The 112,123-nt window shown below is 70.4% G+C and carries 104 protein-coding genes and 1 pseudogene (2 of these 105 running past the window's edge); 52 read left to right on the forward strand and 53 right to left on the reverse strand.

Annotation, left to right across the window (positions count from 1 at the left end; all coding sequences use genetic code 11):
- On the forward strand, positions 1-956 hold the 3' portion of the coding sequence (locus tag QRN19_RS00865; protein WP_285024644.1) for an MGDG synthase family glycosyltransferase. 508 nt of this gene lie to the left of the window's left edge; 956 of the gene's 1,464 nt are visible here — the last part of the coding sequence; the start codon falls outside the window, past its left edge; its stop codon occupies positions 954-956.
- A 10-nt stretch (positions 957-966) separates the two neighbouring features.
- Here the strand turns inward: QRN19_RS00865 and QRN19_RS00870 are convergent, their stop codons facing one another.
- Positions 967-3,225, reverse strand: coding sequence for a beta-glucosidase family protein (locus tag QRN19_RS00870; protein WP_285024645.1), 2,259 nt, complete (start codon positions 3,223-3,225; stop codon positions 967-969).
- Positions 3,226-3,331: 106 nt separating this feature from the next.
- Between QRN19_RS00870 and QRN19_RS00875 the strand changes: the two genes are divergently transcribed.
- Both QRN19_RS00875 and QRN19_RS00880 read left to right on the forward strand, forming a co-directional pair.
- Positions 3,332-4,000, forward strand: coding sequence for an ABC transporter ATP-binding protein (locus QRN19_RS00875; RefSeq protein WP_285024646.1), 669 nt, complete (start codon positions 3,332-3,334; stop codon positions 3,998-4,000).
- A complete protein-coding gene (locus QRN19_RS00880) occupies positions 3,997-5,736 on the forward strand; it encodes a hypothetical protein (protein ID WP_285024647.1) in 1,740 nt (579 codons plus the stop codon). Before QRN19_RS00875 ends, QRN19_RS00880 begins: the two co-directional genes overlap by 4 nt.
- A gap of 111 nt (positions 5,737-5,847) precedes the next feature.
- On the opposite strand, the gene QRN19_RS00885 is transcribed toward QRN19_RS00880, so the two are convergent.
- Complete coding sequence (locus QRN19_RS00885; protein WP_197977379.1) at positions 5,848-6,849, reverse strand: ABC transporter substrate-binding protein; 1,002 nt, start codon at positions 6,847-6,849, stop codon at positions 5,848-5,850.
- Between the two features lie 290 nt (positions 6,850-7,139).
- Here QRN19_RS00885 and QRN19_RS00890 point away from each other — a divergent pair, with 290 nt between their 5' ends.
- Positions 7,140-7,703 (forward strand): hypothetical protein, encoded by a 564-nt coding sequence (locus QRN19_RS00890; RefSeq protein WP_285024648.1) that lies wholly within the window; start codon positions 7,140-7,142, stop codon positions 7,701-7,703.
- Between the two features lie 224 nt (positions 7,704-7,927).
- Positions 7,928-8,527 carry a hypothetical protein gene (locus QRN19_RS00895; RefSeq protein ID WP_285024649.1) on the forward strand — a complete coding sequence of 200 codons (600 nt, stop codon included), beginning with the start codon at positions 7,928-7,930 and terminating at the stop codon, positions 8,525-8,527.
- 209 nt (positions 8,528-8,736) lie between these two features.
- Here the strand turns inward: QRN19_RS00895 and QRN19_RS00900 are convergent, their stop codons facing one another.
- Genes QRN19_RS00900 through QRN19_RS00915 form a run of 4 tightly spaced genes read right to left on the reverse strand, consistent with a single transcriptional unit; the run spans position 8,737 to position 12,607 of the window.
- On the reverse strand, positions 8,737-9,540 hold the full coding sequence (locus tag QRN19_RS00900) for an ABC transporter ATP-binding protein (RefSeq protein ID WP_137242394.1): 804 nt from the start codon (positions 9,538-9,540) through the stop codon (positions 8,737-8,739).
- Between the two features lies 1 nt (position 9,541).
- Entirely contained in the window at positions 9,542-10,585 is a 1,044-nt protein-coding gene (locus QRN19_RS00905) for a FecCD family ABC transporter permease (protein ID WP_285024650.1), read from the reverse strand.
- Entirely contained in the window at positions 10,582-11,652 is a 1,071-nt protein-coding gene (locus tag QRN19_RS00910) for an iron chelate uptake ABC transporter family permease subunit (protein WP_285024651.1), read from the reverse strand. Before QRN19_RS00910 ends, QRN19_RS00905 begins: the two co-directional genes overlap by 4 nt.
- A gap of 4 nt (positions 11,653-11,656) precedes the next feature.
- On the reverse strand, positions 11,657-12,607 hold the full coding sequence (locus tag QRN19_RS00915) for a siderophore-interacting protein (protein WP_285024652.1): 951 nt from the start codon (positions 12,605-12,607) through the stop codon (positions 11,657-11,659).
- Positions 12,608-12,729: 122 nt separating this feature from the next.
- Between QRN19_RS00915 and QRN19_RS00920 the strand changes: the two genes are divergently transcribed.
- From QRN19_RS00920 to QRN19_RS00935, 4 genes are all read left to right on the forward strand, one after another.
- Positions 12,730-14,892 carry an ATP-dependent Clp protease ATP-binding subunit gene (locus QRN19_RS00920; RefSeq protein ID WP_285024653.1) on the forward strand — a complete coding sequence of 721 codons (2,163 nt, stop codon included), beginning with the start codon at positions 12,730-12,732 and terminating at the stop codon, positions 14,890-14,892.
- Between the two features lie 224 nt (positions 14,893-15,116).
- A complete protein-coding gene (locus QRN19_RS00925; protein ID WP_285024654.1) occupies positions 15,117-16,094 on the forward strand; it encodes a PrsW family glutamic-type intramembrane protease in 978 nt (325 codons plus the stop codon).
- 87 nt (positions 16,095-16,181) lie between these two features.
- Positions 16,182-16,601 (forward strand): hypothetical protein, encoded by a 420-nt coding sequence (locus tag QRN19_RS00930; RefSeq protein ID WP_285024655.1) that lies wholly within the window; start codon positions 16,182-16,184, stop codon positions 16,599-16,601.
- Positions 16,602-16,661: 60 nt separating this feature from the next.
- On the forward strand, positions 16,662-17,315 hold the full coding sequence (locus QRN19_RS00935; RefSeq protein ID WP_229940487.1) for a DUF1345 domain-containing protein: 654 nt from the start codon (positions 16,662-16,664) through the stop codon (positions 17,313-17,315).
- Positions 17,316-17,934: 619 nt separating this feature from the next.
- On the opposite strand, the gene QRN19_RS00940 is transcribed toward QRN19_RS00935, so the two are convergent.
- Together QRN19_RS00940 and acs are read right to left on the reverse strand one after the other, a co-directional pair.
- The gene (locus QRN19_RS00940) at positions 17,935-18,516 is read right to left on the reverse strand and encodes a nitroreductase family protein (RefSeq protein ID WP_191940425.1); all 582 of its coding nucleotides are present in this window, start codon (positions 18,514-18,516) and stop codon (positions 17,935-17,937) included.
- 80 nt (positions 18,517-18,596) lie between these two features.
- Positions 18,597-20,693 carry an acetate--CoA ligase gene (acs, locus tag QRN19_RS00945; protein ID WP_285024657.1) on the reverse strand — a complete coding sequence of 699 codons (2,097 nt, stop codon included), beginning with the start codon at positions 20,691-20,693 and terminating at the stop codon, positions 18,597-18,599.
- 174 nt (positions 20,694-20,867) lie between these two features.
- On the opposite strand from acs, the gene QRN19_RS00950 reads away from it, so the two are divergent.
- Positions 20,868-21,809 carry an NADP-dependent oxidoreductase gene (locus tag QRN19_RS00950; protein WP_285024658.1) on the forward strand — a complete coding sequence of 314 codons (942 nt, stop codon included), beginning with the start codon at positions 20,868-20,870 and terminating at the stop codon, positions 21,807-21,809.
- 151 nt (positions 21,810-21,960) lie between these two features.
- On the opposite strand, the gene QRN19_RS00955 is transcribed toward QRN19_RS00950, so the two are convergent.
- The 14 genes from QRN19_RS00955 to QRN19_RS01020 form a co-directional block, all read right to left on the reverse strand.
- Positions 21,961-22,302, reverse strand: coding sequence for a hypothetical protein (locus QRN19_RS00955; RefSeq protein ID WP_285024659.1), 342 nt, complete (start codon positions 22,300-22,302; stop codon positions 21,961-21,963).
- Between the two features lie 170 nt (positions 22,303-22,472).
- A complete protein-coding gene (gene thrC / locus QRN19_RS00960) occupies positions 22,473-23,918 on the reverse strand; it encodes a threonine synthase (RefSeq protein WP_285024660.1) in 1,446 nt (481 codons plus the stop codon).
- A gap of 92 nt (positions 23,919-24,010) precedes the next feature.
- A complete protein-coding gene (locus tag QRN19_RS00965) occupies positions 24,011-25,120 on the reverse strand; it encodes a threonine aldolase family protein (protein WP_285024661.1) in 1,110 nt (369 codons plus the stop codon).
- A 161-nt stretch (positions 25,121-25,281) separates the two neighbouring features.
- Complete coding sequence (locus tag QRN19_RS00970) at positions 25,282-25,719, reverse strand: hypothetical protein (RefSeq protein ID WP_285024662.1); 438 nt, start codon at positions 25,717-25,719, stop codon at positions 25,282-25,284.
- Complete coding sequence (locus QRN19_RS00975; RefSeq protein WP_234994084.1) at positions 25,716-26,867, reverse strand: ABC transporter permease; 1,152 nt, start codon at positions 26,865-26,867, stop codon at positions 25,716-25,718. Before QRN19_RS00975 ends, QRN19_RS00970 begins: the two co-directional genes overlap by 4 nt.
- Positions 26,864-27,748, reverse strand: coding sequence for an ABC transporter ATP-binding protein (locus QRN19_RS00980; RefSeq protein ID WP_285024663.1), 885 nt, complete (start codon positions 27,746-27,748; stop codon positions 26,864-26,866). The genes QRN19_RS00975 and QRN19_RS00980 overlap by 4 nt, the downstream gene beginning before the upstream one ends.
- 187 nt (positions 27,749-27,935) lie before the next feature.
- Positions 27,936-28,940 (reverse strand): aldo/keto reductase family protein, encoded by a 1,005-nt coding sequence (locus tag QRN19_RS00985; protein WP_064295523.1) that lies wholly within the window; start codon positions 28,938-28,940, stop codon positions 27,936-27,938.
- Positions 28,941-29,003: 63 nt separating this feature from the next.
- Positions 29,004-29,711 (reverse strand): response regulator, encoded by a 708-nt coding sequence (locus QRN19_RS00990; RefSeq protein WP_285024666.1) that lies wholly within the window; start codon positions 29,709-29,711, stop codon positions 29,004-29,006.
- Positions 29,708-31,111 (reverse strand): sensor histidine kinase, encoded by a 1,404-nt coding sequence (locus tag QRN19_RS00995; protein ID WP_285024668.1) that lies wholly within the window; start codon positions 31,109-31,111, stop codon positions 29,708-29,710. The genes QRN19_RS00990 and QRN19_RS00995 overlap by 4 nt, the downstream gene beginning before the upstream one ends.
- A gap of 158 nt (positions 31,112-31,269) precedes the next feature.
- On the reverse strand, positions 31,270-32,703 hold the full coding sequence (locus tag QRN19_RS01000) for a DUF6421 family protein (RefSeq protein ID WP_285024669.1): 1,434 nt from the start codon (positions 32,701-32,703) through the stop codon (positions 31,270-31,272).
- Positions 32,704-32,863: 160 nt separating this feature from the next.
- The gene (locus QRN19_RS01005) at positions 32,864-33,703 is read right to left on the reverse strand and encodes an ABC transporter permease (RefSeq protein WP_285024671.1); all 840 of its coding nucleotides are present in this window, start codon (positions 33,701-33,703) and stop codon (positions 32,864-32,866) included.
- Positions 33,704-33,734: 31 nt separating this feature from the next.
- Complete coding sequence (locus tag QRN19_RS01010; RefSeq protein WP_285024672.1) at positions 33,735-34,796, reverse strand: aliphatic sulfonate ABC transporter substrate-binding protein; 1,062 nt, start codon at positions 34,794-34,796, stop codon at positions 33,735-33,737.
- Between the two features lie 54 nt (positions 34,797-34,850).
- On the reverse strand, positions 34,851-35,759 hold the full coding sequence (locus QRN19_RS01015; RefSeq protein WP_285024673.1) for an ABC transporter ATP-binding protein: 909 nt from the start codon (positions 35,757-35,759) through the stop codon (positions 34,851-34,853).
- 132 nt (positions 35,760-35,891) lie between these two features.
- Complete coding sequence (locus tag QRN19_RS01020; RefSeq protein ID WP_285024674.1) at positions 35,892-36,473, reverse strand: TetR/AcrR family transcriptional regulator; 582 nt, start codon at positions 36,471-36,473, stop codon at positions 35,892-35,894.
- A gap of 139 nt (positions 36,474-36,612) precedes the next feature.
- Here QRN19_RS01020 and QRN19_RS01025 point away from each other — a divergent pair, with 139 nt between their 5' ends.
- Both QRN19_RS01025 and QRN19_RS01030 read left to right on the forward strand, forming a co-directional pair.
- Entirely contained in the window at positions 36,613-36,999 is a 387-nt protein-coding gene (locus tag QRN19_RS01025; protein ID WP_285024675.1) for a DUF1304 domain-containing protein, read from the forward strand.
- Positions 37,000-37,091: 92 nt separating this feature from the next.
- Positions 37,092-38,105, forward strand: a complete 1,014-nt coding sequence (locus QRN19_RS01030) for an NADP-dependent oxidoreductase (RefSeq protein ID WP_086473072.1) — start codon at positions 37,092-37,094, stop codon at positions 38,103-38,105.
- Positions 38,106-38,184: 79 nt separating this feature from the next.
- Here the strand turns inward: QRN19_RS01030 and QRN19_RS01035 are convergent, their stop codons facing one another.
- Positions 38,185-39,282 carry a Glu/Leu/Phe/Val dehydrogenase family protein gene (locus QRN19_RS01035; RefSeq protein WP_285024676.1) on the reverse strand — a complete coding sequence of 366 codons (1,098 nt, stop codon included), beginning with the start codon at positions 39,280-39,282 and terminating at the stop codon, positions 38,185-38,187.
- A 164-nt stretch (positions 39,283-39,446) separates the two neighbouring features.
- Between QRN19_RS01035 and QRN19_RS01040 the strand changes: the two genes are divergently transcribed.
- From QRN19_RS01040 to QRN19_RS01050, 3 genes are all read left to right on the forward strand, one after another.
- Entirely contained in the window at positions 39,447-40,367 is a 921-nt protein-coding gene (locus tag QRN19_RS01040) for an AEC family transporter (RefSeq protein ID WP_285024677.1), read from the forward strand.
- Positions 40,368-40,527: 160 nt separating this feature from the next.
- On the forward strand, positions 40,528-42,120 hold the full coding sequence (locus QRN19_RS01045) for an amino acid permease (protein WP_411557828.1): 1,593 nt from the start codon (positions 40,528-40,530) through the stop codon (positions 42,118-42,120).
- Positions 42,121-42,279: 159 nt separating this feature from the next.
- Positions 42,280-43,860 carry a DUF4832 domain-containing protein gene (locus QRN19_RS01050; RefSeq protein ID WP_285024678.1) on the forward strand — a complete coding sequence of 527 codons (1,581 nt, stop codon included), beginning with the start codon at positions 42,280-42,282 and terminating at the stop codon, positions 43,858-43,860.
- Positions 43,861-43,886: 26 nt separating this feature from the next.
- Here QRN19_RS01050 and QRN19_RS01055 read toward each other — a convergent pair whose 3' ends face one another.
- Entirely contained in the window at positions 43,887-44,762 is an 876-nt protein-coding gene (locus QRN19_RS01055) for an exodeoxyribonuclease III (protein ID WP_285024679.1), read from the reverse strand.
- A gap of 171 nt (positions 44,763-44,933) precedes the next feature.
- On the opposite strand from QRN19_RS01055, the gene QRN19_RS01060 reads away from it, so the two are divergent.
- Positions 44,934-45,635, forward strand: a complete 702-nt coding sequence (locus tag QRN19_RS01060; RefSeq protein WP_285024680.1) for a DedA family protein — start codon at positions 44,934-44,936, stop codon at positions 45,633-45,635.
- A 15-nt stretch (positions 45,636-45,650) separates the two neighbouring features.
- Here QRN19_RS01060 and QRN19_RS01065 read toward each other — a convergent pair whose 3' ends face one another.
- Positions 45,651-46,601, reverse strand: coding sequence for a LysR family transcriptional regulator (locus QRN19_RS01065; protein WP_285024681.1), 951 nt, complete (start codon positions 46,599-46,601; stop codon positions 45,651-45,653).
- A gap of 71 nt (positions 46,602-46,672) precedes the next feature.
- Between QRN19_RS01065 and QRN19_RS01070 the strand changes: the two genes are divergently transcribed.
- Complete coding sequence (locus tag QRN19_RS01070; protein WP_255376692.1) at positions 46,673-46,795, forward strand: hypothetical protein; 123 nt, start codon at positions 46,673-46,675, stop codon at positions 46,793-46,795.
- A gap of 107 nt (positions 46,796-46,902) precedes the next feature.
- Here QRN19_RS01070 and QRN19_RS01075 read toward each other — a convergent pair whose 3' ends face one another.
- The 5 genes from QRN19_RS01075 to QRN19_RS01095 form a co-directional block, all read right to left on the reverse strand.
- Positions 46,903-47,667, reverse strand: coding sequence for a FadR/GntR family transcriptional regulator (locus QRN19_RS01075; protein ID WP_124768611.1), 765 nt, complete (start codon positions 47,665-47,667; stop codon positions 46,903-46,905).
- A 53-nt stretch (positions 47,668-47,720) separates the two neighbouring features.
- A complete protein-coding gene (locus QRN19_RS01080) occupies positions 47,721-48,509 on the reverse strand; it encodes a 3-oxoacyl-ACP reductase (protein WP_285024682.1) in 789 nt (262 codons plus the stop codon).
- Between the two features lie 128 nt (positions 48,510-48,637).
- Positions 48,638-50,002 carry an aldehyde dehydrogenase family protein gene (locus QRN19_RS01085; protein ID WP_285024683.1) on the reverse strand — a complete coding sequence of 455 codons (1,365 nt, stop codon included), beginning with the start codon at positions 50,000-50,002 and terminating at the stop codon, positions 48,638-48,640.
- A complete protein-coding gene (locus tag QRN19_RS01090) occupies positions 49,999-50,835 on the reverse strand; it encodes a gamma-glutamyl-gamma-aminobutyrate hydrolase family protein (RefSeq protein ID WP_285024685.1) in 837 nt (278 codons plus the stop codon). The genes QRN19_RS01085 and QRN19_RS01090 overlap by 4 nt, the downstream gene beginning before the upstream one ends.
- Positions 50,822-52,189 (reverse strand): glutamine synthetase family protein, encoded by a 1,368-nt coding sequence (locus QRN19_RS01095; protein WP_071262237.1) that lies wholly within the window; start codon positions 52,187-52,189, stop codon positions 50,822-50,824. The genes QRN19_RS01090 and QRN19_RS01095 overlap by 14 nt, the downstream gene beginning before the upstream one ends.
- Before the next feature lie 239 nt (positions 52,190-52,428).
- Here QRN19_RS01095 and QRN19_RS01100 point away from each other — a divergent pair, with 239 nt between their 5' ends.
- The 3 genes from QRN19_RS01100 (at position 52,429) to QRN19_RS01110 (ending at position 58,360) form a co-directional block, all read left to right on the forward strand.
- Positions 52,429-53,985 carry an amino acid permease gene (locus QRN19_RS01100; RefSeq protein ID WP_285024687.1) on the forward strand — a complete coding sequence of 519 codons (1,557 nt, stop codon included), beginning with the start codon at positions 52,429-52,431 and terminating at the stop codon, positions 53,983-53,985.
- 161 nt (positions 53,986-54,146) lie between these two features.
- Positions 54,147-54,695, forward strand: a complete 549-nt coding sequence (gene pyrE / locus QRN19_RS01105; protein WP_285024688.1) for an orotate phosphoribosyltransferase — start codon at positions 54,147-54,149, stop codon at positions 54,693-54,695.
- Complete coding sequence (locus QRN19_RS01110; protein ID WP_285024690.1) at positions 54,695-58,360, forward strand: hypothetical protein; 3,666 nt, start codon at positions 54,695-54,697, stop codon at positions 58,358-58,360. Before pyrE ends, QRN19_RS01110 begins: the two co-directional genes overlap by 1 nt.
- 24 nt (positions 58,361-58,384) lie before the next feature.
- Here the strand turns inward: QRN19_RS01110 and QRN19_RS01115 are convergent, their stop codons facing one another.
- Both QRN19_RS01115 and QRN19_RS01120 read right to left on the reverse strand, forming a co-directional pair.
- Entirely contained in the window at positions 58,385-59,425 is a 1,041-nt protein-coding gene (locus tag QRN19_RS01115) for a zinc-dependent alcohol dehydrogenase family protein (RefSeq protein WP_285024692.1), read from the reverse strand.
- 61 nt (positions 59,426-59,486) lie between these two features.
- Entirely contained in the window at positions 59,487-60,284 is a 798-nt protein-coding gene (locus QRN19_RS01120; protein WP_285024694.1) for an HAD-IIA family hydrolase, read from the reverse strand.
- 170 nt (positions 60,285-60,454) lie between these two features.
- Between QRN19_RS01120 and QRN19_RS01125 the strand changes: the two genes are divergently transcribed.
- Both QRN19_RS01125 and QRN19_RS01130 read left to right on the forward strand, forming a co-directional pair.
- Positions 60,455-61,060, forward strand: a complete 606-nt coding sequence (locus QRN19_RS01125) for a TrmH family RNA methyltransferase (protein ID WP_285025251.1) — start codon at positions 60,455-60,457, stop codon at positions 61,058-61,060.
- Positions 61,061-61,308: 248 nt separating this feature from the next.
- Complete coding sequence (locus QRN19_RS01130) at positions 61,309-61,629, forward strand: hypothetical protein (RefSeq protein WP_192018811.1); 321 nt, start codon at positions 61,309-61,311, stop codon at positions 61,627-61,629.
- A gap of 429 nt (positions 61,630-62,058) precedes the next feature.
- Here QRN19_RS01130 and QRN19_RS01135 read toward each other — a convergent pair whose 3' ends face one another.
- The 3 genes from QRN19_RS01135 to QRN19_RS01145 all read right to left on the reverse strand — a co-directional run bounded on the left by QRN19_RS01135 (position 62,059) and on the right by QRN19_RS01145 (position 65,348).
- Complete coding sequence (locus QRN19_RS01135) at positions 62,059-63,936, reverse strand: YhgE/Pip family protein (protein WP_285024695.1); 1,878 nt, start codon at positions 63,934-63,936, stop codon at positions 62,059-62,061.
- 70 nt (positions 63,937-64,006) lie between these two features.
- Positions 64,007-64,663: an ATP-binding cassette domain-containing protein gene (locus QRN19_RS01140; RefSeq protein ID WP_064295550.1), complete on the reverse strand. Its 657-nt coding sequence runs from the start codon at positions 64,661-64,663 to the stop codon at positions 64,007-64,009.
- Entirely contained in the window at positions 64,653-65,348 is a 696-nt protein-coding gene (locus QRN19_RS01145; RefSeq protein ID WP_285024696.1) for a TetR/AcrR family transcriptional regulator, read from the reverse strand. Before QRN19_RS01145 ends, QRN19_RS01140 begins: the two co-directional genes overlap by 11 nt.
- Before the next feature lie 125 nt (positions 65,349-65,473).
- On the opposite strand from QRN19_RS01145, the gene QRN19_RS01150 reads away from it, so the two are divergent.
- Positions 65,474-65,950 (forward strand): DUF3151 domain-containing protein, encoded by a 477-nt coding sequence (locus tag QRN19_RS01150; protein WP_064295552.1) that lies wholly within the window; start codon positions 65,474-65,476, stop codon positions 65,948-65,950.
- A gap of 47 nt (positions 65,951-65,997) precedes the next feature.
- On the opposite strand, the gene QRN19_RS01155 is transcribed toward QRN19_RS01150, so the two are convergent.
- Complete coding sequence (locus QRN19_RS01155; RefSeq protein WP_285024698.1) at positions 65,998-66,750, reverse strand: HAD-IIB family hydrolase; 753 nt, start codon at positions 66,748-66,750, stop codon at positions 65,998-66,000.
- A gap of 252 nt (positions 66,751-67,002) precedes the next feature.
- Between QRN19_RS01155 and QRN19_RS01160 the strand changes: the two genes are divergently transcribed.
- The 8 genes from QRN19_RS01160 (at position 67,003) to QRN19_RS01195 (ending at position 74,726) form a co-directional block, all read left to right on the forward strand.
- Positions 67,003-68,289, forward strand: a complete 1,287-nt coding sequence (locus tag QRN19_RS01160; RefSeq protein ID WP_285024699.1) for an adenylosuccinate synthase — start codon at positions 67,003-67,005, stop codon at positions 68,287-68,289.
- Positions 68,290-68,322: 33 nt separating this feature from the next.
- Positions 68,323-68,616, forward strand: a complete 294-nt coding sequence (locus QRN19_RS01165; RefSeq protein WP_285024701.1) for a winged helix-turn-helix transcriptional regulator — start codon at positions 68,323-68,325, stop codon at positions 68,614-68,616.
- Positions 68,617-68,658: 42 nt separating this feature from the next.
- A complete protein-coding gene (locus QRN19_RS01170) occupies positions 68,659-69,774 on the forward strand; it encodes a lactonase family protein (protein ID WP_285024702.1) in 1,116 nt (371 codons plus the stop codon).
- 49 nt (positions 69,775-69,823) lie between these two features.
- On the forward strand, positions 69,824-70,456 hold the full coding sequence (locus QRN19_RS01175; RefSeq protein WP_285024703.1) for a GNAT family N-acetyltransferase: 633 nt from the start codon (positions 69,824-69,826) through the stop codon (positions 70,454-70,456).
- A 289-nt stretch (positions 70,457-70,745) separates the two neighbouring features.
- Positions 70,746-71,855 (forward strand): ABC transporter substrate-binding protein, encoded by a 1,110-nt coding sequence (locus QRN19_RS01180; protein WP_285025252.1) that lies wholly within the window; start codon positions 70,746-70,748, stop codon positions 71,853-71,855.
- Complete coding sequence (locus QRN19_RS01185; protein WP_285024704.1) at positions 71,855-72,823, forward strand: ABC transporter permease; 969 nt, start codon at positions 71,855-71,857, stop codon at positions 72,821-72,823. Before QRN19_RS01180 ends, QRN19_RS01185 begins: the two co-directional genes overlap by 1 nt.
- A complete protein-coding gene (locus QRN19_RS01190) occupies positions 72,820-73,632 on the forward strand; it encodes an ABC transporter permease (protein WP_285024706.1) in 813 nt (270 codons plus the stop codon). Before QRN19_RS01185 ends, QRN19_RS01190 begins: the two co-directional genes overlap by 4 nt.
- The gene (locus QRN19_RS01195; RefSeq protein WP_285024707.1) at positions 73,629-74,726 is read left to right on the forward strand and encodes an ABC transporter ATP-binding protein; all 1,098 of its coding nucleotides are present in this window, start codon (positions 73,629-73,631) and stop codon (positions 74,724-74,726) included. The genes QRN19_RS01190 and QRN19_RS01195 overlap by 4 nt, the downstream gene beginning before the upstream one ends.
- Before the next feature lie 4 nt (positions 74,727-74,730).
- Here the strand turns inward: QRN19_RS01195 and QRN19_RS01200 are convergent, their stop codons facing one another.
- Entirely contained in the window at positions 74,731-75,885 is a 1,155-nt protein-coding gene (locus QRN19_RS01200) for an AI-2E family transporter (RefSeq protein ID WP_285024708.1), read from the reverse strand.
- Positions 75,886-76,012: 127 nt separating this feature from the next.
- On the opposite strand from QRN19_RS01200, the gene QRN19_RS01205 reads away from it, so the two are divergent.
- From QRN19_RS01205 to QRN19_RS01215, 3 genes and pseudogenes are all read left to right on the forward strand, one after another.
- The gene (locus QRN19_RS01205; protein ID WP_285024709.1) at positions 76,013-76,327 is read left to right on the forward strand and encodes a hypothetical protein; all 315 of its coding nucleotides are present in this window, start codon (positions 76,013-76,015) and stop codon (positions 76,325-76,327) included.
- A 102-nt stretch (positions 76,328-76,429) separates the two neighbouring features.
- Positions 76,430-77,107: pseudogene (locus QRN19_RS01210) on the forward strand (ABC transporter ATP-binding protein); the annotation flags it as partial.
- A gap of 194 nt (positions 77,108-77,301) precedes the next feature.
- Positions 77,302-78,696, forward strand: coding sequence for an FtsX-like permease family protein (locus tag QRN19_RS01215; RefSeq protein ID WP_285024711.1), 1,395 nt, complete (start codon positions 77,302-77,304; stop codon positions 78,694-78,696).
- Between the two features lie 85 nt (positions 78,697-78,781).
- On the opposite strand, the gene aztD is transcribed toward QRN19_RS01215, so the two are convergent.
- The 4 genes from aztD to aztB are packed head-to-tail and all read right to left on the reverse strand — an operon-like array spanning position 78,782 to position 83,217.
- The gene (gene aztD, locus QRN19_RS01220; RefSeq protein WP_285024712.1) at positions 78,782-80,029 is read right to left on the reverse strand and encodes a zinc metallochaperone AztD; all 1,248 of its coding nucleotides are present in this window, start codon (positions 80,027-80,029) and stop codon (positions 78,782-78,784) included.
- 28 nt (positions 80,030-80,057) lie between these two features.
- Positions 80,058-80,990 (reverse strand): zinc ABC transporter substrate-binding protein AztC, encoded by a 933-nt coding sequence (gene aztC, locus QRN19_RS01225; protein ID WP_285024713.1) that lies wholly within the window; start codon positions 80,988-80,990, stop codon positions 80,058-80,060.
- A 2-nt stretch (positions 80,991-80,992) separates the two neighbouring features.
- Positions 80,993-82,318, reverse strand: a complete 1,326-nt coding sequence (locus tag QRN19_RS01230) for a hypothetical protein (RefSeq protein WP_285024714.1) — start codon at positions 82,316-82,318, stop codon at positions 80,993-80,995.
- The gene (aztB, locus tag QRN19_RS01235; protein WP_285024715.1) at positions 82,210-83,217 is read right to left on the reverse strand and encodes a zinc ABC transporter permease AztB; all 1,008 of its coding nucleotides are present in this window, start codon (positions 83,215-83,217) and stop codon (positions 82,210-82,212) included. Before aztB ends, QRN19_RS01230 begins: the two co-directional genes overlap by 109 nt.
- A gap of 50 nt (positions 83,218-83,267) precedes the next feature.
- On the opposite strand from aztB, the gene aztA reads away from it, so the two are divergent.
- The 3 genes from aztA to QRN19_RS01250 all read left to right on the forward strand — a co-directional run bounded on the left by aztA (position 83,268) and on the right by QRN19_RS01250 (position 85,566).
- Positions 83,268-83,960, forward strand: a complete 693-nt coding sequence (gene aztA, locus QRN19_RS01240; protein ID WP_285024716.1) for a zinc ABC transporter ATP-binding protein AztA — start codon at positions 83,268-83,270, stop codon at positions 83,958-83,960.
- Positions 83,961-84,021: 61 nt separating this feature from the next.
- Positions 84,022-84,366, forward strand: a complete 345-nt coding sequence (locus QRN19_RS01245) for a chorismate mutase (RefSeq protein WP_079001361.1) — start codon at positions 84,022-84,024, stop codon at positions 84,364-84,366.
- A gap of 258 nt (positions 84,367-84,624) precedes the next feature.
- On the forward strand, positions 84,625-85,566 hold the full coding sequence (locus tag QRN19_RS01250; RefSeq protein ID WP_285024718.1) for an SDR family NAD(P)-dependent oxidoreductase: 942 nt from the start codon (positions 84,625-84,627) through the stop codon (positions 85,564-85,566).
- 188 nt (positions 85,567-85,754) lie between these two features.
- Here the strand turns inward: QRN19_RS01250 and QRN19_RS01255 are convergent, their stop codons facing one another.
- The gene (locus QRN19_RS01255; RefSeq protein WP_194599373.1) at positions 85,755-86,447 is read right to left on the reverse strand and encodes a FadR/GntR family transcriptional regulator; all 693 of its coding nucleotides are present in this window, start codon (positions 86,445-86,447) and stop codon (positions 85,755-85,757) included.
- Between the two features lie 237 nt (positions 86,448-86,684).
- Here QRN19_RS01255 and QRN19_RS01260 point away from each other — a divergent pair, with 237 nt between their 5' ends.
- The 5 genes from QRN19_RS01260 to QRN19_RS01280 all read left to right on the forward strand — a co-directional run bounded on the left by QRN19_RS01260 (position 86,685) and on the right by QRN19_RS01280 (position 92,283).
- The gene (locus QRN19_RS01260; RefSeq protein WP_285024719.1) at positions 86,685-87,917 is read left to right on the forward strand and encodes an aminotransferase class V-fold PLP-dependent enzyme; all 1,233 of its coding nucleotides are present in this window, start codon (positions 86,685-86,687) and stop codon (positions 87,915-87,917) included.
- A gap of 107 nt (positions 87,918-88,024) precedes the next feature.
- Complete coding sequence (locus QRN19_RS01265) at positions 88,025-89,323, forward strand: ABC transporter substrate-binding protein (RefSeq protein ID WP_285024720.1); 1,299 nt, start codon at positions 88,025-88,027, stop codon at positions 89,321-89,323.
- Between the two features lie 6 nt (positions 89,324-89,329).
- Positions 89,330-90,310: a carbohydrate ABC transporter permease gene (locus QRN19_RS01270; protein ID WP_285024721.1), complete on the forward strand. Its 981-nt coding sequence runs from the start codon at positions 89,330-89,332 to the stop codon at positions 90,308-90,310.
- Positions 90,307-91,143 carry a carbohydrate ABC transporter permease gene (locus QRN19_RS01275; protein ID WP_085511878.1) on the forward strand — a complete coding sequence of 279 codons (837 nt, stop codon included), beginning with the start codon at positions 90,307-90,309 and terminating at the stop codon, positions 91,141-91,143. The genes QRN19_RS01270 and QRN19_RS01275 overlap by 4 nt, the downstream gene beginning before the upstream one ends.
- A 147-nt stretch (positions 91,144-91,290) precedes the next feature.
- Positions 91,291-92,283, forward strand: a complete 993-nt coding sequence (locus tag QRN19_RS01280) for an NADP-dependent oxidoreductase (protein ID WP_086474668.1) — start codon at positions 91,291-91,293, stop codon at positions 92,281-92,283.
- Positions 92,284-92,481: 198 nt separating this feature from the next.
- On the opposite strand, the gene QRN19_RS01285 is transcribed toward QRN19_RS01280, so the two are convergent.
- The 3 genes from QRN19_RS01285 to QRN19_RS01295 are packed head-to-tail and all read right to left on the reverse strand — an operon-like array spanning position 92,482 to position 97,554.
- The gene (locus tag QRN19_RS01285) at positions 92,482-92,622 is read right to left on the reverse strand and encodes a hypothetical protein (protein WP_162852291.1); all 141 of its coding nucleotides are present in this window, start codon (positions 92,620-92,622) and stop codon (positions 92,482-92,484) included.
- 34 nt (positions 92,623-92,656) lie between these two features.
- Positions 92,657-94,699 carry a YhgE/Pip domain-containing protein gene (locus tag QRN19_RS01290; RefSeq protein ID WP_285024724.1) on the reverse strand — a complete coding sequence of 681 codons (2,043 nt, stop codon included), beginning with the start codon at positions 94,697-94,699 and terminating at the stop codon, positions 92,657-92,659.
- Positions 94,696-97,554, reverse strand: a complete 2,859-nt coding sequence (locus QRN19_RS01295; RefSeq protein WP_285024725.1) for an MMPL family transporter — start codon at positions 97,552-97,554, stop codon at positions 94,696-94,698. Before QRN19_RS01295 ends, QRN19_RS01290 begins: the two co-directional genes overlap by 4 nt.
- A gap of 151 nt (positions 97,555-97,705) precedes the next feature.
- Here QRN19_RS01295 and QRN19_RS01300 point away from each other — a divergent pair, with 151 nt between their 5' ends.
- Positions 97,706-98,392, forward strand: coding sequence for a TetR/AcrR family transcriptional regulator (locus QRN19_RS01300; RefSeq protein WP_285024726.1), 687 nt, complete (start codon positions 97,706-97,708; stop codon positions 98,390-98,392).
- Between the two features lie 2 nt (positions 98,393-98,394).
- Here the strand turns inward: QRN19_RS01300 and QRN19_RS01305 are convergent, their stop codons facing one another.
- The 5 genes from QRN19_RS01305 to QRN19_RS01325 all read right to left on the reverse strand — a co-directional run bounded on the left by QRN19_RS01305 (position 98,395) and on the right by QRN19_RS01325 (position 102,464).
- Entirely contained in the window at positions 98,395-98,850 is a 456-nt protein-coding gene (locus QRN19_RS01305) for a VOC family protein (protein ID WP_285024728.1), read from the reverse strand.
- Positions 98,851-98,936: 86 nt separating this feature from the next.
- On the reverse strand, positions 98,937-100,148 hold the full coding sequence (locus tag QRN19_RS01310; protein ID WP_285024730.1) for an ABC transporter permease: 1,212 nt from the start codon (positions 100,146-100,148) through the stop codon (positions 98,937-98,939).
- Positions 100,145-100,864, reverse strand: coding sequence for an ABC transporter ATP-binding protein (locus QRN19_RS01315; RefSeq protein ID WP_285024731.1), 720 nt, complete (start codon positions 100,862-100,864; stop codon positions 100,145-100,147). The genes QRN19_RS01310 and QRN19_RS01315 overlap by 4 nt, the downstream gene beginning before the upstream one ends.
- A gap of 8 nt (positions 100,865-100,872) precedes the next feature.
- Entirely contained in the window at positions 100,873-101,937 is a 1,065-nt protein-coding gene (locus QRN19_RS01320; RefSeq protein WP_285024732.1) for a peptidoglycan-binding protein, read from the reverse strand.
- Positions 101,934-102,464 carry a hypothetical protein gene (locus QRN19_RS01325; RefSeq protein ID WP_285024733.1) on the reverse strand — a complete coding sequence of 177 codons (531 nt, stop codon included), beginning with the start codon at positions 102,462-102,464 and terminating at the stop codon, positions 101,934-101,936. Before QRN19_RS01325 ends, QRN19_RS01320 begins: the two co-directional genes overlap by 4 nt.
- Positions 102,465-102,659: 195 nt before the next feature.
- Between QRN19_RS01325 and QRN19_RS01330 the strand changes: the two genes are divergently transcribed.
- Together QRN19_RS01330 and QRN19_RS01335 are read left to right on the forward strand one after the other, a co-directional pair.
- Positions 102,660-103,322: a response regulator transcription factor gene (locus QRN19_RS01330; RefSeq protein ID WP_285024734.1), complete on the forward strand. Its 663-nt coding sequence runs from the start codon at positions 102,660-102,662 to the stop codon at positions 103,320-103,322.
- A 59-nt stretch (positions 103,323-103,381) separates the two neighbouring features.
- A complete protein-coding gene (locus QRN19_RS01335; protein ID WP_285024735.1) occupies positions 103,382-104,563 on the forward strand; it encodes a sensor histidine kinase in 1,182 nt (393 codons plus the stop codon).
- 18 nt (positions 104,564-104,581) lie between these two features.
- On the opposite strand, the gene pnuC is transcribed toward QRN19_RS01335, so the two are convergent.
- Complete coding sequence (gene pnuC / locus QRN19_RS01340; RefSeq protein WP_285024737.1) at positions 104,582-105,247, reverse strand: nicotinamide riboside transporter PnuC; 666 nt, start codon at positions 105,245-105,247, stop codon at positions 104,582-104,584.
- A gap of 134 nt (positions 105,248-105,381) precedes the next feature.
- Positions 105,382-106,068 carry a GntR family transcriptional regulator gene (locus QRN19_RS01345; RefSeq protein ID WP_285024739.1) on the reverse strand — a complete coding sequence of 229 codons (687 nt, stop codon included), beginning with the start codon at positions 106,066-106,068 and terminating at the stop codon, positions 105,382-105,384.
- Between the two features lie 182 nt (positions 106,069-106,250).
- On the opposite strand from QRN19_RS01345, the gene QRN19_RS01350 reads away from it, so the two are divergent.
- Positions 106,251-106,691 carry a GntR family transcriptional regulator gene (locus QRN19_RS01350; RefSeq protein ID WP_285024740.1) on the forward strand — a complete coding sequence of 147 codons (441 nt, stop codon included), beginning with the start codon at positions 106,251-106,253 and terminating at the stop codon, positions 106,689-106,691.
- A gap of 223 nt (positions 106,692-106,914) precedes the next feature.
- Here the strand turns inward: QRN19_RS01350 and purL are convergent, their stop codons facing one another.
- A complete protein-coding gene (gene purL, locus QRN19_RS01355) occupies positions 106,915-109,248 on the reverse strand; it encodes a phosphoribosylformylglycinamidine synthase subunit PurL (RefSeq protein ID WP_285024741.1) in 2,334 nt (777 codons plus the stop codon).
- A 241-nt stretch (positions 109,249-109,489) separates the two neighbouring features.
- On the opposite strand from purL, the gene QRN19_RS01360 reads away from it, so the two are divergent.
- From QRN19_RS01360 to QRN19_RS01385, 6 genes are all read left to right on the forward strand, one after another.
- Positions 109,490-109,948, forward strand: a complete 459-nt coding sequence (locus QRN19_RS01360; protein WP_285024742.1) for an Asp23/Gls24 family envelope stress response protein — start codon at positions 109,490-109,492, stop codon at positions 109,946-109,948.
- Positions 109,945-110,136: a DUF2273 domain-containing protein gene (locus tag QRN19_RS01365; RefSeq protein ID WP_056008790.1), complete on the forward strand. Its 192-nt coding sequence runs from the start codon at positions 109,945-109,947 to the stop codon at positions 110,134-110,136. Before QRN19_RS01360 ends, QRN19_RS01365 begins: the two co-directional genes overlap by 4 nt.
- Positions 110,133-110,546 carry a hypothetical protein gene (locus tag QRN19_RS01370; protein WP_285024743.1) on the forward strand — a complete coding sequence of 138 codons (414 nt, stop codon included), beginning with the start codon at positions 110,133-110,135 and terminating at the stop codon, positions 110,544-110,546. The genes QRN19_RS01365 and QRN19_RS01370 overlap by 4 nt, the downstream gene beginning before the upstream one ends.
- Positions 110,543-111,151 carry a DUF6286 domain-containing protein gene (locus QRN19_RS01375; protein WP_285024744.1) on the forward strand — a complete coding sequence of 203 codons (609 nt, stop codon included), beginning with the start codon at positions 110,543-110,545 and terminating at the stop codon, positions 111,149-111,151. The genes QRN19_RS01370 and QRN19_RS01375 overlap by 4 nt, the downstream gene beginning before the upstream one ends.
- The gene (locus tag QRN19_RS01380) at positions 111,148-111,771 is read left to right on the forward strand and encodes a hypothetical protein (protein ID WP_285024745.1); all 624 of its coding nucleotides are present in this window, start codon (positions 111,148-111,150) and stop codon (positions 111,769-111,771) included. Before QRN19_RS01375 ends, QRN19_RS01380 begins: the two co-directional genes overlap by 4 nt.
- Before the next feature lie 151 nt (positions 111,772-111,922).
- Positions 111,923-112,123, forward strand: the 5' portion of a protein-coding gene (locus QRN19_RS01385) for a hypothetical protein (protein WP_064294172.1). 18 nt of this gene lie beyond the right edge of the window; the window shows 201 of its 219 coding nt (coding positions 1-201); the start codon lies at positions 111,923-111,925; its stop codon lies off the right edge, out of view.

The following is a 112,123-nucleotide window of genomic DNA, read 5'->3' on the forward strand; positions in this document are numbered from 1 at the left end:
AGGAGGGTCGGGTCCAGCTGACGGCCCTCGGTCTTCCGCCCGACCGCGTCGTGGCTTCTGGGATCCCCATCGCGGCCCAGCCGGGCGCTCCGGCCGAGCGCGACCCGGCAGCACCACCCATGCTGCTCGTCTCGGCCGGTGCCTCCGGCGGTGACTACGCGCTCGCGGTCGTCCGGCAGACGCTGCACCTGCGGTCGCCGTTCACCGCCACGATCGTGTGCGGGCGGAACGAGGCGCTCCGGCGGAGCGTCGAGGACTTCATCGCGCCCGGTGACGACCGCTACACCGTGCTCGGCTTCACCGACGAGATGCCGCAGCTCCTGCAGCGAGCCGACCTGTTCATCGGCAAGCCCGGGGGACTGTCGGCGTCGGAGTGCATGGCCGCCGGTCTGCCGATGGTGCTCGTGAACCCCATCCCCGGGCAGGAGGTCCGCAACGGCGACTACCTCATGGAGCAGGGTGCCGCCGTCCGGTGCAACACCGCGACGACGATCGGGTGGAAGATCGACGGGATCCTCGGTGAGCCGGGGCGCCTGGCGCGGATGCAGGCCGCAGCCCGCCGTGTCGGTCGCCCGGACGCGGCCCGCGACGTCGTCGAGCGGTTGCTCGACGGCCCGGCACGACCGTTCGTCGTGACCCGGGCCGCGCAGAAGACGATCTTCGACGCGAGCGCCCGACGGGTGGTCGCGAGCGAGCTCGAGGGCGAGTCGGCCCTCGTGCGCCTCGTCGACCCGGCGGCGTCCAGCACCGTGGCGCTGCTCCGGGCCGGCGAGCTGGATGACCTGCAGCAGCGCTACACCGGGCCGGACGGCACCCTCGTGCTGCGACGCGACGACGCGGTGCTCTCCGTCCGGCGTGACACCCAGCGACTGCTCCGCGCCGTCCTCGGACGGGACGAGGAGCTCGCTGTGCGGGTCGAGGGCCTCGCCGACCTCGAGTCGGCCGGCCCGAGCTGATCGGATCGGGTCAGCCGGCGGTATCCGGCAGTCGGGCGGGGTCGTCGTCGAGGTCGCTGTCACCGGTCCGCAGCGGGGTCGCGTCCGCCCAGGTCGACGGGCTGTGCTGGGCGGCCTGCAGGACCCAGTCGCCGGCGCGGGCCGACCATCGGCGGGTGACCGGGTCGCGTTCGAGCGTCGGTGTCGGGTCGAGGACGACCCGGACGACGCGTTCCTCGCGCGCCTGCAGGGTCACCTTCCGGAACCCGAGGAGCTGGGCGACCGGTCGCTCGAGCATGGCGTCGGCGGCGTAGAGCTGGACGACGGTCGACCCCTCGCGGTGACCGGTGTTCGTCACGAGGACCTCGGCGGTCCCACCGGTGTCGTCGAACCGGTGCCCGAGCAGCCGGTGGTCGATCGTCGTGTACCCGAGGCCGAAGCCGAACGGGAAGGCCGGTGTGTGGCCTTCCTCGTCCAACCGCCGCTGACCCCAGCTGTCGTCGTACACGACGGCCTTCGCCTTGCGATCGAACGGCGGCAGGTGTGCGGGATCCGTCGGGATCACGAACGGCAGTCGTCCGCCGGGCTCGACCACGCCGGTCAGGACGTCGGCGAGCGCTCGACCGCCCTCCATCCCGCCGTACCAGGCGAGGACGAGGGCCGGGACGCGGTCGCGCCAGGCTTCGGTGAGGATCGCGCTCCCACCGATGAGCACGACGACCGTGCGCGGGTTGGCTGCGGCGACGGCGAGGATGAGCCGCTCGTCCGAGGGTCGGAGGCGGAGCGAGGTGCGGTCGCCGCCGCGCACGAACCGCGACGCCAGGTGCGCGACGCCCGTGATGGCGCTGCGGAGCCGACCGGAGTCCAGGGCGGCCCCGAGCACGCCGACGTCGACGCCGCCGGTGACGACCGACTCGCCCTCGTCGTGCTGGTCGAAGCCGACGACGACGATGGCCGTGTCGGCGGCCGTCGCCGCAGCGACCGCGGCCCGCACGTTCCCGGCAGGGGTGGTCGTGATCTGCGTGTCGGGGAGCGCCTCACGGAGCCCCTGCAGCGGCGAGACGGTGGTCGGCGGACGGACGCGCGACGAGCCGTGGTCGCCGAGGTTCGCCCGGTCCGCGAGACGACCGACCACCGCGATCCGACGAGTGGTCGCCGACAGGGGGAGGAGCGGTACGCCGTCGTCGACCGGCCGGTTGGCGAGGAGCACGATCGACTCCTCGGCGACGTGCCGCGCCAGCGCGCGGTGGGCCGAGCCGGCGACGACGTCCGCCGAGGGCTGCGGTTCGGTGCGGGTCGCGGCGTGCAGGAGGGTCGTCCGCAGGATGCGCCGAGCCGAGCGCAGGACGGTGGCGTGATGGAGGGTGCCGTCCCGCAGGGCGGCGGGTAACTCGTGCGCCCGTCGCAGGCGGAGCGGCATCTCCACGTCCATCCCGGCCTCCAGGCTGCCGACCGCGTCATGCGTCCCGAAGACCCAGTCGCTCGTCACGAAGCCCGTGAAGCCCCACTCCTCCCGCAGCACCTCGGTGAGCAGCGGACGGTTGACGTCCATGTACTCACCTCGTACCCGGTTGTAGGCGCTCATGACCGAGTCCGCGCCGGCGTCGATCACGGCCTTGAAGTGCGGCAGGTAGACCTCGTGCAGTGCATGGTCGTCCACCGAGACGTCGACCTCGAACCGCTCATCCTCCATCGAGTTGAGCGCGAAGTGCTTCACGCACGCCATCGTGTGGACGCGGACGCCGCGGGTCATTGCCGACCCCATCCGGCCTGTCAGCACCGGGTCCTCGCCGTAGCACTCCTGTGCGCGCCCCCACGCGGGATGGCGGAGCAGGTTGACGCAGACGGACGCCGAATAGTTCGCGCCGCGGATCCGCGTCTCTGCACCGATCGCCTCACCCACCTGCTCCTCGAGCACCGGATCCCAGGTCGCCGCCCGCGCCATCGTCACGGGGAACGCGGTGGACTCGCCGATGACGACGCCGCGGGCGCCGTCACTGAACCGGATCCCCGGGATCCCCAGCCGTGGGACGGCGCCGGCCACGAACGGACGTCGGTGGAGCAGCACGGGGATCAGCGGGAGGAGGCGGCGCGGGGAGTCGCCGTCGAGCAGACCGAGGAGCTCCGCGTCGGTCAGCCGGTCGATCAGTCGTTCAGCGCCCATGTCGGCGTCGAGTCGTCCGGCACGGATCTCCCGCACGACCTCGTCGTAGGCGTCGCCCTCGGGTGGTCCGCCAGCGCGGCGCTGCTTCGGCGGACGCGCGTTCCGGCGCCCGGTGACGATTCCCATGCTCTGCATTCTGCACCCTCGATCGACGTGCTGAGCCCCGACGCCCGACCGCGCGGTCCGCCCCGCGGTGGAGGACACCTCGGCGGACGCCTGCGAGGATGGGACGATGTCGGGACACGAGGGGGAGTCGGTTGCCGCGATGCAGCCGCTGATCGAGGCGGACGGCGTCGGAGCGGTGATCGACGGGGAGACCCTGCTGGCGCCGACGGACATCCGGGTCGAGCGGGGGATGGCGCTCGCCGTCCGGGGCCGGAACGGATCGGGCAAGACGACGCTGCTGCGGATCCTCAGCGGCCGGCTGCGCCCGTCGAACGGGACGGCGACGATCGGCGGCCGGACCATCGACGACCGCGACCGCACGGTGCGTCGCTCCGTCTCGGCCCTCATCGGCACCCCGGCCTACGCGCCGGACCTGACGCTGCGCGAACACCTGCGTTACATCTCGACGACCTGGGGTGTGACCGGACAGGCGGCGGACGACGCCACCGACGAGTTGCTCGCTGCCCTGCGCATCGACACGCTCGCGCGCCGCTTCGCGACCGAGCTGTCCTCTGGTCAGTCGCAGTTGTTCGCCCTGGCGACGGCGCTCGTCCGGCCCTTCGACGTCCTCGTCCTCGACGAACCGGAGCAACGTCTCGACGCCGAGCGACGTGGTCTCGTCGCGGACCGCATCCTGCTCGCGAAGGAGCGCGGCGCGGCGATCGTGTTCGCGAGCCACGACGCCGGGCTCGTCGAACGCGTCGCGGACGAGGCGATCACGGTCGAAGCCCTGTGAGCACCGGTTCCGGGCGCATCTCCCGCGACGACCGTCGGATCCTCCGCGCCGGCCGGGCGGTGCTCGCCGCGCGCGACGGGCGTCCGCGGGTCACCGACGTCGCGTTCGTCGTCTACGCCGCGTTGCTCGTCGCACTCATCGTGGGCGCTCCGCTCGTGCGGTTCGCGGTCCTCGGACTGATCGAGCCGGATGCCGCGGGCGTCGTGGCGGCCGTCCGGCCCGGGGTGGTCGCGCTGCTCTCGGCGATCGCGACCATCGTCGTCGTGCTCGGTGGTCGGACGAGGGGGCCGGTCGTACCGAGGCCTGCGGCGGTGCAGTTCCTCGCCGATTCGCCGCTGCCGCGTCGGCTCACGCTGCGTCGTCCCTTCGTCGCATCCACGCTCGCGCTCGTGGGGCTCTTGGTCCTCGTAGCCGGGGTGGTCGGCTTGTCGCGACTCCTGGTGCCGGGGGAGCGAGCCGCCGTCTCGGTCGGTGTGGCCGCCGACACGGCCTCGGTGATCGGCATGACCGGACCGACCGTGCCCGCCGCCGTGGTGGCGTTCGTGATCGGTGCCGTGGGCTTCTCGCTGCTCCTCGCGGTGGCGTGGCTCCTCGGTCAGCGCGGTTCGCGACGGACGGTCGCTGCCGTCGTCATCGTCGCCGGTGTGGGCGGGGTGCTCGGTCTCCTCGTCCCCGGCATGCTGCTCGTCTCGCCGTGGGGGTGGCTGGGGCTCCTCTGGTCGCCGGTGGCGGGCGGCATCGAGGCCATGGTGCTCGGTAGCGCACTCGCGACGGGGGACTGGGCGGGGCTCTTCACCCGGGGTGGCGGTGGCTGGTTCGCGTCGGTGGGGGTGCCGGTGTCCTGGTGGCCGGCGGTGGCGCTCGTCGTGCTCGGGGCGGTCTCCCTCCTGCTCGTCCCGAGGGCACTGGACGGGCTGCGGAGTGGGCCCCTCCTCGACCAGGCATTGCGCTGGCAGCGGGTCGGGATGATGCTGCAGAGCGGTGACGCCTCGGGTGCCGTCGGCGGGCTGCGAGCCTCGCCGACGAGCGGTCGCCGTGTCCCGCTGCGGATGACCGGTCCGTTCTGGCTCGTCGTCCTCCGACGGTCGATCGTCGGAGCACGGCGGACACCCGGGCGGGTCGCCCTCGGTTCCCTGACCCTGGCGGCCTCCGGTGCGGCGGTCGGTCTCTCCTTCGGCCTCCCGGACGGCGTGCGGTGGATGCTCGCCGTCCCCGCAGCGTTCCTCGCCTACCTCGCGGTGGGCGTCTGGTGCGACGCGGTGCGGCACGGGGTCGAGAGCGCCGGGACGCCGACGCTCTACGGTCGGAGCCCGCGCTCGCTCGTCCTGGCCGGAGCCGTCGCCCCGCTGCTGGCCGCGGTCGTGATCGGAGGGATCGGTGCCCTGCTCGGGGTGCTCGCGTCTGCGGCACCGGGCGGGATGGCGCTCCTCCAGCCGCTCGGGTGGTGGCTGCTGCTCGCGGTGTGGATTGTCGTGCTCCGCACATTCGACGCCACGAAGGGACCACTGCCGATCCTGCTGCTCATGCCCGTCCCGACGCCGTTCGGCGACGCATCCTCGCTGAACGTCCTGCTCTGGCAGTCGGACGCCATCCTGTTGGCGCTCCTCGTCGGCGGCGGGCTGACGGCGCTGGTACCGGTGGCGCCGGGTGCGGCCGTCGTCCTGCTCGCCGTGGTGCTCGTGATCGTCGCGGCGCTGGGGTTCGCGCGCCTGCGGAAGCTGTCCCGGCCGGCCTGAGCTGATGCGCTCAGCGTGAGAGCCGGAGAACAGCGCGAGAGCCGGACGGAAGACGCGATTCCGTCCGACTCTCGCGCGGATCTCCTGCTGTGGTGCTGGGTGGGCTGGACCCTACTTCGCGACCTTGGCGGCGGCCTCGGCGAGCTTCGGGACGAGCTGCTCGAGGACGACGGGGATGCTGAGCACGGACGCCGCGCTGTAGGCCTGCGTGAGCTCGTCGGCGGGGTCGAGGACGATCGCACGACCGTCCTGCACCACGGGCAGGCTCGCGAGGAGCGGGTCGGCGGTGGTGTCCGCCGCGCTGAATCCGATCGGGAGGAGGACGGCGACGTCGGCGTCGAACGCGGACACCTGCTCGGCGGAGACCGCCGCGTAGAAGCCGGAGGCCTCGAGGTCGAGGACGGCCGGGTTCTGCTGGAAGCCGAGGTCGGCGAGGATGTCGAAGCGACCGTCACCCTCAAGATAGGCGCCGTAGGCGTCGCCGAACTTCGTCGCGGCGACGGTGGTGAGCCCGGCGAACTCCTGGTGGAGGTCGGCGGCCTCGTTGATCGACTGCTTCGTGGCGGAGACGAGCGCGTCGCCCTCCTGGGTCTTCCCGAGCGCGGCGGCGACCTGCTCGAGCTGGACGTCCCACGGCGTCGCGAACGCGGCGGTCCCCTTGGGGGCGAAGACGGTCGGGGCGATCTCCGAGAGTCGCTCGTACTGCTTCTCGTCCCCGGCGGAGCGGGTGTTGAGGATGAGGTCGGGCTCGAGCGCCTGAATCTGCTCGTAGTTGACGGTGTCGCCGCTGTCCTCGATGATCTCGGGCGTGACGTCGCCGAACAGGTCGGTGGCCCAGGGACCGACGGCCTTGTTGTCGGCGCCGAAGGACTGCCAGTCGTACACGCCGACGGGCACCACGCCGAGGGACAGCGCCATCTCCGCGTCGGACCAGCCGAGTGCGACGACGGTGAGGTCGCCGGCGGGCTCCGGGACGGTCACTTCGCCGAACATCGTGTCGACGGTGCCGAGTGTGCCGGTGGAGGCGTCGTCGGTAGAGGACCCGGCGGTGCAGCCGGCGAGGGCGAGGCCGGCGACCGCGAGGGCGGCGACGGCGGTGAGGGTACGGGGCATGCGGCGCATGTTCTGCTTTCCGTTGAAGACGTGGGGTATGAGGTAAGCCTAAGCTTCCTAAGTCACGTCCCGGTAACGCTTGTGCTTCGGCCAGCGCGGTGCGCTGGCGTGAGCGCGGGTCGCTGACGTGAGCGCGACCCTCCGGAGGTCCGCGCTCACGTCCCCTGGGGTGCGCTCGCGTCGGCGCACCGCGCTGGTGCCGTGGCGACATGCCCGGCATATGTCGGTGTAGGCATATCTGCTCTGTGGATAACCCAAGGCGGGAGTCTGGGTGCGTTTAGCGTCGAGGGATGCCATGGACCTCGCGCTCTGCCTCCACGCTCCTTCTCACGGCGGGACTGCTTGCCCTCGCCGCCTGCACCGGACCCGGATCCGCACCACCTCCGAAGAGTTCGCCGCCGGTCTTCGAGAACGAGGAACAGGCGCTCGCCGCCGGCACTGAGGCTTACGAGAGCTACTTGGGCGTGTGGAACCGGGTCGTGGCAGACGGCGGACTCCACCCTGCTCGCATCGATGAGGTGACAACCGGAGAGCTCCGAACATTCGAGAACGAGAGCCTGTCCAAGCTCCAGGAACTCGGATGGACCTTCTCTGGCGTGGCTTCGCTGGAGGTGTTCACGATCAGCGACTGGTACTCGAAGCCTGACGCCGCGGGCGTCCTGATCGTCGGATCCGCCTGCGTGGACATGACTGGCTTGCAGGCAATGGATGGGGCAGGAGAGTCGGTCATCAAGCCTGAACGCCCAGCCAAGCGCACCTGGGCAGTTCACATTGCTCAGGGTACTGCTGATCAGCGGCCGTATGTGCTTGCGAAGCACGAAGTCATCAAGGAGGGATCCTCATGCGGAGAGTAGGTATTGCACTGGCAATCGTGGTCATGCTTGTGGGTGGCGTCGGGTTAGCGCCTGCCGCCGCCGCTAGCTGCGATGCTGGCGGGGCTATCTCGGGCGCTTGCATCGGTAACGGTTCCGTCGACATCGGGGGCAGTATCGAGCAGCCCGGCTCGGGTGGTGGCGGTGGTTCCGGTGGCGGGACGGGCGGAGGGGGCGGCGGTGGTTCGGCTGAGCTTCCGCCCGGTGTGACCGACGGGCCCAACGGTGAGCGGACGGTCTGCAGTCTCATGCGCCCGGACGAGTGCTACACCTTCACACCCGGTGATCTCGGCACCGACCTCGGAGTAGCACCGGCCGCCCCGGTCACGATCCGCGACGTCGCCAGCTTCGCACCCGCCGCACCGACCGTCACCACCGAACCCGCCGCCTGGGGTGTCCGTGGGCTCCACAGCAACGTCATCGCGGGTGCTTCCGGACACACCCGGACCGGCACGCTGTTGGGTCAGGTTGCGGAGGTGAATTTCATCCCCGTCGGCTTCACCTTCGACTACGGCGACGACGACACGACCACCACCCGGACCGGTGGATCCAGCTGGGCCACCCTCGGGCTGGCGGAGTTCTCCAAGACCGCGACGAGTCACCGCTACACGACGGTCGGAACCAAGACCATCACCGTCGAGGTCGAGTACGCCGCCGAGTACCGCATCGGCGACAGCGGGTGGCTCCCCGTCGTCGGAACCCTGTCGATCCCGACCGAAGAACCCCACACGGTCCAGATCGTCCGCAACTCCACCGTCGGCGTCGACAAACCCTGCCGCCCAGGCAAACCAGCCATCGGCTGCTGAACCCGGTCCGCGTCCACACTGTGAGCGCGCCCCACCGGCGTGAGCGCGTCCCTCCGGAGGCCAGCGCTCACGTCCCCGGGGCGCGCCCACGCCCAGAAACCCGCGCTCACGTCAGCGCACCGCGCTGACAGGCCCGGCAAACCCGCGCCCACGCCCAGAAACCCGCGCTCGCGCCAGCGCACCGCGCTGACGCCAGCCAGCACCACGGGTCAGTGCGCGCCCATCAGTGGGATGACGAGCGGCGTGTGCGACTCGGGGTCGTCGATGATCCGGCAGCGGAGTCCGAAGACCTCCTCGACGAGCTCGGCCGTCACGATGTCCGCGGGCGCACCCTGCGCGACCACGTGTCCGTCCCGCATCGCGATCAGGTGCGTCGCATACCGGGCCGCCTGGTTGAGGTCGTGCAGGACCGCGACGAGGGTGCGGCCACCCTCCTGGTTGAGCCGGGTGAAGAGGTCGAGCAGCTCCACCTGATGCGTGATGTCGAGGAAGGTCGTCGGCTCGTCGAGCAGCAGCAACGGCGTCTCCTGCGCGAGGGCCATCGCCACCCACACCCGCTGACGCTGGCCCCCGGACAGTTCGTCGACCAGGCGACCGGACAGCTCCGTGACGTTCGTCGCCTCCATCGCCGCGAGCACCGCCGCCTCGTCGGCCGCCGACCAGCGTCGGAGGATCGACTGGTGCGGGTACCGGCCCCGCGACACGAGGTCGATCACCGAGATGCCGTCCGGCGCGATCGAGGTCTGTGGCAGCAGCCCGATGCGCTTCGCGACCTCCTTCGACGGGTAGCGTGTGATCTCCTGACCGTCGAGCACGACGTGGCCCTGGGTCGGCTTCAGCAATCGTGCGAGGGCGCGCAGGAGCGTCGACTTGCCGCAGGCGTTCGGGCCGACGATGACGGTGAACGAGTCGTCGGGGATCGCGATGTCGAGCTCGTGGATGATGGTCCGCTGGTCGTAGCCGACGCGGAGGGCGGTTCCGGCGAGTCTCGTGGTGGGGCTGTCGGTCTTCATGTCAGGGCTTTCCCGCCTGCGTGATGAGCAGGGCGATGAGGTAGATGCCGCCGAGGGTCACGGTCACCGCACCGACCGGCAGGGCAGCCGGGGCGATGATCCGCTGAGCCACGACGTCGCTCACGAGGAGTAACGCCGCGCCCATGGCGGCCGAGGGGACGAGGGTGATGCCGGCGGACTTCGTCAGCCGCCGGGCGAGTTGGGGTGCGGCGAGGGCGACGAAGATGATCGGGCCGGCGACCGCGGTGACGGTCGCGGTGAGGGCGACACCGATCACCAGCAGCAGCAGTCGCGTGCGTTCGACCCGGATGCCGAGGGCGCTCGCGATGTCGTCGCCGAACTCCAGCATGCCGAGTCGGCGCGACAGGAGCGCGAGGAGCGGGACGAGGACCGCGACCGCGATCGTCACGGGCACGACGTCCTGCCATCCGAGGTCGGCGAGCGAACCCATGCCCCAGCTGGCGGCCGCGATGGCGGCGTTGAGGTCCGCCCGCAGCTGCAGGTAGTCGTTGAACGCGTTGAGGACGGCGCTGATCGCGATGCCGATCACGATGAGTCGGAAGCCCTGGACGCCCCGAGACCACGCGAGCAGGTAGACGACGAGGGCCGTCGCGAGCCCGCCGATCAACGCGCCGGACACCGTCGCCGCGTAGTTCCCGCCGACGACGAGGGTGACGATGAGCGCGCCGGTGAACGCGCCGGAGTTGAACCCGATGATGTCGGGACTGCCGAGCGGGTTCCGGGTGATCGACTGGAAGATCGCGCCGGAGAGCCCGAGGGCGATTCCGCCGACGACGGCGATCACGACCCGCGGCAGGCGCCACTCCAACACGATGCGGAGGACGCTCTCCGAGCCCGTGCCGGTGAACGCGGCGAGCAGTTTGTCGAGCGGGATACGGTACTCGCCCTGCGTGACCGCGAAGGCGCCGACTCCCACGACGACGGCGACCAGGGCACCGACGACGACCAGCTCGCGCCGGTGGACCACCCAGCTGACCCGACCGACCCGCACCGCGCGCCGGCCTGGTTCGGCGACCGCGGTCACAGCCCCTGCGCCTTCGAACGGCGGATGAGCACGATGAGGAGCGGGGCTCCGACGAACGCCGTGACGATCCCGACCGGCATCTCGCCCGGGACGGACACCCGCCCGACGAGGTCGGACAGCAGGAAGATGATCGGCGCGAACACCATCGTGAACGGCAGCACCCAGCGCTGGTCGGGCCCGACGATGGCGCGGGCGAGGTAGGGCGACATGAGTCCGAGGAAGGCGATCGGTCCGGCCGCCGCGGTGGCCGAACCGCACAACAGGGTGATCGCGACGACCGACAGCACCCGCGTCCGGAGCACCTTCGTGCCGAGTGAGGTCGCGAGGTCGTCTCCGAGGGCCACGGCGTTGAGCGACCGGGACACGACGAGGGCGAGGAGGACCCCGACGACGAGGAACGGCAGCACCCCGAGGAACACGTCCATCTGGCGGTTCTGCAGCGAGCCGGCCTGCCAGAAGCGGATCTTGTCGAAGATGTCGGGGTTGCGGATCGTGATGGCGAAGGTCACGCCCTGGAGCGCGGCGGAGAGCGCGACGCCGGCGAGGACGAGGCGCACCGGGGTCGCCCCGGCGCGGCCCCGGGAGCCGATCACGTACACGATGACGGAGGCGAGGCCCGCGCCGGCGAAGGACCACCATACGTAGGAGCTCAGGTCGGCGGTGCCGGCGATGGCGACGGCGAGCACGACCGCGATGTAGGCCCCGGCGTTGACGCCGAGGATGCCGGGGTCGGCGAGCGGGTTCCGTGTGACGGCCTGCGTCATCGCTCCCGCGAGGCCGAGCGCCGCACCGACGCCGATGGCCAGGAGCATGCGCGGCACCCGGAACCCGGTGACGAGGATCGCGTTGGTGTCGTCCCCGCCCTGTGACAGCGCCCGCCAGACCTCGGCGGCACTGATCGTCCCCGAGCCGATGAAGAGGCTGCCCGCGGCGATGGCGGCGAGCACGACGAGCGCGGCGACGAGCAGGAGCCAGCGCGAGGCGGTCGATCGGGCGATGCCGGTCGACGCCTCTCGTGCGCGGGCGGCCGCGGTCGGGAGCCGCAGGCTGTCGAGGTCGGCGCTCACCGGCTCATCGGTTGTCTTCGGCCTTGCCGTGTCGCCAGTAGCCCATGAATGCGACCGACTTGCGGTCGACGCCGCACCCGGAGACGAGGTGCCGACGGAGCGTCTTGATGGCCGACGCCTCTCCGGCGAGCCACGCGTAGAGCGGTGCGCTCTCGAGGACGGGGCCTCCGGTCGCGTTGACCGGCGCTTCCCAGAGCAGCTCGGTGTCGACGTCGACGTCCTCGAGCGCCGGCTGCGTGGCGATCGTGACGGTGTCGACGCTCGGCGCGAGGCGGCTCGCGATGCGCTCGACCTCGGGGATGAGCAGGGTGCCCACGGGCTGGTCGCCGCGGGGGAGGACGACGACCTCGACCCCGTCGGGCTTGGTGGACAGGGCGGCGATGTCGTCCGCGTGGGGCAGTTCGACGACGGCGATGCCGCGGGCGGTGCTCGGCAGGCGTTCCAGGATCCCGGCGATCCCGGGCAGGGCCGTCTCGTCGCCGGCGAGGAGTACCTGGTCGACGGTGGCGGGTGCGTGCCAGTCGATGCCGCCGGCCGGGACGGCCGACCGGGCGTTCGGGACGTTGACGACGAGCTCGTCGCCGACCTTCGCGTCCATCGCCCAGGTGGACGCGGGGCCGACACGGCCGTGCAGCGCGATGTCGACGTCGAACTCGGCGAGCTCGGGCCGGACCTCGCGGATCGTGTAGGTGCGCATCGGGTGACGCTTGTCGTTGGGGAGCAGTCGCCACGCCTGGTACCAGTCGTCGTGCATCGGCAGCTCGTCGAAACCGGTGTCGGGCAGCGGGAAGAGCAGCTTGATGCGCTGGTCGTGACGGTTGTCCGCGATGTGCTGGACCTCGGGACCGGTGAACGTGAACCGCCGATAGCTCGGGCTCACCTGCTCGATGCGCCGGACGACGGCTGCGAGGAGGATGAAGATCGAGTCGGGGGTCTGTTCACTGAGGCGAGGCATCGATAGGTAAGCCTACCCTTCGATGTGCTGGAGGTCACCTGCCGATCGCACCTTGTCGGCAGGGAGTGGCGGTGGTAAACTTGAGTCAGATTCACTCAAGTTTTGAACAGGAGACCGTACCCATGCCAGCAGGCCAGACGCCCCAGCAAGAGGATCAGCGCAGCGCGCTCGAGCAGTACGGCGTCAACCTGACCGAGATCGCCGCCTCCGGCAAGCTCGATCCGGTCATCGGCCGCGACGCCGAGATCCGCCGCGTGAGCCAGGTGCTCACGCGACGCACCAAGAACAACCCCGTCCTCATCGGCGAGCCCGGCGTCGGCAAGACCGCCGTCGTCGAAGGCCTCGCCCAGCGCATCGTCGCGGGCGACGTCGCCGAGAGCCTCAAGGGCAAGCAGCTCATCTCCCTCGACCTCTCCGCACTCGTGGCCGGCGCCATGTACCGCGGGCAGTTCGAGGAACGCCTCAAGGCGGTGCTCAAGGAGATCGACGAGTCCGACGGGCAGGTCATCACCTTCATCGACGAACTCCACGTCCTCATGGGCGCCGGCGGCGGCGAGGGGTCCGTCGCGGCGGCCAACATGCTGAAGCCCATGCTCGCCCGCGGTGAACTCCGGCTCATCGGCGCGACCACGCTCGACGAGTACCGCGAGTTCATCGAGAAGGACGCCGCCATGGAGCGCCGCTTCCAGCAGGTGTTCGTGGGTGAGCCGAGCGTCGAGGACACGGTCGCCATCCTCCGTGGCCTCAAGGAACGGTACGAGGCGCACCACAAGGTCGCCATCGCCGACAACGCGCTCGTCGCCGCAGCCGCCCTCTCCAACCGGTACATCACGTCCCGGCAGCTACCCGACAAGGCGATCGACCTCATCGACGAGGCGGCCAGCCGACTGCGCATGGAGATCGACTCGGCCCCCGTCGAGATCGACGAGCTCCGACGCAGTGTCGACCGCCTGAAGCTCGAGGAGCTCGCCCTCAAGAAGGAGAAGGACGACGCCTCCAAGGAGCGCCTCGTCCGCCTCCGTGAGGACCTCGCGACCCGCCAGGCCGCACTCGGTGAACTGCAGGCACGCTGGGAGCGCGAGCGTGCGAGCCTGAACCGGGTCGGTGACCTCAAGAAGCAGCTCGACGCCGCCCGGAGCAAGGCCGAACGCGCCCAGCGCGAGGGCAAGCTCGAACAGGCCTCCAAGCTGCTCTACGCCGACATCCCGCAGCTCGAACGCGAACTCGCCCTCGCGGAGTCGGCCGAGCAGGACACCGACGGCGAACCCCGGATGGTCAACGACCAGGTGACCGCCGAGGACATCGCCGCCGTCATCGCCGCGTGGACCGGCATCCCCGTCGGTCGCCTGTTGCAGGGCGAGACGGAGAAGCTGTTGCACCTCGAGCAGGAGCTGTCCCGCCGACTCATCGGGCAGCACCGTGCGGTCGCCGCCGTGTCCGACGCCGTCCGGCGCACCCGGGCCGGCATCTCCGACCCCGACCGCCCGACCGGCTCGTTCATGTTCCTCGGCCCCACCGGCGTCGGCAAGACCGAGCTGGCGAAGGCGCTCGCCGAGTTCCTCTTCGACGACGAGAAGGCCATGGTCCGCATCGACATGTCCGAGTACGGCGAGAAGCACTCGGTCTCCCGGCTCGTCGGTGCACCTCCGGGGTACGTCGGCTACGAGCAGGGCGGGCAGCTCACCGAGGCCGTGCGGCGACGCCCGTACTCCGTCGTGCTGCTCGACGAGGTCGAGAAGGCGCACCCCGAGGTGTTCGACATCCTCCTGCAGGTGCTCGACGACGGCCGGCTGACCGACGGACAGGGGCGCACGGTCGACTTCCGGAACGTCATCCTCGTGCTGACGTCCAACCTCGGTTCGCAGTACCTCATGGACGCCTCGCTCTCCCTCGAGCAGAAGGAGGAGGCGGTCCAGCAGCTCGTGCGCCAGGCGTTCAAGCCGGAGTTCGTCAACCGTCTCGACGACATCGTCGTGTTCCAGCCGCTCACCGAGGCGGAGCTCGGCCAGATCGTCGAGCTGTACATCGACCGCCTGCAGCGCCGTCTGGGCGAGCGTCGGCTGCACTTGGCCGTCACCCCAGACGCCCGTGCGTGGCTCGCGGAGCGCGGATACGACCCCATGTACGGCGCGCGTCCGCTGCGCCGACTCATGCAGCGGGAGATCGACGACCGCCTCGCGCGGGCGATCCTCGACGGCTCGATCCGCGACGGCGACACCGTCCACGTCGGGCTCGCGAGCGACGGCGACGGCCTCACAGTCGAGCGAGCGGCGGCCCCGGCCTAGCCCCGTTGCCTGCGGCCAGCGCGGTGCGCTGACCCGAGCGCGGCCCACTGACGTGAGCGCGCCCCTCCGGAGGGGCGCGCTCACGCGTGTGCCCCGCGCTCACGCGACAGGACCGCGCTGGCTGTGACCCCCGAGTGGGGGAGGAAGCCCCTGGCGCGCGACGGATGCCGCGCACTAGCGTGATCCTCGCGGTGGGCCGGGTCGGCGCGCCCTGAGAGGACCCGATGTCACACGCAGCCCCGATCTCGACGCCTGAGACCAGTGACACCGCCGTGCCCCTGTGGCGTCATGCACACGCCCCCGCCTGGTTCTTCTTCGGCGGCCTGGCGCTCTGGCTGTTCCTGCTGCTGGTGCCGCACGTCCTCCTCGGCAACCCGGCGGTGATCCCCGCGTGGATCCTGCTCGGCTCAGGGCTGGCCGCGTCCACCCTGCTGCTCATCATGGCCCGACGTCTCCAGCCGGGCGACGGCGTCACGACGGCGACGCTCCTCTGGGCGGTCCTGGTCGGAGGCTTCATCTCCATCACGCTCGGCAGCACCTTCGACTCCCTCATCGGCGTCGCCGCGACCGACGCCGGCGAGAACCCGCACGACATCGGGCTGTTCTTCGCCGGAGTCGCCGAGGAGCTGGCGAAGATCATCGCCGTCGTGATCGTGGCGTGGCGGTTGCCGGTGAAGACCGCCCGGGGTGGTCTCTTCGTCGGCGGCGCGGTCGGGATCGGCTTCGCCGTCCTCGAGAACCTCTGGTACATCGGCCAAGGGTGGGCGGACGGCGTCGAGGCCTCGCAGAAGCTCGCCGCCGGTTCGCCACCACTCGAGACGATCCTCTCGCACCCGGCGTTCCAGGCGGCCGGCGCCGCGTTCGCCCGGACGATCTTCGACCCGGTCGGACATCCGCTGTGGACGGCGCTGTTCGCCGCGGCCGTGTTCGCGGCTGCACGCAACGGCCGGTTCCGGATCACCGTGGGGGTGCTCCTGACCTACCTGCTCGTCGCGGTCATGCACGGCCTGTGGGACGGCAACACCGTGCTGTGGGGGCTGCTGTTCCCGGGGATGCCGGTGCTCAAGGTACTCGTGGTGCCGGCCATGGTCGTGCTCGTCGTCGCATTCGCACTCATCTGGCGGGCGCGGGTCCGTCGCATCAACCGCGACGCCGGCGTCGTGTCGCTCCACGTCCCGCGTCGCGAGCGGAAGCAGGCCTGACCACCGTTCGCGCGAGGCCTGCTGTGATCCAGGCATGCCGGGGAGTAGCGTGAAGCGCACCCGATCCGCGACGCCGAGGAGACACCCATGCTGGGACGCAAGACCTTCGAACAGCGAGAGGTCGACCAGGCGAAGACGATGATCGCCGCGCTCGTCGCCGGACGCGAGACGCTGGCCGAAGCCGGAGCGGACCCCGCAGCGCTGGCCGTGGTCGACCCCGAGTTCTTCACCGGCCTCACCCTGGTGCTCGATCGGCCGTTCGTCCACCGAGTGCGCTCGGTGCTCGGGAAGGGGCCAGGGGCCCTCAACGAGCTCGAACTCATCGTCACGTCGATCCTCGACCACGACCGGGTGTTCACGGTGGGGACCGTGTTGCAGTACTCCGAGGGGACGTCGTTCACCGGCCTCGTCCCGGGCGAGACGATCCGGCTGAGCGCCGAGCAGTTCGAGCGCCTCGCCGTCGGCGTCTTCGCCGAGTTGGAGGAGTTGTTCGTCGAAGCGGTGTGAGGTGCGGCGTCGGCCGCGAGCCTGCGTCACGCGCTTCGCGGACGGTGCCACGATCAGCTCGTGAGCTCATCGACGTCCGGAACGATCATGGTGCGGCACGGCGCGAAGCTCCGGTTGACCGTCTCCGCCCTCGTCGGTGTCGCCGTGGGCGTGATCGTCGGCCTGAACTGGTTCTGGGCGGGTGCGATCCTCGCCGGTTGGGGGACCACGTGCGTGGTCTTCGTCGGTTCCCTCTGGATCCGCATCTGGCGGATGGGCCCGGAGCGGACGCGCGAACACGCGACCTCGGAGGAGCCCGGGCGAACGACGAGTGAGGTGCTCATCGTGCTCGCGAGTGTCGGGAGCCTCGTGGCCCTGAGTGTCGTCATCCTGCAGGCGAGGGCGTCCTCCGGGGTCGAGCAGGGCGTGCTCGCCGGGTTCGCGGTCGTGAGCGTGGCGCTCTCCTGGGCGCTCATCCACACGATCTACACCCTGCGGTACGCGCGCATGTACTTCGCTGCGCCGGAGGGCGGTATCGACTTCAACCAGGAGGAGGCGCCGCAGTACAGCGACTTCGCCTACCTCTCATTCGACCTCGGCATGACCTACCAGGTCTCGGACACGACGCTGCGGTCCAGCGAGCTGCGTCGCACCGTGCTCAAGCACACGCTGCTGTCGTACCTCTTCGGCTCCGTGATCCTGGCGACCGTCATCAACCTCGTCGCGGGTCTGTAGCGGCGAGACGGACACGCCCTTCGACAGGCGGTTGGATGTCTCCGCCTGTATTGAGCGGACGGGGCGGACTCCTCGACCGTCTCTGGTCCTTGACCGATCGAGTTGTCGGACACGGGTCGAGGTATACTTACATATTTCATATGTGCAAGAGGATTGGGCATGTGAGGATACGCTCGCGGTTGATGCGAGTGTGCCTCGTCGTTGGTCTCCTGGCTGCGCCAGTTCAGTTTGGAACGGCGGACGGCGGCTCCATGGTCGCGGTGTTCCAAGGGATCGGCGTATGGGCGATAGCCCGCCTGTCACGCGGTGCAACGGAGCCGAACACGTCGCGCGATTGGTGGCGTCTGACGGAACGAGCTTCGATGAGCACTCTCGCTGCCCTGCTATCCGGTCTCGCGACGGTCAGCATCATCGTCTACGGGGCCCACTGGGGCGCGACTGGAGAACTCATCTCGCGATCGTGTGTTGGAGCGGCCTTGACTGCGTTGTTCATCGTGTCGGCTATTGGACTGCGTCGTCACCGGCCTAGCCCGAGCGATGACGGATGAGCCCCGCGAACGACGACTGCGCAGCCCGGCGGACCGGACTGCGCAGCGTGGTGGTGCAGGAACCGAGCGGACTACTCCTGGACGATCACGAGGTCGGCGAGGGGACGACGCTCACGCGGAGCGGTCTCGCGGTCGCGGAGCATGCCCTCGGGCAGGAGCTCGGGGTCGCCGAGCTCGCCGAGAGCGGTGACGGTGAACGGCACGAGGCCGTCCGGCAGCGAGAACGCCTCCCGGATGCCGTCGGCGGAGAAACCGGCCATCTGGTGCGCGAAGAGACCGTCGCTGTGGGCCTGGATGCTCAGGTGCGCCATCGCCTGGCCGAGGTCGTAGATCGCCCAGGGGCGCTCGTTGCCCTCGTCGTCGAGGGTCTCGGCGACGGCGACGATGAGCGCGCCGGCCTGCGCTGCCCAACCGCGGTTGAAGGCCACCAGCTGCTCAGCGATCGTGTCGAACGTGGCGGTGCCCTTGGTGCCGACGATGAACCGCCACGGCTGCACGTTGTTGGCGCTCGGCGACCAACGCGCGGCTTCGAGCGCCGAGGCCATCTTCGCGGCGGCGACAGGCTCACTCACGAAGGCGCGGGGGCTCCAGCGGTCGGCGAGGACGTCGAGGATGGGGGCGTCGGTCTGGGCGGTACGGGTGACGATGGACATGCGGTCTCCAAGCGAAACAAGGGAAGTGGACAGAGGTTGCGTCGCCATTGACGATGGATGCAACTGCATCGATCGGGGCGCTATTCCCGGGCTCGAGGGGTCCGTGCAGCAGTGACGATCTCGGCGATCCGGTGCGAGGCCGCTTCGTCCTGCAGCGACGTCGTGTCGCCGAGGGGCCGCTGGTCGACGATGTCGCCGAGCAGACGCCGCATGATCTTCCCCGAGCGGGTCTTCGGGAGGTCTGGGACCACGAACACGTCGCGAGGCTTCGCGATCGGGCCGATCTCGTTCGCCACGTGGGAGCGCAGTGCCTCGCGGAGTGCCGCAGAGCGCTCCAACCAGTACGCCTCGCCGTCGGCCTCGGACCCGTGGGACCGGGAGGACGGGATGACGAACGCGGCGATCGCGCTCCCCGTGATCGGGTCGTGCACGCCGACCACGCCGGCCTCGCCCACGTGGGGATGCGACACGAGGGCCGACTCGATCTCGATGGTCGACAGGCGGTGGCCCGAGACGTTGATGACGTCGTCGACGCGTCCGAGGACCCAGATGTCGCCGTCCTCGTCCCACTTCGCGCCGTCGCCGGAGAAGAAGTAGCCCTGTTTCCAGTACTTCGCCCAGTACGAGTCGCGGTAGCGCTCCGGGTTGCCCCAGACCGTGCGCGCGAGCGACGGCCCGAAGCGGCTGACGACGAGGTACCCGCCGGAGCCGAAGGGCACCGTCTCGCCGTCCTCATCGACGACCAGCGCCTCCAGGCCGGGGAGTGCACGGCTGCCGGAACCCGGCTTGATCGTGGTCGCGCCGGGGAGCGGTGCGATGACGGCCGACCCCGTCTCCGACTGCCACCAGGTGTCGACGACCGGGGTCTCGCCGCGCCCGATGCGCTCGCGGAACCACATCCAGGCCTCGGGGTTGATCGCCTCGCCGACGGTGCCGAGGAGCCGGAGGCTCGAGAGGTCGTACTCGGCGGGTGGCCCCTCGGGGAACCACGTCATGAGGGTCCGGATGAGTGTGGGCGCCGTGTAGTACGTCGTCACGCCGTAGCGCTCGATGATCTCGAAGTGCCGTGCCTGGTGCGGGGTGTTCGGCGTGCCCTCGTAGATCACCTGGGTGAGCCCGTTCGAGAGCGGACCGTAGATCTCATAGGTGTGCGCCGTGACCCAGGCGAGGTCAGCGGTGCACCAGTGGACGTCGTCATCTTTGGCGTCGAAGATCGCCCAGTGGGTCCAGGACGCCTGTGTGAGATAGCCACCCGAGGTGTGGACGAGTCCCTTGGGCTTCCCGGTGGTGCCGCTCGTGTAGATGATGAAGAGCGGGTTCTCCGCATCGAACGCCTCGGCTTCGTGGGTGTCGGCGGCGACACCCACGGTGTCGTGCCACCAGACGTCGCGACCGGGGGTCCAGGGCACGTTCGGCGTCTCGTCGCCCGTGCGCGCGACGACGAGCACGTGCTCGACGGACGGCACACCGTCGACGGCGGCGTCGGCGTTCTGCTTGACCGGCACGGCCGTACCACGGCGGTACTGGCCGTCGGTGGTGATGAGCAGCTTGGCCTCGGTGTCCTCCACCCGGAATCGCAGCGCCTCGGCCGAGAACCCACCGAACACGAGGGAGTGGATGGCGCCGATGCGGGCGACCGCGAGGGTGGCGATGACCGTCTCGGGGATGACCGGCAGGTAGATGACGACGCGGTCGCCCTGGCCGATGCCGAGTGCCATCAGGGCGTTGGCCGCCTTCGCGACCTCGCGCTGCAACTCGGCGTAGGTGATGGAGCGGCGGTCGCCTGGCTCTCCCTCGAAGTGGAGGGCCACTTTGTCGCCTCGTCCGGCGTCGACGTGCCGGTCGACGCAGTTGACCGCCACGTTGAGCGTCCCCCCGGCGAACCAGGTGGCGGCCGGGACGGTGAGTTCGGGCTCGGGGTCCGATGGGTCGGACCCTTCGACCGGCCGAGCCGGGTCCCAGGTGTGTGCCGTCTCCCACGGGGTGACCCAGTCGAGGCGTCGAGCCTGCTCCTCCCAGAACGCCACCGGGTCGGCGGCCGCGCGAGCCCATTCCTCCGGGCCGACGTTCGCCGTGCGGGCGAGGTCGGCCGGCGGAGCGTAGCTGCGGGTCTCGGCGAGGAGGTTCGCGATGGTGGCGGCGGGCGCCGCGGACGTCGATCCATCAGTGGGAGGCATGCTGCAACGCTACGCGGGAGGCCGGGGCCCATGCCATCCGCGGGTCATGCGGCGTCATGGTGCGGGGGTTCCGAGGGGCTGTGGAGGAGCGTCGGGAGTAGCCTCGAAGGGCTGCCGCGTTGCGCGGCGGACGTCGATCAGAGGTGCGCAGGCGCGTCTCGGGAAGGGAACGACATGGCGACCGTCATCCAGTACCAGGAGCTCGGCTCGGCCGACGTCCTCGAGCTCGTCGAGGTGCCGACGCCTCAGGCGGGCCCCGGCGAACTCGTCGTCGAGGTGCGCGCCGCGGGCGTGAACCCGATCGACTGGAAGCTCCGCAGTGGTGTCCGCGGCGGCGAGCTGCACGGCACCCGACGTGTCGGAAGCGACGGCGCCGGGGTCGTCGTCGAGGTCGGCGACGGCGTCGAGGGCTGGTCGATCGGCGACGAGGTCGTGGTCGTCAACGCGTCCGGGACGTACGCGACCCACGTCGTCGTCACGCCCGACCAGATCATCCGCAAACCGGAGGCCATCTCCTTCGAAGAGGCGGCGGCGATCGGCATCCCCGTGAGCACGGCCTACCAGGCGCTCCGGTCGCTCGGCGTGACCGAGGGGACGACCCTCCTGATCCACGGCGGATCGGGCTCGGTGGGGCACGCCGCCGTGCAGTTCGCCGTGGCCTGGGGAGCGACCGTCGTCGCCACCGCGAGCGAGGGCAACCACGCACGCCTGCGGGAGCTCGGGGCGATCCCCGTCACCTATGGTCCCGGGCTCGTTGAGCGCGTGCGCGAGGCGGCCCCGCAGGGCGTCGACCGCGTGCTCGACGCCGTCGGCACCGACGAGGCGCTCGAGGCCTCGTTCGAGCTGGTCGACGACCGGCAGCACATCGGCACGATCGTCGTCGGTGCGAAGGCGGCCGACCTCGGGATCCAGGCGTGGTCCGGAGGCAACCCGCTCCCGCTCACGGCGCAAGAGCAGGCCTGGCGGGCGGAGGCGATCCCGGCGGTCGCGTCCCTCGTCGAACAGGGGCGCTTCAGCTTCGAGCTCGGCACCGTCCGGCCCCTCGCCGAGGCCGCCGAGGCGCACCGCGAGAGCGAGTCGGGCCACCCGAGCGGGAAGCTCATCCTCGTCCCCTGAGTGCCCTTCGACAGGCTCAGGGACCGGGATGAGGCCGGGATCGGGGGAGTCGGCCGGGTGCCCTTCGACAGGCTCAGGGACCGGGATGAGGACAGGACCGGGGGAGTCGACCGAGTGCCCTTCGGCAGGCTCAGGGACCGGTGGGGGTTCCCTACTCCGGACCCTCGCCGAAGCTGTCGCCGACGGGAGCGCGGTCGGCGAGGTCGTCCTGGTCGTCCAGGTCCTCGACCGCGTCCTCGGTGTCCGCGTCGTCGAGCCCGGCATCGCCGACGACGTCGTCTCCGCCGACACCGTCACCGGCGTTGCTCAGGCCGCCGTCGCCGGGGGCCGCGTCGTCGGCCGATCGGTCGACCGCACCGCCGTCGGGCACGATACCGCCGACCGAGCTGTCGGTCTGGTCTTCACCTGGCACGTGTGCCTGGGCACCAGGGCCGCCGTGGGCCAGGGCGTCTCGTTGGGCGTCTGCTGCTGCTGGATCCATGGGGTTGCTCATGATGGCAGCGTAGAACGGACGCGGCGTCCCGGCGGGGGCTTGGCTCCGGCGGGCTCGACGCCTATCCTCCGCGCTTGACGACGGACCGGACGCGGTGTCGAGGGCCCTTCGACAGGCTCAGGGACCGGGGCAGGCTCAGGGACCGGGGCAGGCTCAGGGACCGGGGTGGGTCAGCGGCCGGTGTGCTGCGCGATGATCGCCTTGATGCGGTCGACGTCGGCCGGCACGATCTCGAAGCGCTGCTCGAGCCCCTCGATGCCCTCGAACGCCTCGGGTCGCTCCGGCTCCTCGCCGAGCGCCTCGCGGACGATCTCGGCGAACTTCGCCGGCAGCGCGGTCTCGAGGACGAGCATCGGGACGCCCTCGCGCAGGTGGCGGCGGGCGACCGTGACGCCGTCGGCGGTGTGCGGGTCGATCGTGACGCCGTAGCGCTTGTGGACGTCGCGGATGGTGGCGACGCGGTCGGCGTGCGTGCTGCGACCGGAGACGAAGCCGAACTCGCTGATCCGCTCGAACTCGGGCGTCCCGGAGAGGTCGAATCCGCCCTCCTCGTCGAGGGACCGGAACAGCTCACCGAGGCGGGTCGCGTCCTGACCGACGAGGTCGTAGAGGAAACGCTCGAAGTTCGACGCCTTCGAGATGTCCATGCTCGGGCTGGAGGTGTGGTGCGTCTCGGCCGCCGAGCGCGGGCGGTACACGCCCGTGCGGAAGAACTCGTCGAGGACGTCGTTCTCGTTCGTCGCGACGACGAGCTGGTCGATCGGGAGGCCCATGGAGCGGGCGATGTGCCCGGCGCAGACGTTGCCGAAGTTGCCGGACGGCACCGAGAACGACACCTTCTGGCCCGGGCCGTCGGTTGCGAGCAGCCAACCGTGCACGTAGTACACGACCTGCGCGACGACGCGGGCCCAGTTGATCGAGTTGACCGTACCGACGGCGTGCAGCGCCTTGAACGGAGCGTCCTTCGAGACGGCCTTCACGATGTCCTGGCAGTCGTCGAAGTTGCCCTCGACGGCGAGGTTCACGATGTTGTCGTCCTGGAGGCTGAACATCTGCGCGCGCTGGAAGCTGCTCATGCGGCCGTGCGGGCTCAGCATGATGACGCGGATACCGGCCTTGCCGCGCATGGCGTGCTCGGCCGCGCTCCCGGTGTCGCCGGAGGTCGCGCCGAGGATGTTGAGCTCGTCGCCGCTCTTCGCGAGCGTGTACTCGAAGAGGTTGCCGAGCAGCTGCATCGCCATGTCCTTGAAGGCGAGCGTCGGGCCGTTCGAGAGGCCGAGGAGCTGCAGCTCGGTGCCGCCCTCCTCGCCGAGGGTGCGCAGCGGGGTGATGAGTGAGGCGTCGTCGCCGGCGCGACCGTTCGAGTACACCTTGGCCGTGTAGGTGCGACGGGTGATGTCCTGGAGGTCGGCTGCGGGGATGTCGTCGGCGAACTTCGATAGCACGGCGAACGCGAGGTCGGCGTACGACAGCTCCCGCCACGACTCGAGCTCGTCAGCGGTGAGCTGCGGGTATTCGGCCGGGAGGTAGAGGCCGCCGTCCGGGGCGAGCCCGCCGAGGAGGATGTCCGAGAAGTGCTGGGGCAGGTCGTGGCCCCGCGTCGACTGATAGTGCATGACCGTCTCTCTCATCCGGTTGGAAGCCCGATCTCCAACCTTGCCATATCGGGGGTCGACGCGCAGAGGCCCGCCGTCATCGTGACCGGCCGCTATGCGCGGGCGAGCTCCTCGCGGATCGCGGCGACGAACGCGTCGATGTCGTCCTCCGTGGTGTCGAACGAGCACATCCAGCGGACCTCGCCCTTCGCCGCGTCCCAGTCGTAGAAGCGGAAGCGTTCGCGCAAGCGGTCGGGGACGCCCGCGGGCAGGGTCGCGAACACCGCGTTGGCCTGGGTCGGCTGGCTGAAGCCGAGCCCCGGTGCCTCCCCGGCGGCGATGAGGGCCTCGAGGGAGGTGCGGAGGCGCGCGGCCATCGCGTTCGCGTGGGTCGCGGAGCGGAGCCAGAGCCCGTCGCCACCGTCGGCCGCCGGCTCGAGCAGGGCGATGAGCTGCGCCGCACCGAAGCGCATCTTGGACGCCAGCTGCATGTTGAGCTTCCGCAGGTAGACGAGGCCCTCCGACGCCGACGGCTCGAGGACGACGATGGCCTCGCCGAACATGAGTCCGTTCTTCGTCCCACCGAAGGAGAGCACGTCGACGCCGGCATCGGCGGTGAACGCGCGCAGCGGGACGCCGAGGGCTGCGGCGGCGTTGGCGATGCGGGCACCGTCGAGGTGGAGCTTCATGCCGTGACCGTGCGCGTGGTCGGCGATCGCACGGATCTCCTCGGGCGTGTACAGCGTGCCGAGCTCGGTGGTCTGCGTGATCGAGACGACGAGCGGCTGTGCACGGTGCTCGTCGCCCCAGCCCCACGCCTCGCGGTCGATGAGGTCGGGCGTGAGCTTGCCGTCGGGGGCGTCGACCGTCAGGAGCTTGATGCCACCGACCCGCTCCGGCGCGCCGCCCTCGTCGGAGTTGATGTGCGCGGTCGACGCCGAGATGACGGCACCCCAGCGCGGGAGCATGGACTGCAGACCGACGACGTTCGCACCGGTGCCGTTGAAGACGGGGAACACGGCGACGTCGCGGCCGAAGTGGTCCGCGAAGACCTCGTGCAGCCGACGGGTGTAGTCGTCCTCGCCGTACGCGATCTGGTGGCCGCCGTTGGCCGCCGCGAGGGCGTCGAGGATCTCGGGGTGGACGCCGGAGTAGTTGTCGGAGGCGAAGCCGCGGATGCTGATGTCATGCAGAGAGTCGGTCACTGATCCATCCTCGCGCATGCCACACGCAGCTTCCGTGCATCGCGGGCCGACTTCCTGCGTGCTCGGGTCGCCGTCGGGCATGTTCACAATTCAGGAGCGCCCGGGCGTGGCGCCCCCGCGCCGTGCGTGTCGGCGGGGACGCGCCGAGGCGCTCCTGAATTGTGAACCGAGAGACGGGGTCAGTCGGCGGCGTGACGGGGGCCGTCGGAGGAGGGGACGACCTCCTCGGGCACGGCGTCGATCGCCGCGTCGACGTCGGCGTGCGCCCCGGGCTCCGGCTCCGCGTCAGGGGTCTCCTGCGCGAGCGCGTGCTCGTAGGCGAGCGCGTGCACGGCGATCGAGGAGGCGACTGCGGCCTGCTGCTCGTCCTCGGCGGAGGGCTCAGCCGGCTGTTCGGCCGCCAGCGCGGCGGCCTGCTCGGGCGTCAGCCGGGCGTCCTGGTCCTCCTCGTCCTCATCCACGAGGTCGAGCACGATGGGCTCGTCGCCGTAGATGTCGCCGGCCGGATCGCCCGCGAGCGGGGCCGGCGCGGGGAGGCGCTGCTCGGCGTCGAGGAACTGCTTGGCCTCGAAGGCACCCGGGTTGAAGACCTCGTCGATCCCGCCGAGCCCGCTCATGCCTTGAGCGCTTCCGAAAGCTTGACCCGGCCACCCATTTTCAGCAGCGAGTTCTCGTAGATCCGCGAGCCGACGAGGATGACGAGCGCCGCCGTGACCGCGAGGATCAGCAGGGACAGGATCGGCTCCCACCACTGCGCCGACCCGACGAAGAGACGGACGGGCATGCCCACGGCTGCCGAGAACGGCACGTAGGACATGATCGTCATCACCACCGGGTTGTCGTTGAAGAAGATGACGGCGAAGTACGGGATCATGATCAGCATCGTAATCGGGGTCGTCGTCGATCCGATGTCCTCTTGACGTGAGACCAGCGATCCGGCGGCGGCGAACAGCGCGGCCAGCAGGATGAAGCCGAGCACGAAGAACACCACGAACCAGACGACCGGGGTCCCGAGGCCGGCGAGCAGCTCCGTCTGGCCCGTCACCGTCAGTCCGATCACGGACAGGGCCGCGATCGCCAGGATCTGCCCGAACGCCAGGATGCTGTTGCCGAGCACCTTGCCGGCGAGGAGCGCCTTCACGGGGATGGCCGACATCAGGATCTCGACGACGCGGGTCTGCTTCTCCTCGACGACGCTCTGCGCGATCGACGCCCCGAAGGTGGTGGCGGAGACGAAGAACACGAGGCCGAACCCGAGCGACACGATGTAGAGCAGGAAGCCGGCGGAGCCGTCGGCGTCGGGATCGAGGATGGTGACCTGTGGCTGCGCGCTCAGTTGCATGATGAGCGTGTTGGAGGCCTCGGAGTCGAAGATGACCTGGACGCCGGTGGGGTTGTCGTCGGTGGCCGGTGCGATCGCCGCCTCGACGTCGCCCGACTTCACGAGGGCTTCAGCGGCGGCGACGTCTGCCGCCTCGGTCACGTCGAAGGTCTTGCCGTCGACGAGTCCCGCACCCGCGTTCCCGACGACCGCGACCTTCGTGGTCTCCGACGCGGTGTTCTTCGCGAGGAACCCACCGACGACGATGCCGGCGAGGATCACGAGGAGCAGGATGCCCGTCGAGATGAGGAAGGTCTTGCTGCGCAGACGCATCTTGACCTCGCGCTCGGCGACGAGACCGATGCTCTGCACGAGGCTGGGGGAGGCCGGGCCGGAGCGACGACGACCGGCGGGCTGGATCGGGGACGCGGTTGCCGTGGTCACTGGATGACCTCCTTGAAGATCTGGGCGAGGGTGGGTCGGAGGGGGGCGAAGCTCGTGACGTCGCCGTGGGTCAGTGCCTCACGGAGCACGGCCTGCGCCGCCTGGGCGTCATCGGCGTCGAAGAGGGCGTAGCCGCCGTCGAAGTCGACGACGGAGATCCCCGGACGCTCGCGCAGCCAGCCGGTGTCGGCCGCGGTGAGCAACTCGTAGCGGTTTCCGGAGTGGGCTTCGCGGAGGGACTCGCGCGAACCGGAGGCGCGGATCCTGCCGCCGGCGATGATCACGAGGTCGTCGCAGAGGCGCTCCACGATGTCGAGCTGGTGACTCGAGAACAGGACGGGGGAGCCGTTCGCAGCGAACTCGCCGAGGACGCCGACGACCACGTCGACCGCCATCGGGTCGAGGCCCGAGAACGGCTCGTCGAGGACGAGGACGTCGGGGTCGTGGACGAGCGCCGCGGCGATCTGCGCGCGCTGCTGGTTGCCGAGCGACAGGCTCTCGAGCGCGTCGTTCCGGCGCTCGCCGAGGCCGAGGCGCTCGAGCAGCTCGCCGGCGTTGCGCTTGGCGGCGTGGGTCGTGAACCCGTGGAGGCGGGCCAGGTAGACGAGCTGTTCCTCGACCCGCATCTTCGGGTAGAGGCCGCGCTCCTCCGGCATGTAGCCGAACCGGCGGCGATCCTCCGGGGTGAGCGGGGTGCCGTCGAGGGTGACGGTTCCGGCGTTCGCGGCGAGGACACCGAGCAGGATGCGCATCGTCGTCGTCTTGCCGGCGCCGTTCCCGCCGACGAACCCCGTCATACGGCCGGGGGCGACCTGGAAGCTGACGTCGTCGAGCACCTTCCGCTCGCCGTACGACTTGTCGATGTGGCTGAGTTCGAGCATCGGCCGCCTCCTGTGATCTGCGTGCTGGACCGAGTGTCCGGCGTCGGGTTCTCCCGGTATGGCGATCACGCTACGCGGCGCAGTGGGCCGCCGGCATCCGCCGCAGGACGGGTTGACGCGACGACGCCCGGTCCCCTTCTCCGTCGAGTGGGGGATACCGGGCGTCGTGGACCAGCCGAGCGCTGGATCAGGCGGGGCGGGACTCCGGGGAGACCGTCTTCGAGGGGTCGGTCTCGGCGACGGAGCCGATGGCCTCGTCGATGCGGGCGATGACCGCGTCGTCGAGCTTCACACCGGCCGCGGCGGCGTTCGCGGTGACCTGTTCAGGACGCGAGGCCCCGACGATCGCACCGGCGATGTTGTCGTTGTGCAGCACCCAGGCGAGCGCCAGCTGCGCCATGGTGAGGTCGAGCTCGTCGGCGATGGGCTTCAGCTGCTGGACGGCCGTGAGCACCTCGTCGTCGAGGAAGCGCTTGATGGTGTCGGCGCCGCCCTTCTCGTCGGTCGCCCGGCTGCCCTGCGGGAGCTCGGCGCCCGGCAGGTACTTGCCGCTGAGGACGCCCTGCGCCACCGGCGACCAGACGATCTGCGAGATGCCGAGTTCACGCGAGGTGGGGACGACCTCCTCCTCGATGACCCGCCACAGCATCGAGTACTGCGGCTGGTTCGAGATGAGCTGGAAGCCCAGCTCCTTCGACAGGGCGTGGCCGGCACGCAGCTGCTCGGCGTTCCACTCGCTCACGCCGATGTAGAGCGCCTTGCCCGCGCGGACGACGTCGGCGAAGGCCTGCATCGTCTCCTCGAGGGGCGTCTCGCTGTCGTAGCGGTGGGCCTGGTACAGGTCGACGTAGTCGGTGCCGAGACGCGTGAGCGAGCCGTCGATCGACTCCATGATGTGCTTGCGCGACAGCCCGACGTCGTTGTGCCCCTTCGGGCCGGTGGGCCAGTAGACCTTCGTGAAGATCTCCAGGCTCGCGCGTCGTTCGTCCTTGAGGGCGTCGCCGAGCACCTGCTCCGCCGCCGTGTTCGCGTAGGCGTCGGCGGTGTCGAAGGTGGTGATGCCGGCGTCGAGGGCGGCGCGAACGCTCGCCGTGGCGACGTCGTTCTCCACCTGCGAGGCGTGGGTCAGCCAGTTGCCGAAGATGATCTCTGAGATCTTGAGTCCGCTGTTGCCGAGGTATCGAAATTCCATGGTCGTCACGCTACTCCTCGCATCCGACCGACCGACGGGGTTGCGCGGAGACGGAGCGAACCCTCAGCTGCGCGGCGACGCCAGGCCGTGCTCGTAGGTGTAGATGACCGCCTGGATGCGATCACGGAGGGCGAGCTTCTGCAGCACCTTCGAGACGTGGGACTTCACGGTCGCCTCGCCGACGAAGAGCGTGGTCGCGATCTCCTGGTTGGACAGGCCCTGAGCCACCAGCTGCAGGACCTCGCGCTCGCGCTCGGTCAGCTGCTCATAGTCGGCACCGGTCGTCGGCGAGACCGGGACGGCGGGGTCCTGCGCGGCGTCCTCGACGGCGGGACTCTGCCGGGTGAACCCCTCGATGACCCGGCGGGTGACAGCCGGAGAGAGGAGCGCCTCGCCGCCCGCGATCACCGAGACCGCTGCGACGAGTTCCTCCGGCGAGGAGTTCTTCAACAAGAACCCGCTCGCGCCGGCACGGAGCGCCTCGGCCAGGTAGTCGTCGCGGTCGAAGGTGGTGAGGATGAGGACCGCGGCGTTGGTGTCCGGATCCGCGACGATCCGGCGGGTGGCCTCGAGGCCGTCCATGCCGGGCATCTGCACGTCCATGCAGATCACGTCCGGCGCGAGCGTCGTCGCCAGCGCGACGGCCTCGGCGCCGTCCGACGCCTCACCGACGATCTCGATCCCGGGCTGCGATCCCAGGATGATGCGGAAGCCGGCACGCAGCAGCTCCTGGTCGTCGACGAGGAGGATGCGGGTGGGCTGCTCGGTCATGCCTGGTCCTTCGTGGTGGTGGTCTGGGGTCGTCCCGCGGCGGAGGACGCGAAGCGGGCGTCGGCGATGGACGCGGCGACGGGCTCCATCGCCTGGTCGCCCGGCCGGCCGAGCGGGATGGCGGCCCGCACGAGGAAGCCGCCGCGGGCGCGTGCCCCGACCTCGAGGACGCCGCCGGACGACGCCACGCGCTCCCGCATCCCGATGAGTCCGAGCCCGCCGCGCCGCGCCACCGTCGGGACCGTCCCCGTGTTCGTGACCTCGAGCTCGACCGCGTCGTCCAGATAGCGGAGTCTGAGTTCGGCCGTCGCCGCGGTGCCGCCGTACTTGCGGGCGTTCGTGAGCGCCTCCTGCGCGATCCGGTACAGGTTGAACGACACGACAGCCGGGATCGCGACCGGTGCGCCCACGAGTTCGAACCTCGTCGGCAGCCCGTTCGCCGTCGATTCATCGGCGAGCCGCCCCAGCTGGCCGACACCGACGGTCGACGGGCTGCTCTCCTCGTCGGTCGGTTCGCCGTGCGCACGCAGCGTGCCGAGCATCTTGCGCAGCTCGTCGATCGCGCTCCGAGCGCCGAGTTCGACGTTCGTGAGCGCATCCCGCGCGGCGGCAGGGTTCACCTCGAGCACGGTGCGCGCGGCTCCGGCCTGGACCCCCATGACCGAGACGTGGTGGGCGACGACGTCGTGCAGCTCGCGCGCGATCCTCACCCGCTCGAGGGCGACCGCCTGCCGGGCGGACCGGGCGCGCTCCGCCTCGAGCTCGGCGGTGCGCTGCTCGAGCGCCGCCCGTTCCCGAGAGGACTGGTACACGCGCTCGCCGAAGAAGTAGGCCGCTCCGAAGTAGAGGATGTTCGTCAGGATCTGGATGAGGATGAACGCCACGAGGGGGGAGAACAGCCCCACCCGGGAGAGGCTGGGCAGTGCGTCGGGGTCGGTCGCCTGGATGAACATGGAGATGAGCAGCCAGACGAACATGGCCACGATGATGAGTACGCGGACGAGCGCAGCGCGACGTCGGTTCGGGACCCACGCCCCGACCGTGTAGATCGCGAGGAACAGGGCGATGTTCGTGAAGAGGACCTCGGGTACGAGCACCGTGCCGCCCACGATGAACATGACGGCGACGACGATCGAGACGGAGCACGGGAAGCGGCGACGGAACGCGAGCGGCGCGGTGATGCCGATCGCCCAGAGGACGGACGCCCACATCGGTGCGGGCTCGGGGTAGAACCCGGCGATCGTGTACAGCGTGAGGCTGAGGAGGGTGCCGACGCCGAGGGCGATGGCGAGGATGATGTCGGATCGCTGTTCCGACGGCGTCGCGGCCGGACGCCGCCACTCGGCGTCGTAGGGGTCGACCGGGCGTTCCTCCTGCTGGTCGACGGCGGGCTCGCTCATGCCGTCCACGCTAGCGCGACGCCCCGCCGGGGACATCCGTCGAGCGACGGAGCGGAGGCTCGGACCGGGGTGTGGCGCCGGCGGTCCGGCGTTCGAACAAGAGCCCGGAGCGGCACTCAGGAGAGTGCTGCTCCGGGCTCCTCCGCGGCACGGTCGGGTCAGGCCGCGGATCGCCCCGTGATCCCGGCGGTCGACGCGATGACGTCCGCCATCTTCTTGCCGAGCGCCTCATAGAACATCGACAGGGGGAACTCGTCGTCGAGGACCGCGTCGGTGAGTCCGCGCGGCGGTCCGCTCAGGATCTCGTCGGAGAGCCCACGCGCCCACTGCGACGCGGGGTGTGGTGTGAGCGTCGTCCGGACGAGCTCGTAGGCGGCGAGCCAGTGCGCGGTCTTCGGACGGTCGATCGAGCGCCAGTACAGCTCGTCGATGCTCTCGCCGAGCCGCACGACCACGTCGGGGACCGCGTCCCAGTCGATCGTGAGCCTGGTGTCGGTCCAGTGCAGCACGCCGTGCTGGTGCATCCACGCGAACAGCAGCTGGCCGCCGACGCCGTCGTAGTTCCGGACGCGAGAGCCGGTGATGGCGAACCGGAAGATGCGGTCGAAGATGATCGCGTACTGGACGAGCTTCGCGTGCTCGAGGATCGCCACGTCCGCCGCGTCGAGCGTCTCGGTCTCCGCACGGGTCGTCAGCGTGCGCTCCAGCCGGACCGACTCGCGGAACGCCGTGAGGTCGCAGCGCAGCTCCTCGAGGGAGTACAGGAAGAACGGCATCCGCTGCTTGATCATGAACGGGTCGAACGGGAGGTCACCGCGCATGTGCGTGCGGTCGTGGATGAGGTCCCACATGACGAAGGTCTCCTCGGCCAGCTGCTGGTCGTCCAGGAGGGACGCGGCGTCGGCCGGGAGGTCGAGCTTGGTGATCTCGGCCGCGGCTCGGACGACTCGACGGTACCGGGCCGCCTCGCGGTCCTGGAAGATCGCACCCCAGGTGAACGCCGGGATCGCGCGCATCGCGACCGTCTCGGGGAAGAGGACCGCCGAGTTCGTGTCGTACCCCTGCGTGAAGTCGAGGAAGCGGATCGGCACGAAGAGTGCGTTCGTGTAGTCGCCGGCCTCGAGCGCGGCGATGAACTCGGGCCAGATGACCTCGACGAGCACGGCCTCGATGTGGCGGTCGGTCGAACCGTTCTGCGTGACCATCGGGAACACGACGAGGTGTCCCAGACCGTCCACGCGATGCCGCTCGGGGTGGAAGGCGACGAGCGAGTCGAGGAAGTCCGGGACGCCGAAGCCGTCGCGTTCCCAGCGGTCGAAGTCGGCGACGAGGGCGTCGAGGTACTCGGCGTCGTGCGGGAAGTGCGGAGCGAGGGTGCGGACGCTCGCGACGATCGTGGCGACGTGCCCCGCAGCCGGCCCGTGGTCGGTCGCCTCGGGGATCGAGCCGTCCTTCACCTGGACGGCCTGCAGCGCGGTCGCGGCGGCCTTGAGGTCCGTCCAGGCCGGGTGCCCGACGAGCGCGGCGGCGTCTTCGACGACCTCCGGCTCTCCGACGATGCTCTTCGTGTGGGTGGTGGCGACGTTCGACATGGTGAACCTCCTTCCGCGTGCGCAGGCGTCACCCGGGGTGGGTGGCGATTCCTTCGAGCGTAGGGGCGGAGGGGGTGCGGATTTCTTGCGTCACGAGCGACTTCGCTGCAACATTCGGCCGTTCGCGCTGGGGAACTGCACGGCGGACCGCGGCGGGCCGCTACCCCCAGCGGCGCTTGATCCAGCGGTCGAGGACCCCGACGAGCGCATCGGTGATCGCGCCGAGCAGCGCGAGCACGATGATGACGAAGAAGATGCGGTCGACCCGACCGTTGTTCTGCGAGTCCACCAGACGGAATCCGAGTCCCATGGACGAGGCGATGAGTTCCGCCGCCACGAGGAACAGCCACGACTGCGCGAGCGCGAGCCGGAGGCCGGAGACGACCGAGGGCGTCACGGCGGGCAGCTGCACCGTCCGGAACAACGCGACACCGTTCAGCCCGAACGCGCGGCCGGCCTCGACCAGGTGCTTGTCCACGTGGCGGAGCGCGGCGGAGACCGTCGTGTACACCGGGAAGAACGCGCCGATCGCGATGAGCGTGATCTTCGACTCCTCACCGATCTTCAACCAGAGGATGAGCAGCGGGACCCACGCGAGCGACGGGACGGCCCGGATCGCCGCGAAGGTCGTCGACAGCAGGATGTCGCCAAGGCGCGAGAGCCCTACGACCGCGCCGAGGACGAGACCGAGCACGGCACCGATGAGGAACCCGATCAGGACGCGCTGCACCGAGATGGCGACGTCCTGCTGCAGCCAGCCGCGCTGCGCGAGATCCACGCCGGCCGCCCAGACCTCGGCGGGTGCCGGGAGTTGCGAGGCCGGGACGAGGCCGAACGCGGTGACGAGCTGCCAGGCTCCGAGGATGACGACGGGGACGACAAAGCCGCCGAGGACGACGACGATCCTGCGGGACCCGAGGACGGCGCGCGCGTCGCGGCCGGACTGGGTCGCCTGGGCACCCGCGGCAGCGGTGGTGCCGAGACCGGCGAACTCGGTCATGGGTTCCTCTCGGGAGGGTTCAGGGGCCGGACTACTTCGCGCCGATGGCGGTCGGGTCGGCGTCATCCACGAAGCTCGGGTTGAAGAGGTCGGCCAGGGCGTCGTCGACCTTGTCCTGTGACGACACGTCGCCGGACTCCACGAAGATCGGGCCGATGATCGACAGGACCTGCTCCTGCGCCTTGCCCGGCGCCGGGTCGACGTCGAGGTTCGAGCGCTCCGTGATGACCTTCGTCGCCACGGCGAGGTCGAGGCCCGCGGCGTCCGCGAGGATCTGCGCCGTCTCGTCGGGGTTCGACGCAGCCCATTCACGAGCGTGCTCGTAGGCGTTCACGACGGTCTGCGCGACGTCCGGACGCTCGTCGATGAACGACTCGGTGGCGGCCAGGATGCCGTAGCTGTTGAAGTCCACGTTGCGGTAGATGAGCTTCGCGCCCGCCTCCTCGGCGCCGGCCATGATCGGGTCGAGACCGGCCCAGGCGTCGACGGAACCGTTCTGCAGGGCCGCCCAGCCGTCGGCGTGCTGGAGGTTCTCGATCGTGACGTCTGAGGCGGACAGGCCGGCCGCCTCCAGCGCCTGCAGGAGGAAGAAGTAGGGATCGGTGCCCTTCGTCGCGGCGACCTTCTTGCCCTTGAGCTCGGCGACGTCCGTGATCGTCGAGCCCTGGCCGACGACGATCGCCGACCACTCGGGCTGTGAGAAGACGTCGATCGCCTGGATGGCCGATCCGTTCGCCCGGTTCAGGAGCGCGGCGGACCCGGCGGTCGACCCGACGTCGATCGCGTCGGCCCGCAGCGCCTCGTTGGCCTTGTTGGAGCCGGCCGACTGGACCCAGTTGACGGTGACGTCCTGGTCGTCGAGTGCGTCCTCGAGCCAGCCCTGGTCCTTGATGATGAGGGAGAGCGGGTTGTAGGTCGCGAAGTCGATGTTGAGCGTGCCGCCCTCGGTGGTGCCGGCGGTGCTGTCGCCGCCGGCCGCAGGAGCGTTCTCGCCCGCGACGCAGCCGCTGAGGAGGAGCGCTGCCGCGGCGGTCGCGGCGACGAGGGCCGCGCGCCCGGCGCGGGAGGTGGTGAAGCGGCGTCGTGAGGTCATGCGTTGGTCCTTGCTGTGGATCGGTGCGGGATGACGGCGGAGGTGGTGGGTGGCTCAGTACGGGAAGTGCGGGATGGACGGGAGTCGTTGGTCGCCTCGGGAGAGACCGTGGCGGTCGATGCCGAGTCCGTCGAGGAGGCGGCCGCGCAGCTCGGCGAGCTCGGCCGACCCGCGGTCGCGCGGGCGGTTGCCGGGGACGGTCACGGTCTGCGCGATGGTCGACCCGGGGTGTCCCTCCTCGCGACCCAGGAGGATGACCCGGTCGGCGAGCTGGAGGGCCTCGTCGACGTCGTGCGTCACGAGCAGGATGGTGGTGGGCGCGGCGAGGTGGATGGCGAGCAGCAGGTCCTGCATCTTCAGCCGGGTGAGGGCGTCGAGGGCGCCGAACGGTTCGTCGAGGAGCAGGACGCCCGGCCTGCGGGCGAGGGCCCTGGCGAGTGAGGCGCGTTGCGCCATGCCGCCGGAGACCTCCCGCGGGCGGTGGTCGGCGAAGTCCGCGAGCCCGACGAGTTCGAGCAGCTCGGCGACGCGGGCGCGCCCTTCGGCTGCGGGTGTCCGCTTGGGCAGACCGAGTGCGACGTTCGCCGCGATGGTGCGCCAGGGGAGGAGTCGAGGCTCCTGGAAGCCGAAGGCCGTGCGCGGGTCGATGCCGTCGACGGGCGTGCCGTCGATGCGCACGGAGCCGGCGGTCGGGTGGTCGAGGCCGGCCGCGATCCGCAGCAGGGTGGACTTGCCGCAGCCGCTCGTGCCGAGGATCGCCACGACCTCGCCGGCCTCGGCGGTGATCGTGACGTCGCGCAGCACGGGCCGCGGGGCGTCGGCGCGTTTGCCGGCACCGCTCGCGAAGGTGCGGCCGACCCCGGTGAACGCGACCGTGGAGGCACGATCCGCCGAGCCGGCGGGGACCGCGTCGCGGGTGACCGGCGAGCTCGCGGCGAGCGGGCTTGGGGCAGCGTTCGTCATGGGTCTCGGGCTCCAGGGGGTGGGGTGCCCGCCATGCTACGCGAGGGTGACGGACCGCTCTCGGTGGCCGAAACAGAGCGTCACATTGGCGCCCGCCGGTGACATCCGGAGGGTTCCGGTGTTATGCGTCCACTACCAGCTACCGACCTGCGTGAGGGCGACGTCGAGGATGGCGACGGCCTCCTCCCGGTTGACGCGGGCGAGCAGTAGCGCGCTGACCGACAACGACGTGAGCTGCCGGGCGGCGGCGGCGAGTTCGTCGGCGTCCGCCTCGGGACGGGCCAGGGCGAGGGCATCCGAGACCGCGGTGGTGAGCTCGGCCCGGTAACCGTCGACGACCTCGCGCAGTGCATCGTCGTGGGCCGCGAGGCCGGCCGCGCTGTTGAGGAGGAGGCAGCCGCGGCGGGGGGAGTCGTCGGGCAGGGTCGCGATGACGGTCTGCACGCCGGAGAAGTACGTGGTGAGTCCGGCTCTGCCGTCCGTCGCCCGCGCGAGGATCGAGAGACGCGGTCGGATGACGGTGTCGAGGTAGTCCTGCACGGCGGCGTCGAACAGCCCGCGCTTGCTGTCGAAGGCGTGGTAGAGGCTCGATCGGCGCAGACCGGTGGCCGCTTCGAGGTCGGCGAGGGAGGTCGCCTCGTACCCGCGGTCCCAGAAGACGTCACGCGCCGCCTGGACGACCGCGACCGTGTCGAACTCCTGCGTGCGTCCCATCGATGTCTCCTCCCGGCTCGGTCGGCCCTCCGGACAGACGGGTTGTGTACCGAGCGTTCTACTATTATAGTAGACCCATCGGTACAGAATGTCGCTCCACCCGGACGACTCGACGCCGATCTCCCGGAAGGCCCGTCCCATGCTCGTCGTCAGTCTCGTCCTCGTCGGCATCGCCGCCCTCCTGCACGTCTACATCTTCGTGCTCGAGTCGCTGCGCTGGACCGAGCCGGCAACGCGCAAGACCTTCGGCACCACGGAGCTGGAGGCGGAGACCACCCGCGGCCTCGCATACAACCAGGGCTTCTACAACCTGTTCCTCGCGATCGGCACGATCGTCGGCATCGTCTTCCTGATCACCGGCTCGACCGGTATCGGCGCGGCGCTCGTGTTCGCCTCGGCGGGTTCGATGCTGCTCGCCTCGCTGGTCCTCATCACCTCGGACCGCACGAAGGCCCGCGCCGCGATCGTCCAGGGGACCGCCCCGCTGCTCGGACTCATCGCGCTCGTCATCGCGCTGGCCGTCTGACACCTCCCCGACGCCCCGGGCGTCACCCCGTCCGCAACCCGACGACGTGCTGCGCCCTCCCACCGAATCACCGCACCAAGGAAAGGCACCACATGAACACCCCCGCGCTCAGCACCCAGATCCAGCTCGTCTCGCGACCGGTCGGCTGGCCGACCGAGTCCGACTTCCGGACCGTCTCCGTCGAACTCCCGGAGCTCGCGCCCGGCCAGCTCCGGGTCCAGAACCTCTTCCTCTCCGTCGACCCCTACATGCGCGGTCGCATGAACGACGCCCGCTCCTACGTCGCGCCGTACCAGCTCGGTGAGACGATGACCGGCGGCGCCATCGGCCGGGTCGTCGAGTCGGCCGCCGAGGGCTTCTCCGTCGGCGACGTCGTCCTGCACCAGTTCGGCTGGCGCGACCTCGTCCAGGAGGACGCCAGCGGGTTCCGCGTCGTCCCTGAGCTCCCCGGCGTCCCGCTGTCCGCCTACCTCGGCGTCCTCGGCATGACGGCCCTCACCGCGTACGTCGGTCTGCTCGAGGTCGCCAAGTTCCGGGAGGGCGACACGGTGTTCGTCTCCGGTGCGGCAGGTGCCGTCGGCACGATGGTCGGCCAGATCGCCCGTCTCAAGGGCGCGAAGCGCGTCATCGGTTCGGCCGGATCGGCTGAGAAGGTCGCCCTGCTGACGGAGAAGTACGGCTACGACGCCGCCTTCAACTACAAGGACGGGCCCGTCACCGAGCAGCTCGCGGCCGCAGCACCCGACGGCATCGACGTGTACTTCGACAACGTCGGCGGCGAGCACCTCGAAGCGGCGATCGACGCCTTCAACGACGGCGGGCGCGCAGCGCTCTGCGGCGTCATCTCGCAGATCAACGACACCGAGCGTGCCGAGGGCCCGCGCAACCTGTCGAACATCGTGACCCGCGGGCTCACCCTCACGGGCTTCACCGTCGGCAACTACACGCAGCACTTCCCGGCGTTCTCGGCTGAGATGGGCGCCTGGTTGCAGAACGGCGACGTCGTCTTCGACGAGACCGTCTACGAGGGCCTCGACCACACGCTCGACGCGTTCCTCGCCCTCATGCGCGGCGCCAACACCGGGAAGATGGTCGTCAAGCTCTGACGCGATCCCTCGACTTCGCCTGACCCTGGCGACCGACGGCCCGTCCACCCGCTCCGGGTGGACGGGCCGTTCGCCGTCGTCAGACCGCTGCGAGGACCCCGCCGGCCGCATCGATGCGGGCCATCGCGAGACGTTCGGCGGCGACGAGCGTCGTGACGCCCTCGGCGGCGGCGTCCCGGTAGATGGACTGCACGGTCCGCCCGATCGCCGACACCCGCTGCTCGATGGCCGCGGCGTCGGCGCCCGGTTCGGATGCCATGGCGAGGTAGATCACACCGCCGGCGTTCGCGACGAAGTCCGGCGCCCACAGGATGCCGCGCTCTTCGAGGGCCACCGCGTCGGCGCGGGTGGCGAGCTGGTTGTTCGCCGCCCCAACAACGGCGCGACACCGCAGCTGCCCGATCACCCGGGCGTTCAGGGCGCCGCCGACACCGCACGGCACGAAGAGGTCCGTCTCGACGAGGTGCTCGTCGCCCGGTTCGATCCAGCTGGCGCCGATCTCCTCGGCGAGGGTGCGCTTCCGCGGGTCGACGTCGGTGACGATGAGGCGAGCACCCTCGGCCGCGAGCCGTCGGGCCAGACGGCCGCCGACCTGGCCGAGCCCGGAGATCGTCGCCCGGTGGCCCGCGACGAGCGGCGTGCCGAAGACCGTCTCGAGCGTCGCGGTGATGGCCGCGTGCACGCCTGCCGCCGTCGCCTCGCTCGGTTCGCCGACGCCGCCGCGATCGGCGGGCAGGCCGCTGACGTGATCGGTCCGTTCGGCGACGACGGCCATGTCCTCGGCGGTCGTGCCGACGTCCTCCGCGGTGCGATACGCGCCGCCGAGCGCTTCGACCGCGTCGCCGAGGTCGAGCATCGCGTCGCGACGCTCCGCGGGGCCCAGGGTCATGCCGACGGGCAGGTGGATGACGGACTTCCCGCCGCCGTGCGCGAGACCGGCGGCCGCGTTCTTCATCGTCATCCCCGCCGCGAGGCGGAGGGAGTCGTCGACGGCCTCGAGCCAGGACCCGTACCGCCAGAGTCGCGCGCCGCCGAGGGCCGGTCCCAGGGCGGTGGAGTGCAGGGCGACGCTGATGGTCAGCCCGGAGCGCGGTCCGCGGCTGATGGAGAGGCGTTCGTGGGGGAGGGTGGTGCTGTGCATCGCGTCGCTGGACGCGACCGGGTCGAATGACGTCATCGTCGGATCTCCTCGTGGGTGATTGGTGCGGGCTCCTGGTGGGAGCGGATCGCGGGGCGATGGTGGTGCCCGGCTCTCCTCCCCAGATTCTCCACGTCCGCCCGTCGGTCCACAACCGTCGGCTCGGCCGGGCCGCCGGACGGGCTGCGCCTAGGCTGGACGGCATGGGTGGAGTGCTGACGGGGTTCGCGATCATCGGCACCGTCATCCTCGTCGGCTACCTCGCCGGCCGCTTCGAGGTCGGGGGCCCGACGACCGGGCACGTGCTCAACCGGGTGGCGTTCTTCGTCACCAACCCGGCGCTGCTGTTCACGGTGCTCGCCACGGCCGACCTGCACGAGGTGTTCAGCAGCTTCATCTGGGTCGCCCTCGCGAGTGCCCTGTCGGCGGCCGCACTCTTCGTGCTGCTGAACGCCGTGTGGCTGCGCAAGGACCTCTCCGTCGCGACGATCGGTGCGCTCGGCTCGGGTTACGTCAACGCCAACAACATCGGCATCCCGGTCGCGGTCTACGTCCTCGGTGAGGCCGGCTACGTCGCCCCGGTCATCCTGCTACAGCTCCTCGTCTTCGCCCCGATCGCGCTCACCATCCTCGATGTCAGACAGCGCGGCTCCGTCTCCTTCCTCGGTGTCGTGACGCAGCCCTTCCGCAACCCGATGATCGTCGCGTCGATCGTCGGCGTCGTGCTCAACCTGTTCGGCGTCCGGCTGCCCGAGCCCGTCATGGCTCCGTTCGAGCTCCTCGGCGGTGCGGCCGTGCCGCTCATCCTCATGGCGTTCGGGATGTCGCTGCACGGCATGCGGCCGTTGCAGGCCGGCAGCGGACGTCGGGAGATCTTCGTGGCGACGGCGATCAAATCGATCGTGATGCCCGTGTTCGCCTACCTCATCGCCCACGTCGGCTTCGGGCTGAGCGGCACGCCGTTGTTCGCCTCCGTCGTCCTCGCGGCCCTCCCGGCGGCCCAGAACGTCTACAACTTCGCCAGCCGATACGAGCAGGGTGTCACGCTCGCCCGCGACACGGTCCTGCTGACGACGATCCTCTCCGTGCCGGTCCTCGTCGTCGTCGCCGCCCTGCTCGCCTGACCCCTGGAATAGGTCCGTCCGGAGCGCCGCTGTCCTCCGAAGAATGGACAGCGATGGCCGGAAATGCCGAACGTTCGCGACTACTCTTGGGCGGGCACGACTGAGATATACCACCGTCCAGTCCGGCGGAGCGCCGTCGGACCCGACCCGATGGGACGACATGACCGAAGGCACGACCCCACGACACGAACGTTCCGGAGACTGGGCCGAATCCCGCGAGACCGTCGGCGACGAGATGCTCGCCGTGCAGGACTTCTCCGGTGAGGAGGAGGGGTACCACAAGACCCTCAAGCCGCGGCAGATCCAGATGATCGCGATCGGCGGCGCGATCGGCACCGGGCTCTTCCTCGGTGCGGGCGGGCGCCTGAACAGCTCCGGCCCGGCGCTCATCCTCGTGTACGCGCTCTGCGGGTTCTTCGCCTTCCTCATCCTTCGCGCCCTCGGTGAACTCGTCCTCCACCGCCCGTCCTCGGGCTCGTTCATCTCCTACGCGCGTGAGTTCTACGGCGAGAAGATGGCGTTCGGTGCCGGGTGGCTGTACTTCCTCAACTGGGCGATGACCTCGATCGTCGACGTCACCGCGGCCGCGCTCTACATCAAGACCTTCGGCAAGCTCTTCGGCTGGAAGGAGCTCGAGGACTTCCCGCAGTGGGTCTTCGCGCTCGCCGCCCTGGTGGTGGTGCTGGCGCTCAACCTCGTCTCCGTCAAGCTGTTCGGAGAGATGGAGTTCTGGTTCGCGCTCATCAAGGTGTCGGCGCTCGTGATCTTCCTCATCGTCGGCGTCTGCTTCATCGTCTTCGGCGGACGCACCGACATCGGCGCCGTCGGATTCTCGGTCATCGGCGACAACGGCGGGCTGTTCCCGGTCGGGGCCTTCGCCCCGATGATCGCGATCTCCGGTGTGGTCTTCGCCTACGCGGCCATCGAGCTCGTGGGTACGGCGGCCGGCGAGACGGCCGAACCGAAGAAGATCATGCCGAAGGCCGTCAACACGGTCATCTTCCGCATCGCGATCTTCTACGTCGGCTCGGTGCTGCTCCTGTCGCTCCTCCTCCCGTACACGGCGTACCAGGCCGGCGAGAGCCCGTTCGTCACGTTCTTCTCGCACATCGGGTCGGAACAGGCCGGGGCGATCTCGGCGTCGGTCATGAACTTCGTCGTGTTGACGGCGGCGCTGTCGAGCCTCAACGCGGGCCTCTACTCGACCGGTCGCATCCTCCGCTCGATGGCCGTCAACGGTTCGGCGCCCGCGTTCACGGGCAAGATGAGCAAGAACGGCGTCCCGTTCGGCGGGATCCTGCTCACCGCGGCGCTCACCCTGCTCGGCGTCCTGCTGAACGCGCTCTACCCGTCGAAGGCGTTCGAGATCGTCCTCGAGATCTCGGCCATCGGCATCATCGGCGGCTGGGCGACGATCATCCTCTGCCAGATCCAGCTGCAGCGCTGGGCGAAGCAGGGCAAGGTCGAGCGGCCGTCGTTCCGCCTGTTCGGAGCACCCTTCACGTCGTATCTGACGCTCGCGTTCCTGCTGTTCGTCCTCGTGACCATGGGATTCTCGGAGACCGGGCGCTGGGTCCTGGCCTCCCTCATCGTCCTTATCCCGATGCTCATCGTCGGATGGTTCGCCGCCAAGCCGCGGATCATGGCCGCCGCGGCCGCACGCGAGGGGCACACGGGCACCTGGCCGGTGGTGGCCGAGCGTCCCGCCATCGATGCCAACAAGCGGAAGCGCGGAGGTGCACCGCGGTCCTAGCGGGACTGCGGGTGCCGCCGGATCGGCGGTTCGCGGAGAATCGCTAAGCGATAGTGATCACTTCGGGTCTGTTTCGAGCATTCCCTTGCACCCCGGGTGTCGGTTCAGCAGGATGTGGGCAACCTCTTCCGTGCACCACCGGACCCCGTTGGAGTTCCCGTGAACCGTCGTCTCCGTCTCGTCGCCGTGCTCGCCGCGTGCGGCATCGTCGTCGCCACACCGCTGAGCGCTGTAGCGCAGGCACCTGCCCCGACCCCGGCCGACACAGTCGCCTACGAGCCGAGCGACGCGATCATCGCGAATCCCGAGCGCGGCTTCGACCACACGAACAACACGCACTACTACCCCGAGGGGACCGATGGCGGGCCGGGGTACACGCCGCTCGACGTCGCCACCCTGGCGGCCTACCGAGAGGAGGGCATCACCGAACTCGTCCGCGTCTTCTACATGGAGCGGTTCGTGGCCGAGCCGAGCCTCGACCCGGCCTGGCTCGCGCTCGTCCAGGCGGACTTCGACGCGGCCCGTGCTGCGGGCATCTCGATCATCCCCCGCTTCGCGTACCTCGCGGGCGGCGACTGGCCCTACACGCCGCCCTATGGCGACGCCCCGCTCGACATCGTGCTCACCCACATCGAGCAGCTCACGCCGATCTTCCAGGACAACGCCGACGTCATCTCGGTCGTCCAGGCCGGCTTCGTCGGCCTCTGGGGTGAGGGCTACTACACGGACCACTTCGCCGCGGACCCGGCGAACCCCGGTGTCCTCACGGACGAGGACTGGGCGAAGCGTCGCGCGGTCGTCGAGGCGCTCCTCGAGGCGGTTCCCGCCGACCGCTCCATCCAGGTGCGGACCATGAACATGAAGCAGAACATCCTCGGGGTGCCGTCCGGGACCGCCGGAGCCATCACCGAGGCGCAGGCGTTCGACGGCAGCGCCATCTCACGCATCGGTCACCACAACGACTGCTTCCTCGCGGCGCCCGACGACTGGGGCACCTACCTGTCCGACCCGATCTCCCTCGATCAGGACTACCTCGCGCAGGAGAGCGACTGGGTGCCGGTCGGCGGTGAGACCTGCAACGTGAACCCGCCGCGGTCGGAGTGGGCGACCGCCTCGGCCGAGATGGAGCGCTACAACTTCAGCTACCTCAACTGGGACTACCTGCAGGACGTCCTGCAGTCCTGGGGGCAGGAGAACCTCGACACCACCGCGAAGCGACTCGGCTACCGCTTCGTCATGACGGAGAGCTCGGTCGTGGACGGCACACTCTCGCTCACGGTCCGGAACGACGGTTGGGCGGCTCCGTACAACAGCCGGCCCGCCTACCTCGTGCTGTCGAACGCCGAGCGCACGGTGCGCGTCCCGTTCGGCTCGGACGCCCGCACCTGGGGTGCCGGGGAGACCGTCACGCTCCAGGCGTCGCTCGCCGACGTGCCGGCCGGTCGCTACGACACGGCGCTGTCGCTGCCGGCCACGCACGAGTCGGTCGCGGCGAACCCGCTCTACGCCGTGCAGACCGCGAACGTCGGCACCTGGGACGCGGCGACCGGCGTGAACAGCCTGCAGCGTCAGGTGACGGTCGGCGGCGACGGCGTCGTCATGGCCGAACCGGTCGCCGGTGCTGCGGCCAGGTTGCCCGACACGGGCGTCTCGTCGCTCGCTCCTGCGGTCCTCGGCGGTGGCGTGGTGGCACTCGGAGCCCTCGCGCTCCTGCTCGCCCGCCGGCGTCGGAACGCCTGACCGGACTCGAGTGAGGGGGCGCCGGTTCAGCCGAAGATCATCGGCGAGTCGTCGTCCTCTTCCTCGGAGAGGGTGAAGTCGAGGTCGACGACGACGGGCACGTGGTCGCTCGGGCTGTCGCCCTTCCGCTCGTTGCGGTGGATCGACGCCTCGACGACGTGATCCGCGAAGGCCTGCGAGCCGTAGATGAAGTCGATCCGGAGGCCCTCGTTCCGCGGGAACCGGAGCTGCTTGTAGTCCCAGAAGGTGTAGCCCTCGGGGACGAACGGTCGCACGGTGTCCTGGAGGCCGGCGTCGACGAAGGCCGCCAGAGCCGCGCGCTCGGGCTCCGAGATGTGGGTCGAGCCCGGGCCGAAGCTCGGGTCGCCGACGTCGGAGTCGAGCGGAGCGACGTTCCAGTCGCCCATGAGTGCGAGTGGCAGCTCGGGGTTCTCGGCGAGCCAGGAGCGGGTGTCGGCTTCGAGCGCGGCGAGCCAGCGGAGTTTGTAGCCGTAGTGCGGGTCGCCCACCGCGCGGCCGTTGGGGACGTAGAGGCTCCAGAGGCGGACGCCGTCGACCGTCGCCCCGATGGCGCGCGCTTCGAGTGGCAGGCCGTCGGCGTCGAACCCGGGACCGTCGAGCGCGAGGCTCGCCGGTGGCTTGCCGAAGCCGGGCATGTCGGGGAAGCCGATCTGCACGTCCTCCATCGGGAGACGGCTGGCGATGCCGACGCCGTTCCACTGGCTGAGCCCGTGCAGCTCCACCTGGTAGCCGGCCTTCGTGAAGGCCTCCATCGGGAACTGCTCGGGCTTGCACTTGAGCTCCTGCATGGCGAGGACGTCGACGTCCTCGCGGACGAGCCAGTCGACCACGCGGCCGACGCGGGTACGGATCGAGTTGACGTTCCAGGTGGCGATGCGCATGCCCCAACGCTATCGAACCTGTTCGCAACTCAGGACGGCTGCGGAGTGTCGGGGCCGGGGCAGGCGACGAGCGGTCGGCACGCCGAAGGCGTCCTGAATTGCGAACCGACGGATGGGGGATTGGGCGGAGGTTCCCAGGGATGGCGAGCGGGTGTCGCGTAGCGTCGAGGCATGACGACGTCCACCGCCGCCACGTTCAGCCTGTCCAGCGCCTCGACCGGAGGTGACAACGCCCTCGGTGGGGTCGCCGATTGGGCGGTCGATCTCATGGAGACCCTCGGTGGTCCGGGAGCCGGGCTCGCCATCGCTCTCGAGAACCTCTTCCCGCCGCTGCCGAGCGAGATCATCCTCCCGCTCGCGGGGTTCGCCGCCAGTCAGGGCAAGCTCGGGCTCATCGAGGTCCTCGTGTGGACGACGGCCGGTTCGGTCATCGGTGCGCTCGCCCTCTACGCGATCGGCGCGGTCCTCGGACGCGATCGCATGCGTCGTCTCGCCGAGCGCGTGCCGCTCGTGCACGTCGAGGACGTCGACCGCGTGGAGGCGTGGTTCCAGAAACACGGCTCGAAGGCGGTGTTCTTCGGGCGGATGCTCCCGATCTTCCGGAGTCTCATCTCGATCCCCGCCGGTGTGGAACGGATGCCGGTCCTGCGGTTCACCCTGCTCACCTTCGCGGGCAGTGCCATCTGGAACACCATCTTCGTCCTCGCCGGGTTCTTCCTCGGTGAGCAGTGGCACCTCGTCGAGGAGTACGCGGGGATCCTCCAGAAGGTCGTCATCGCGGGCGTCGTGATCGCCGTCGGCGTCACGGTCTGGCGCGGCGTCAAGCGGTACCGCCGGGAGCGCAGCGGCGCCGACGCGCAGACGGACGCCTGAGCGCGGTCCTGCGGCTCACACCCAGCGGGGCGTGGTGAGTTCCTCGGGCTCCGGCGCCGTGTGCGAAGCGGCGACCGACTGCGCCTCCATGCGGATCGCGTCGAGGACCGTCCGCACCGCCAGGCGTTCGGCGCGGTCGGGGCGCGACAGGGCGACGATCCGACGCGTCGCGTCGAGCCCCGCGAGCGGACGGAGGACGATCCCGCGCTCCGGCCCGCTCGCCGTGTACCGGGGGAGGAGGCCGATGCCGAGGCCGGCCGCGACCATCGCCTCCGCGATCCGGTTGTCGCTGACCCGCTGCACCACTCGGAGTTCGCCGCCGGACTCCGCCTCGATGCTGCGGAGCAGGCGGTCGAGCGGGTAGCCGACCGGCACGCCGATCCAGGACTCGTCGGCGAGGTCCGCCGGGGTCAGGACGGTCTGGCCGCTCAGGCGATGCCCGACCGGCAGCACGACGTCGAGCGGCTCGGAGAGCAGCTGTGTGATGCGGAGACCGCGACGGACCCAGTTGCGCTCGCCGCTGATCGCCTGCGCGATGACGATGTCGAAGTCGGCCGCCAGGTCGGGGAAGTCCTCGAGGTCGGGATCCCGGTCGCTCACGACGACCCGGAGGCCGGGCACCGCTTCGAGCGTGCGGAGTACGGCGGGGATGACCATCTGCCCGAAGGTGGGGAAGGTCGCGACCGTGACGGTGCCGATCGGACGGTTGCGGTACTCGTCCCAGACGCTCGTCGCCCGCTCGATCGCGACGGCGACGTCTGTCGCGCTGGCCGCGAGTGCCCGGCCGGCGTCGGTGAGGACGAGCCCGCGGCCGCGCCGTTCGGTGAGCGGCAGGCCGGCCTCGCGCTCCAGGACCTTGAGTTGTTGGGAGACCGCGGACGGGGTGCGATGCGTGGCCTCGGCGACGGCGTGTACCGTGCCGCGCTCGGCGAGTTCGCGAAGCAGGTCGAGTCTGCGGACGTCCATGTAGTGATGCTACCGAGTGGCGTCAGTATTGTTCGCTTGTCCTTCACTCCCGACAGGCGTTTCATAGAACCATGACCATCTATCTCGGCATCATCGCCCTCCTCGCTGCGAGTGCAGCCGTCGGATCGGTCGTCGTCGTCAAGCGCGACGGCTACCGTGCCATCCCGGCCCGCACCTACCCGAAGTCCTTCTAAGACCTCGCACCCGCCGGCCCGACCGGCGCATCCGACCTCCTCGCGACTCGTCGCCGGGAGGTCGTTCCATGTCCGCGCCGCGACAGGCTCGGGGACCGGGGTGGGACTCAGGCGAGGAAGCCGCGCAGGAGCGCCTCGGAGCCGGCGACGTGCTCGGCCATCGCCTGCGCCGCCTCCTCGGGGTGACCGCGCAGGATCGCCTTGACGATGCGCTCGTGCTGCTCGTCGGAGTGCGCGATGTTCACGGCCAGCAGCGGGATGCCGTTCAGGAGTTCGTTGACGCGCATGCGCGACTCGGCGACGAGCGGTAGCAGGCTGGGTGCACCCACGAGCTCCGCGATGAGCAGGTGGAGGCGGGAGTCGTGGCGGCGGTAGTCGGCGGGCGCCGCGTCCCGGCAGTCTCCAAGCGCCTGCCACAGGCGTTCGCGGTCGGCGCCGGACAGCTTGCACTGCGCCGCTTCGCGCGCCGCACCGACCTCGAGGATGCTGCGGAGCGTGAGCGTGTCCTCGATCTCCGCCGCCGAGATCGTGACCCGGCCGACCTCGGGGGAGTCGGCCGCGTTGATCGCCTCATCGTCGGGCAGCTCGTCCATGACGAACGTCCCGCCGTAACGTCCTCGCCGCGAGGTCAGGTAACCGGCCTCGGTGAGGGCGGCGATCGCATCCCGCACGGTGTCGCGGCTGACACCCTGCATCGTCGCGAGTTCGCGCTCGGCCGGTAGACGGCCGCCCGGCTCGATGAGCCCGAGGCGGATGGACTGCAGGAGCCGCTGGACGGTCTCCTCGAACGCGTTCCCGGCGCGGCCCGGACGCAGGAGGAGCTCGGCGCTGAGCACCTCGGTCGCCTCGTCGCCCTTCCGCGTCTCACTCATCGGATCAGTCTATTTCGCCGAGGTTCCCGCCCCCGCCCGGGCATGACGTCAGCTCATTCCGGCGTCACGTAGGCGGAGGAGATGCCGCCGTCGACGAGGAACGTCGACCCGGTGATGAAGGAGGAGTCGTCGCTCGCGAGGAAGGCGACGGAGGCGGCCAACTCCTCGGGCTCCGCGAACCGACCGAGGGGGATGTGCACGAGTCGACGCTGCGCGCGCACCGGGTCCTTCGCGAAGAGCTCCTGCAGCAGCGGGGTGTTGACCGGACCCGGGCACAGCGCGTTGACGCGGATGCCCTGCCTCGCGAACTGCACGCCGAGCTCGCGGCTCATCGCGAGCACTCCGCCTTTGGACGCCGTGTACGAGATCTGCGAGGTGGCCGAACCGAGGACGGCGACGAACGACGCCGTGTTGATGATCGAGCCCTTCCCCTGCCGCACCATGTGGCGTATGGCGGCTCGAGAGCACAGGTAGACCGACTTGAGGTTCACATCCTGCACGCGCTCCCAGGCCGGGAGCTCGGTCGTCTCGATCGAGTCGTCGTCGGGTGGGGAGATGCCGGCGTTGTTGAAGGCGATGTCGACCGAGCCGTAGGTCTCGGCCGCCGTGTCGAACAGGTGGTCGACCTGCGTCTGGTCGGTCACGTCCACCTGGACGAAGAGCCCACCGACGAGCTCGGCCGCCGCCTGGCCGGTCGTCGGGTCGAGGTCGCCGATGACGACGGTCGCGCCCTCCGCGGCGAAGCGCTTCGCGGTGGCGAGGCCGATGCCGCTCGCGCCGCCGGTGATCACGGCGACCTTCCCGGCGAGCCGCTGGGTGAGGTCGATGGGGGTGATGGTCATGTGGTGCTCTTTCTCTCTGCCCCGCCCTTCGACAAGCTCAAGGACCGGGGTGGTACTCAGGGACCGGGGTGGTGCTCAGGGACCGGGGTGGTGCGGCCCTTCGACAGGCTCAGGGACCGGGGTGGTGCTCAGGGACCGGGGTCGACGGCGAGGAAGACGTTCTTCGTCTCGGTGAAGGCGAGCGGGGCGTCGGGACCGAGCTCACGCCCGAGACCCGACTGCTTGAACCCGCCGAAGGGGGTGGAGTAGCGGACGGAGGAGTGGGAGTTGACGGACAGGTTGCCCGACTCCACTGCTCGGGCGGCCCGCATCGCACGGCCGATGTCGCGGGTCCAGATCGAGCCGGAGAGGCCGTACTCCGTGTCGTTCGCAAGAGTGAGGGCGTCGGCCTCGTCCTCGAAGGGCAGGACGGCGACGACGGGACCGAAGATCTCCTCCCGGACGGTGCGGTCGTCGCGGCCGGGCGTCAGCACGGTCGGCGCGAACCAGTACCCCGGGCCGTCCGGGGCGCTCCCGGTGAAGGCGACCGGCGCACCCGCGGGCACGTACGAGCGCACGGCGGCCAGATGCGGAGCGGAGACGAGCGGCCCCATCTCGGTGGCCTCGTCGTTCGGATCGCCGACGACCACGCCCTGCACGGCCGGCTCCAACAGCTCCATGAACCGCTCGTAAACGCTTCGCTGCACGAGGATCCGGCTCCGGGCGCAGCAGTCCTGGCCCGCGTTCTCGAAGACGCCGTACGGGGCGGCGGCCGCCGCACGTTCGAGGTCGGCGTCCGCGAACACGATGTTGGCGCTTTTGCCGCCGAGTTCGAGGGTGACGCGCTTCACCTGCTCGGCCGCGCCGGCCATGATGCGTTTGCCGACGGCGGTCGACCCGGTGAAGACGACCTTCCGGACGGTCTCGTTCGTGACGAAGCGCTCGCCGACGACCGATCCGCGGCCCGGCAACACCTGGAACAGGCCCTCGGGAAGGCCGGACTCGAGGGCGAGTTCCCCGAGACGGATGCTCGTCAGCGGCGTCCACTCCGCGGGCTTCAGGACCACCGCGTTCCCCGCCGCGAGCGCCGGCGCGAACCCCCAGGCGGCGATCGTCATCGGGAAGTTCCACGGGGTGATGATGCCGACGACGCCGAGCGGTTCGTGGAAGGTCAGGTCGATACCGCCGGCGACGGGGATCTGCTGACCGAAGAGCCGTTCGGGTGACGCCGAGTAGTACTCGAGCACGTCGCGGACGTGACCGGCCTCCCACCGCGCCTGCGTGATGGGGTGGCCCGAGTTGACGACCTCGAGGCTCGCGAGGTGCTCGCGGTCGGCGTCGACCGATGCGGCGAAGCGGCGGAGCGCCTGGGCGCGGTCGGCGGGGCTGACGGCCGCCCAGGACCGCTGGGCGACGGCGGCGCGGGCGATGGCGGCGTCCGTCTCGGCGAGGTCGAGGTGCTCGACCGTCGTGACGACGTGTTCGTTCGCCGGATTGAGGATCGTGTAACTCACGGTGCGGTGCTCCTGCTCTCGGTGCCGGGTGTGGTGCTGGTGTTGATTCCTGTTGTGGTCCCGGCGTCGCGGTGTCGACGCGCGGCGTCCACGAGCCCGGCGAAGAGACGCCGGTCGGCGGTCTCCTCCTCGGGGTGCCACTGCACGGCGAGACCGAAGGGGACCGTCGGCAGCTCCACCGCCTCGATGACGCCCTCCTCAGTGCGGGCGGTGACGACGAGTCCGTCGGCGACGCGGTCGATCGACTGGTGGTGGTAGACGTGCACGTCGAGCTCGTCGTCGTCCTGCCGGAGCAGCGCGGCCAGTCGCGAGTCGGCGTCGATCGCCACGGTCTTCGGCCCGAAGACGCCCTCGCCGGGCTGGAAGGAGTCGTCGCCGACGAGGTCGGGGAGGTGCTGGACGAGCGTCCCGCCGAGCGCGACGTTCAGCAGTTGCGCGCCACGGCAGATGCCGAGGAACGGCAGCTCGGCGTCGATCGCCGCCGTGAGCAGCGCCTCCTCCCAGGCGTCCCGGTCGGTCCGTGGCCGACCCGTGCGCGGATGGGCGGCCTGACCGTACAGGCCGGGGTCGACGTCGGCACCACCCGAGACGATGAGACCGTCGAGCCGCGCCAGCACGGACGCGGCCACGGCACGGGTGACCGGCTGGGGTGGAAGGAGGACCGCGATTCCGCCCGCATCCGTCACGGCGTCGAGGTACACCTTCGGGAGGAAGGACGCCGGGACGTCCCACACACCGGTCTGGGCCTGCTCGAGGTAGGTCGTGATGCCGATGAGCGGAGCGCTCGAGACGGGCGGGTCGGTCGCTGGGGCGTTCGGGTCAGAGGCGTTCAAAGCCGCGCACCCGCTCCCAGTCCGTCACCGCGGCGTCGAAGGCGGCCAGTTCCACCTTCGCGAAGTTCAGGTAGTGGTCGACGACCTCGTCGCCGAAGGCCTCGCGGGCGATCGTCGACTGGGAGAAGAGCTCGGCCGCCTCCCGGAGCGAGGTCGGGACGCGGGGCGCGCCGCCCGTGTACGCGTTGCCGCTGGTCGGGTCCTCGAGTTCCAGTTCGTTCTCGATGCCGTGCAGTCCGGCGGCGATGAGCGCGGCGACGGCGAGGTACTGGTTGACGTCGCCACCCGGCACCCGGTTCTCGACGCGCATGCCGAGCCCCCGGCCGACGACCCGGAGCGAGCACGTGCGGTTGTCGTGTCCCCACGCGACGGCCGTCGGGGCGAAGCTGCCGTCGACGTAGCGCTTGTAGGAGTTGATGTTCGGGGCGAAGAACATCGTCAGCTCGCGCATCGCGGCGAGCTGCCCGGCCAGGAAGTGCCGGAAGAGCTTCGACATGCCGTCGGGCGCGTCGGGGTCCGCGAACACGGCCGAACCGTCCTCGCCGCGGAGACTGATGTGGATGTGGCAGCTGTTGCCCTCGCGCTCGTCGAACTTCGCCATGAACGTGAGGCTCTTGCCATGGGCGTCGGCGATCTCCTTCGCCCCGTTCTTGTAGATCGAGTGGTTGTCGCAGGTGACGAGGGCGTGGTCGTAGCGGAACGCGATCTCCTGCTGCCCGAGGTTGCACTCGCCCTTGACGCCCTCGCAGTACATGCCGGCGCCGTCCATGGCGTTGCGGATGTCGCGCAGCAACGGCTCCATGCGGGTCGAGGCGAGGATCGCGTAGTCGATGTTGTAGTCGGTGGCGGGGGTCAGTTTCGTGTAGTCCTTCGCCCAGGCCTCCCGGAAGGTGTCGTCGAAGACGAGGAACTCGAGCTCCGTGCCGACGAACGGGACGAGGCCGCGTTCGGCGAGCCGTTCGAGCTGGGCGATGAGGATCTGGCGGGGTGAGGCGACCACCGGGGCGTCGTCGAGCCACTGGAGGTCGGCGGTGACGAGGGCCGTGCCCGGCAGCCAGGGCGCGCGGCGGAGGGTGGAGAAGTCGGGGATCATCGCCATGTCGCCGTAGCCGCGTTCCCAACTCGACATCGCGTAGCCGTCGACCGTGTTCATCTCGACGTCGACCGCGAGCAGGTAGTTGCAGCACTCCGCCCCGTGCTCGGCGACGTCCTCGACGAAGAGGCGGGCCGAGACGCGCTTGCCGACGAGTCGGCCCTGCATGTCGGTGAACGCGAGGATCACGGTGTCGATCTCGCGCGCGGCGACGGCCGTCGTGAGCTCCTCGAGCGTCAGGTTTCCTGAGCGTGGGTGCATGGCAGCTCCTCGTTGATCCGGGGGACCCGTCGTCGGCGTTCTGCCTCGATGGAGAACTGAAAGGTCGCGAACTCGACCATTACATCACAGCACCTCCAGTGGATCGAGGCATTCGTGAGACGGATTTCCTCACAAAGGTATGTACACGCGACCATTGCAGGTCCTAGAGTCGGGCCAACCGAATCTGAGGACGTTGTGCGAGCCCGACGAGCGCGCAACCCGAGCGACAGGACGCATCGATGGCTGACGACACGCGCAAGATCTCCGGGGTGACCTACACCGCGGCCGGCGAGGGGTACTTCGAGAAACGCAGCCTGAAGCGGTCCGCCGGGGTGTGGGGCCTCTGGGGCCTCGCCGTCGCGGCGGTCATCTCCGGCGACTTCTCCGGCTGGAACTTCGGTATCGACTTCGCCGGGTTCGGCGGCATGCTCATCGCCTTCGTCATCCTCGTCGCGATGTACTACGGCATGATCTTCTCGATCGGGGAGATGGCCGCGGCGATGCCGCACACCGGTGGGGCCTACTCCTTCGCGAGAGCGGCGATGGGACCGCTCGGTGGGTTCGTGACCGGCCTCGCGGAGACCATCGAGTACGTCGCGACCACGGCCGTGATCGTGTACTTCTCAGCCTCCTACGCCGACGCCATCACGAGCGAGCTGCTCGGGTTCTCCATGCCGTCGCCCGTGTGGTGGGCGATCCTGTACGTCGCGTTCATCGCGCTCAACTCCGCCGGGGCCAGCATCTCCTTCCGCTTCGCCATCGTCGTCTCGATCATCTCCATCGGCATCCTGCTCGTCTTCTCCGCGATGGCGATCTTCTCCGGCCAGTTCGCCTGGGCCAACCTGTTCGACATCGCCCCGGACGCGGGCCAGACCGAGTTCCTGCCGCACGGTGTCCTCCCGATCCTGTTCGCCCTGCCTTTTGCGATGTGGTTCTTCCTCGGCATCGAGGAGCTGCCGCTCGCTGCGGAGGAGTCCCACAACCCGGTGCGCGACATCCCGAAGGCCGGGTTCTGGGCTCGTGGCACGCTCATCGTGACCGGCCTCCTCGTCCTCTTCCTCAACACGGGCGTCATCGGTGCGGAGGCGACCGGAACGGCCGGCGAGCCCCTGCTCGACGGCTTCCGAGCCATCGTCGGTGACGGTGCCGCGGCGGTCCTCGCCCTCTTCGCCCTCATCGGGCTCCTCGCCTCGCTGCAGGGCATCATGTTCGCCTACGGTCGCAACATGTACTCGCTGTCCCGCGCCGGGTACTACCCGCGGTTCCTCTCCCTCACCGGCAAGCGGCAGACGCCGTGGGTGGCCCTCGTGGCCGGGGCGATCATCGGGTTCATCGCGTTGCTCATCGTCGACGCGGCCGGCGGATCAGGCGGCGTCGCCGGGGCGATCGTGCTGAACATCGCGGTCTGGGGTGCGGTGCTCGCGTACCTCATGCAGATGATCGCGTTCCTGCTGCTGCGGAAGAAGTTCCCGAACGCCAAGCGGCCCTACCGCAGCCCGTGGGGGGTGCCGGGTGCGGTCATCGCTGCAGTCATCGCCGCGCTCATCTTCATCGGCTTCCTGCTCAACCCGACGTTCCTCCCCGCGATCATCGCGATCGTCGTCGTGTACGTCGTGATGCTGGTCGCCTTCGCCGTCTGGGGCCGCCACCGGCTCGTCATGTCACCGGAGGAGGAGTACGCCGTCTCCGGCGGCCTGCACGGCGACCCGGAGACCGAGGGCTACGGCGGCGCGACCGAGGCGGAGCTGCTCGCAGCCGACCGTCCCGAGGATCCCGGCTCCGGCACCGCGCGTTGACCCCCGGACGCAGCCGCCCCGACGCAGGACGTGGCGGTGTGGCGTCCCCGAGCCCCGGCGAGTCGTGCCCGACACGCCGGGGCTCTCCTGCGTCGGGGATGCGGAACGCCCCCATCCGGGCGACTGCGGCGATGGGGGTCACAGCTTGTAGACTCGTCGACGTGACGGACGCACGAGCTCAGCTCATTGACCACATCTCGGCGGAAGCCGTGTTCCACGGTGACTTCACCCTGACGAGCGGCAAGAAAGCGACGTACTACGTCGACCTCCGCAAGGTGAGCCTCGACCACCGCGTCGCGCCCCTCATCGGGCAGGTCATGATCGACCTCATCGCCGACGTCCCCGACGTCTTCGCGGTCGGTGGCCTCACGATGGGTGCCGACCCGGTGGCCGCCGCGATCCTGCACCAGGGTGCCGCGCGCGGACTCTCCTACGACGCGTTCGTCGTCCGCAAGGAGCCGAAGGACCACGGCCGCGGCAAGCAGGTCGAGGGCCCCGACCTCCAGGGCAAGCGCGTGATCGTGCTCGAGGACACCTCGACCACCGGTGGGTCACCGCTCAAGGCTGCCGAGGCGCTCGAGAAGGTCGGGGCCGAGGTGGTCGCCGTCGCCGTCGTCGTCGACCGCGCGACCGGCGCCCGCGAAATCATCGAGGCCGCGGGCTACCAGTACCTGGCCGCGATTGGCCTGGAAGACCTGGGACTCGTCTGATGTCCGGCGACGGAACCGGACGCGGCGGGGCCGGGCTGCCGGACGAACCCGCGGATGGAACCGACTGGCTGCTCTCGCAGCTCGATGCGGACGACACCGAGGCGATCGAGACGCAGCCCGACGCCGACGCGGGCGACGAGCAGCCGTCGGCAGCCGTCGCTCCGGTGCCCGCTGACGACGACGACCGGACGCGCGTCCTCCCGGTCATCGGCGACGCCGCTGCTTCGCCGGTGCCTGAGCCGGTCCCGGCCGAGCCGCAGTGGTCCGCGCCCGCCGTGCCGGATGCGCCGGCGGCTCCGATGCCCGCGACTCCGACGGCCGCTGAGTCGACGGCCGCTGAGTCGACGCCGACTGCGGTCGAGTCGCTGCCCGCTCCCGTCGAGCAGACGCCCGCTGCAGCCGAGCCCACCCCGGCCACCGCCCCCGGTGAGTTCGCGAGCGAGACCGAACTCCTCGCCTGGTGGCAGAGCCAGGTGCCGAACACGGCCGACGACACGACACCGGCCCCCGCACCATCGACGCCGGATGTCCCCAGCGCGGAGCCCGCCGCCCCCGCCACGCCTGCGGCCTCGGCCGACCCGGTACCCGAGGAGGCTCCCGTCCGGTCGGAGGGTCTCCGGCACCCGAACGCCCTCGAGCTCCCGGTCGTCCCGCCGACTCCCGCCCCGGCGTCGCCGGTGCCGCCGGCCCGCAACGAGCTGACGGTCGACACCGACTCCGTCCTCCAGCACGCGCCCGCCGGCACCTTCCGGCCCGCGCCCACGAACCCGGTCGTGCTGCCCCCGGTCGACGACGAGCCCTGGAGCCTCGGCAGCGACGACGCCGACGTCGCACCAGCAGCCCCGGAGGACGTCTCGACGGCCGTCCTGCCCACGGCCCGAGCACTCGCAGCCGACGACCCGGCGGCCTGGGCCGAGGTCGAAGCGGAGGAGACCGGCGCGACGACCGCCACCTCGACGCCCGTCGGCGGCACGCCCGCCGCACCGCTGCCACCCACCGCCCCGCCGGTGGCGCCGACGCCCACTTCGGCGGACCACGAGGTGCCCTCCGCCTCCCCGACGCCCGACACCGAGGTGCAGGACGACGATCTCCCGGACGGCTCCTGGAGCCTATCCGAGACGTTCGGCGACGACGTCCTCGGCGGCGAGACCGTCGTGGTCCGCGACACGACGATCGATGCTTCGGCGCCCGCCGACACCGGACTCGACGAAGCCCCGGACGAAGGAGTAGCTGCCGACGACGCCTGGACCGCCGAGTCGGCGGCTGCCGAGGCCTCCGCACCGCGCACGGATCCGCTGGCCTGGTTGACGGAACCGTTCGGTGCGACGTTCGGCGCCGCGCCGGCGGCACCGGAGGAGCAGACGGCCGAAGAACCGCTGGCGGAGCCGGTCGACGAGTCGCCCCAGCAGCTCGACTCCGCGGACGAGTCCGTCATCGCCACCGTCACCGACGAGGCGACGCCTCCGTCCCTGAGCGAGCCGGTCCAGCCGACCGCCGACTCGGAGCCCGAGCCCGAGCCCGCGTCCGACGGCATCGTCGCCTCCGAGCCGATCACCCCCGCGGCACCGTTCCGCTGGGACACGGTCGCGGCGGCGTCGCCCGTGAGTGCAGCGGAGCCGACCTCGCCAGCCGACGTCCCGTGGCCCGAGACGGTCCCCGACGTCGACGCCGAGCCGCTCGATGAGACGCGGCCGTTCGACAGCCTCGGCGGTCCGGGATTCTCGGCCCTGGCGGGTGCCGCAGCCGCAGCAGCAGCCGTTCACCCGGCGCCGACACCCGTCCCCGTCGCCGATGCCGAGCCCGGCCGTGACGATGCGCCGGTCGACGACGACGCGACGGACACCGCCGACGTCCCTCCGGCCTTCGGCCCGCCGACCCCGAAGGCCGAGCGTTCCATCACGGAGCTCATCTCCCTCGACGGCGTGCAACCCGAGCCCACGGTCAGCCCCTTCGGCACCGCGCCATTCGTGTGGGACCTCGCGCCGAACGACGCCCTCGACCCGCTCGTGCATGCGGCTCCCACGACCCAGCCCATCCCGGTCCCGCCGGTGGAGTGGGAGGGCGCCGAGTCGTCAGCCGTGAGTGCGGAGTCGCCCTCGGAGCTCGCACTCGAGGGCGAGGTGCCCGATGCCGCGTTCATCGCTGGCGACGTCCAGCCCTTCGCTCCGGGCCTCGCCGCCGTCACGCTCGGCCGTCCGCTCGTCGACGGACCCGGTGACGAGTTCGCCAGCTGGACCGACGACGCGACGGAGACCGACAGCTCCGCGACGGACGACGCACCGATCGTCCCCGCCGCGAACGACACGGTCGACCTCTTCCCGACGCTGTCGCTCGGTGGGTTCGACGCAGCCGTCGCGGCCGGTGGCCTCGCCGCCGCAGGAGCCGCGACCGCTGCCGGTGCCGCTTCCGGACTCGGCTCGGGCGAGGACACCGCCGACACCGACGACACGGAGACCTCGGCCGACCTCGACGGCGGCGCTGCGCCCGCGACGGCACCGACCCCCGTCACCGAGACTCCTGCTCCCGAGAGCCCGGCATTCGCGGTCGACCCGGAGGAGCTCGACGACGAGTTCGACGAGGAGATCGTCGAGTTCGACGCCGTCCCACTCGCCGCGGCGGGCGTCACATCGCTTCCGTCGTTCGTGCCGGACGGGGCCGTCGCCGACGGTGCGACCGATCCCTCCGCGGATGCCGCTGCATCGGATGGCCCACTCGCTCCCGGCTCGATCGACCCTGAGCCGGTCGGCGAGCCCGAGCCGGTCAGCGAGGAGCTGCGGCTCGAGTCGCTGTTCGATCTCGGACCCGAGACGGATGCGGTCGAGGTCGCCTCGACCGATGACGCCGCGACCGACGGTGCGTCGGCTGCCACACCGCCCGCCGACACCGAGCAGGCCGACGACACGGCCGCGGACGCCGCTGCCGAGCCGTCCGACCAGCCAGACGCCGCCGCGGCAGGGGCGGGCTCGGCACGGTCGCTCGCCGACGCTTTCGCCGCCGAGGGCGGCTGGTCGCTCCAGGCGGACGCCGTCGCCGACCCCGATCTCCCGCTCGCCCCCATCCCGGGCCTCGTCGCCGCCGATGGCACCGATGTCGACGGCAGGGACCCCGACGGCGACACCGGCGGGTCACGACGAAACGGGGCCCACGTGGCCGGAGAGGACGGCGGCGCTCCGCACACCGCCCCGGTGGCCGAGACCGACGCCGCTTCGAACACCGCACCCACGCCCCTGACGCCCGCCTCGGTGTCCGTCTTCGGCGCACACGCCGCCGCCGTCCCCTCGCAGGGACCGGTCGCGGACGTGCCGCAGACGGCCCCGGCCGCGCTCCCCGGCGAGACGGTCGCGTTCCCGGAACTCGACGGCGCGAGCGCGCTCACGACCCCGGCCGCGGCTGCGGGCATCGTCGGAGCCACCTTGCCCCCACAGGCCACGCAGTCCGCTCCCGAGCGCGACCTCCCCGAATACCGCGGAGAGCACGCGGATCAGGGCATCCCGAAAGCGCTGATCTGGGCGGTCGTCGGCCTGGGTGCCGCGGTCCTGCTCCTGCTCGCGTTCTACTTCGGGACGCTCGTCGGTGCCGCGAACGCGGCCGGTGCGGCTGCAGACGCCACGATGCCGAGCGTGTCCGCAGGGTGGTCGACGGCCGGAGCTCCGGACACCGTCTGACGACGCACCTGACGCCGTCGCGGGTCAGGCGACGTCGATGACGGTCACGCCCGTCGAGCGGTCGCCGGACGCCAGGGCGACGAGTGCTGCCGGTGCCTCGTCGAGGCCGATGCGGTGTTCGATGAGGTCCTGCGGGCGCAGCGCACCGCTCGCGACGAGGTCGAGCAGCTCCGCGTAATCGGACGCCGGCATGCCGTGGCTGCCGTGGAGCGACAGCTCCTGCGAGATGATGCGCGGCAGCGGCAGGGTCGGCTCGCCCGAGAACAGCCCGATCTGCACCTGACGGCCCATGGGCGCCAGCGCCAGAAGGCTGAGGCGCATCGTGGACTCCCGCCCGAGGGCTTCGACCGACACCTGCACGCCCGCCGGTGCGGCGTCGACGATGCGCGCGAGGACGGCTGCCTCATCCAGCCCGCTCGAGTCGATCGTGTGCGTGACGCCGATCGACGCCGCACGCGCCAGGGCCGAGGCGTCGATGTCGACGGCGATGACCTCGGCACCGAGCGCGACGCCGATCATGGCCGCGCTCAGCCCCACGCCGCCGCAGCCGACGACGAGCAGGCGCTCACCGCTGCGGAGTCCGGCGCGGTGGACGAGCCCACGGAAGGCCGTCGCGAACCGGCAGCCGAGCAGGGCGGCCGCGCCGGCGTCGAGGGACTCGGGCACCGGGATGAGGTTGACGTCGGCGTCGTGCAGGGCGACGAGCTCCGCGTAGGAGCCCCAGTGGGTGAAGCCCGGCTGCGTCTGGTTCGGGCAGACCTGCCCGTTCCCGGCGAGGCACTGGGCACAGCGTCCGCACGCGCACACGAAGGGCACCGTCACCCGGTCGCCCACACGGAACCGCTCCACGGCGGGGCCGACGGCGTGGATGCGTCCGACGAGTTCGTGGCCGGGCACGTGGGGGAGGGCGATGCCGTCGTCGTGCCCGAGCCACCCGTGCGCATCGCTCCGGCAGAGACCAGTGGTCTCCACACGCACCACGACTCCGGCGTCGGACGGCACCGGATCCGGCACGTCGCGGACCTCGGGCTCGGCGGTGAACTGGTCGTAGACGACGGCGCGCATGGAAGTCCTCGGTGCGTGGCTGGGTGGGGGTGGATCGGGTGTGCTGGTGGTGGCGGGGGGCCTAGATCTCGACCTCGACGGGCTCCGTCTTCACGAGGTCGATCACGCCGCTCAGGATCTCGTTCGGACGGAACGGGTAGCGGTTGATCTCGGCCTCGTCGCTGATGCCCGTGAGCACGAGGATCGTGTGGAGACCCGCCTCGATGCCCGCGACGATGTCGGTGTCCATGCGGTCGCCGATCATGCCGGTGTTCTCCGAGTGCGCGCCGATCTTGTTGAGCGCCGACCGGAACATCATCGGGTTCGGCTTGCCGACGACGTAGGACTCCATGCCGGTCGCCTTCGTGATGAGGGCGGCGATGGCACCGGTGGCCGGGAGCGGGCCGTCCTTGCTCGGTCCGGTCGCGTCCGGGTTGGTCACGATGAAGCGGGCGCCGCCGGCGATGAGTCGGATCGCCTTGGTGATGGCCTCGAACGAGTAGTTGCGGGTCTCGCCGACGACCACGTAGTCGGGGTTCGTCTCCGTCATGGTGAAGCCGGCCTCGTGGATGGCCGTGGTGATGCCGGCCTCCCCGATGACGAACGCCGAGCCGCCCGGCTCCTGCTCGGCCAGGAAGGCGGCCGTCGCGAGTGCGGAGGTCCAGATGAACTCCTCGGGTACGTCCAGGCCGGAGGCACGCAGTCGGGCGCTCAGGTCGCGCGGGGTGAAGATCGAGTTGTTGGTGAGCACCAGGAAGGGCGTCCGCTGGTCCTGCCACTGCTGCAGGAGCGCGGCGGCACCCGGGAGGGCGTGGTTCTCATGGACGAGCACGCCGTCCATGTCGGTGAGCCAGCATTCGACCTCGTCGCGTCGTGACATGCGTTCCTCCAGGTGCTCCGTGCGGGCTGCGCGAGCGCTGCGCCGCGGGGGTGGCGCGGCGTCGGGCCCGGACCTCCAGTGTGGCACGGCGCGGGTAGGGTTGGCTGGTGCCAGAGACCCCGCTCCACCCGGACGACCCGGTCGCCGGTCCCGATCAGGCCGAGAGCCCGATGGCCGGCGTCGGTCCGTGGCAAGGGGAGTGGCCGGACGACCCCTGGTACGACCCCGCGCTGCTGCGCGACGGCGACACCCGCAACGTCGTCGACCGCTACCGGTACTGGTCGATGGAGGCCATCGTCGCCGACATCGACGACCACCGCCATCCGTTCCACGTCGCCATCGAGAACTGGCAGCACGACATGAACATCGGGTCGATCGTGCGCACCGCCAACGCGTTCGCCGCGGACACCGTCCACATCGTCGGACGCCGTCGATGGAACAAGCGCGGAGCCATGGTGACCGACCGCTACCAGCACGTCGAGCACCATGCGGACGTCGCGGCGCTCGTCGCCTGGGCGTCGGCGACCGAGCTGCCCATCATCGCGATCGACAACGTGCCGGGCTCGGTCCCGATCGAGACGTTCCGGCTGCCCGAGCGGTGCCTCCTCCTCTTCGGACAGGAGGGGCCGGGGCTCTCGCCGGAGGCGCTCGCCGCAGCCGATGCGGTGCTCGAGATCACCCAGTTCGGGTCGACGAGATCGATCAACGCCTCCGCGGCGGCAGCCGTCGCGATGCACGCCTGGGTGATGCAGCACGTCTCCTTCGACGCCTCCTGATCGGGGTTGGCCCCCGTCCGCGGGTGGTTTCCAACGGCAGCGCTGCGCCTACCTCAGGAACACCTCAAGATTCCCTCAATTGACCCCGCGGTCCCCCAAAGTGCCGACACCGCCCGGCATACTGTCTAGCGGAGCAACACTCCACCGCTGAACCCGAATCCCTCCGGCACCCGAAGCCACCGAGGGCCACCGCACGGACCCGAATCCGTGCGGTGCGAATCGGCGGTCACCCGAAGGATGAATCGAAGATGACGCACCGTTCTGCCCTGGGAGCCTCGCCCGAACGAGGAACCCACCCGTCCAAGGTCCGTGGCATCGCCGCGCTCGCCGTCCCCGCAGCCCTCGCGGTCGCCCTCATCGTCGGCGTCGCCGCGCCGGCTCAGGCCGACGCCCGGGTCGACGAGGCGTCGAGCTCGATCAGTGCGACGCAGACCGGCTCGAGCGAGCTCATCGCTCCGGCCGGCGCGTTGTTCGCCTCGCTCCTCATCTGGGGGGCCGGAGCCGCGTTCGCGACTCGTCGTCGGATGCTCGCCGAACAGCGCGAGGAGGCGTCGCTGCTCTCCAGCTGATCAGCGCGCTGTACCCGCAGCTGGTCGCCGTGGCCCGAACCACGTCGCTCAGCTGCTCCAGACGGAACGCGCCAGTTCCGTCGCACCGGTGGCCGCCGGGAGTCCCCCCACTCCCGGCGGCCTCCGGTGTTTCCGGGGTGCGGCGGTCGGCCTCCACTGCCGGCGCCCACGCCCCCTTCGGACGGTTCGACGCGGTTTCGGAGAATCTGCCGTGTTCCGCGTCATGATCGCGCCTCCGGTCGATCACTCAAGGGAGTGCAACGCTGTCGGGCGGACCCGAACCCGGATCGACGCGGCGCTCAGACGCCGACGTCGAACGATGCCCGACCCGAATGGGCGTCGCACGCAGCAGGCGGACCACACGCGCCGGAGCGTCGTCCGACCCGAGGACGACGCTCCTGCGCGGGCGCCTGCGCGCTCGACCGGTGCCTAGCCGATGAGGCTCGGCCGGAGGTCGCGGAGCGTCCGTGCGTGCGTCATCCGCGTCACGCCGATCGCCGAGAGGCTCAGCGCGATCGCCAGCCAGGCGAGCAGGACCCCGGCGTCCTGCAGTGCGGCGTCCATCCGTCCGCCGTACATCAACTGGCGCATGCCGTCGACGGCGTAGGACATCGGGAGCACGTGATGCAGGGCCGCGAGCGGCGCCGGGAGTGTCTGCCACGGGAACGTCCCGCCGGCGGTGACGAGCTGGGCGACCATGAGCACGAGGCCGAGGAACTGCCCAACGCTGCCGAACCACACGTTGAGCGTCAGGATGATCGCCGCGAAGGTGAGGGAAGCGAGCGCCATCATCCCGTAGGTCGCGAGCGGGTTGTGGACCTCGAAGTGCAGGGCGCCGGCGAGGATCCCGAACAGCGCGACCATCTGGATCGTCCCGAGGAGGCCCGGCGTGAGCCAACCGGCGACGGTCACCTTGATGGGGCTGTGGAGCGCGGTGATGGCGCGCCGCGAGACCGGCTTGACGATGAGGAAGAGCGCGTAGATGCCGATCCAGGCGGCGAGGCTGACGAAGAACGGGGCGAGTCCTGCGCCGTAGGTGCCCGCGCTCGTCACGGAGGAGTTGGTCAGCTTGACCGGATCGGCGATCGTCTTGGCCTGGAGTTCGCGGGAGTCCGCCGTGGTCGCGGGGATGGCGTCCGCGCCGGACTGCAGACCGTCGCGGAGGGTGACGATGCCGTCACGGAGGGTGCCGAGGCCCGTCTGCAGGCTCGTGAGTCCGGTCTGCAGCGATGCGGCACCGTCGGCGGCCTGCTGCGTCCCCGAGGCGAGCGCGGGCATGGCGTCACTCAGCGTCCGGGCACCTCCCGCGACCTGCTGGGCGCCGCTGTTCAACTGGTCGACCTGCGACACGACGGTCTGGACGCGTTCGTTCGCCGTCGTCGCGTCGGCGGCCACCGGATCGAGCAGCGCCAGCACCTGGGCGATCTGCTCGGGGGTGAAGCCGTTCGCCGCGAGGGTCTGCGAGATCTGCGCGCGGGCCGTGGGGATCGAGTCGACGAGCCGCTGGGCGGCTGCTCCGACCTCGTCGCCCTTGCCGGCGAGGGTCGACGTCCCGGACGCCACCTGCTCGGCACCCGAGGCCAGCTGGTCGGTCTGGGCGGGCAGGCTGGCCGTCCCCGAGGCGATCTGCGCGGTGCCGGACGCGAGGGTCGCCGCGCCGGCCTGGGCGGTCCCGGCGCCGTCGAAGGCCTGCTGTGCGCCGTCGGCCAACTGCGTCGCGCCCGAGGTTGCGTCGACGAGCTTCGTCTTGATCGTGTCGAGCGCGATGAGGAACCGGCCGGCTGCCTGGCGGTTCACCGTCTGCACGATGGTCGCCTTGATCTGCTTGACGGCCTGCTCGCCGATCGTCGTCGCCAGGTAGCTGTTGGCGTCGTTCGTCGTGAGCTGGACCGTCGCCTGCTGCGGGGCGTCGCCCGACGCGGAGGTGAGGGAGGTCGAGAAGTCGGCGGGGATCGTGACGCTGAAGTCGAAGGTCCCGTCGTTCACGCCCCGTGCGGCGTCGGCCGCGCTGACCTCGTGCCAGGCGAACGAGCCGTCCTCGATGAGCTGGTCGGCGATGTCGTCGCCGTAGTTCTCCGTCCCGCCGGTCGCGTCGCCGGTCGTGTCGTCGGTCGCCGGCGCACCGGTGTCCTCGACGACGAGCGCCACGGGCACCTGGTCGAGCTTGGCGTACGGGTCCTGGTTCGCCCAGAGGTACAGGCCACCGTAGAGCAGCGGGACGCACATGAGGGCGACGAGGGCGAGCCGGGACATGGGCGTGGCCCACAGACGGGACAGTTCGGCGCGGATCATCGCGAAGATCTTCACAGGAGGTCCTTCTGGGGACGGGTGGTGCGGGATGAGGGGAGGGCTGGACGGTCGTGGTGCACGGTGTGCGTCACGACCAGTCCTGCTGGAAGAGGGGGACGAGTTCGTCCGTGGCGTTCTCGGACACCGGGGCGTCGGCGGTGGCGTTGATGGCGGTCGCCGAGGCGTCGCCGGCGATCACGAGGACGCCGTACCCGCGGGCGGCGAGCTTGCGGGCGAGGTTCCACCACTCGAGCGGGTCGCCGCCGTGGCGGTCGGGGGAGACGAGGACGAGCGCGGTGACGTCCTCCCGGAGGACCGCGAGCTCGGTGAGGAGCCGCACGCGGTCGGTCGGCGCGACGGTCGAGATCGGCTGCTTCGCGAGGTGCGCGAGGTCGAGCGACTCGAGGAACCGCGCGACGGCGAAGGGGTGGCTCGCCCGGCCGGCGAACATGAGCTCCTCGGCGACGACGCCGGAGACCGCGACGCCGCTGGCCGGTTCGGAGACGTCGGGGGCGTCGATCAGGGCGATCACGCGGCGCATCGTCTTGCGGTCGGTCGCTCCGTCGACGAGGACGGTCCCGGTGTCGGGCTTCATCCGGCCGGAGGCGATGAGGCCGAGGACGGTCGGCCGCTGCTCGGTCTCTGCGCGAGCGAAGGTCGCCTCGCCCGTCCGGAAGGAGAGGGAGGTCGGCTCGAGGACGATGCCGCCCTTGCCCTTGGAGACGCCGTCGAGTTCAACGCGCATGGGAGGACTCCTCGTTCGTACCGGTGCGGGTGGTGTGGCGGCGGGTGTCTGCGTGTTCGGTGTCGGCGCGGTCGGCGACCGCCGTGGCGTCCTGCCACGACAGACCGACCGCCCCGAGGGTCGCGAGCATGACGAGGCGGCGGCCGGCGCTCGTCGAGAGGCCGGATCGGGTCGCCTCTTCGAGCACCCCGACGGCCGTGCTCTCGACGAGTCGGGCGAGCACGCCGGCGTCGATGTCGGGGCGGATGGAACCGTCCGCGACACCGGCCTCGACGGTGCGGAGGAGGAGGGTCCGAACGGGTTCGAGGGCTGCTGCCGTGACGGTGCGCAGCGGCCCGCGGACGGCGAGCGGCGCCATGATGCGGACGTGGTCCACCTGGGCCCAGAGGACGTCGCCGATGAGCGCGATGGTGGTGAGCGGGTCGTCGCCGCGGACGGCGGTGATCGACGAGGCGACGCGCTCGGCCCCCGCCACGACGACGGCGTTCACGAGCTCGTCGCGTGTGGCGAAGTGTCCGTACACCGAACGGCGGGTGAGGCCGGCGGCCGCCGCGATGGTCTCGAGGCTGGCGTCGGGGTCGCTGCGGAGCGCCAAGCGGGCGGCTTCGAGCAGCGCGACGCGGTTCTCGGCGGCGTCGCGACGAGGGGCGCGCGACCCGCTCGCAGGCGCTTGGGTGGTGGTCATGACAGCGATCGTACTATCTTGCACAGCGGTGTGCAATATCGACGTCGACGGATGCGGCGAGCTCTCAGCGAGGGCTGCCAGCTTCCTCCCACGCCAGGCCCCGGGAACGGAGCTATGGTTGAACGATGACCGGTGAGAATCTGATGGCAACCCCTCCGACACTGCTGCCGGACGACAGCGCCACCGATGCCGAGTTCCACGCGGCCGTCGGTTCGATCGAAGCGCTGGCGGACCTCCTCGCGGCCCATCCTCGCTCCTCGCTCGGCTGGGCACTCCTCGCCGACGCGGTCCACGACCCCCAGTCGCCGATCCCCGGCTACGCGGCCGCACGGGTCGGGTACCACCGCGGCCTGGACTCGCTCCGTGCCGCCGGCTGGCGCGGTCAGGGCCCGATCCCGTGGTCGCACGCGCCGAACCGCGGGGTGCTGCGCTCGCTCTACGCGCTCCGCCGCTCCGCGAAGGCGATCGGCGAGACCGAAGAGGTCGAGCGTCTCGACACCTTCCTGCGTGAGGCCGACCCCACGGCGTCCGAGGAGATCGAGTACCTCGTCGCGGCGGCGGCCCCGCCGACCTCCGCGATCGTCATCCTCGGCTCCGACTAGCCCTTCGACAGGCTCAGGGACCGGGGCGCGGCTCAGGGACCGACGCCCTACAGGCCGAGCGACTCCAGGTACGCCGCCGTGTCCTGCCAGCCGTGCACGGCCACCGACGGCACCCCGAGCGCGAGCACCGGGTAGTCGTTGCCGCCCTCGTCGAGACGGTCGCCGACGAAGACCATCTCCGCCAACGGGATGCCCGTGTGCTCGGCGAGTCGCGTCATGCCGAACGCCTTGTCGACACCCGCCATGGTGATGTCGACGGAGGTCGAGCCGCCGGAGCGGACCTCGAGGTCGGGGAGCTGCGCCTGCACGGCGGCGCGCAGCGACTCCTTCTTCGCGCCGTCGGGGTCCCAGGCGGTCTTCTCGGCGACGGGCGCGGCCTGTCCGAGGGCGGAGAAGGTGATCTGCGAGCCGCGGTCCTCGAGGATCGGACCCCAGGTCTCGTCGGCCCAGAGGCCGAGTCGCTTGGCCTCGGTCTCGAGCGCGCCCATCGCGCGTGCCTTCTGGTCGTCGGTGAGGTCGTGCTTGTAGACGGTGACCCACTCGGCGCCGTCGAAGCGGTCGTATCGCGTGCCGCAGGTGGGCATGAGGTGCAGTCGGCCGAGGGCCTCGGGTGACGCGGCTCCGAGCCGGTCGAGCACCTGGTTCTGGAACTGCGCGATCTGGCCGCCCGAGATGATGCACACCGAGGTGCGTTCGAGGAGCGCGACGAAGAGTTCGGCCATGCGAGGGTCGAGCGCGGACTTCGACGGGGCGAGGGTGTCGTCGAGGTCGAAGGCGACGAGGCGCGGCAGGGAGGTCATGGGTTCCGTTCGGTCGGTCGAGAGGACGGTCGTCGAGGGCGATCGGCAGGCAGGACGGCCGCCCGAGGCCTGAACATCCCCTCATGGTATCGAGCGCAGCCGAGGACTCGGTGCCCGTGACCCTCCTCCGGTACGATGGAGGGGTGCGTGCACGAGACGCCCGCCCGCAGAGGGTGGGCGTCCGGCCTGTCAGGGCGTGGTTCCTCAGCGGATCCGCCGGGCACACGAGAATCCGGAAGGGGCGGCATCCAGATGCCAGCAATCGTGATCGTCGGCGCCCAGTGGGGCGACGAAGGCAAGGGGAAGGCCACCGACCTGCTCGGTGACCGCATCGACTACGTCGTGAAGTTCAACGGCGGCAACAACGCGGGGCACACGGTCGTCATCGGTGACGAGAAGTACGCGCTCCACCTCCTGCCGTCCGGCATCCTGACGAACGGCGTCGTCCCCGTCATCTCCAACGGCGTCGTCATCGACATCGAGGTGCTGTTCCACGAGCTCGAGGCGCTCCAGGCCCGCGGCATCGACGTCTCGCGCCTCCTCGTGAGCGCCAACGCGCACGTCATCACCCAGTACCACCGCACCATCGACAAGGTGACGGAGCGCTTCCTCGGCAAGCGCCAGATCGGCACCACCGGCCGTGGCATCGGCCCGGCCTACGCCGACAAGATCAACCGCGTCGGCATCCGCATCCAGGACCTCTTCGACGAGAACATCCTGCGTCAGAAGGTCGAGGGCGCCCTCGACCAGAAGAACCACCTGCTGGTCAAGGTCTTCAACCGCCGCGCGATCACGGTCGACGAGATCGTGGCCGACCTCCTCGCCTACGCCGAGCGACTCCGCCCGATGGTGGCCGACACCGCGCTCGTGCTGAACGAGGCGCTCGACGACGGCAAGATCGTCCTCTTCGAGGGCGGCCAGGCCACGATGCTCGACGTCGACCACGGCACCTACCCCTTCGTCACCTCCTCCAACGCGACCTCGGGTGGTGCGGCCACCGGCTCCGGTGTCGCCCCGAACCGCCTCGACCGCGTCATCGGCATCGTCAAGGCCTACACGACCCGCGTCGGCGCCGGCCCGTTCCCGACCGAGCTGTTCGACGAGTCCGGCGACTACCTCCGCTCGAAGGGCTTCGAGTTCGGCACGACGACCGGCCGTCCGCGTCGCGTCGGCTGGTACGACGCCCCGATCGCCCGGTACGCGGCGCGCATCAACGGTGTCACCGACTTCGTCCTGACGAAGCTCGACATCCTCGACGACCTCGCCACCATCCCGGTGTGCGTGGCCTACGAGGTCGACGGCGTCCGGGTCGACGAGGTGCCGGTCTCGCAGACCGACTTCCACCACGCCGTCCCGGTCTACGAGGAGTTCCCCGGCTGGCAGGAGGACATCACCGGTGTCCGCCGCTTCGAGGACCTCCCGAAGAACGCGCAGGACTACGTGCTGGCGCTCGAGGCGATGAGCGGTTCGCGCATCTCCGCGATCGGTGTGGGTCCCGGCCGCGACGCGATCGTCGTGCGTCACGACCTCGTCGACTGATCCGAACAGCGAACGACGGGCGTCGAACGCACCATGGTGGACGAATCCAGTCAGCCGTCCCTGCCCGGGCTGCCACCGGTCGAGGAACTCACGACCGGTGCGGCCAGGCCACGACCGATGGTGCGTGCCGCGCGTGACGCCGGCGCGCTCGACCCGCGGGTCCGGCGCGCCCTGGCGACCCTCGACGACGATCCCGACCTCTCGCTCGTCACCCTCGCGAACGCGCTCGGGATCACCCGCGCGACGCTCATCCGGATCGTGCGTGAGGCGATCGGCATGACCCCGAAGGAGTACGCGGCCGGCGTCCGTGCCCGCCGCACCTCCTGACCGGGCGCCGGTGCGAGGCGGCGCAGGTGGGAGACTGTGGGGGTGAGCGACGACAACCCCTACCTCCTGCTCGGTTCCTACACCTCGGAGGCCGACGGCACCGGTGCCGGCATCAGCCTGCTGCGTCAGGACGAGGCGGGCACCCTCCGCCTCGTGCAGTCGTCGGAGGCCCAGTCGCCGTCCTTCCTCACCCTGCACCCGACGCTCCCGATCGTCTACGCGGCGAGCGAGTCGACCGGGGCCGTCGAAGCGTTCAAACGCTCCGGTGAGTTCGGGCTCGCGCCGTTCGGCAAGCCCATCGAAGCCGGTGACTCGGTGTGTCACGTCGCGACGGTCCCCGGTGCCGACGTCCTCATCGCGAGTTGCTACGGCGACGGTCGGGTCGTGACCGTCCCGCTCGCGGAGAACGCGGCGTTCGCCGGCGACCCGCGTCTCGGCGAGGCGTCGGTCGACCCGTGGGCGTCGCCCACCGCGCTTGCTGCGGAGTCCGCGGACGCGGGTGAGGACGCGCTCACGCTCCTCGCGCTGGAGGCAGCTGTCGGCGAGGCGCTGCCGTCCCGACCGTCGCGCGCGCATGCCTCGGCGCTCCTCCCGGACGGCCGCATCGCGACCACCGATCTCGGCCACGACACGGTCCGCATCTGGCAGCTCCGTGGGTCGCGGTTGGTGCTCGACCACACCGTCGTGTTCCCGCGCGGCACGGGTCCGCGACACCTCGTCGTCCACCCGAGCGGGCACCTCCACGTCATCACCGAGTACTCGGTCGAGGCCTTCACGCTCGGTGTCGACGGCACCGACGGGCACTGGCACATCCTCGCGGCGACCGTCGCCACCTCGGAGGGCGTGTCCGAGGGGGACACGGGTGCCGAGATCAGCCTCGCCGCCTCGCGGGAGCAGCTGCACGTCGGCGTCCGCGGGAGCGACCGCATCGCCACCTTGCGCGTCACCGGCGACGGTTCGCGGGTCGAGGCCGTGGCCGACGTCGAGTGCGGCGGGACGATGCCGCGCCACCACCGGGAGTCGGGTCGCTTCCTGCACGTCGCGAACCAGCTGTCGAACTCCATCGCGAGCTTCCGGCTCGACGAGCGCACGGGGGTCCCGACGACGCTCCTCGGGACGCTCGACGCCGGTTCGCCGACCTGCCTCATCCTCGCCTGACCGCGAGACTGGTCCTCGCGCGACGCCCGCCACCGGATACGGTGGAACGGTGACTGCACGACGCCCTGAGCCCCGTCCCATCGACGGCCGGACCATCCGCCTCGAACCGCTGGACCGCGCGCACTATCCGGAGCTGTTCACGGCGATCGCGCACCCGGAGGTCTTCGCCGGCGGCTACGGGGGCGGACCCGAGGGCTTGCCGACGACGCAGGCCGAGTTCGACGCCTTCGCCGACGGCTACTTCACGACCGGCGTACGCAACACCTACGTCATCCGGCTCGTCGGCGGCGAGCACGACGGACTCCTCGTCGGCACCTCCACGCTCGGCGACTTCGACGAGCCGGGGGAGGCCGCCCACCTCGGCTGGACGGCCTACGACCCGCGCGTCTGGGGCACCGCCGTCAACGCCGAGACGAAGCTGCTGCTCCTCGGTCTCGCCTTCGACGCGGGCTTCGGCCGGGTGAAGATCCAGGCCGACGAACGCAACGAGCGCTCGCGCACCGCCATCCTGCGTCTCGGGGCCACGTTCGAGGGGCTCATCCGCCGCGACAAGCAGCGGGCCGACGGCACCTGGCGGACTACCGCGCTGTTCTCCGTGATCGCCGAGGAGTGGCCCGAGGTCCGGGCCGGCCTCGAGGAGCGCCTCGCCAGGAGCCCCGGCCCCGTCGCGCTCCGCGGCTGACGCGGTCCCGGATCCCCCTCGCCCGGTCCCTGAGCCCCCTCGCCCGGTCCCTGAGCCTGTCGAAGGGCGGTCCTCCTGGTGCCGCCGCACCTGCCCTTCGACAGGCTCAGGGACCAGAGGTGGGCCTGGGCGATGGCGACGGGCACTGTTCACCTGTGCGACACCGGCAGGCCCCGATCGCGCTACGTCGCGACCCTAGCTTGTCCTCCAGACGACGGACGCGGTATCCGACGGCCCGACAGCACGGGCGGCCGCCGACGTCACTGGAGGAACCGTGAACACCAGGCGTATGACCGCCCTCGCCCTCGTCGCGCTCGCAGCGACCGCGCTCACCGCATGCTCCGCCGGAGCGGACACCGGAGCCGGCTCCGACGTCGACGCCACGAAGGCGACCTCCGCCGAGGACTTCGGCGGGATGGACGCGCTCGTCGAGGCGGCGAAGGCCGAGGGCCAGCTGAACGTCATCGCCCTCCCCGACACCTGGGCGAACTACGGGAAGATCATCTCCGCGTTCGAGGACAAGTACGACATCACGGTCAACTCGGCAGACCCCGACGTCTCGAGCGCCGAGGAGATCACGGCCGCGAAGAACCAGCAGGGTCAGGACACCGCTCCCGACGTCTTCGACCTCGGCTCCGCCGTCGCACTCGACAACCTCGACCAGTTCGCGCCGTACCAGGTCGCCAACTGGGACGACATCCCCGAGGGCTCGAAGGAGAAGACCGGGCTGTGGGTCTACGACTACACCGGCCTCGTCTCCATCGGCTACGACGCGGACGCCGTCCCCGCTCCGAAGTCGCTCGACGACCTCCTCGGCTCCGAGTTCGCGGGCAAGGTCGCGCTGAATGGCGACCCGACCCAGGCCGGTGCCGCCGCAGCCGGCGTCTACCTCGCCGCCCTCCAGTCCGGTGGTTCGGCCGACGACATCCAGCCCGGCGTCGACTTCTTCCAGAAGCTCAACCAGGCCGGCAACTTCCTGCCCCTCGACCCGACCCCCGCGACCATCGCCTCGGGTGAGACCCCCGTCGTGATCGACTGGAGCTACAACAACCTCGCCGCGGCGACCGAGAACGAGGGCCAACGCAACTGGAAGACCACCGTCCTCCCGGGCTCGGCCGTCGGCAGCTACTACAACCAGGCCATCAACGTGGACGCCCCGCACCCCGCGGCCGCGCGACTCTGGCAGGAGTTCATCTTCAGCCCTGAGGCGCAGAACCTGTACCTCGCGGCCGGCGCGTACCCGTCGACCCTCGCCGCGATGGTCGAGGCCGACACCGTCGATCAGCAGGCCCTCGACGCCGTAGGCGAGATGCCCGCCGACCTCGTGCAGTTCACGCCCGAGCAGACCGAGCAGGCCACCTCGCTGCTCGCCGAGAAGTGGGCGGCAGCGATCTCCTGATGAGTGCCTCCGCCACCCGGCGGAGTGAGGCGGGGTCGGCACACGCCGGCCCCGCCGTCTCGCTCCCGCCGACCGACGCCTCGGACGCCTCGGCCGAACCCGCCGCGGCGCGCCCCCGCCGCCGTCCGCGCTGGGCGCTCCTCGGCCTGACGCCGTTCGCCCTGTACACCCTGCTCTTCCTCGCGGTCCCGACGTTCCTCGCCCTCGCCACCGGCTTCTTCGACGGCGACGGCGCGTTCACGCTCGACAACCTCACGGCGCTCGCCGAACCGGCGGTCCTCGGGGCCTTCGCCAGCTCCTTCTGGGTCTCCGCCGTCACCGCGGTCGCCGGAGCCGTCATCGGAGCCCTCGTCTGCTACGCGCTCCTCGCGGTCCGACCCGACGGGCTCATCCGCACCGTCGTCGATGCGGCCTCGAGCGTCCTCGCCCAGTTCGGCGGCGTCATGCTCGCCTTCGCCTTCATCGCGACCATCGGCATCCAGGGCCTCGTGACCGTGTTCCTCAAGGACCGCCTCGGGGTCGACCTCTTCGCCGACGGCGTCTGGCTCTACCAGGTCCCAGGCCTCCTGCTGCCGTACCTGTACTTCCAGGTGCCGCTCATGGTCATCACCTTCATGCCCGCGATGGAGGGGTTGAAGCGGACCTGGTCCGAGGCGAACGCGACCCTCGGCGGCACGCGCTTCACCTATTGGACCCGCATCGCGATGCCGATCCTCGCGCCCTCCTTCCTCGGGTCGCTCCTGCTGCTGTTCGCGAACGCGTTCTCGAGCTATGCGACCGCCGCCGCGCTCATCAGCCAGGGCGCGCAGATCGTGCCGCTGCAGATCCGCGGCGCGCTCATCAGCGAGACCGTCCTCGGCCGGGAGAACCTCGCCGGTTCGCTCGCGATCGGGATGATCGTCGTGATGGTCGTCATGATGACGGCCTACTCCGCCCTGCAGGCGCGGACGGAACGGTGGCAGCGATGAGCGCCGTCCGCGACTCGGCCACGCCATCGAAGCTCACCAGCCGGATCATCCTCGTCGTCGTCGCGGTGGTGTTCGCCGTCCCGATCCTGTCGATGGTCGAGTTCACCCTGCGCGCCGGGATCGACGGCGGCCACGACCTCGGCCACTGGGCCGCGATCCTCGACCCGGAGAACTCGCGGAAGTACCGGGTGCTCTTCCAGGGCATCGGCAACTCCGTCGTGCTCGCCGCGGTGACCGTATTGATCGTCGTGGTGCTCCTGTTGCCGGCCATGATCGTCGTCAAGCTCCGCTTCCCGAGGCTGCAGCGCGTCCTCGAGTTCGTCTGCATCATCCCGATCACCGTCCCGGCCATCGTGCTCGTCGTCGGACTCGCACCGGTCTACTCCGTCGTGGCCAGGCTGCTCGGCAGTGCGCCGTGGACGCTCGCGTTCGCGTACGGGATCACCGTACTGCCCTACGCCTACCGGGCGATCGCCGCGAACCTGCAGTCGGTCGACGTCGGCACCCTCGCCGAGGCCGCGCGCACGCTCGGCGCCGGCTGGGGGACCGTCCTCGTCCGCGTCCTGCTGCCCAATCTGCGCCGCGGCGTGCTGACGGCGTCGGTCATCTCGGTCGCCGTCGTCCTCGGTGAGTACACGATCGCCTCGCTCCTCGGACGCAACACGCTGCAGACCTCGCTCGTGCAGGTGTCGAAGAGCGACCCCTTCGTCGCGGTGGCCTTCGCGCTCCTGGCGCTCGCCTTCGCCTTCGTCCTGCTGTTCATCATCGGCCGCGTCGGATCGATCCGACGCATCAGGGAGACACCATGACCACCATCGACCAGTCGGCACCCGCAGCGGCGCCCGGAGACGGACGCCCGGCCGGCGCAGCGGTGCGGTTCGATCGCGTCGTGAAGGACTACGGCTCGGGTGCCCGCGCCCTCGACGGCGTGAGCCTCGACCTCGCGCCCGGCGAGTTCGTCGCGCTGCTGGGGCCGTCGGGGTGCGGGAAGACGACCGCGCTCCGCAGCCTGGCGGGACTCGAGGACATCACCTCGGGGAGCGTGCTCATCGACGGCGTCGACGTCGTGTCCGTGCCCACCAACCGGCGCGACCTCGGCATGGTGTTCCAGTCGTACTCGCTGTTCCCGCACCTCACCGTGCTCGAGAACGTCGAGTTCGGCCTCCGCATGCGGAAGGTGCCCGCGGCCGAACGACGCACGCGCGCCACCGAGAGTCTCGACCTCGTCGGCCTCGGCCACCTCGCCGCCCGGTACGCCCATCAGCTCTCGGGCGGACAGCAGCAGCGCGTCGCCCTGGCCCGGGCGTTGGTCACGCGTCCTCGGGTCCTCCTGCTCGACGAGCCGCTCAGCGCGCTCGACGCCAAGGTGCGCGTGCAATTGCGCGACGAGATCCGTCGCATCCAGTCGGAGCTGCAGATCACGACCCTCTTCGTCACGCACGACCAGGAGGAGGCGCTCGCCGTCGCCGACCGGGTCGCCGTCATGCGTGCCGGCGTCATCGAGCAGATCGGGACGCCGGAGGAGCTCTACTCGCGGCCGTCCTCGCCGTTCGTCGCGGAGTTCATCGGCCTGAGCAACCGGATCCCGGGGGAGCTCGTGCCCGGCGGGGTCGAAGTGCTCGGGCAGCTGCTGCCGGTGATCGGCGAGCAGCCGGGTGACGGTGCCGTCGTCGCGCTCGTGCGGCCTGAGGACGTCGTGTTCACCGACGCGACGGAGCCCGCGGTCGGGTCCGCTGCGGTCGTGCTCACGTCCAGCTTCCTCGGCCCGGTGCGTCGCACGACCGTCGAGTTGCCGGACGGCACGCTGGTCGCGGTGCAGCACGGTGCGACCGAACGACTGGAGGCGGGGGAGTCCGTCCGCATCCGCTTCGCCGGTCGTCCTGTGCCGGTCCAGGCGGCCTGAGCGGCTACGCCTTCGCGTTCTGCCGTGGCACGACGACCTGCTTGATGATCAGCAGGATCGACGCCGTCACGGGGATGGACACGAGCGCGCCGAGCAGTCCGATGAGCGAACCGCCGACCATCGCGCCGATGACGACGAGGGCGCCGGGCACCGAGACCGCCTTGTTCATGACCCGCGGCGTCAGCACGTACGACTCGATCTGCATGTAGATCAGGTAGTAGATGACGACGATGAGGGCGGTCGTCGGCGAGTCGAACAGCCCGACGGTCGCGACGATGACGGTCGCGATGATCGAGCCGACGAGCGGGATGAGTGTCACGAAGAAGATGACGACGGCGAGGATACCGGCGTACGGCACCCCCACGATGAGCATCATGATGAGTCCGAGGACGGCGTTGATCCCGGCCAGCACCACCATGCCGCTCACATACCCGCCGATCGAGGCGGTGATCTGGTCGGTGATCGACACGACGCGTGGTCGGGAGCGACGGGGCACCAGGGAGGTGAACGCGTTCTTCATCGCCTGCATGGACGCGAGGAAGTAGAGCGCGAGGACGAGGGCGATGAAGCCGCCGAAGAAGCCGTTCGCGATGCCGACGCCGAGGTTGAGGGCGCCGCCGGCCAGGACGACCCACGTCTTCGGGTCGGCGGCCACCCCGTAGACCCAGTCGAGCGCGCCCTGGAGGTCGACGCCCGGCCCGAGGTAGTCGCTGAGCGACCGGAACCACTCCTGGTCCTGGATGCCCGTGAGGAAGGCCGGCGCGTTGGTGACGAGCTCGACGGCCTGCCGGGTGACGACGGGGATGACGAGGGCCAGGAGGAGCGCGAGCAGGACGGCGAAGACGGCGAAGACGATCGCGATCGCGAACGGGCGCTTGATGCCGCGTGCCTCCAGTCGGACGACGACCGGGTCGAGGCCGAGGGCGATGAAGAGGCCGACCGCGATGGAGACGAGGATCGTCGACAGCGAGCCGAGGGTGAGGATGAGCCCGATGGCAGCGAGGGCGCCGAGTGCTCCGACGAAGCCGATCGCGAAGGGGCGCTGGAGGGTCGTCCTGACGGAGGTCGTCACCTCGGCCGGACGATGGGCGCGGAACCGGACCCGCTGCTGACGTGCCGCCGGACGCAGCGGCTGGTGGCGATGGGGTGCACTCGTCATGCCGCAAGCGTATTGCCCACCGCCCGTTTGCCCGACAGCTGTCGTGGTACCGGAGGATGACACCGGGGCACGGAGGATCACCCGACTGCGGGATGTGCCGGGTGCTCGGGTTCAGGACGATGGGAACATGTCATCGATCACCCGCTCGCACGCCGTCCGCACCCGGGTCACCGCACCGCTGCGGGCGGTCCCGCTGACGGAGCCGATGCCGAGCCGGCACGACGAGGCCGCGGAGCAGGGAGCGGTCGCTGAGCGCGTCAGTGCGACTGCACACGTCGCCGCGGGTGCTGCCGGGGTCGACCTCACCGCCTCGGTCGAGCCGACGCAGGCGCCTGCTGCCGCAGCCGACGGGACCGACGCCGGAACAGGCCTCCGGTTCCTCGGCGCGGGCTGGGCGGCCGACGCGGCGGTCTTCGCCCAGTACCGCCGCCGCGGCAACTGACCGCGAGGTCCACGCCGGGTCCACCTCGCGGATGACCCGCACGGCGGAGCTTGCATCGCCCGACCGACGCGAAGACCGACACCTGCCGCCGACGATGGAAGCATGAACACTTCGATCCTCTCCGCCCGCGGACTCACGAAACAGTACGGACCGACCGTCGCGCTCGCCGGCGTCGACCTCGACATCCTCCCCGGTGAGTCGGTCGCGATCATGGGTGCCTCCGGCTCCGGCAAGACCACGCTCATGCATGCGCTCGCCGGGATCGTCACCCCCGACACCGGCTCGATCGCCTTCACCACCCCGACGGGCGTCGTCCGCGTCGACCAGCTCGACGAACGCCACCGCTCCCAGCTGCGGCGTGAGTCCTTCGGCTTCGTCTTCCAGCAGGGCCTGCTCATCCCCGAGCTGACCGCCGTCGAGAACGTCGCCATCGCCCTGATGCTCGGCGGGACACCGCGCATCGCCGCCGAAACGAGCGCGGCGGCATGGCTCGCCGCCCTGGGACTGGCCGGCATGGAGACCCGTCGGATCGGCGAACTGAGCGGTGGTCAGGCGCAGCGCGTCGCGATCGCCCGCGCCCAGGTAACCGGCGCCCCCATCGTCTTCGCCGACGAGCCGACCGGCGCGCTCGACTCGCGGACCTCGGCCGACGTCATGGGCGCTCTGCTCCACGCGACGACCGGGCAGGGACGCACGCTCGTCCTCGTGACGCACGACGAGACGGTCGCAGCCCGGTGCTCCCGGATCATCCGCCTCGCCGACGGTCGGATCGTCGGGCAGCCGGGCGGCGTCGGTGTGCCGACCCCGCCGCAGCAGGTGCAGCAGCCCTACGCGCCGCAGCAGCTCCCGTACCAGCAACAGCCCGCCGGGCAGCCGTTCCTGCAGCAGCCGTACCCCCAGCCCGCTGCGCAGCCGTACCCACCGCAGGCCTACCCGGGTCAGGCGACCGGCGTCGTCCCGAACGGAGCCCGACCGTGACCGCCGCACTCGGGGTCGCACCGACCCGGATCCCGGTCCCCGCCGGCAGCGGTCGGAGTCCCGTCGTCCGCTTGACCTGGACGCTCGCCCGCCCCGGTGCGCAGAGCCCCGCGACGATCGTCCTCCCTTCGGTCGCGTTCGCCGTGACCACCGCACTGGTACTCACGGTGCTCGGCGGCGCGATGATGTTCTGGCGGTGGACCGGTGAGACGGCCTTCGTCTACCAGGTGCTCAGTGTGCTGGCGCTGGCCCTCCTGCTCGTCCCGCTCGGCTCGCTCGGCGGGGCTGCCGCGCGGCTCTCCGCCCGGCGTCGTGACGACCGACTCGCCACCCTCCGACTCCTCGGCGCGACACCCGGCACGGTCACGGCGATGACCGTCCTCGAGTCGGCCGGGGTCGCCCTCCTCGGTGCGTTCGCCGGGATCCTGCTGTACCTCGGCATGCTGCCGCTCGTCGGGTTCATCCCGTTCGGTGGTTCCCCGATCGGGGTCGAGGGCGTCTGGGTCGGTGTCCCGATCATCGCAGCGGTGGTCCTCGGGGTCGTGCTGCTCGCAGCAGCGAGTGCCGCCATCGGTCTCCGCGCGGTGAACGTGAGCCCGCTCGGCGTCCGCACGAAGCAGCAGGCGCCGACCGTGCACTGGCTGCGCATCGTCGTCGGGGTCGTCGTCGTGATCGTCGCCTACGGCATGCTCTCCGTCGTGACGGGGTTGCAGGAGGTCGCCGCCATCATCGCCGTGCTGGGCGTGGGGTTCGCCGCCGGCGTCGGGGTGCTCGGGTTGATCGGCCCCTGGGTCGTCGGAGTGATCGGCCGTGGGTCGGCCAAGCGCGCCAAGACGCCGGAACGGCTCCTCGCGGCCCGCACGATCCTGGAGTCGCCGAAGGCGGCGTGGCGTCAGGTCAGTGGCGTGGCGATGACGAGCTTCGTCGCCGTCGTCGCCGGGACCGGGGTGGCGCTCATGGATGCCGCCGGCGGTGCCGACCTCGACCGCGAGAGCTCCATCCTCATCGACGACATCCGCACCGGCGTGATCATCACGCTCGTCGCGTCGTTCCTCATGGTCGCGTGCTCGGTCGGGGTGAACCAGGCGTCGGCGGTCCTCGACCGACGCGACCTGTACGTCAGCCTCGACCGCCTGGGGGTGCCGCGGGATGTCATGGAACGGGCTCGCAGTCGCGCGGTCATGCTGCCACTGCGGGTGGTCGCGCTGGGCTCGGCCGGACTCGGCGTCCTGCTCGTCCTCCCGATGGCCAGCATCAGCGTCATCCTCGCCCCGCTGTCGGTCCTCGTCATCGTCGGGTGCTTCGCCGGTGGCATCGGGCTCGTGTGGGCGGCGTTGCGGGCGACCCGTCCGGTCGTGGGCGGGGTGCTCCGAGCGCCCGAGCGCGTCTGACCGCCGGGCCGGCACGATGAGAGCGCCCGTTCCGCCCCCTGCATGACGCGGGGAGGACGGAACGGGCGCTCTCGGTGAGGTCGGGTCAGCCCGTGACGACCGCGATCTCGTTCGGGACGCCGGGCAGTTCACCCGTCGTGATGTCGCCCGACGCGAGATCCACGGCGTGGATCGACTTCGTCGCCGGGTCGGTCACGTAGGCGACACCGTCCTGGACGACGAGCGCCGGGTGGGCGTCCTGCCACTCGGCCGGCGGCTCCCAGGCGTCGATGACGTCGATGGTGTCGGTGACGGCACCCGTCTGCTCGTCGAGGACGTGCAGCGAACCGTCGTTGCCGAGCACGATGACCTCGTCGTTCGGCCCTCGGGCGACGTCGCGCCAGGTGTAGCCGACGCCCTCCGGCAGGTCGACGATCTTCGTCGTCTTCGCGACCGTGTCGGTGAACGCGAGCTGGCGGAGGTCGTAGCCCTCGGCGTCGGGGTCGCTGTTGTAGTCGCCGACCGCGATGGAGGACGTCTCGCTCACGTACTGGTTGCCCGTGCGACCGTAGGCGTCCGGCGCCTGGATCTTCGTGAAGACGCCGCTGTCGTAGACGAGCACGCCGTCGCTGCAGCCGAACACGACGACCTCGTCCTTGACGGTGCCTTCACCGTGCACCGACGGGCACTGCTCGTTGCGGGCGATCTCGGTGCGCGAGTCGTCGAGCACGCGGACACCGGTCCGAGCGTCCGGGGTGCCGATCGTGGACAGTACGGTGCCGTCCTCGAGCTCGATGGCGACACCGTGGTGCGCGGCCTCCGACGGAATGGTCTCGGTCTCGGGTAGCTCGTCGGAGGCTTCGAGGAGGTCAGCGCTGTCGAAGATCGTCGTGTCCCCGGAGCCGTCGGCGAACAGGATGGTCTTGTCGGCGTGACGGACCACGTGGCCCGCGGTTTCGGCGGGGAAGACGAGGTCGGTCAGGACCGGGTCGGCCTGCTTCGAGGTGCCGTTCGCATCCGTCCACGTCCCGGTGTCGAGGACCTGGAAGCCCTTCGTCGTGGTGACGAGGACGTGTCGCCCGTCGCCGGCGGCGTTCACCCGGTTGAAGCCGTCGAGGGGGAGGTCGCCGACCACCTCGAGGGAGGCGGCGTCGAGGACGAGGAGGCCGCCGTCGTACGTCAGGGTGATCCGGCTCTGCGGGTCGGCGGAGGTCGACGCACTCGGGTCGGGCGCGGAGCCGCTCGCGGTCGAGCAACCGGTGAGGAGGAGAGCCGCGGCGGTGCCGACGGCGAGGAACGGGACCCGGCCGTGCTTCAGGCGCTGCGCCAGGGGACTGCGGTGGTGCTGCTGCATGGTTTCCTATCGGTTCGTGGACGCCCGCTCAGGGCGAGAGTCCGGTGGCGATGCGCTCGGTGTTCGCGCGCATCATGGTGAGGTAGGTGGGGGCGTCGCCCGACTCGGCGGTCAACGACTCGGTGAACAACGGGACGACGGCGACGTCGACGTCCGCCTCGTCGGCGAGCACCTGCACGAGCCGGTCGGGTTGCGAGGAGTCGGCGAAGATCGTCCGGACGCCGGCTGCCTCGATCGCGGTCGACAGTTCGTCGAGGTCCGAAGCGCTGGGCGCCGCGAGCGTGGTGCCGCTCGGGATCACGGCGCCGATGACTTGGAAGTCGTAGCGGGCGGCGAGGTACCCGAACACGTGATGGTTGGTGACGAGCTTCCGCTGCTCGGCCGGGATGGCGGCGAACGCCTCGGCCATCTCGGCGTCGAGCGTCTCGAGCTCGGCCGTGTACGTGGCGGCGTTCGCCTGCAGCTCGGCCGCGTCGAGCGTGGGGATCTCCTCGAGCAACGCCTCGGTGACCCCGTCCACGACCGACGTCATCTGCGTCGGGTCGGTCCAGAAGTGCGGATCGGTCGCGCCGGACGCGGTCTCGAGGACGTCGACGAGCGAGCCGGCCTCGACGATCGGCACCCCCTCGTCGGCCGCGGTCTCCAGGTGCTGGGCGAGTCCCTCCTCGAGTCCCAGGCCGTTCGACACGAGCAGCTGCGCACCGGTGATGCGCGCCGCCTGCCGCGCGGAGATCTCGAAGGAGTGCGGATCGGCGTCGGGCGGCATGAGGGTCATGACCTCGGCCTGGTCACCGACGAGTTCACCGACGACGTCGCCGAGGATGTTCGTGGTCACGACGACGAGCGGGCGGTCGTCGGCGCTCGCCGCACAGCTCGTCAGGCCGGTTCCGAGCACGAGGCCGGCCGCGAGGACGGCGGTCGTGCGCAGGAGGGCGGTCGTGCGGGGGATGGTCGCTCGCATGGTCAGCGTCCCGTCTCGGCGAGGAACGCCGGTGCCGTGTCGAAGGTGAAGGTGCGGGCGATCCGCGCTCCGTCGCCGTAGTCGATCTCGGAGACGGTACGGGAGCCCGGGGTGTTCAGGTAGGCGCGGTTCTGGTCGACCTCCAGCTGGACACCGGTGGCGAGGTCGGCTGCACCGACGAGTGCGGCCGCGGTCCCCGTCACGGCGCCGGTGGCACCGTCGAGGACGAGGAGGTCGCCGGTCGTCGTGAGGCCGACGACGTGCTGGTCGCGGTCGTCGACGGCGGTGACCAGCTGCAGGGGCGCGGGGGTCGGGAGCAGCGCCCAGCTGCGCTCGCGGGTGTCGAGCAGCCAGGCGCCGGAGGTGCCGGCGACGGCGGCGACCGTCGGTCGACCGGGACGCGCATGGAAGGACGTCGCGCGGTCGGCGGCGGCGACAGCCTGCGGATAGGGGATCGCCTCGAATGCCGGGATCGGGTCGGCGTCGCTCGAGCTGCGGTCGACGACGGCGAGGAGCGCGCCCTCCGCGCAGCCGATGACCACGCCGACGTTGGTGGCGATGCTGCCGGCCGGATCGGTGCACCCGGCGAGCACAGCGTCGGCAGCGGTCACGGACGCCGACGAGGGGTCGAGGAGGTCGCCGTCGAGGCCGTGGAGATGCAGCCTGCCGGTCCCGTCGGTCGCGACGACCGTCTCGCCGATCGGCACGGTGATTCCGGGAGCACCGGGCGAGGTCCGGATCCGGCCGGACTGCGTGATGTCGCCCGTGCCGAGTGCGGCAGTGTCGAGGAGGAGCGTCTCGCCCGAACCGGCGAACCGCACGGCGGTGGTCGTCGAACCGGCGGTGATCGTCGCTGGTCCGTCGCCGTCGATCTCGCCGACGACCCGTGCCTCAGCGCGGTAGTAGTGCTGGTGGTCCTCGTGGTCGACCGTCCACACACCGGTGTCGATGATCGTCACGGTGCCGGCGGGCTCGGACTGCGCGGCGACGAACCGGCCGTCGCCCGTGAGCGCCGAGATCGGGCCGAGCTCGGCGAGCGTGGTGCGCTCCTCGCTGAGGAGGTCGGTGAGCTCGACGGTGCCGTCGACGTCGGCGGTCGCGAGGTGCAGTTGCGGCTCGGGGAGCTCGCTCGCGCCCTCGACGTAGCCGTGTCCGCGCGGTTCGTCCGAGGCCGTCGCGGTGGGTGATGCCGACCCCTGCGGCGCGCAGGCGGTGAGGGTCAGTGCGAGGGCGCCGAGAGTGAGCGCTGTCCGTGTGGCGCGCGGGAGCCGGTCGTCGGTCGGGCGGGTGCCGCCTGGTCGGATGGTCGGTCGGAGGAGTCGGTGCACGGTGCGCTTTCCAGATGGGTCGGTTCGGTGAGGTGGTCGTCGGGGTGGCCGGGGTGGCCGGGGTGTCGGTCGGTGGGCCGCCGGAGTCGTCCGACGAGCGCCCTCGCGCCCCAGGACGCCGTGGCGAGCAGGATCGAGCAGGCGGCGATGGACGCGCCGGCCGCGGTGTCGCCGTACCAGGAGAGGAGCAGGCCGAGCAGCACGGCGAGGCCGCCGAAACCCGTGGCGAGCAGCATGATGAGCGGGATGCGGCGCGCCCAGTGGGCTGCGGCGACGGCCGGCCCGAGGAGGAGCGCCACGACGAGCAGCGTGCCGACGGCGCTGTACGAGGCGACGACCGCGAGGGTCACGAGGCCGACGAGCATCGCGTGGGCGAGTCGCGGCCGGAGGCCCATGGTCTGAGCGACCCGGCGGTCGAAGGCGAGCGCGACGAACGGGCGGTGGAAGGCGACCGCGACGCCCACGGTGACGAGGAGGGCGATGGCGAGGCCCACCAGGTCCGCGGGCCGGATGGCGAGGATGTCGCCGAAGAGGATCGCCGTGAGGTCCGTGGCGAACGATCTGCTCGACGACACGATGATGACCCCGAGGGCCAGCATGCCGACGAAGAGGAGACCGATCGAGGTGTCGTGGGACAGCCTGCCGCGCCGCGAGACCAGGCTGACGCCGGCGGTCATGACGACCGCGCTGACGGCCGCGCCGGCGACCGGCGGCAGGCCGAGGAGTGCCGCGGTGGCGACGCCGGGCAGCATGCCGTGGGCCATCGCCTCCCCGAGGAACGCGAGGCCGCGGAGGACGACCCAGGTGCCGACGACACCGCAGACGGCCGCCACCAGCAGGCCGCCGATGAGGGCGCGCAGGAGGAAGGCCGCAGTGAACGGCTCGCTGATCCAGGTCATGGTCGAGCACTCTACATGAAAATGATTCTCAGTATTGATAGGGTGGTGACATGCGATCCGCGACGAGCACCCCTCGCCCTCCGACGCCGGGGCAGCCCGTCGGGTCCGGCATCCGACTCCGCGACGTGTCGGCCGAGTACGACGGCGCGCGCGTCCTGCACGGGATCTCAGTCGAGGTCGGGGCGTCCGCCATCACCGTCGTCACCGGGGCGAACGGCGCGGGGAAGTCCACGCTGCTCGCGGTGATCGCGGGCCTCCACCGACCGACCTCGGGCGGCGTCGACGGCCTCGACGGTCGGTCGGCCGCCTACGTCCCGCAACGCAGTGCCGTGCCCGAGCGCTTCCCGGTCACGGTGCGCGACGTCGCGTCGATGGGACGCTGGCCGGCTCTGCGTCGCTGGTGGGGCCGACTCGGGGCTGGGGACCGACGCATCGTCGACGAGAGCCTGGCCCGCCTCGACGTCCTGCAACTCGCCGGGCGCTCCTTCGGTGAGCTGTCGGGTGGGCAGCGCCAGCGGGTCCTCGTCGCGCAGGCGCTCGCGCGTGAGGCCGACTTGCTGCTGCTCGACGAGCCGACCGTCGGCCTCGACCGAGCTGCCGGGCTGGCGATCCGCGAGGTGCTCCGGGCGGAGGCCGACTGTGGCGCGACGGTGGTGGAGGTGACGCACGATCCGGTCGCGGTCGCGGAGGCCGACGCGCGGGTGCACCTCGAGGCGGGATGTCTCGTCGAGGCTCCGCGGTGAACCGGCTGGGGATCGCCCGGCGACCCGTCTCCGGCACCTGGCGCGTTGCTAGAGTTTTCGCATGAGCCAGGCCGAGCAGCAACCCGAACCCACGACCGGCGCCGCTGCGGCGGACGACCAGGCGGCCACCGAGCGACTGGGCCGTCTGCGGAGCAGCATCGACAACATCGACGCGGCGCTCGTCCACCTGCTGGCCGAGCGGTTCAAGTGCACGCAGGAGGTCGGTCGTCTGAAGGCCGAGCACGACATGCCTGCGAGCGACCCGGCGCGCGAGCAGCGGCAGATCACCCGGCTCCGGGCGCTCGCCGAGGAGTCGCACCTCGATCCGGCCTTCGCCGAGAAGTGGTTCAACTTCGTCGTCGCCGAGGTCATCCACCACCACGAGCGTCTCGCCAACCAGCACTGACCCTTCGTGTTCCGTTCCGCCAGCGCGGTGCGCTGACGCGAGTGCGGGTCTGTGACGCGAGCGCGGGTCTCCGGAGGGTCGCGCCCACGCGCGTGGCCCGCGGCCAGGCCCATTCATTGAGAGTCACGCCGGTTCGTGCGCGGTCGGGTCGGTTCGCCCGCGCTGACGCCAGCGCGCCGCGCTGGCACCTCGGGGATCCTGAGGCAAGGGGTGACGCTTCTTCGGGCGGTGTCCAGCGTCCTGCGCCATCATGAGTCCATGACCTGGAACGCCGACTCCCTGCCCGATCAGACCGGACGCGTCGTCCTCGTCACTGGAGCGAACGCCGGCCTCGGCTTCTGGACGAGTCTCGGACTCGCGCGAGCGGGCGCGGAGGTCATCCTCGCGTCGCGGAGTGCGACGAAGACGCAGGCGGCGATGCGGGCGATCCGGGTGAAGGTGCCCGACGCCCGACTCAGTCACCTCCCCTTCGACACCTCCTCGCTCGACTCGGCGCGAGCGGCGGGCGAGCGACTCGCGGACCTCGACCGTCTCGACGCCCTCGTCGCGAACGCCGGCATGGTGCACATGCCGAAGGAGCGCCAGGAGACGGCCGACGGCATCGAACTGGTCTTCGCGACGAACGTCGTCGGCCACGCCGCCCTGCTCGCCGAGGCCCTGCCGGTCCTGCAGCGCACGGCGGATGCGCACGATTCAGCACCGCGCGTGGTGCTCCTCGGAAGTCTCTCCACCCTGCTCGTCCGGTTCCACGGCGACGACCTGCAACTTCGGGACGGGTACAGCGGGTGGCAGGCGTACGCCCAGTCGAAGATCGCCCTCTCGTCGCTCGGCTTCGAGCTCGACCGTCGGCTTGCGGCGTCGCACAGCACCGTCCGGGCCCTCGTCGCGCACCCCGGCTACTCGGTCAACGGGCTCGACCGTCGCGTCCCCGGCGTCAACGAGCCGACCCGAGAGCGTCGCTTCTCCGACACGCTGCAGTCCGTCTACGCGCAGAGCAAGCAGCGAGGGGCCGAGCCGACGCTCCGGGCGGTCACCGACGAGTCGGCCGACGGTGGTTGGTTCTATGGCCCGCGGTGGCTGACGAAGGGCGACGCCGTCCGGCAGACCCCTGCCGCGATCACGACCGACCGGGACGTCGCCGCCACGCTCTGGACCGACCTCGAGCGGCTCATCGGTACGCCCATCCTCCCGACCTCCTGAGTGCGCTGCCAGCGCACCGCGTTGGCACGAGCGCGGAGGAACCGGGCCCAGCGCGGTGCGCCCGTGTGATTGCGCCTTACCCGGCGTGACCGCAGGGTATGGCGCTGAGCGCGACCCTCCGGAGACCCGCGCTCGCGCCACAGACCCGCGCTGACGTCAGCGCACCGCGCTGGCGCGACCCAGGAGCGTCAGTCGGCGGGGGTCGCCGGCGGCTGGAGGACGCGCAACCACTCCTCGGTCTGCGCGACGTGCGCCGACGCGGCCCCAGCCGCACCGACGGGGTCGCGCGAGATGATCGCCTCGGTCATCGCCCGGTGGCCGCGGTTGCTGACCCGACGCAGCTCGTCGCCGTCCGGCAGGCTGAAGACGTCGTAGGCACGCGAGCGCGACCGGAAGACCTGCAACAGAGCCGTCAGCGTGGCGTTGCCGGCCGTCCGCGCGATGAGTTCGTGGAACCGGTGGTCCAGCTCGCTCGACTCGGCGGGGTCCGTCGTCCGTTCCATCGCCTCCACGAGTTCGGCGAGTTCGGCGCGCACCTCGTCGCTCGCACGAGCAGCGGCCTGCGAGGTGGCATGGGTCTCGAGCACCCGCCGCAGCTCGTACATCTGCAGGAGGCCGTCGAGGGGGAGGAGGTCGACCGTGAGCGACAGGCTGCCGATGATCTCCTCGGGCCGGAGCATCGACACGTAGGTGCCCGAGCCGTGCCGCGACTCGATGATCCCGAGGGCGGCCAGCATGCGGACGGCCTCACGGAGGGACCCGCGGGACACGCCGAGTTCATCGCAGAGCTCGTTCTCGGCCGGGAACCGCTGCCCCGCCACGAGTCGTCCCGACGCGATCATGTGTCGCAGGCCGTGGAACGCGGTGTCGACTGCGGACATGCGGCTCCTCCTCAGGGGTCGTCCCGCCATCGTAGCGGCCACCCACCGGTGATCCGCGAGCCGCAACGGGGCATGAGACGTCCGATGACTCGATGCCTGAACACCAAGTCATCGGATGAGTCGGCCCCGAAACGACCTGAGCGATCACTTGTAACACGACAGAAACCCAAGTCATCAAACGTTGCCCCTATGGTTATCGGACAATCCACTGCATAATCGACTCGGAGGAACGTCACTGTGGACACTCGCACCATCGCACGGCCAGCGCCGCTCACGCTCGGCGACGGCCGACCGGCAACGGCCGGGTGGACGCTGGATCCGACCAAGCGTCACATCAACCACGGATCCTTCGGGGCGGTCCCGATCGTCGCGCAGGAGCACCAGCAGGCCCTCCGCCGCGAAATGGAGGCGGCACCCCTCACCTGGTTCCCGGCCCTTCCGGCCAAGGTCGGCGCGGCCCGCGTCGGGATCGCCGACTTCCTCGGGGCGTCGGTCGACCAGCTCGCGATGGTTCCGAACGCGAGCGCCGGAGCGAGCGTCGTCTTCTCCAGCCTCCCCGTGCAGCCCGGCCTCGAGATCATCGTCACCGACCACGGGTACGGCGCCGTCACGATGGGCGCCGAGCGACTCGCGCGTCGCTGGGGCGGCACCGTCCGGACCGCCCGCATCCCGCTCGATGCCGATGCGCAGACCGCCCACGACGCCGTCGTCGCCGAGTTCAGCGACCGCACGGCCCTCATCGTGATGGACCAGATCACCTCGCCGACCGCCCGACTCCTGCCGGTCCAGCAGATCGCCGCGACCGCCCGTGCCGCCGGCATCCCCACACTCGTCGACGCCGCCCACGTCCCCGGCCTCTACGCCGACCCCATGCGCGACCTCGACTGCGACTTCTGGGTCGGCAACCTGCACAAGTTCGGGTGCGCCCCGCGCGGTGCCGCCGTCCTCGTCGCCCGCAGCCCGCTCGCGCAGGAGCTCTACCCGCTCATCGACTCCTGGGGTTCGCCGTACCCGTTCCCCCAGCGCTTCGACACGCAGGGCACGGTCGACGTCACGAGCTACCTCGCCGCGTCGACCTCGCTCGGCTTCGTCGAGGACGTCTGGGGCTGGTCGGCCGCCCGGGACTACATGACCGAGCTCGCCGACTACGCCGTCGAGGTGGTCGCCGACGCCGTGACCGCCATCACCGGCGAGGACAGCCACGTCGACGTGGGCATGCCTGTCAACGCCCTCCGGCTCGTCAAGCTCCCGACCGGCCTCGCGACGACCCACGCGACCGCCGACGGGCTCCGCGACCGCGTCTCCGCCGAACTCGGTGTCGAGGGCGCGTTCACGAGCCTCGACGGCATCGGCTACGTCCGACTCTCCACCCACGTCTACAACACCCCCGAGGACTTCGAACACTTCGCCGAGCACGCCGTCCCGGTCCTCGCGCGATGGGCCGAGGAGGAGCGCGCGGCCACGAACTGAGCGCGGAACCGCCCGACCCGACACCACCACACCCGCACCACCGCACCGGCACCACAGCACCCACCCCCGCAGCACCCCCACCAGCACCACTCAAAGGAGAAGCGAGCATGAGGAAGTCACGCGCAACGGCCGCCATCGGCCTGTCCGTCGTCACCGGCCTCGCCCTGTCGGCCTGTGCCGGCGGCGCGAGCGACGGCACCGTCACCCTGCAGATGGTCGAGAGCCTGACCAACCCCGCCCGGACCGAGGTCCTGAAGTCGCTCATCGCGGACTTCGAGGCCGACAACCCGAAGATCAAGGTCGAGCTCATCTCGCCGCCGACCGACCAGGCCGACCAGAAGATCACCCAGATGCTGCAGTCCGGCTCCGGCGTCGACGTGCTCGAGGTCCGCGACATCACCGTCGGCCCGTTCTCCACCAATGGCTGGCTCGACGACATGAGCGGCGAGCTCGAGGACTGGAAGGGCTGGGACGACCTCACCGACAACGCGACGAAGTACGCGAAGGGCGAGGACGGCAAGGTCTACTATGTGCCCTACGGCTTCTATGGCCTGAGCCTGTTCTACCGCACCGACCTCATCAAGGAGGCCGGTTTCGACGGGCCCCCGACGAGCTGGGACGACCTCCTCGAGCAGGCCTCGGCGATCCAGGACCCCTCGAAGAACCAGTTCGGCTACGCCTTCCGGGGCGGCACCAACGCGAACAGCAACGTCGTCGCAGCCATCGAGGCCTACGTCGCCGACGACCTCGACACCGAGAACGCGTTCAAACTGACCAACGGCGACACGATCTTCTCCGCACCGGAGGCGCTCGACGCCGTCAACACCTACTTCGACCTCTTCAAGGAGGCTTCGCCGCCGTCGTCCGTCGCGTGGGGCTACCCCGAGATGGTCGAAGGCTTCTCGAACGGTTCGACCGCGTTCCTCCTGCAGGACCCGGAGGTCATCGCGACCGTCGAGCAGTCCGAGGCGATCACGTCCGAGCAGTGGAGCACCGCTCCGCTGTTGACCGGCCCGACCGGCAAGGCCGCACAGCCCATGGCGACCGCGGGCTGGGGCACGGCGGCGTCGAGCGAGCACAAGGCCGAGGCCGCGAAGCTTATCGAGTTCCTCTCCGAGGACAAGCAGGCCACCACCTTCGCCCAGGAGAACAGCCTCGTCCCGATCGTCAAGAGCGCGGCGGACAGCGACTTCTACAAGACCGGCCCGTGGGCCAGCTACGTCACGATGAACGAGAACCCGGACACCTACCTGAGCGTCACGCAGCCGCGCGGCTCCTCCTGGTGGACCGAGTGGATCCAGAAGTCCGACTCGGAGATCCAGCAGGTCCTCATCGGCCAGCTGACGCCGGAGAAGCTCCTCGCGGGCTGGGACGAGTACTGGACCGAGAAGTGGAAGAGCGAGTAACCGTCCATGACGACCACCACTGACGAAGCGGGTCGCACGCAGCAGCGTGCGGCCCCGACACCCCCGGCCGGTCCCTCGCGGACCGCCGGTGGGCGTCGGCGACGCACCTTCACGGTGCGCCGCGGCTTCGGCCTCCTCGCCTTCCTCGCCCCCGCGTTCATCTTCGTGGCGATCTTCATCTACTACCCGATGATCGCCGGCTCCCAGATGGCGTTCCGCAACTGGAACCTCGCCAACCTCACCGACACCTCCTGGGTGGGCTTCGCGAACTTCCTGGCCGTCTTCGCCGACCCCGCGTTCGGCAAGGTCGTCGCGAACACCGTCCTCTGGGTGGTGGCCTCGATCGTCCCGCAGTTCGTCATCGGCTTCGGCATCGCGCTGTGGCTGCGCCGGAAGTTCCGCTTCCGCGGTCTCTACCAGGCGATGATCTTCTTCCCGTGGGCCATCTCGGGCTTCCTCATCGGCATCCTGTTCCGCTGGATGTTCAACAGCGAGTTCGGCGTGATCAACGACCTGCTCCAGAAGGTCGGGTTGATCGACACCCCGATCCCGTGGCTGGCCGACCCGAACACCGCGATGTTCGCCGTCATCGTGGCGAACGTCTGGTACGGCGTCACCTTCTTCGCGATCATGATCCTCGCCGCCCTGCAGTCGGTGCCGGAGGACCTCTTCGAGGCCGCGGCGCTCGACGGCGCGGGCAAGGCGCGCATGCTCTTCCAGATCACCATCCCGTACATCCGCACGACGCTCGCCCTCACGGTGCTGCTCCGGGTCATCTGGATCTTCAACTTCCCCGACATCATCTACGGCATGACGGGTGGTGGCCCGGCGAACCAGACCCACATCCTCACCACCTGGATGATCGCGACCACCCAGCGCGGCGACTACGGCCGGGCTTCCGCGATCGGCCTCATCGTCGTCGCGATCCTGCTGGTGTTCACCGCGTTCTACCTGCTGTCCATGCGTGAGAAGAAGGTGAAGGCATGATCGACCAGGAGACCCGGACGGCGAAGGTCGTCAAGTTCCTCTTCCTCGGGCTCTGGCTCGTGATCACGGTGTTCCCGCTGTACTGGATCGTCGTCACCTCGTTCAAGAAGCCGGGCGCGATCTTCTCCTACCCGCTGACGTACTGGCCGGAGGTGTTCTCGATCGAGAACTACCTCGGCCTGTTCAGCAAGGCGCAGTTCGGCACCTACGTCGTCAACAGCCTCATCGTGGCGACGATCGCGGCGGTCGTCGCGACGTTCATCTCGATGCTGTCGGCGTACGTGCTGGCGCGGTTCGAGTTCCGGAGCAAGGGGGCGATCCTGTTGGCGTTCCTCGCCACGCAGATGATCCCGTCGTTCATCGCGCTCGGTCCGCTCTACCTGTTGATGACGCAGCTCAAGCTCGTCGACAACCGGTTCGGGCTCATCCTCATCTACATCGCGGTGTGCATCCCGTTCTGCACCGTCATGCTGCGTGGATTCTTCGAGAACATCCCCGACGCCCTCGAGGAGGCGGCCATGATCGACGGCTGCTCGCGGTTCGGCGCGCTCTTCCGGGTGCTCGTCCCGGTGCTGAAGCCCGGGATCGTGGCGGCGTTCATCTTCAACTTCGTGAACTGTTGGAACGAGCTGTTCCTCTCGGTGACGCTCATCAACAGTGACGCGAACAAGACGATCCCGACGGCGCTCAACGGCTTCATCACGAGCTACAACATCGACTGGGGGTCCATGTCGGCGGCCGCCGTGCTGACGATCATCCCGACGATGGTGCTGTTCGCGTTCGCGAGCCGGTACATCGTGCAGGGCCTGACCGCGGGAGCGGTGAAGGGCTGACCCCGCTTTTTCGCCCAAGAGTGGGCGACCCGATGCCCGTTCGCCCCTGCTTGGGCGAGCGGGCATCGTCATGAGGAGCCACCCGGTGAACCTGGAAGCCAGCTGATAGTTCGACGATCTAGCGAATCGTCAGGTGGAAGATGAACCATGTTCGGTTCGAAGCAGACGACGAGGTCACTCCGCTACGCCCGCTACGGCGGGCCCGACGTACTCGAGTTCATCGAGTCCGAGATGCCGCATCCCAGATGGGGCGAGGTCGTGGTCGACGTCCTCGCGAGCGGCATCAACCACATCGAGGCGTTCGTCCGCGAGGGGCACCTCGCCGAGACGGTGCCGATCGAGCTGCCGACGGGGCAGGGGAGTGACTTCGCCGGCTTGGTCCGCGAGGTCGGAACCGGGGTCGAGGGCTGGAAGCGGGGCGACGAGGTGATCGGTCACGCCGTCCGTGGCGCGCACGCCACCCAGGTCGTCGTCCCGGCGTCCTCTCTCGTCCGCAAGCCGAAGCGTGTGAGCTGGGAGGAGGCCGGCGGGCTCTATCTCGCGGGGCTCACGGCGCTCGACACCCTTGACGGGCTGCACCTCAAGCAGGGCGACACCCTCGTCATCTCGGCGGCGGCCGGCGGCGTCGGGAACATCGAGGCACAGTTGGCGAAGTTCGCGGGTGTGCGGGTCATCGGCACCTGTGGCGAGCGCAACCACGACTTCCTGCGTGAACAGGGCGTCAAGCCGGTCGTCTACGGCGAGGGGATGGCGGATCGGATCCGGAAGCTCGCGCCAGAGGGCGTGACGGCGTTCATCGACAACTTCGGCCAGGACGGTCAGGAGCTCGCGTTCGAACTCGGCGTCCCGCCGGAGAAGTACCGGTCGAGCGAGGACCGGAAGGCCATCGAGCTGGCAGCGCTCGAGCCCGACGAGGAGTTCTCGGCGCACGCCACGAAGCAGCTGCAGCGCCTCGCGGAGTACGCGGCCGACCACGCGCTGAAGGTCGTCGTGTCGGCATTCTACCCGTTCGACCTGATCATCGATGCGTTCGAGGATCTCGAGCGTCTGCACGCGCGCGGCAAGATCATCGTCGGTATGCGTCCGGCGAACCCGGAGCGCATCGTCAAGCAGCGAGACCTGCACGACGCCAGACCCTGACGACGGTCAGCGCGGTGCGCCGGCCCGAGACGTCGGGTTTCGGCGCCAACGCGGTGCGCTGGCCCGAGATGGCCGGTTCCGGCTTGGGCGCGGGTCCGGGGCGCGAGCGCGACCCTCCGGAGACCCGCGCTCGCGCGTGTGGGGCGCGCTCGCGTCAGCGCACCGCGCTGGCAATCGGGCAGGGAGGGGGGCGGTGGGCTAGTTGAAGATGAAGCCGAGGACGGTCGCGCCGCCTCCACCGAGGACCAGGGCGACGACGAGGACCCAGGCGATGAGCCGCTGACGACGCTTGCGCTGCTCGCCCCACTCGGCCAGTTCCCGGTCTTCACTGCTGCTCATCACCCCAGCCTACCGGCGAGGTTCTCTCCCGGCATCAGGCGACGGCCGGGACGAGCGCCTTCACCGACGTGGTCCTCGCCCGTGCGATCGCGAACGTCGTCGCGGCGAGCGAGCCGAGGAGCCAGAGGACGAGGCCGACGACGCCGGCCGCTGCTCCCGTGTCGCCGATCGCGATCGCCTGCAGACCGCCGAGGGCCGGCGCGATCGGCAGGAACGTGAGCACCTGGTCGAGCACCTGCGGTGCGGTCGCGATGATCCCCGTCGCCAGACCGACGAGCGCGACGATCATCGAGATGAACCGACCCGCGCCGCCGAACAGGGCGTTCAGCGCCTGGTTGGCGGCGGCGAACACGAGCCCCGCGAGAACGGCGATCCCGGCGAAGGCGAGCCAGCCACCCGCGTCGAGGTCGAGCAGCGGTGCGGTGATGACCGCGACCAGCAGGCCCTGCAGCATCCCGATCGCGCCGGCGGGGACGAAGGCCCCGAGCGCGAGCCGCAGCGAGGAGCGTGTGGACCCGAACGCCCGCGCGGGCACCGGCCGCAGCACGAGGAAGCTCGCGAGCGCGCCGAGCCACAGCGCGAGGACCGCGTAGAACGGCGCGCTGTTCGTGCCGAAGGACACGGTCGCCGAATCGCCGGCCGAGACCGGGTCGGCGACGACGTCCGCGAGTGTCTGTCGGTCGGAGCTCGAATAGGTCGGCAGACTGTCGACCGCGCTCTGCAGCCCGGAGGCGAGCGAGGTGATCCCGCCGGACAGGGTCCCGGCCCCCGATGCGAGCTGGTTCGACGCGTCGGCGAGCTGGGTGGTGCCGGTGGCCGACTGCGCAGCGCCGTCGGCGAGAGAGGACGCGCCGGTCTGCAGCTGCGCCGTCCCGGTCGCCGCTTGCGACGCACCGTCAGCGAGGCCCGCTGCGCCCGCCGCGATCTGCGCCGCCGCGGTGTTGATCTTGGCGATGCCGTCGACGAGTGCGGGCATCTGGTCGGCGAACAGCTTGGTCTTCGCCGCCAGGGAGGTGGTGCCGGGGTACCCGGTCGAGGTGTCGCCGTCGGCGAGGGCGGTGGCGGTGCCGAAGGTCGTGAGGATGTCCTTGCACAGCGTCGAGTCGATCGCCGTCAGCGCTGCCGCCTTCACCGGGTCCAGACAGCGAGCCGCCACGGACGTCGCCGCAGCCTTCGTCGTGTCGGCGACGCGGGAGGTTCCGATCGCCGCCTCGGCGAGCCCGTCGGCCCCGCCGACCAGCCCCGGGTTCTCCGTGCTCCCGTCACCCTGCGTGCCGGCGTACAGCGTCGCCGCACCGCTCGCGAGCTGACTCGCTCCACCGCTCAGCTGCGTCGCACCGGAGGACAGCTGCGTGGCGCCGTCGGCCAGCGCATCCACCCCGTCGCTCAGCTGCGTCGCGCCGGACGACAACTGCGTCGCGCCCGTAGCCAGCTGCGTGGTGCCGTTCGCGAGTTGCTGCGCACCCTGCGCGAGGGAGAGTCCGCCCGTCGAGAGCTGCTTCGCACCGTCGGCGGCCTCACCGAGCTGGTCGTGCAGGGTGTTGAACCCGACGTAGACGTTCTCGAGGTAGGTGGTGGTGAGCTGTCGACCGAGGAGCGAGGCCGCGGTCTGCGTGATCGTCTGGGAGATGGCGTCGTCGACGAGTTTGCTGCGGTCGCTCGTCGTCACATCGAGGCGGGCGCGCTCGGCGTCGGCGGCGTCGCCGGAGAACGAGGTCGCCGCCTTCGAGAAGTTCTCCGGGATCGTCACGACGGCGGTGTAGGACCCGTCGGCGAGGCCGGCCTTCGCGTCGGACGCGTCGGTGATGACCCACGTGTAGTTGGTCTTCTGGTCACCGTCGACGAGGCCCGCGGAGAGCTGGCGTCCGAGCGGCACCGTCTGGCCGTCGACGGTCACCGGCTCGTCGTCGTTCACGATGGCGGCGGTCACCTGGCCGAGGCGTTCCGCCGGGTTCCACAGCGCCCACACGAGTCCGCCGGCGATGACGAGCGGCACGAGGATGAGGCCGATGATCGAGACGACCGTGATGCCCTTGCCGGAGCGGGCCCGTTCGAGGCGGTTCAGGATGGTGCTCATGCGTCGACCTTCGATTCAGCGATGGCGGTGGGAGTGGAGGCGGTTGTGGAAGTGGCGCGATCGAGGTCGAGTACCTCCGGCGCCGTGGTCGGCAGGACGTCGGCGAGCGAGGACGCGTCCGCGGTGCCGACGACGATCGTGAGCGGCCGACGCGTGCGTTCCGCGGCCCTGGTCGCCGTCAGCAGTCGCTCGTACAGTCCGCGTCTCGTGTCGTCGTCCGGCACGGTGTCGACGCCGTCGAGGACGATCACCGCGGGGCGTTCGGCCAGCGCCGAGGCGAGCGTTGCGACGGGTTCGCCGTGGTCGAGACGGACGTACGCGACGCGGGACCGGACGGCCCCGGCGCGGACCGGGAGGACCAGACCGGCGACCTTGAGTCGACCGTGGTCGGGTTCGAGGCGACCGGCCAGCGTCAGCAGGAGAGCGGTGACCGAGACCGGGCGCGCGCCCTGCACCGCGAGCACGCCACCGACGGCGACGGTCGTGTCGACGTCCTCGTACAGCGGGCCGTCCGCACCGGCCAGGGTGACCCCTGCTGCGGCGATCGCGACCTCGTCACCGTTGCGCCACTCGCGCAGTTCGAGTTCGCGCTGCAGCCCCTCGCCCTCCACGTCGAAGGACGGCAGGATGCGGTCGAGCCACTTCGGCAGGTACCAGGCGTGGTCGCCGAGGAGCGCGAGCACCGCCGGCACGAGGGTCATGCGCACGATGAACGCGTCGACGAAGACGCCGACCGCGAGCCCGAGGGCGATCGGTTTGATGTTCGTGTCGCCCTCCGGCACGAAGGCGGCGAAGACCGCGAACATGATGACGGCCGCGGCGGTGACGACCTTCGCCGAGCCGAGGAAGCCGGTCTCGACGGATCGCTTCGCGAGTCCCGAGTGGACGAAGTCCTCGCGCATCCGCGAGACGAGGAAGACCTCGTAGTCCATCGCGAGTCCGAACAGGACACCCATGAGGATGATCGGCATGAAGCTGATCACCGGTCCGGTCCTGGCGACGTGCAGTGCCTCGGCGAACACACCGTGCTCGAAGACGAGGGCCACGACGCCGAACGACGCGGCGACCGACAGCAGGTAGCCGAGGGTCGCCTTGATCGGCACCCAGATGGAGCGGAAGACCATCGTCAGGAGCACGAGCGAGAGACCGACGACGATCAGACCGAAGGGGAGGAGGGCGCCGCCGAGGCGGTCGGAGATGTCGATCCCGATGGCCGTGAAGCCGGTGACCTGGAGGTCGACGTCGTACTCGTCCTGGAAGTACTGGTGCAGTCCGCGGATCTCGGCGACGAGGTCCTTCGTCGCCTGGGAGTCGGGGCTGCCACTCGGGATGACCTGGATGATGCCGGTGTCGGCCGTCGCGTTCGGCGTGGCGAGCGGGACGGCGGCGACGCCGTCGAGGCCCTCGATCTCCTGTTTGAGGTCGGCCATGAGTCCGAGTGGATCGGTGCTGCCGACGATGCCGCCGGTGACGATGAGCGGCCCGTTGAAGCCCTCACCGAAGTGCTCGGAGACGAGGTCGTACGTCGTGCGGGCGCCGTCGCCCTCCGGCAGGGAGCCGGCGTCGGGGAGCGCGAGTCGGAGTGACAGGGCGGGGATGGCGAGGGCGCCCAGCACGGCGACGACGGCGACGATCGTGACGATGGGGAGTCGCGTGACGCCGCGCACCCAGCCGAGGAAGAAGCGGTTGGGGTGCCCTTCGACAGGCTCAGGGACCGCGTTGTGGTGCTCAGGGACCGAATCCTGCCGCCCTTCGACAGGCTCAGGGACCGCGTTGCGGTGCTCAGCGGCCGCGCTCCGGGGCGCCGCCGCGCGCTTCCCGGCCCGCCTCGCCTTGGGTCGGAGGCGCTCGCCGGCGAAGCCGAGCATGGCCGGGATGAGCGTGAGCGAGATGACCACGGCGATCGCGACGCCGACCGCCGCGGCGACACCCATGGTCGTGAGGAACGGGATGTTCGCGACCGCCAGCCCGAGCAGGGCGATGATGACCGTGAGGCCCGCGAAGATGACGGCCGAGCCGGCCGTCGCGGTCGCGCGGGCGGCGGATTCAGCCGGGTCGAGCCCGCTGCGCAGGCCGTCCTGGTGTCTCGAGATGATGAACAGCGCGTAGTCGATGCCGACGGCGAGACCGAGCATGAGCGCGAGCATCGGCGTCGTGGAGGAGATCGGTCCGAAGACCGTCGCCACGAAGATGAGCGCCATCGAGATGCCGACTCCGAGCAGTGCGGTGATGAGCGGCATGCCCGCAGCGAGGAAGGAGCCGAAGGTGAGGAGGAGGACGACGAGCGCGACGACCACGCCGACGAGCTCGATGACACTCAGCGTCGGCAGGCTGTTGCTGAAGAGCTGTCCGCCGAGCGAGGATTCGGCGCCGGCCGGCAGCGCCTTCGCGAGGCTCGCCGCCGCGTCCTCGACGTCGCTGATCGTCGTGGCGGTGATGTCGGTCTGCGCCCCGTCGAACTGGATCGAGATGAGCGCCGCCCGCTGATCCTCTGAGACCGCCCCCGTCACGTTCTCGTCGAAGGGGGAGACCGCCTGCTCGACCTGCCCGATGTCGCCCAAAGCGGTCACGGCGTCGTCGATCGCCGACCGGACCCCGGCGTCCTCGACGGTGTCGCCCTTCGGTGCGACGACGATGATCTGCGCTGAGGCACCGGCCACCTGCGGGAAGGTGTGGTCGAGCGAGTCGAGTGCCTCCTGCGACTCCGTGCCGGGGATGGAGAAGGCGTTGTCGGTCCCCTGGTTGAAGAGCAGCGCGCCGCCACCCGCGAGGGCGAGCACGGCGATCCAGAGGATCAGCACGAGCTTGCGGGCGCCGAACGCCCAGCGGCCGAGGGTGTAGAGCAGTGAGGACACGCGTCGCTCCTAGGGAGGTCGGCGCTGCTTGCAGGCGAGCCGACGGAGATGTTCGGACAGGATCGATACAGCGATGTATCCGATACACGACTGTATTGGATACAGTGGTGTATCGGCAAGAAGTCGGTCGAGCTGTCAGTAAGGTGTCAGGATGCGCGTGCACGAAGCGGTCGAGTCCCTGAGCGACGAGGCACCGGTCGAGTCCGTGCGTCGGCAGCGGACGCGCGAGCGACTCGTCGACGCCGCCTACGAGGTCTTCGCCGAGTTCGGCGTACACGCGGCGTCGGTCGAGCAGATCAGTGAGCGCGCGGGCTTCACCCGCGGTGCCTTCTACTCCAACTTCGACTCGAAGGAGGAGCTGTTCTTCGCCCTCGAGTCGCGTGAGAACCAGCTGCGACTCGATCGCCTGGAGGCCGGGCTGCAGGCGGTCAGCCCCTCGCTCCTCGACGCAGCGGGCCGGTACACCGAGGGCTCGCTCGAGGCCCTGATCCGTGCCTTCCTCGAGCTCCAGCCGGACGACCGCCGCTGGTGCCTCGTCCAGTCGGAGTTCCGCATGCTGGCCATGCGCGACGCCGACGTCGCCGCCCGCTACCTCCAGCACCAGGAGAGTGCGGGCCGGCAGCTCGCCGCGTGGCTCGACCAGGCGGCCGGGCTCGCACACGTCCGCTTCACGATCCCCACGCCCGACATCGCGAACATCGTCGTCGCCCTGTACGAATCGGCCATCCAGACGGCCGTGCTCATGGACCCGGACGGCGATGAGGGCTCACCGCGCGAACTCGCGATGCGCACGCTCCCGGCCATCGTCCGCGCCCTCACGGAGTCGATCACCGACTGACGTCAGTCCGACTCGTCGCCTCGATCCGGCTGCAGCGCCTGGGCCAGCATGACGATGATGCCGCTCGGCCCGCGGACGTAGCTGAGCTTGTAGACACCCTGGTAGTCGGCGACACCGCGGAGTGGGTGGCAGCCGTGCCTGGCGGCGATCGCCAGCGCCTCATCGATGTCGTCGACGACGAACGCGACCCGGTGCATCCCGATCTCGTTCGGCAGGGTCGGCTCCGTCTCGATCGCTGCCGGGTGGAGGTACTCGAAGAGTTCGAGGCGACCGTGACCGTCCGGGGTCTGCAACATGGCGATCCTGGTGTGGTTGCCGTCGAGGCCCACGGCCGTGTCCGCCCACTCGCCGCTCACCGTGTCGCGGCCGACGACGGTGAGGCCGAGGTCGGTGAAGAAGGCGATCGTCGCCTCGAGGTCGCGGACCGCGATCCCGACGTTCTCGAGTCTGATGTCCATGTGCTGCACGCTACCTGGCCGCGTGGGCCCGTTCCAGGGTCTCCTGGAACGGGCCCACGTCGGAGCAGTCCGGTCTCGGCCCCGACTCAGCCGCTGAGGGCTGAGGTCGGTGGCGTTCTGGCCGCCCGGATCGCCGGGTAGAGGCCGGCGATCGCCCCGATCACGAGGGTGGAGCCGATGCCCGCGAGCAGCACCTCGGGCGGCACGGCGGTGGGCCAGTCGTTCAGTGCAGCGACGACACTCGTGACGCCGGTGCCGAGTGCGGCGCCTGCGACCCCGCCGAGGGCGGAGAGCAGGAGTGCCTCGGTGAGGAACTGGGACCGGATGTGGCCCCGAGTGGCCCCGAGGGCGCGACGGAGACCGATCTCGCGTCGTCGTTCCAAGACCGAGATGACCATCGTGTTCGCGACACCGATGCCGCCGACGAGCAGGGCGACCGAACCGAGTCCGAGGAGGAGACCGGTGAAGGCTTGATCGGCGGCCTGCTTGGCGGCGAGCGCGTCCGACGGCCTGGAGACCTCGACCTCCTCGGGCGCCGCCGGGTTCACGGTGCGGGGGAGGAGCTCGCGGACGGCCTCGACGCGCTCGTCGGAGGACCGTTCGTACACCGTGGTCGGTTTGCCGTCGTACCCGAAGCGTTCGGCGGCGACGGTCTCGCCGATCATCGCCGTGGTGTCGAGTTCCGGGGCGAGGTCGAGCGGATCCAGGATGCCCACCACGGTGAAGTACTGATCGCCGAGCTGGATCATCGAGCCGACCGACGCGATCCCGAGCCGTTCGGCGGCCTTCGACCCCAGGACGACGGCGGGGTAGCTCCCGGTCGCCCGGTTCAGCCACTCCCCGGTGGCGAGGGTGCCACCCACGACGTCCAGCAGGCTCTCCGTCACCGCTGCCGCGCCGAGTCCGCCGCTCGACGCCCGGTCGATGAGACTGCTCCGGTAGACGAGCACACCGTTCAGTACGGCGGCCGAGCCGGCCTCTTCCACACCGTCGACCAGCCCCACTTTGCCGACGGTGTTCGCGGGCAGGGTCGCCGCCTCGCCGAAGAGGTCCTGGCCCGGTTGGACGGTCAGCAGGTTCGTCCCGAGAGCCGAGAGCTGCGCCTGCAGTTTCGCCTGACTGGATGAGGAGATGCCGACGACCGCGATCATCGCCGCGATGCCGATCGCGATCCCCAACGCGGAGAGGACGGCGCGCGTCGGGCGCGCCCGGAGGCCCGTCGTCCCGAGCCGGAGGACGTCGCGACCGAGCAACCGAGAGCGGCGGTCATGGTCGGGGTGCACGCGGTGTTCGTTCATGAGGTCCGCCCCGAGTCGCTCACGATGTGGCCGTCGCGGATCGCCACCTGGCGGGGGAGTCGCGCGGCGAGCTCGGCGTCGTGCGTGATCACGACGATGGTCGTGCCCGCTGCGTGGAGTTCGTGCAGCAGTTCGACGATGCTCGCCCCGGACACGGAGTCCAGGTTGCCGGTGGGCTCGTCCGCGAGGAGCAGCGGCGGGTCGCCGACCACGGCGCGCGCGATCGCGACTCGCTGGCGTTCACCACCGGAGAGCTGCGTCGGGCGGTGCCCGAGACGGTGTCCGAGGCCGACGCGTTCGAGGGCGACGACCGCTCGTCGGCGGCGCTCGGCCCGGGGGACCCCGGCGTAGATGAGGCCGTCGGCGACGTTGTCGACCGTGGTCGAGCCGTCGGCGAGGTGGAACTGCTGGAAGACGAAGCCGATGCGGTACGCACGGAGGGCGGAGAGCCTCGCATCGGACAGGCGTCCGACGTCCGAGCCCGCGATCCGGGCGGTGCCGCTGGTGGGCCGGTCGAGGGTCCCGATGAGGTTGAGCATCGTCGACTTACCGGAGCCGCTCGGCCCGACGATGGCGACGAACTCGCCCTCGTCGACCGTCAGGTCGACACCCGCGAGCGCGAGGGTGGGCGGCTCGCCGTACTCACGGGTGACCCCCTCGAGGTGGATGATCGGCGGTCCGGCCGGCTGCGGCGGTACCGCTGCGGATGTCGTCATCGTGTCGGTCATGAGACCGGCACCACGACGTCGAGACCCTCGCGGACGCCGTCACCCGAGACCTCGACGCGACCATCGGCGAACAGACCCGTCGCGACGGGGACCTGCCGGTGCTTCCCAGCGCCGTCGACGACCTCGACGCCGAAGGTCTTGTCGTCGATCGCGATGAGCGCTTCCACCGGGACGGAGAGGACGTTCTCGCGCCGTTCCGTCGGGAACCCGACCGTCACCGTCGCGCGCTGGAGCTCGGCCGCCGCCGCGGGGTCGTCCAGGGTGATGCCGACCGGGATCGTGACCTTCTTCTGCCCGTCCGAATCCGATTCGGTGGGGACGCCGACATCGCTCACCGTGCCGGTCGTGCGCTGTCCGCCGGGGAGGTTCACGTCGACCTTCGTCCCGACGACGCCCAGACGCTGGTCGGCGAGCTTCAACGGGACGTCGATGCGCTTGACCAGGGACGACACGGTGACGACCTTGTCGGATGCGGCGGTGCCGACCGCGGCGTCGACCGAGGCGATCCGCACGTCGCCCGGCATGAAGACGACCGATCCGAGCTCCAGTCGTCCGGTCTCCTCGACGCCGAGGGCTTTCTGCCAGCGCTCGATGGCGCGCGCCGTCGACGCGGCGAACTCGTCGTCCGGCTCGCGGTCGAAGTAGCCGAGCGCCGCGAGGCTCGTCTCGAGTTGCCGGACGTCCGGTCCGTCGCCCATGCCGGACTCGAACGCCCGCCAGGCGGGCAATGGTCCGTGGAGGAGCGTGACCGGGACGTTGGCGACGGCGTAGAGGGTGCCGCCGAGCGACACGGTGCTGCCAGGGGCGGGTACCGCCGTGACGATGCCGGCTCCGCCGCCGATGGTCCGCTGATCGGCGTAATCGAGGGTGCCGGTCGCCTGGGTCGTCCCGGCGAGGTCCCCTGCCGTGATCGGCGACGTGCCCGTCCGGACGGTGTTCGACGGCTCCTCCTGGCCGGTCGCTTCGGCAGTGGAGAGCACCGCGATGCTCGCGACGGCGCCGCCCGAGATCAGGACGGCGCCGACGCAGAGGGCTGCGATGATTCGACGACGGGCGCTCATCGGTCGGTCGAACCGAGTGAACCGCCGTTGCTCAGGTCGAGTCCGCAGGCGTCGAGCACGTCTTCAGGGACGTCGCTCGGAATGCTCATCGCCTCGCCCTTGACCGGGTCGGGGACGTCGATGCCGTTCTCCCGGAAGCATTCGGCCATCTGGAGCTGCTCGTCGAACCGGTCCGAGACGGGCACGTCGCCGCCCGACGGTGCGGGCGGGGCTCCGAGCTTGTCGGTGCACGTCTTGGACGCAGCGGTGAAGGCTTCCGGGTCCGCATCGCCGAGACTGATCGCGGCGCCTGAGCCGTCTTTGCTGGGGTCGGGCATGTCCACGCCCTCGTCGCGCATGCAGGAGGCGAAGGCGAGCTGCCAGTCCTCGAAGCTCTGCGTGGACGACGGCGTCTTGGAGGCCGACCCGGATCCGGGCGAACCGGACGCGCAGGCGGCCAGGGATCCGACGAGTATCGGGATGGCGATCAGTGCGGCGAGCGTGCCGAACGGGCGGCGGGTGGAACGGGCGGTGGCGATGTCGGACATCTGCACTCCTCTGGGTGGGCTGACTGGTGACGACCAGTCCACTCGGCTGCGCGTTGCCCGGGCGTCAAGGAAAACGTTGACGTTCTCTGAACATGCGGCCCGGGAGCATAGATAACCGACACTCGGGGGATGCTCGACCGGCCTCCGTACGCTCCCCGTGTCATCACCCACCCGCCCCATCCGAGAGGAACCCCCATGCGCGTCCTGGTTGCCGAGGACGAGGTCTATCTGGCCGAGGCGATCCGAGCCGGTCTCCGCCAGGAGGCCATCGCCTCCGACCTCGTCCACGATGGCGACGCAGCCCTCGAGGCGCTCACGATCAACGACTACGACGTCCTGCTCCTCGACCGGGACCTGCCGGGCACCCACGGTGACGACGTCTGTCGGCAAGTCGTCGTCGGGCACCCCGGTGTCCGGATCATGATGCTCACCGCCGCTCGCCGTCTCGACGACAAGGTGTCGGGACTCGGGCTCGGAGCAGACGACTACCTCGCGAAGCCGTTCGAGTTCCCGGAGCTCGTGGCCAGGCTCCGCGCGCTCGCCCGGCGGACGCCGGAGTCGCGCCCACCGGTCCTCGAACGCGCTGGGGTGCGACTCGACCCGTTCCGGCGGGAGGTCTTCCGCGACGGCGCGTACGTGAAGCTCTCGCGGAAGGAGTTCGCAGTCCTCGAGCAGCTGCTGCTCGCCGACGGTGGGGTCGTCAGCGCCGAGACCCTCCTCGAGAAGGCCTGGGACGAGAACGTCGACCCCTTCACGAACACCATCCGGGTGACCATCTCGAACCTCCGCCGACGCCTCGGCTCGCCGTGGGTGATCACGACCGTCTCGGGGGCGGGCTACCGGATCGAGGCACCGTGACCTCCCGACACCCCGACCAGGCAGGACTGCTGACCCGACCGAACCGCCTTACCGTGCGCATGCGGCTGACCCTCGCCTACACCGCACTGTTCACCGTCGCCGGCTCGGTCATGCTCGCGCTCATCTACGCGTTCATGCGGTACGTCCCGACGTACGCGATCACGCCGATCCGCGCGACGGACGGTTCCGAGGGTGTCGAAGCCTGGACACCCACGGTGCAGGCCTCGGCACAGCCAGCCCAGCCCGTCGACGGTCTGACCTCCACACCGGGTGACGCCGTCCTCGTCGTGTCGAGTGAGAGCGAGATCCTGAACACCCTGCTGGTGTGGTCGCTCATCGTCCTCGTCCTCCTCGCCGGCGCGAGCGCCTGGGTCGGGTGGATCATGTCCGGTCGACTCCTCCGGCCGTTGCACGAGATCAACGTCGCCGCCCAGCGTGCGGCCACCGGTGCCTTCGACCACCGGGTCGCCCTCACCGGTCCGCGCGACGAGATCACCGACCTCTCCGACACCTTCGATCACATGCTCGAGCGACTCGGTCGCTCGTTCCGCGCCCATCAGCGGTTCGCGGCGAACGCCTCGCACGAACTGCGGACGCCGCTCGCGACGACCCAGGCGATGCTCGATGTGGCGGTGCGGGCGGACGAGCTCGACGAGGAGGCGCGTCGGCTCCTCCGACGTCTCCGCGAGACGAACACCCGGAGCATCCAGACGGTCGAGGCCATCCTGGACCTCGCCGACCTGGAGCACTCGGACCTCCGGGCGGCGCCGGTGCGGCTCGACACCGTACTGGCCGAAGCGCTGGACGGGGTGCGCCCTGCAGCCGACCGACGCGGCCTCGGATGTCTCAGCGAACTGCGCCCCGCGACGGTGTCCGGTGATGCGGGGATGCTCGCCCAGCTCTGCAGCAACCTGTTGGAGAACGCGGTCCGACACAACGTGGACGGCGGGTTCGTGCGAGTCCTCCTCAGCCGAAGCGGCGGCCCTGACGGCGGCGGGACGGTCCTCCAGGTCGAGAACTCGGGTCCGCCGGTGCCGCCCGAGTCGGTCGAGCGACTCACCGAGCCGTTCTACCGTGCCGATGGGCGGGTCGCGAGTGGCGCCGAGCGGTCGCACGGGCTCGGCCTCGCCATCGTCGACAGCATCGTGGAAGCGCACGGGGCGTCGCTGCAGCTCGCGGCGCGGGTCGACGGCGGCCTGACCGCCACCGTCACCTTCCCGCCGTGCGCCGTCGAGGCGTGACCTGCTCCCGAGGCGGGTTCACGCCGCCGCGCTGGTCCGCTCGCCCCGCGCCCACACGAAGAAGCCGGCGAGCGTGAACGCCCCGTAGAACAGGTACATCGACGCCGAGACCCAGTACCCCGCTCCGAACAGGAGCGGTACGCCGACCAGGTCGACCGCGACCCAGATCAGCCAGAACTCCACCCAGCGTTTCGCCATCCCCCAGGTCGCGAGCAGGGAGCCCATGAAGATCCACGCGTCCGCCCAGACCGGCTCGTACGAGCCGAGCGCCCGGAAGACCGGGATGAGGAGCAGCGTGCCGCCGAGCAGGAGGCCGACGAGGACGAGTCGCACCCGCCATCCGGCCCAGCGGGGCCGGATCACGGCGACCGGACCGGTCGTCGCCTCGACCCGCTCGACCCGCCGCCACTGCACCCATCCGTAGACCGATACGACGATGAACATGAGCTGTCGGCCCGCCTGCCCGAGGAGGTTGGTCGGGTTCGGGGTGTGGAAGACCGCGCCGAGGAAGACGGTCAGCAGGAGGGCGTTCCCGATGATGCCGACGGGCCAGGCCCAGGCACGGCGACGCATGCCGCCGAGGGCACTCGCCAGACCGAACAGGTTGCCGACGACCTCCCGCCAGAGGACCACCTGGTCGCCGATCCTGAACGTGGCGTCGAAGAGCCAGAGGAAGATCCCCACTGCGGCCCTCCGATCGGATCCATCGCCTGACGACGCGCGGTCATGCGACCGACGGTCCACCGTACAACGTGCAGAGCCGCCTCCCGATCGGGAAGCGGCTCTGTGACCTTCCGCTGTACGACAGCGTTCGCCGACTAGCTCGCGGCGGGCAGTCCTCCGCCGGCCGCGATGACCTGCTCGAGGAAGGCGTCGGTGGCCTCGGCCTGCTTGCGCATGACGCGCTCGGCGTCCTCGGCGCTGCGAGCCTCCGCGGCTGCGACCAGCCCGGTGACATAGGCGGCGAAGATGTCCCACTGGAAGAAGTCGATCGTCGGCAGGGAGGTGTAGGTCACCCGGGTGTTCATCTGGCGGGCGACCTGCTGCAGTAGCGAGTTGCCCGAGCGCTCGACCATGAAGTCGGCGAAGGCGGAGGACGATCGGAGGACGTGCTTGTCACGCGCCTCGATGTCCGCGAGTACGGCATCGCCGAGCTCGCGGAACGCCGCGACGTCCTCGTCGGTGAACTGCGGGATGCTCCACCGCGCGCTGAGCTCGTGGAACCCGTTCAGGAGTCGCAGCGCTTCGGCGTACTGCTCGGTGGTGGGCTTCGCCACGCGGGTGTACCGCTGCGGCGCGGTCTCGACCAGTCCGATGTCGGCGAGCTTGCTGATCGCTTCGCGGATCGGGGTCCGCGAGACGCCGAGCCACTTTTCGAGCTCTTCATCGTTGAGGCGCTCGCCGGGCTCGAGGGTGCCGTCCTCGATGGCGGTCAAGAGCTGTTCGAAGACGATGTCGCGCAGGAGCTTCCGAGGGCTCGTCTCGACGGTTTTGGGAACAGGCATGGGACTCCGATCGTCGAGCTGGGATATGACCAGTTCAGAATACCGATATCCAAGGTGTGTTGGATAGTTTTGTGCCTCATGTGTTGTTGAACATGCCGGAGTCGCAGTCGCCGCCGCGCGCGCCGACCCTTGCTATCCTGGCGCGCACGGGTGCACTCCGGAGCGGCGGGAAGGCGGGACACATGTCGACGGATTCGGCGGCCAGCGGGCCCCGCCATCGGCGGATCCACCTGTTCCAAACGCTCGGGGCGCTGCTGGGCGGCGTGACGCGGGTGACCGTGCCCGTCCTCGAGGACGCCGACCGAGCGGCGCTCGTCGCCGAGCTGGACGAGGTGTCGCGAGTGATCGCCGTGCAGGACCCGGTCGCCTACGCCGACCTCTCATGGCCGCTCATGGACCATCTCGTCGCCCTCTGCCCGAATCGCATCCTGGTCACGACCGCTCGCGACGCGCTCGCGATGCTGTCGCCGCACCTGGAGGTCACCGCCGACACGGATTGGCTCGATTGGCCGTCGCTCGCGGTGGACTTCCCGATCCTCCGGGACGCGGTCGCCGAGGGGGACGCGATCGCCGCGGAACTGGCCGTCGAGCGACTGTGGGGCATGGCCGCCACGCTCCAGTGAAGCATTCCAAATGCTGATATGCTGAGCGTGTCGCTTGCGACACCACTGCCGGAGACGCCGGCCAGGACATTCGGGTTCCTGGCTCGAGCGCCCGGTGGTGAGTCGGGTGGGTGGGTTTCGGGTATCCGCCCACCCGGCGTCCCTGAGTCGTGCACAGCGCCGAGCGCCCACAACGACACAGCCCCAGCGCCGTCGGGCGCAGGGGCTGTGTGGACAGGGGCGCTCAGCCGATGACCGGGCCGAACCGCTCGGGGAGCACGCTCTTCGACACCCGGCGCAGTTCGGAGACCGGGATGGTCAGGACGTCCTGGATCTCGAGGGCGGGCTCGGTCGCGTCGCCGACGGCCGAGGCGTCGGTCACGCCGATGCGCAGCACCGGGTAGCCGCGGCCCTCGCACAGGCCCTGGAACTTGACGTCGTCCTCGCGCGGCACCGAGACGATGACGCGTCCGGTGGACTCGGAGAAGAGCGCCGTCGTGAGGTCGACGCCGTCTCGCGACAGCAGCTCGCCGAGGAACACCCGGGCGCCGACACCGAAGCGCATGACGCTCTCGGCGAGCGCTTGGGCGAGGCCGCCGTCGGAGAGGTCGTGGGCGGAGGACACGAGGCCTTCCTTGGCTGCGGCGTGCAGCAGCTCGGCCAGCGTCTTCTCGCCGGCGAGGTCGACCTTGGGCGGCAGACCGCCGAGGTGGTCGTGGATCGTGCCGGCCCACGCTGAGCCGTCGAGCTCGAGCGCGGTGGTGCCGAGGAGGTAGAGGTTGTCTCCCTCGTCCTGCCATCCGCTCGGGATGCGGCGTGCGACGTCGTCGATCACGCCGAGGACCCCGACGACAGGCGTCGGGAAGATCGGGACGTCGCCCGTCTGGTTGTAGAACGACACGTTGCCGCCGGTGACCGGCACGCCGAGCTCGAGGCAGGCGTCCGACAGGCCGGCGACGGCCTCGGAGAACTGCCACATGACCTCGGGGTTCTCCGGCGAGCCGAAGTTCAGGCAGTCGGTGACGGCGGCAGGCACAGCGCCCGTGACGGCGACGTTGCGGTAGGCCTCCGCGAGCGCGAGCTGCGCACCCTGGCGTGGGTCGAGCTGGCAGTAGCGGCCGTTCGCGTCGGTCGCGATGGCGAAGCCGAGGCCGGACTCCTCGTCGACGCGGATCATGCCGCCGTCGTCGGGGAAGGACAGCGCCGTGTTGCCCATCACGTAGTAGTCGTACTGGTTGGTGATCCAGCTCTTGTCGGCGAGGTTCGCCGAGCCGAGGAGGGAGCGGAACTGCTGCTCCAGCTCAGCGGGAGCGTCGGTGCGGGGGAGGGCTGACGCGGAGTCGGCCTGCAGGGCGTCGATCCAGGTGGGGTAGGCGACGGGGCGCTCGTAGACGGGGCCGTCGACCGCGACGGTCGACGGGTCGACGTTCACGATCTCCTCGCCGTGCCAGTTGATGACGAGGCGGCCGGTGTCGGTGACCTCACCGAGCACCGAGGTCTCGACGTCCCACTTGTCGGTGACGGCGAGGAAGGCGTCGAGCTTGCCCGGCTCGACGACGGCCATCATGCGCTCCTGCGACTCCGACATGAGGATCTCCTCGGGCGTCAGCGAGGGGTCGCGCAGCAGCACGTGCGACAGCTCGACGAACATGCCGCCGTCGCCGTTCGCCGCGAGCTCGCTCGTGGCGCAGGAGATGCCGGCGGCACCGAGGTCCTGGATGCCCTCGACGAGGCTGTCGCGGTAGAGCTCGAGGCAGCACTCGATGAGTACCTTCTCGGCGAACGGGTCGCCGACCTGGACGGCCGGACGCTTCGTCGGGCCGTTCGCGTCGAAGGAGTCGGAGGCGAGGATGGAGGCGCCGCCGATGCCGTCGCCACCGGTGCGGGCACCGAAGAGGACGATCTTGTTGCCGACGCCCGAAGCGTTGGCGAGGCGGAGGTCCTCGTGACGCAGCACACCGACCGACAGGGCGTTGACGAGCGGGTTGCCCTGGTACACCTTGTCGAAGTAGGTCTCGCCGCCGATGTTCGGCAGGCCCAGGCAGTTGCCGTAGGAGGAGATGCCGGCCGTGACGCCGTGCACGACGCGTGCGGTGTCGGGGTGGTCGATGTCGCCGAAGCGGAGCTGGTCCATGACGGCGACCGGGCGGGCGCCCATGGAGATGATGTCGCGGACGATGCCGCCGACGCCCGTGGCCGCACCCTGGAAGGGCTCGATGTAGGAGGGGTGGTTGTGGCTCTCGACCTTGAAGGTCACGGCCCAGCCCTCGCCGACGTCGATGACGCCGGCGTTCTCGCCCATGCCGACCATGAGGTTCTTCTTCATGTCGTCGGTGACCTTCTGGCCGAACTGGCGCAGGTAGATCTTGCTGGACTTGTAGGAGCAGTGCTCGCTCCACATGACCGAGTACATGGCGAGCTCGCCGCTCGTGGGACGACGGCCGAGGATCTCGCGGATCTTCGCGTACTCGTCGGCCTTCAGGCCGAGGGCGCCGTACGGCTGCTCGCGGTCCGGCGTCGCGATGGCGTTCTCGACGGTGTCGGCGACGGCGGAGCTGGTGGGGGTGGTGGTCGTCACGAGGGCAGGACTCCAAAGGAAGTGGTGGGATGCCGGACCCACCAATCTTAGCGGCGCGCGGCGACGAACAGATCCTCGGATGGGCGTCGGAGGTCGAGGCCGATTCGTCACGGTGCGGTGTGGGATTCGGGGTCTCTTCACGAGCTTCGACATCGACCGTGACGATCGGTGCGATGGTTGCGTCCTATCACCAACGAAGCGATCAACCGCTCGCTCGAGACGAACCAGGAAGGGCAACACCATGTCGAACACCACCAACTCCCCGAAGCCCACCGTCACGAAGGCTGTCGTCGGCGAGAACAACGCCGCCACGCAGACGAACACCCACGGCAAGACGGTCATCGACAACGGCGTGGTCGCGAAGATCGCCGGCATCGCAGCCCGCGAGGTCCGCGGCGTCCACGCCCTCGGTGGTGGTGCAGCCCGTGCCTTCGGTGCCATCCGCGACGCCATCGGCTCCTCCGACCTCTCGCAGGGCATCCGCGTCGAGGTCGGCGAGACCCAGGTCGCCGTCGACGTCGTGATCGTCGCCGACTACCCGGTGGACCTGCAGGGCGTCGCGAGCGAGGTCCGCGCCTCCATCATCCGCGCGATCGAGCAGTTCGTCGGCATGGAGGTCACCGAGGTCAACGTGACCGTCAGCGACGTCTTCATCCCGTCCGACGACGAGGACCAGAACGCCGAGGCGCGAGTCCAGTGACCGCCACCAACACCGGCATCCTGATCGGCGCCGTCCTCGCCCTCAGCTGGGTGGCCTTCGGGTTCTGGGCGTTCGTGTTCGTCGCGGTCGCGATGGGGATCGGCGCCCTCGTGGCACGCATCGTCACCGGCCAGACCGACCTGAACGCGATCGTCGACGCCGTCCGCGGGAAGCGCGTCTCGTCATGACCACCGCCGTCCTCGACCGGGGTGTCCCCACGGTCGCCGAAGCGCCCGTCGTGCACCCGCACGGCGGGCCGGGCCGGACGCGGGTCACCGCGAAGGCCCTCGAGCACGTCGCCGTGAACATCGCGGCCGAATCGCTCGGGGTCCCGGCGGGACGCGTGAAGGTCCAACTCGCCGACGACCGGGGCGCACTCGCGCTCATCGTCACCTCGCCGATGCGTGCGATCCCGCTGGCGCGCGTCTCGGCCACCCCCGACGCGCTCCAGCGTTCAGGGGGCTCCATCGTCGAGCGCGTGTCGGCCGCCACCGGTGCCATCGCCGCTCGCGTCGAGCAGCTGTCCGGTTCGAGCGTCTCGCGCGTCACCATCCGCGTGAGCGGACTCGAGATCGACCAGGAAGGACGGGTCTCATGACCGCCACCGCAGCCACGACCCCGGTCGCCGGCCCGACGAGGGTGCTCCGGCGCCTGGCCCGCCGCGAACTGCACTCGCCGCGCTCGACCGCCGCAATCCTCCTCGCGGTCCTGCTCGTGCTCGTCGCGCTCTGGATCGCCGTGGAGACGGTGCTCGCCCTCATCGGCGTCCGCCCGCTCCTCGTCGCTCCAGGGGAGATCCCGGGAGCCGCGGCCAGCCTACCGACGACGCAACCCGTCATCCTCGGTGTCGCGGGGGCACTCGTGCTCCTGCTCGGGGTGATCCTCATCGGGATCGCGCTCGGACCGGGACGTCGGCACCGCCACCTGTTGTCGACCGGACGCGTGCTCGCGGTCGTCGACGACGAGGTCATCGCGTCGGCCCTCGCGCAGCGCGCCTCGACGACGGCTGCCACGCATCCTGACGGCACCTCGGTGGCCGTCGGTCGTCGGACCGCGGCGATCCGGATCACCCCGGCCAGCGGCGTGCCCGTCGACCGGTCGGAGGTCGACCGCGCCGTCGCCGCAGACCTCGACGCGTTCGGCCTGCAGCCGGCGCTCCGGGCGACCACCTCCATCTCGTCGAACGGGAAGGTCGGACAGTGAACTCCACCAACCGCGGACTCAACCGTCTGCTCATCCTCCTCATCGGACTCGTGTTCGTCGTGATCGGGGCGGCGGCGCTCGCCGTCGTCACCGTGCCCGTCGTCGCGGATTGGTGGCGCGACAACCGGGCCGCCGTGCTCGACACGATCGACGGCTGGTTCGCTTGGAACCCGTTCGCCGCTGTGCCCGGCGCGGCCACCGGTCAGGCGGCTCCGGTCCTCGTCCCGATCGCCGGGATCGTGCTGCTCGTCCTCATCGCCGCGCTGCTCCTCGCGTTCGTCCTGCGCCAGGGTCGTGGCCGTTCCGGCGTCGTGCATCGCGCGACCGTCGAGCACGGCGACATCGTGCTCGAGACGGACGTCGCGGCCAACGCGCTCGGCGATGCGCTCGACGACACGGAGGCGTTCTCCTCCGTCCGCGTCTCCGCTTGGGACGTGAACCGGGCGCAGGCGCTCAAGGTCGCCGTCACCTGCCGGCGCGGTGTCTCGCCCCGCACGGCGGTGGAGACCGTCAGCGCGGCGGTGGAGTCGCTCGATCGCCTGCTCGGCGTCGAGCTCCCCGTCCTCGTGGAGGTCGGTGGCGGCTTCCGCGCCGCCAAGCCGAAGCGCGTCCTCCAGTGACCGTCGCTGATCCGGACGTGCCGGTGCAATTGCAAGCCCCCGTCCGAATCGGCTGATCCGCAGCCGCGCGACGCAGAATGCCAGTGTCGCGGGATGGACCATCGGGACACATCAACGCCCCACGGCGATCCGTGGGAGAGGGAGCAACACCATGGGTAAGAAGATCCTCCTCATCATCGTCGGCCTCATCGCCTTCGGTGCCTACACGCTCGGCGCGAAGGCCGGACGCACCCGGTACCGCGAGATCAAGCACGCCGCGGAGGAGTTCTGGAACGACCCTCGCGTCGAGAAGGCGCGCAAGAAGGCCGTGAAGAACGCGAAGAAGGCCACGGCGAAGGCCCAGAAGGAAGTC

It is taken from the genome of Plantibacter sp. ME-Dv--P-122b (assembly GCF_030209375.1).
Classification (GTDB): domain Bacteria; phylum Actinomycetota; class Actinomycetes; order Actinomycetales; family Microbacteriaceae; genus Plantibacter.

What these genes read in the sequence shown, in the direction of transcription:
- QRN19_RS01370 (WP_285024743.1), top strand. Translation starts at nt 110,133, where the DNA reads ATGACCACCGCCGTCCTCGACCGGGGTGTCCCCACGGTCGCCGAAGCG.
- QRN19_RS01200 (WP_285024708.1), bottom strand. Translation starts at nt 75,885, where the DNA reads ATGACGAGTGCACCCCATCGCCACCAGCCGCTGCGTCCGGCGGCACGT.
- QRN19_RS01155 (WP_285024698.1), bottom strand. Translation starts at nt 66,750, where the DNA reads ATGACCTCCCTGCCGCGCCTCGTCGCCTTCGACCTCGACGACACCCTC.
- QRN19_RS01270 (WP_285024721.1), top strand. Translation starts at nt 89,330, where the DNA reads ATGACGACCACCACTGACGAAGCGGGTCGCACGCAGCAGCGTGCGGCC.
- QRN19_RS01320 (WP_285024732.1), bottom strand. Translation starts at nt 101,937, where the DNA reads ATGAGCGCCCGTCGTCGAATCATCGCAGCCCTCTGCGTCGGCGCCGTC.
- QRN19_RS01275 (WP_085511878.1), top strand. Translation starts at nt 90,307, where the DNA reads ATGATCGACCAGGAGACCCGGACGGCGAAGGTCGTCAAGTTCCTCTTC.
- QRN19_RS00940 (WP_191940425.1), bottom strand. Translation starts at nt 18,516, where the DNA reads ATGTCCATCGTCACCCGTACCGCCCAGACCGACGCCCCCATCCTCGAC.
- QRN19_RS01375 (WP_285024744.1), top strand. Translation starts at nt 110,543, where the DNA reads ATGACCGCCACCGCAGCCACGACCCCGGTCGCCGGCCCGACGAGGGTG.
- QRN19_RS00870 (WP_285024645.1), bottom strand. Translation starts at nt 3,225, where the DNA reads ATGGGAATCGTCACCGGGCGCCGGAACGCGCGTCCGCCGAAGCAGCGC.
- QRN19_RS01110 (WP_285024690.1), top strand. Translation starts at nt 54,695, where the DNA reads ATGTCCGGCGACGGAACCGGACGCGGCGGGGCCGGGCTGCCGGACGAA.
- QRN19_RS00885 (WP_197977379.1), bottom strand. Translation starts at nt 6,849, where the DNA reads ATGCCCCGTACCCTCACCGCCGTCGCCGCCCTCGCGGTCGCCGGCCTC.
- QRN19_RS01025 (WP_285024675.1), top strand. Translation starts at nt 36,613, where the DNA reads ATGCTCGTCGTCAGTCTCGTCCTCGTCGGCATCGCCGCCCTCCTGCAC.
- QRN19_RS01030 (WP_086473072.1), top strand. Translation starts at nt 37,092, where the DNA reads ATGAACACCCCCGCGCTCAGCACCCAGATCCAGCTCGTCTCGCGACCG.
- QRN19_RS01115 (WP_285024692.1), bottom strand. Translation starts at nt 59,425, where the DNA reads ATGCGCGCCGTCGTCTACGACCAGTTCACCGCCGAGCCCGAGGTCCGC.
- aztD (WP_285024712.1), bottom strand. Translation starts at nt 80,029, where the DNA reads ATGCAGCAGCACCACCGCAGTCCCCTGGCGCAGCGCCTGAAGCACGGC.
- QRN19_RS01185 (WP_285024704.1), top strand. Translation starts at nt 71,855, where the DNA reads ATGAGTGCCTCCGCCACCCGGCGGAGTGAGGCGGGGTCGGCACACGCC.
- QRN19_RS01140 (WP_064295550.1), bottom strand. Translation starts at nt 64,663, where the DNA reads ATGCGCGTTGAACTCGACGGCGTCTCCAAGGGCAAGGGCGGCATCGTC.
- QRN19_RS01160 (WP_285024699.1), top strand. Translation starts at nt 67,003, where the DNA reads ATGCCAGCAATCGTGATCGTCGGCGCCCAGTGGGGCGACGAAGGCAAG.
- QRN19_RS01165 (WP_285024701.1), top strand. Translation starts at nt 68,323, where the DNA reads ATGGTGGACGAATCCAGTCAGCCGTCCCTGCCCGGGCTGCCACCGGTC.
- QRN19_RS00920 (WP_285024653.1), top strand. Translation starts at nt 12,730, where the DNA reads ATGCCAGCAGGCCAGACGCCCCAGCAAGAGGATCAGCGCAGCGCGCTC.
- QRN19_RS01065 (WP_285024681.1), bottom strand. Translation starts at nt 46,601, where the DNA reads ATGGACGTCCGCAGACTCGACCTGCTTCGCGAACTCGCCGAGCGCGGC.
- QRN19_RS01305 (WP_285024728.1), bottom strand. Translation starts at nt 98,850, where the DNA reads ATGGACATCAGACTCGAGAACGTCGGGATCGCGGTCCGCGACCTCGAG.
- QRN19_RS01125 (WP_285025251.1), top strand. Translation starts at nt 60,455, where the DNA reads ATGGCCGGCGTCGGTCCGTGGCAAGGGGAGTGGCCGGACGACCCCTGG.
- QRN19_RS00930 (WP_285024655.1), top strand. Translation starts at nt 16,182, where the DNA reads ATGCTGGGACGCAAGACCTTCGAACAGCGAGAGGTCGACCAGGCGAAG.
- QRN19_RS01005 (WP_285024671.1), bottom strand. Translation starts at nt 33,703, where the DNA reads ATGACCGAGTTCGCCGGTCTCGGCACCACCGCTGCCGCGGGTGCCCAG.
- QRN19_RS01045 (WP_411557828.1), top strand. Translation starts at nt 40,528, where the DNA reads ATGACCGAAGGCACGACCCCACGACACGAACGTTCCGGAGACTGGGCC.
- QRN19_RS01310 (WP_285024730.1), bottom strand. Translation starts at nt 100,148, where the DNA reads ATGAACGAACACCGCGTGCACCCCGACCATGACCGCCGCTCTCGGTTG.
- QRN19_RS01100 (WP_285024687.1), top strand. Translation starts at nt 52,429, where the DNA reads ATGGCTGACGACACGCGCAAGATCTCCGGGGTGACCTACACCGCGGCC.
- QRN19_RS01195 (WP_285024707.1), top strand. Translation starts at nt 73,629, where the DNA reads ATGACCACCATCGACCAGTCGGCACCCGCAGCGGCGCCCGGAGACGGA.
- QRN19_RS00980 (WP_285024663.1), bottom strand. Translation starts at nt 27,748, where the DNA reads ATGCTCGAACTCAGCCACATCGACAAGTCGTACGGCGAGCGGAAGGTG.
- QRN19_RS01145 (WP_285024696.1), bottom strand. Translation starts at nt 65,348, where the DNA reads ATGACCACCACCCAAGCGCCTGCGAGCGGGTCGCGCGCCCCTCGTCGC.
- QRN19_RS01290 (WP_285024724.1), bottom strand. Translation starts at nt 94,699, where the DNA reads ATGAGCACCATCCTGAACCGCCTCGAACGGGCCCGCTCCGGCAAGGGC.
- QRN19_RS00915 (WP_285024652.1), bottom strand. Translation starts at nt 12,607, where the DNA reads ATGCCTCGCCTCAGTGAACAGACCCCCGACTCGATCTTCATCCTCCTC.
- QRN19_RS01000 (WP_285024669.1), bottom strand. Translation starts at nt 32,703, where the DNA reads ATGTCGAACGTCGCCACCACCCACACGAAGAGCATCGTCGGAGAGCCG.
- QRN19_RS01015 (WP_285024673.1), bottom strand. Translation starts at nt 35,759, where the DNA reads ATGACGAACGCTGCCCCAAGCCCGCTCGCCGCGAGCTCGCCGGTCACC.
- aztC (WP_285024713.1), bottom strand. Translation starts at nt 80,990, where the DNA reads ATGCGAGCGACCATCCCCCGCACGACCGCCCTCCTGCGCACGACCGCC.
- QRN19_RS01360 (WP_285024742.1), top strand. Translation starts at nt 109,490, where the DNA reads ATGTCGAACACCACCAACTCCCCGAAGCCCACCGTCACGAAGGCTGTC.
- QRN19_RS01190 (WP_285024706.1), top strand. Translation starts at nt 72,820, where the DNA reads ATGAGCGCCGTCCGCGACTCGGCCACGCCATCGAAGCTCACCAGCCGG.
- QRN19_RS01205 (WP_285024709.1), top strand. Translation starts at nt 76,013, where the DNA reads ATGTCATCGATCACCCGCTCGCACGCCGTCCGCACCCGGGTCACCGCA.
- QRN19_RS00925 (WP_285024654.1), top strand. Translation starts at nt 15,117, where the DNA reads ATGTCACACGCAGCCCCGATCTCGACGCCTGAGACCAGTGACACCGCC.
- QRN19_RS00890 (WP_285024648.1), top strand. Translation starts at nt 7,140, where the DNA reads ATGCCATGGACCTCGCGCTCTGCCTCCACGCTCCTTCTCACGGCGGGA.
- QRN19_RS01040 (WP_285024677.1), top strand. Translation starts at nt 39,447, where the DNA reads ATGGGTGGAGTGCTGACGGGGTTCGCGATCATCGGCACCGTCATCCTC.
- QRN19_RS00955 (WP_285024659.1), bottom strand. Translation starts at nt 22,302, where the DNA reads ATGAGCAACCCCATGGATCCAGCAGCAGCAGACGCCCAACGAGACGCC.
- aztA (WP_285024716.1), top strand. Translation starts at nt 83,268, where the DNA reads ATGCGATCCGCGACGAGCACCCCTCGCCCTCCGACGCCGGGGCAGCCC.
- QRN19_RS01075 (WP_124768611.1), bottom strand. Translation starts at nt 47,667, where the DNA reads ATGAGTGAGACGCGGAAGGGCGACGAGGCGACCGAGGTGCTCAGCGCC.
- aztB (WP_285024715.1), bottom strand. Translation starts at nt 83,217, where the DNA reads ATGACCTGGATCAGCGAGCCGTTCACTGCGGCCTTCCTCCTGCGCGCC.
- QRN19_RS01080 (WP_285024682.1), bottom strand. Translation starts at nt 48,509, where the DNA reads ATGACCATCACCCCCATCGACCTCACCCAGCGGCTCGCCGGGAAGGTC.
- QRN19_RS01150 (WP_064295552.1), top strand. Translation starts at nt 65,474, where the DNA reads ATGACCGGTGAGAATCTGATGGCAACCCCTCCGACACTGCTGCCGGAC.
- QRN19_RS00900 (WP_137242394.1), bottom strand. Translation starts at nt 9,540, where the DNA reads ATGAAGACCGACAGCCCCACCACGAGACTCGCCGGAACCGCCCTCCGC.
- QRN19_RS01350 (WP_285024740.1), top strand. Translation starts at nt 106,251, where the DNA reads ATGTCGACGGATTCGGCGGCCAGCGGGCCCCGCCATCGGCGGATCCAC.
- QRN19_RS00950 (WP_285024658.1), top strand. Translation starts at nt 20,868, where the DNA reads ATGGCGACCGTCATCCAGTACCAGGAGCTCGGCTCGGCCGACGTCCTC.
- QRN19_RS01335 (WP_285024735.1), top strand. Translation starts at nt 103,382, where the DNA reads ATGCGGCTGACCCTCGCCTACACCGCACTGTTCACCGTCGCCGGCTCG.
- QRN19_RS01020 (WP_285024674.1), bottom strand. Translation starts at nt 36,473, where the DNA reads ATGGGACGCACGCAGGAGTTCGACACGGTCGCGGTCGTCCAGGCGGCG.
- QRN19_RS01250 (WP_285024718.1), top strand. Translation starts at nt 84,625, where the DNA reads ATGACCTGGAACGCCGACTCCCTGCCCGATCAGACCGGACGCGTCGTC.
- QRN19_RS01055 (WP_285024679.1), bottom strand. Translation starts at nt 44,762, where the DNA reads ATGCGCATCGCCACCTGGAACGTCAACTCGATCCGTACCCGCGTCGGC.
- QRN19_RS00995 (WP_285024668.1), bottom strand. Translation starts at nt 31,111, where the DNA reads ATGAGCGAGCCCGCCGTCGACCAGCAGGAGGAACGCCCGGTCGACCCC.
- QRN19_RS01130 (WP_192018811.1), top strand. Translation starts at nt 61,309, where the DNA reads ATGACGCACCGTTCTGCCCTGGGAGCCTCGCCCGAACGAGGAACCCAC.
- QRN19_RS01330 (WP_285024734.1), top strand. Translation starts at nt 102,660, where the DNA reads ATGCGCGTCCTGGTTGCCGAGGACGAGGTCTATCTGGCCGAGGCGATC.
- QRN19_RS01035 (WP_285024676.1), bottom strand. Translation starts at nt 39,282, where the DNA reads ATGACGTCATTCGACCCGGTCGCGTCCAGCGACGCGATGCACAGCACC.
- QRN19_RS01060 (WP_285024680.1), top strand. Translation starts at nt 44,934, where the DNA reads ATGACGACGTCCACCGCCGCCACGTTCAGCCTGTCCAGCGCCTCGACC.
- QRN19_RS00965 (WP_285024661.1), bottom strand. Translation starts at nt 25,120, where the DNA reads ATGCGCGAGGATGGATCAGTGACCGACTCTCTGCATGACATCAGCATC.
- QRN19_RS01325 (WP_285024733.1), bottom strand. Translation starts at nt 102,464, where the DNA reads ATGTCCGACATCGCCACCGCCCGTTCCACCCGCCGCCCGTTCGGCACG.
- QRN19_RS01255 (WP_194599373.1), bottom strand. Translation starts at nt 86,447, where the DNA reads ATGTCCGCAGTCGACACCGCGTTCCACGGCCTGCGACACATGATCGCG.
- QRN19_RS01265 (WP_285024720.1), top strand. Translation starts at nt 88,025, where the DNA reads ATGAGGAAGTCACGCGCAACGGCCGCCATCGGCCTGTCCGTCGTCACC.
- QRN19_RS01095 (WP_071262237.1), bottom strand. Translation starts at nt 52,189, where the DNA reads ATGCACCCACGCTCAGGAAACCTGACGCTCGAGGAGCTCACGACGGCC.
- QRN19_RS01300 (WP_285024726.1), top strand. Translation starts at nt 97,706, where the DNA reads ATGCGCGTGCACGAAGCGGTCGAGTCCCTGAGCGACGAGGCACCGGTC.
- QRN19_RS00990 (WP_285024666.1), bottom strand. Translation starts at nt 29,711, where the DNA reads ATGACCGAGCAGCCCACCCGCATCCTCCTCGTCGACGACCAGGAGCTG.
- QRN19_RS01245 (WP_079001361.1), top strand. Translation starts at nt 84,022, where the DNA reads ATGAGCCAGGCCGAGCAGCAACCCGAACCCACGACCGGCGCCGCTGCG.
- QRN19_RS01280 (WP_086474668.1), top strand. Translation starts at nt 91,291, where the DNA reads ATGTTCGGTTCGAAGCAGACGACGAGGTCACTCCGCTACGCCCGCTAC.
- acs (WP_285024657.1), bottom strand. Translation starts at nt 20,693, where the DNA reads ATGCCTCCCACTGATGGATCGACGTCCGCGGCGCCCGCCGCCACCATC.
- QRN19_RS01070 (WP_255376692.1), top strand. Translation starts at nt 46,673, where the DNA reads ATGACCATCTATCTCGGCATCATCGCCCTCCTCGCTGCGAGTGCAGCC.
- QRN19_RS00875 (WP_285024646.1), top strand. Translation starts at nt 3,332, where the DNA reads ATGTCGGGACACGAGGGGGAGTCGGTTGCCGCGATGCAGCCGCTGATC.
- thrC (WP_285024660.1), bottom strand. Translation starts at nt 23,918, where the DNA reads ATGCACTATCAGTCGACGCGGGGCCACGACCTGCCCCAGCACTTCTCG.
- QRN19_RS01315 (WP_285024731.1), bottom strand. Translation starts at nt 100,864, where the DNA reads ATGACGACATCCGCAGCGGTACCGCCGCAGCCGGCCGGACCGCCGATC.
- QRN19_RS01345 (WP_285024739.1), bottom strand. Translation starts at nt 106,068, where the DNA reads ATGCCTGTTCCCAAAACCGTCGAGACGAGCCCTCGGAAGCTCCTGCGC.
- QRN19_RS00970 (WP_285024662.1), bottom strand. Translation starts at nt 25,719, where the DNA reads ATGAGCGGGCTCGGCGGGATCGACGAGGTCTTCAACCCGGGTGCCTTC.
- QRN19_RS00985 (WP_064295523.1), bottom strand. Translation starts at nt 28,940, where the DNA reads ATGGAATTTCGATACCTCGGCAACAGCGGACTCAAGATCTCAGAGATC.
- QRN19_RS01120 (WP_285024694.1), bottom strand. Translation starts at nt 60,284, where the DNA reads ATGTCACGACGCGACGAGGTCGAATGCTGGCTCACCGACATGGACGGC.
- QRN19_RS01010 (WP_285024672.1), bottom strand. Translation starts at nt 34,796, where the DNA reads ATGACCTCACGACGCCGCTTCACCACCTCCCGCGCCGGGCGCGCGGCC.
- QRN19_RS01180 (WP_285025252.1), top strand. Translation starts at nt 70,746, where the DNA reads ATGACCGCCCTCGCCCTCGTCGCGCTCGCAGCGACCGCGCTCACCGCA.
- QRN19_RS01285 (WP_162852291.1), bottom strand. Translation starts at nt 92,622, where the DNA reads ATGAGCAGCAGTGAAGACCGGGAACTGGCCGAGTGGGGCGAGCAGCGC.